Origin of the sequence: Mesorhizobium sp. M0195 (genome assembly GCF_040322115.1) — a bacterium.
Classification (GTDB): Bacteria; Pseudomonadota; Alphaproteobacteria; order Rhizobiales; family Rhizobiaceae; genus Mesorhizobium.
Genome location: NZ_JAMYSV010000004.1, coordinates 363,831 through 476,245, shown reverse-complemented (window position 1 = coordinate 476,245; position 112,415 = coordinate 363,831). Strand labels below are relative to the sequence as shown.

The window sequence follows — 112,415 nt, the reverse complement described above, 5'->3', positions numbered from 1 at the left end:
AGGAAGGCGATCCATTCATTGTTCTTCATCGACTGCTCGGCCTGGGTGAGCATGCCGGCCTCGGAAGACTCGACCAGTTCGAAGCCTTCGAGATTGGTCTTCGGATCCTTGATCATATCGAGGATAATGCGGTTGCCGTCATTGCCGGCCTCAATACCATAGATCTTGCCGTCGAACTTGTCCTTGAACTTGCCGAGATCGGTTAGCGTCTTGACACCGGCATCGGCGACATAGGTCGGAACGACGATGCCATAGCCGGCACCGCTGAGATTTTCGCTGACGGTCTCGACCGAGCCTTCGGCGGTATAGTCCTTGATGTCGTTGGTCATCGACGGCATCCAGTTTCCGAGGAACACGTCGAGGTCTTTGTTCTTCAGCGACGCATAGGTCACCGGCACCGAAAGCTGGATCACCTGCGGCTCGTAACCGAGCGCCGTGAGCAGCACCGAGGCGACGCCGGTAGTCGCCTGGATGTCGGTCCAGCCGACATCGGACAGCCGCACCGTCTTGCAGCTTTCCGCATCACCGGCGAAGGCCCCAGTCGTGGATAGAAAAGCCGCCAGGCCGAGACCGGCGACGAATGAACTCATGCGCGACATAGAAATTCTCCCATTTCAGTTCTCGGTGAAGCGAAGTGGCGGTTTTATTTCCACCTTTGTTCCGTCAGCCAAACACCATTCTGCTGCGGTTTCAAGCACTAAGGCAATCACGAACAACGGCGCAGGCTGGCCGATCGGCGACACGCCCGCCGCTTTACGGATGGAAGTCGTCTTTTCCCGGTGGAATGTAGGCGCTCCCCCTCCCCGCTTTGTTGCAACTCGGCTTAAAAGGACGGCATGGCCAAGCTGTACTTCCATTATGCGACGATGAATGCCGGCAAGACGACGATGCTGTTGCAGGCCTCGTACAATTACCGCGAGCGTGGCATGACGACGATGCTGTTCATCGCCGGCCACTACCGCAAGGGCGATACCGGGCTGATCTCGTCGCGTATCGGCTTGGAGACGGAGGCCGAGTTGTTCCGCGACGGCGACGATCTGTTTGCCCGGGTCGCCGAGCATCATGACCACGCCACGGTGCATTGCGTCTTTGTCGACGAGGCGCAGTTCCTCGAAGAGGATCAGGTCTGGCAACTCGCCCGCATCGCCGACCGGCTGAACATTCCGGTCATGTGCTATGGCCTGCGCACCGATTTCCAGGGCAAGCTGTTTTCCGGCTCGCGCGCCCTGCTGGCGATATCAGACGAGCTGCGCGAGGTGCGCACCATCTGCCGTTGCGGCCGCAAGGCGACGATGGTGGTACGCCTAGGGGCCGACGGCAAGGTGGCGAAACAGGGTGAACAGGTGGCGATCGGCAAGGACGTCTATGTCTCACTCTGCCGCCGCCATTGGGAAGAGGAAATGGGCCGCGCCATGCCCGACGATTTCATCGGCTTCATCAAAACCTGACCAGCGCGTTGCGTCCATCCGTCCGCCCAGCCGACATTCGTTCCGCGATCGCGTCATCGTGCGGCGCTTGTTAAGGCTTGCTTCCTATTTTCAAAACCTCTCAGCCAGAGCCGTCGGGGAGTTCCCATGCTTCGAGCCATTTCGTCTGCAACTGCTTTCCTCATCGTCGGAGCTCTTGCCGCGCATGCCGACGGCGATGCCGCTCTCGGCAAGAAGGTCTTCAACAGATGCATGGCCTGTCACGAGGCAACGAGCGAACGCGACAAGGTCGGCCCGCATCTGCTGGGTGTCGTCGGACGCACCGCCGGCACCGCGGACAGTTATCTCAGCCGCTACTCGCAGGGGATGAAGGACGCCGGCGCCGCCGGCCTGGTCTGGGACGAAATAAGCCTTGCCGAATACCTGCGCGCGCCGCGGCAGAAGGTCCCCGGCAATAAAATGGCCTTCTCCGGCCTGACCAGCGACGAGGACATCGCCAATGTCATCGCCTACCTCAAGGCTGATCCCAAGCCCTGAGCGTGACCCCAGTTGCCTCGTTTCCTGGTGTCGCCCGTCTTCCGTCTTTCATTCGCCAAACCCGGCACATATAGTCACGGCGGTTCGCGACACGAAAACCGATGCCGAAGCGGGAGGCCCCAATGGCGACATTGCAGAATTTCGATGCCGAGATTGCCAAGACCAAGCAGGTCGTAGAGGACATGCGCACCAAGATCGAGCAGTCCGGTAGCGTGCTCGACACGCTCGCCACCGCCGACAAGAAGATCGGCGACGCCAATTTCGACATCGAGAATGCCCGCATCGAGGACGTGCTGAAGCAGCAGAAGGTGATGGAAGGCAATATCGCCGACCTGATCATCGGCCTGGAGGACGCCACCAACGTCTTCGGCGCCGAATTCGAGAGCATGAAGAACTACACCGGCTGGGAGAATTTCGTCGGCGTCTTCTCCAGCCAGCGCAAACAGCGCATGCGCACCGACCGCGTCCGCAACATGTCGCTGGCCGGCAATTTGCAGGAGCTGTTGGCGAAATCCGACACCATCGTCGGCATCCTCAAGGCGCAGAAGCAGGTTCTCGACACGCGCTACAAGACCTCCGAGGCCAGCCTGTCGCAGGTGATCGAGCGCCGCAAGACAACCATGTCCAATCTCGAGACCGTGCAGAAGCGCATCGAGGAACTCAACCCGATGCTGCTCGACATCGAGAACAAGATCGCCGCCTCGACCAGCCAGAAGGAGCGCACGCAGCTTGAAGGCGAACGCTCGAAACTGGCCACGGAATACAACGAAAAGCAGGCCAAGGAGCAGGAATTGCTGGCCGAGAGCCAGACGCTGGAGCGCTACACCTCGATGTTCCAGACCTTCGTCGATTCGCTCAACAATCAGATCGCGGCGCAATCGACGCTGATCAACAAGCTGACCATCGATACCGAGCAGCGCATCGTGCTGTACAAGGCCCTGGAAGATTCGCTGAAGACCGCCGCCCAGCAGGATGTCGCCCATAAGATCAACACGCTGGGCAGCCAGGTCGACAACACCGCCGAGGAGACCATGGCCGGCATTGGTGCCGCCTCGCAAAAGCACATCGGCGATCTGCTTGAAATGCACGAGAAGAACATGGTCGCCACCGCCGACATCCAGCGCCGCAAGAAGCTCGCCGACGACGCCTTCGCCCGCCGCTTCGACGATGTGATGAAGAAGCACAATTCGGCAAATTACGTGCAGTCGTAATTGCTGCACGTGCACTGCTCCCAAGGGCTGGCAGCATGACCCCCGAAAACGAAGCCGCGGCGCGCTATTTCTCGGCGATCGCGGCTGCACTTGGCGGCCTCGAAGTGTTCATGCGCGACGATCGCTCGCCGCTCTATCGGCACGGCATCGTCGCCAAGGTCGTCGCCGAATATATTGCGCGGCTCGAAAAGTCGTTCTCGTGCTGGCGCAACCGGCTGGGTTTCACCGAGACGTTCCGCATCTCGCGCGCCGAAAGCGGTTTTCCGGTTTTCCAGAACCTGCTCGAACTGGAAAACGACCGCCTCCAGGCCGACAGCCGTCTCGCCGTCATCCCTTCGGCCAGCGAGCTGCGCGAGGAAATGGCCGACTTCATTCTGCGCCACAAGGAATTTCCCGAAGCGTTGCAGAAGTCGATGGCCGAGCGGCTTTACCTCGAAGACGTCAAGAGCGGGACCACCTTCGGCCCGTTCACGCTCGCCCAGACGGCCAAGGTTTCGGTCAACCCGAAGACGCTGCGGCCCTATTATCTGGTCCACTGGGCCTGCTTCGACGGCAGCGCCAACCTGCCGCTGGTCTACATGGCGACGGTCGAGGATTCCTCCGACGACATGATCCGGCAGCTGGTCGATAGCAGCGGCAAGCTTAATGAGAGGGTCGACATTCCGCTGCCGGTCGACGGCTTGCTCAATCCCGAACTCGCCCACCGTTTCGACGATTTCACCGAGAAGAATTCCGCCTACACGCTGTCGCCGGCGACGATCGCGGTCAACCTCGACAAGGATTTCGAGACGCTGCATCCCAAGCAGCTGCGCCGCGTCGTGCTCGGCCCGTTCTATTCTGCCGGCATTACCGACAACAATTCGACGGTGAACGAAGTGCTGGCCAAAGTGCGCAAGCCGGAAAACGCCTGGCTGCTGACCTGGACTATCCAGGAGGTCTTTTCCAAGGCCGAGAAGCCCGGCCGCAAGGGGCTGTTTTCGAGCGAGAAGACGACGCAGGAATTCTTCATCAACACCGACGATCTCGAGGCCGCACGCCAGGGCGTGTCGAGCTACGAGAACCACGCGCTGATTCCGCATGAGGCCTATCAGTCGCTTTACGCCGCCGGCGAGGCGCAGAAGATCTTTTCGGGCTACAAGGTCCATATCCTGTCCAAAGGGCAGGTCATCAGCGACGTCTGACCATCAAATCGCGGAGTATCCTCCATGGACACCGGTCTGACCACCATCCCGGAAGCGGCAATCGAAAAGCACCGCGCCACTGCGCAAAGTTTCATCACCCGCATCGTCGTGCTGGAGGACCCATCGCGCGAATCCGGTACCGCGCTTGCCGGCACCAACCGCCGCTTCGTCTCGACCGTTTCGATGGGCTCGGTTCGCCGCACGCGCGAGGTCGAGTTCGCCAAAACCGTCGCTGCCGTCCATCCCGACGACCAGCTGCTGACCATCCCGCAGCACACGCTGCTGTTTCGCGCCCGGCGTGGGCTGGCCATTGCGTTGGCAATATCCGATGTCTTCGCCGAAGGCTCTGACCTCGAAAGCCTGCAGGCGAAAAACGCCCGCGCGCCGCTCGAAGGCGACGAGGCCGCCACATTCAAAAAGCTGCTGTCGGCTTCGGCCTATATTTCCGCCTTCAGCTTCGCCTCCTATCTGTTCCAGCTGATCGATAGCGACGGCGAGGCGCCGAACGACACGCCCGAGCCGGACTTTCTGTTCGACACGCCCCAGGATGCGGTGAAATCGATCGTGGCCGGCCTCGACAGGGCGATATCAGGCGCGAAGGACGACGCCGACCTGATGACCCGGGCGCGCGCCTTTGCCCGTATTGCCATCGATGGGCTTTTGGCGCGAAAAGGCCGCTTCGACGGCATCGGCCCGTTCGAGAACGCGCATATCCGCATCGACGTCGACGATTTCACGCTCGATGGTTTCGACGTCGCGCCGGGCAAGCGGGCAAAACCGTTGGTCATGACCTTCAAGAAGCCGGAAGAGGTCGTCGGCAACCACATCGCCAAATACCAGTCGGTCAAGCTCGCCAAGATGCTGATGGCCTACGACTTCGAGCGCGAGCTGAACCCATTCGTCGAACTCGGCGGCTTCCTGTTCACCTTCATCGGTGACGGCGCGCCCGGCACCGGCAAGACGACGCTGATCCAGATGATCGCCGGCCTTCTCAACGGCTACTGCCAGGTCGCCGGCTATCCCTTCGCCTACGAGAATTTCGGCGTCGACCAGATCTCCTCCTACCAGGGCAAGTCCGGCCAGAACTGCCGTCAGTTCATCAACAATGTGCTGAACCCGCGCGTCATCGGCTTCGGCACTATCGACGATATCGACCAGGTCGCCGCACGCCGCTCCGACGATCGCGCCTCGGCCGGCCAGCAGGAAATCACCGGCGTCCTGATGGACGCGTTCGGGGGTGCCGGCACCGTGGTGCGCGGCAATTGCTCGTTCGGCATGTTTTCCAACTATCCCGAGAACGTCGACGACGCATTGCGCCAGCGCGCCGGCGCGCGCTGGCTGGTCGATGGCCCGCAGAGCCGCGACGACTACATCGACATCTTCGTTCTGCTCGCCGGCAAGAACCACAAGATCCCGCTCGGCGAGCACAAGCTCTACGCTGCCCAGGAAATCCAGCGCGCGGTGATGGAGGCCTATGAGGAACATGAAAAGCCGCAGGAAGACGGGCTGATGAAGGTCTACGAGCGCTATATGAAGGAGAACGGCGCACCGAAGACGATGGCCGACATCGGCACTTATCTGCACATGATCAAGGATGCCGAGCCGCGCTTTACCGGCCGCGCCATCAAGAACGTCACCGACGCGATCAAGATGCGTGCCATGGACATCGAATTGCCCGACGAGTGGTTCGAAAAGCCGGAAGCCTTCATGCACAAGGGTTACGACGACAAGAAAGCCATGATCGAGGAACTGCGCGGGCCATTCTCGATGGACATGGTCATGCAGGAGATCAATCGCTATGCGGATTCCGAATTCCGTTATTCCGACAAGTCCGACGATGCCGCGGTGAGCAAGATGATCCGCGATACTCGGCTGCGGGAGCGTGCCGTCCGCGAGATCGAGGAGATGAAGAAGAAGGGGCTGTGGAATGCGTGAGATGCGCCGACGCCCCCTTCTCCCCTTGTGGGAGAAGGTGTCGCCGAAGGCGACGGATGAGGGGTATTCGTCAAGCTGGAACACGCCTCATCCGACCGAGCTTCGCTCGGCCACCTTCTCCCACAAGGGAAGAAGGAGCGTTCGCGCTCCTCATCCGCCGTTCGGACACCTTCTCCCCGTGAACGGGAAGAAGAAAGCATGAGTCCCGCCAAGAAGCCCGATCTGTTGCGCGACAACGAGCTGATCTACGGCCGGCTGCTGACGATCGACGAGCCGCATCTCATCCAGCGCTATAACAAGGCGATGATCGCGTTCGGCTTGAAGCCGACCAAGTTGAAAAGCTTCGAGATCGATCGCACCGGCTTCTCGCCGCAGGTCGCCGAGGAATGCGGCGACTACAGCTACCTCGATCCGAACGAGGTCAACCGCCGCTTCATCATCCTGACGCCGTCGCAGATCGACCTGCCGGTGGTGCACACGGCATTCTCCAACACCTCGCTGCTGATGTACGAATTCATGTCGAAGAACCAGCGCGCCATCGATGCGCTGACGATCAAGGACGTCATCTACGGCGAGATCGAGGATTCGGTCCCCAAGGTCGACGATATCGAGGACCTGCTGTCGATCAACCAGGTCGAATTCAAGGTGCTCTCGGCCGAGGATGTGCTCGGTAAGGCCGCCGAACTCGGCAAGCTGGTCGACCGGCTGAAGCAGGAGCCGGATGCCTGGCGCGACAACGCCATGCTGGCCCACATGGTCGAGCTGGCGAAGATCTGCGGCGACATCCGCGAGAATGCGCTGGTGCCGGACCAGGTGATCTTCCGTCACAATGCCTATTGGACCAGCCATTTCGGCGGGCTCTATGTGTTCGTCGATCCCGACGTGACGACGGTGATCAGCGACCCGGCAGCGCCCGGTTTCCGCCGCTCGCGGCCGTGGCAGGTGAGTTACCTTTCGATCCACGATGCCGACAAGGTGTTCAAGTTCCTCGCCTCGACCGGCCGCATCGAGCTGCCGCGCGCCTCATGGATCGAAACCTCCGGCTATCTCGAGCATCGCGCCGAAATGGTGGTGCGCGCACTGATCCGCGACGCCGAGCCCGACCGCAATCTGACCGATGTCGACAAGGTCTGGCTGCAGACCTGGATCCACGGCCATGCCGATCTGATCACCAGGGACGGCAATTTTCCCTTCCTCAACGCCGCCAAGCGCGAGATCGCCCAGCTCGGCCATCTCAAGATCGAGGATGTGTTCCCGCAGCAGCGCTTCCTGGTCATCCGCGCCAAGCCGGACCATCCCGACGCCTGGCTGACCAACCAGCTGATCTCGGACTTCGTGCCGCAGGACTTCGTCTCGCGTTACGTCTTCAACAAGCCGGGCTTCTACAGGGATTATGACGGCTTCAGCGACGCCTGGCGATCGCATGTTGTGGACGTTCTGAAAACCACATATTTGAAGGACAAGGTGGCGTTTCGCACACGCCTCTACGGCTTGACTGACTGAGGGGGTGACATCGCCATGCTTGATCCGATCGTGAATTTCTTCACCCGGATTTTCCAGTGGATTGGCCGCGGCATCGGCCTGCTCATCGGCGCGATTCTGTGGCCGTTCCTGTGGGCGGGGCGCTGGTACACGCAACGCGGCTGGATCCTGAAGGCGGTGCTCGGCCTGGCTGTGCTCGTGCTGATCGGCCTCTATGTCAATTTCTTCTATGCCACGCAGTGGTGGAACAATTTCGACCCGAATTACGTCGACAAATACACTTTCGAAAAACGCAACAGCTCCGCCGGTGAACAGGTTTCCGCCGGCGCCGGCACCGACACGGCCAAGACCTGCGGAAATTCAGCCATTGCCCAGGTTGCTGCCGACCTGACCGACTTCAACGTCAACCAGAATGCCTGGGTGTCGTCGATGATCCTCTACAAGCTCGGCCTGTTCGGCATCGACTGGGACCACACGCCGTTCATGGACAACAAGGCTTCGTTCCAGCGCGGCATCAACCAGGCGGTGCGGCGTACGGCGACCGAGCTTGCCGATAATCTCGGCCGCGTCCGCACCACCTCGCAGATCGACGCCGACCTGCAGGACGCCCGCGGCAATCTGCAGTTCGATGAGGAAACCTGGTATTTCGGCCTGAACCCGTTCGGCCCCAAGACGCCAACGCCGAGCTACTATCGCGACGCGGTGCGCAAGCTGCGCTCCTTCAACGCCCGCCTCGCAGCCTGCCAGGCGACGTTCGATGCCCGCGCCGACAATCTCAAGCAGTATATCGACCGCATCTCGTCCGATATCGGTTCGACCTCGGCGATCCTCAAGGAGCGTGCCGAAAACCACAATAATGGCTGGTTCGACACGCGCGCCGACGACCGCTTCTGGTTCGCCTATGGCCAGCTCTATGCCTATTACGGGCTGATGAAGGGCGCACAGGCCGACTTCGAGGACGTCATCAAGGAAAAGCACCTGCAGAACCTGTGGGATACGATGGACGCGCAATTCGTCTCGGCGCTGCGCATCCAGCCCTTCATCATCGCCAATGGCCGCGAGGACGGCTGGCTGTTGCCGACACATCTGACGACGATGGGTTTTTACATACTCAGGGTGCGCTCGAACATGGTCGAGATCAGCAACGTGCTGACGCAGTAGCGGATCGTCCCGCACAGCCGGCGCTGGTGAATTTGCGCCGTTGCTTCTGTCGCTTTTCGCGTATTAGGCGGCTGTTTTGAGACGGCGGAACCGCCCCTGCTCTGGCTTCTATACGGCGCTGCAACCGGCGCAAAAAGAACCTGTAGCAGAGCGGCCGGCGGCAGAGGTATTTTCTTCGCAGGAAACATAGTTGCATGAAAGTTGACGCCGCGGCAGCGACAGGGGTAGAACATGCTCGCGCCTGCAATGCCGGGCTGTTCTTGCGACCACACTAGTCAAATCCGTCCAATCCAGAGGGAAGCCGTCATGGCCGAAGTGAAGTCCGACATCGAGATCGCGCGCGGCGCCAGGAAGAAGCAGATCCAGGAGATCGGCCAGAAGATCGGCATTCCGAGCGAACATCTTCTGCCCTACGGCCACGACAAGGCGAAGATCTCGGCCGAGTTCATCAAATCGGTGAAGGGCAACAAGGACGGCAAGCTGATCCTCGTCACCGCCATCAACCCGACACCGGCCGGCGAAGGCAAGACGACGACGACGGTGGGCTTGGGCGATGGCCTCAACCGCCTCGGCAAGAAGGCCATCGTGTGCATCCGCGAGGCTTCGCTCGGACCGAATTTCGGCGTCAAGGGCGGTGCCGCCGGCGGCGGCTACGCGCAGGTCGTGCCGATGGAGGACATGAACCTCCACTTCACCGGCGATTTCCATGCCATCACCACTGCCCATAACTTGCTGTCGGCGCTGATCGACAACCACATCTATTGGGGCAACGAGCTCGGCATCGACACCCGCCGTGTCGTCTGGCGCCGCGTCATGGACATGAACGACCGGTCGCTGCGCGAGATCATCTGTTCGCTCGGCGGCGTCGCCAACGGTTTCCCGCGCGAGGCCGGTTTCGACATCACAGTCGCCTCGGAAGTCATGGCCATCCTGTGCCTGTCGACCGACCTGAAGGACCTGGAAAAGCGCCTCGGCGACATCATCGTCGCCTATCGTCGCGACAAGTCGGCCGTCTATGCGCGCGACCTCAAGGCCGACGGCGCCATGGCCGTACTCTTGAAGGACGCCATGCAGCCCAATCTCGTGCAGACGCTGGAGAACAACCCGGCTTTCGTCCATGGCGGCCCCTTCGCCAACATCGCGCATGGCTGCAACTCCGTCGTTGCCACGACGACGGCGCTGAAGCTAGCCGATTACGTCGTCACCGAAGCCGGTTTTGGCGCCGATCTCGGTGCCGAAAAGTTCTTCGACATCAAATGCCGCAAGGCCGGCCTGAGGCCGGCAGCGGCGGTGATCGTCGCCACGGTTCGCGCCATGAAGATGAATGGCGGCGTCAAGAAGGAGGACCTCGGCAAGGAGAACGTCGAGGCGGTCAGGAAGGGATGTGCGAATCTCGGCCGCCACATCGAGAACATCCGCCAGTTCGGTGTGCCGGCTGTGGTCGCCATCAACCATTTCTACTCCGACACCGAGGCCGAGATCCAGGCGATGAAGGACTACGTCGCCTCGATGGGCGAAGAGGCGATCCTGTGCAAGCACTGGGCTCAGGGATCGGCCGGCATCGAGGAACTGGCCAAAAGAGTCGTGGCGTTGGCCGAATCCGGCGCGTCGCAATTCGCCCCGCTCTATCCCGACGCCATGCCGCTCTTCGAGAAGATCAACACCATCGTCCAGCGCATCTATCGCGGTTCCGAAGCGATCGCCGACAAATCGGTGCGCGACCAACTCCACGCCTGGGAGCACGCCGGCTACGGTCATTTGCCGGTCTGCATGGCCAAGACGCAATATTCCTTCTCCACCGATCCGAATCTGCGCGGCGCGCCGACCGGCCACACCGTACCGGTGCGCGAGGTCAGGCTGTCTGCCGGCGCAGGCTTCGTCGTCATCATCTGCGGCGAGGTCATGACCATGCCCGGTCTGCCCAAAGCGCCATCGTCGGAAAAGATCTTCCTGAACGAAATCGGCCAGATCGAAGGCCTGTTTTAGGGATAATCAGTGCTCGTACGGCAAAGGGCGCCGCAACGCTGCGGCGCCCTTCTGCCTGTCCGCAATGGTCTCCTACGCTGCGCTCCGCGCCAGCGCGCGCTGGTTGGAGGCATAGGGTGTGTCGTGCTGGGGTACCACGCCGGTCTTCAGGCACTCGATCCATTCGGCGGTTTTGAGAACGGCCGCGAAGCGCGATTGCAGGACGATCGTCATGACGCGATGGATTTCCTCCCCCGACGCGTAGCCGGCGCTGTTGGCGTAGGGCAATGACCCCGTTGCGTCCGATAGGAACTCCACCTCGAAGCCCATATGCACGGCGTGGATGACCGTCGACAGGTCGCAATTATGCGTCATGTAGCCGATGACCGTGATCGTATCGATAGAGTTGGCGCGCAGCCACGCCTCGAGGTCGGTGCCGGTGAAGGCGCTTGGCAGGTGTTTTTCGACATAGTGGTCACGGTTTCGCCTGGCGATTTCCGGGTGCAACTCGGCGCCATGGCTGCCCTTGGCGAAGACCGGTGAGGTTTCCGGCGCCAACTGTTTGATGACCACCACCTTGACGCCTGCCTCGGTGGCCGCGTCCATCGCTCGCGCCACATTGACGACGCTGTCGCGGAAGGGCGGATGCTGGATGGCGAGGTTGCCGCCGTCATAGTCGTTTTGAACATCGATGACGATGAGGGCGCGGCGTGGAGCTTTGCCTGTGGCTGGTTGCGACATGGGGTTTTCCTTTCCTGTTTGAAATTAATGGGTGGACGATAAGCTCGGCGCCGGATCGCAAAAAGTGTCCCAATTGACATTATTCGAAAGAATTGGGACAATCGGCCTCGCCCGTTGCTGGAGCTCCCATGACCGATCCTGCCGTTGCCGCCATCGCCTTCGATGGCATCAGCCCGTTTCATCTCTCCGTGCCGTGTCTCGTGTTCGGCGCGGATCGCACGGAGCTCGGCCTGCCGCGCTTCGACTTCCGGGTCTGCGCGATTGAGGACGGGCCGATCCGCACCGATGCCGGGCTGACCATCAGCGTCCCGCACGGGCTTTCCGCGCTCGATGACGCCGACATCATCATCGTGCCAAGCTGGAAGGATCTCGGGAGCTCGCCTCCAGCCGCATTGATCGACGCGTTGCTTGGCGCGCACGAGCGCGGCGCGCTGATCGTCGGACTGTGCTTGGGAACGTTCGCTGTTGCGGCGACCGGACTGCTTTCGGGGCGGCGAGCGGCGACGCACTGGGCCTACGCGGATCAGCTGCAGGAACTCTATCCCGACATTCTCGTCGAACCGGAAGTGCTCTACATCGACAATGGCGATGTCGTGACATCCGCCGGCGTCGCCGCCGGGCTCGACTGCTGCCTGCACGTCGTACGGGCTCGTTACGGCGCGGAGGCGGCACTTCGCCTGGCCCGGCAGATCGTGCTTTCTCCGCATAGGCAGGGCGGGCAGGCTCAATTCATCGAACGTCCCATCGCCAGGACCGGCAATGCGGACCGCTTCACCCAGGCTCTCGAAGCGGTGCGCAAAACCCTGGGTGAGCCGCACAGTCTGGACAGCGTTGCCGGTCTCGCCGGCCTTACCCGCCGGACGTTCACGCGCCGTTTCCAGAAAACGATCGGCACCAGTTTCGGTGACTGGCTGACCGAACAGCGCGTCCAGCTGGCGCAGCGGCTGCTGGAGGCAACGGAAAAATCGATGGACACGGTTGCCTTCGAGGCCGGTTTCGGCAGCGCCACCTCGCTGCGCCAGCATTTCGCGGCGCGGCTCAGAACCTCGCCGGCGCAGTACCGGCGCGAATTCTCGAAGAGTGCTCAGGCGGAGCGCGTGGCGCACATGCCGAGGCGAAATTAGGCTTGCGCTCGATTCCAGGGCAATCGCTTCAGTGCCAACGTTGGACTGCCATCTGGCCCGAGCAGGCTATCTTTTTCTCTAAGCGATTGCCCTGCTCTCGAGCCTGTCGTGCTTGAAAGGCTCTGCGTCATCTGTCATATATTAAAGCGACAGATGACGCGAAGAGGGCTCGCCGTAGCGATGGCATTGGAAAAGGCTGCGCCAGCAGCAAAAAACAATGAACTTCAGAAGGTGGCGAAATTGCTAGGCGGCAGCCGCATTCTGGCAAGGCGCCTCAGCAGCGCTCTGGATGCCCACGAGTTGCTTCTGCACGGCCTGCCGGCTTCAGCGCTGGACCATCTTATCGGGCAACTCGTCTTCATCCAGAAGACTGATTCGCTGGAGAAGGCCGTCGGCATGAGCCTGCGCACCTACCAGCGCCGCAAGGATGCTCCTTCCAAGCCTCTCAGTCAGGACCAGAGCGGACGAACCTGGAAGTTCGCGGAGATCCTGTCGAAAGCGACCGACGTGTTCGGTTCGCAGGTGGAGGCAGAGCAATGGCTGGAGCGCCCGGCGATTGGGCTCGACCAGCGTCGTCCAATCGACCTTCTGGCGACACCGGCGGGGATCGAGCTTGTAGAAGACTATCTGGAACGGCTTGAATATGGCGTTTATGCATGACGCCGCTGCCGGCGGCGCTCGGTGGCTCCGACCTCATCGGATGGCGCCTCGATCAAGCCGCGTTTGCGCCTACATGGGATAGTGGCGAGGGCGCATACAGGGTGGGCGGACGCTGGAACAGCAAGGGCGTGCGCGCCGTCTACTGCTCGATCGATCCGTCGACTGCGATCCTCGAAGTTGCGGTCCATAAGGGCTTCAGGGTGCTCGACACGATTGCGCATGTCATGACGGCAGCGATCGTCAGCGATGTCGCGGATGTGCATATCGTCGACCCCGCCGCCGTGCCCAACCCCAATTGGTTGCGCCCGGGCATCCCGAGCTCCGGACAACAGGCGTTTGGCGACGATCTTCTGCAACGGCACCGGTTTGTTGTGATTCCGAGCGCCGTATCGCAGCATAGCTGGAACCTGATCTTCGACGCGAGCCTCGCCAGAGGGGCATACGCCATGAAGACGCAGGAGGCGTTTGCGCTCGACACACGGTTGCATCCACCTCCGGCCAAGTGACACAGCCGCCCCCATGTCCATCAAAACGACGACATGACCGGCGACAGAAGCACGGTGCTCAGCTGTTGCTGATTATCCGTGCCGGATTACCAACCACCGTGGTGTTCGCCGCCACGTCGCGCGTCACCACGGCACCGGCGCCGACGATGGCGCCGTCGCCTATCCTGACCCCGCCGAGGATGATGGCACTGCCGCCGATCCAGGCATTGTCGCCGATCTCGACGGGCCTGGCGATTTCCAGCCCTGCCTGCCGCCCAGCAGTCTCTCTGTGGTGCTCGGCGCAATAGATCTGCACATTAGGGCCGAGCAGCGTTCCCTTGCCGATGCGGACTGGCGCCGTGTCGAGGATGGTGCAGCCGGCATTGAGGAAGACGCGGTCGCCGAGAAAGATGTTGAAGCCATAGGCACAGTGGAACCGCGCTTCGATCCGGGCGCCCTCGCCCGCAGCGCCGAGCAGCGTCCGCAATCCAGGCCCGATATCGCCACGCTGCCGCGGTGGTAGGCTGTTGTGCTCGAACACCGCGTCGCGCGACGTAATGCGCAGCGCCTCCAGTTCCGGATCGAGGCAGCAATACCACTCGCCCGCCGCCATTTTCGTGCGTTCGCTCGCCGTCATGGCCGCAACTCCAGTTTCAACTTTGCCAAAGCACAAGTGGTGAAAATACGGAAGCGCCGGCGGCGACACCACCTCTGGTCAAATACCCGACCTATGGTAGCTTGCTCTCTCGGACCTGTCCCAAGCCGGCCATCGAGGGGATCGATCATGCTGTACATTCTTGCACTCCTGATTGGCGTCGTTGCCGGGCTTCGCGCCATGACTGCGCCCGCCGCGGTCGCCTGGGGCGCCTGGCTTGGCTGGTTACCGGTCGCCGGCACCTGGGCGAGCTTCATGGGCCACTGGATCGCCGTCGGCATCTTCACCATCCTGGCCATCGCCGAACTGGTCACCGACCAGCTGCCATCGACGCCGAGCCGCAAGGTGCCGCAGCAATTCGGCACGCGCATCGTCCTGGGCGCTTTCACCGGCGCGGTGATCGGCGCCACCGGCGGCGCCATCATCGGCGGCCTGATCGCCGGCGCCATCGGCGCGGTGATCGGCACGCTGGGCGGCGCCGAGGCGCGCAAGCGCCTGGCCACCGGCTTCGGCAAGGACCCGCCCGCCGCCTTCATCGAGGACGCGGTGGCGATCGCCGGCGGGCTTCTGATCGTGGCGGCGGCGGCATGACGGCAAAGACATTCGATGCCATCATCGTCGGTGCCGGGCAGGCCGGCCCGCCGCTCGCCGGCCGGCTGAATGCGGCCGGCATGAGCGTGGCGCTGATCGAGCGAAAGCTGGTCGGCGGCACTTGCGTCAACACCGGCTGCACGCCGACCAAGACGATGGTGGCAAGCGCCTATGCCGCGCATCTCGCCCGCTCCGCCGCGGATTACGGGGTGACGCTCTCCGGTCCCGTCGGCGTAAACTACAAGGCAATCAAAGCGCGCAAGGACAAGGTCTCCAACGACGCCCGCGGCAATCTCGAAGGCTGGATTGCCGGCATGGACAAATGCACGCTCTATCGCGGCCATGCGCGCTTCGTAAGCGCCAACACGGTGCGCGTCGGCGACGATCTGCTGAGCGCCGAAAAGATATTCCTCAACACCGGCGGGCGCGCCTCGGTGCCCGACCTGCCCGGCATCGACGGCATTTCTTACCTGACCAACTCGTCGATGATGGATCTCGACGAGCTGCCGCGCCATCTCATCGTCGTCGGCGGCAGCTATGTCTCGCTCGAATTCGCGCAGATGTTCCGCCGCTTCGGTTCCGAAGTCACGGTCATCGAAAAAAGCCCGCGGCTGATCGGCCGCGAGGACGAGGACGTCTCGGACGCCATTTTGTCGATCCTCGAAAACGAAGCCATTGCCGTCCATCTCGGCGCCGACGACATCCGCTTCGCCAGGCGAGGCAACGAAATCGCCGTGACCTTCTCGCCAGGCAAGGCGGCTGCGGTCGGCTCGCATGTTCTGCTGGCGCTCGGCCGCACGCCAAACACCGACGATCTCGGCCTCGACAAAGCCGGCGTCGAGGTCGACAAACGCGGCTTCATCGTCGTCGACGACCAGTTGCGCACCAGCGTGCCCGGCATCTGGGCGATGGGCGACTGCAACGGCAAGGGCGCCTTCACCCACACCTCGTACAACGATTACGAGATCGTCGCCGCCAACCTGCTCGACAACGATCCGCGCAAGGTCAGCGACCGCATCGAGGCCTATGCGCTCTACATCGACCCACCACTCGGCCGCTGCGGCATGACCGAGACAGCGGTAAGGAAATCCGGCCGCCGCGCCCTGGTCGGCCAGCGACCAATGACCCGCGTCAGCCGTGCAGTCGAAAAAGGTGAGACGCAAGGCTTCATGAAGATCCTGGTCGATGCCGACACCAGGGAGATCCTCGGCTGTTCGGTGCTCGGCCCGGGCGGCGACGAGGCGGTGCACTGCGTGCTCGACCTGATGTATGCCAAGGCGCCGGTCAGCACGCTGGCGCGCGCCGTCCACATCCACCCGAACGTCTCGGAGCTTCTGCCGACCATCGCCCAGGAACTCAAGCCGCTGGTGTGAACCGGGCGTATCGCGCGACCCCTCGCGCATCCCGCCGAGTAGGCTCATTGCGCCCATAGCGCCGCTGGCTGGACCAATCGACAAGCGCGCCGGCGACGGGCATGTCTTCCGAACTCTTGACGGAGGACAGCATGCAGAAGTCCATCGAACGCATCGCCGGCGACAGCGAAGGCGTTTCCTACGAATTCCCCTTCTTCCGCTTCGCCGGGTCGGACAAGACGGCGCCTTCCGCCTATCTGCAGGCGGCACTTCATGCCGGCGAATTGCCGGGCGTCGTCGCTATCGACACGCTAATGCCGATGCTCAGCAAGGCGGAAGCCGAAGGCCGCATCACCGGCAATATGACCATCGTGCCCTGGGCCAATCCGATAGGCCGCGCGCAATATCTTTACGGCGACCATCAGGGCCGCTTTCATCTGGGCACGCGCACCAATTTCAATCGCGGCTTTCCGCGGCTCGCCGCGCCCGACGTCGCCCTGCTGCCGACGCACGGCACGGTCGACCAGCGGCTGAAAACGCGGCTGCTGCAGCTCTCCATCGGCCACGACATTGTGCTCGACCTGCATTGCGACGATGAGGGCCTCGCCTATCTTTATGTCCACACCAGCCTGTGGCCGGCCATGGCGGATTGTGCAGCGGCCATGGGCGTCGATGCGGTGATGCTGTGGCACGAAGATCCCGACGGCACCTTCGAAGGCGCCTCGATCATGCCGTATCAGAACGCTCCAGCCGACGTGGCGCGCCTGGACCGGCGTGTCGCCACCACGGTCGAATATCGCGGCATACTCGATGTCGACGGCGCCCTGGCCGTCGCCGATGCCGAAGGGCTCTACCGGCTGCTGGTGGCGCGTGGCGTCATCCAGGATCAGGCGCTGCCCGCGCCTGGCAGCTTCGTCGGGCCCAGTTGTTTTACCGGTATTGTCGCGCCGCTCGAAAACGCCGAGATGATGCCGGCGCCCCGCTCGGGCGCGATCCTCTACGACGTGAAGCCGGGCGACCGCGTCACCAAGGGTGCGCGCCTTGCCACCATCGTCCACGCGCCCGGCGAGCCCGACGGCCGCACGGAAGTGTTGGCGCCGCAGGCGGGCCTCATCCTGACGCGGCGTTCCCGCCGCATCATCCGCGCCGGCGAAGACCTCTTGAAGCTGGTCGGCGACAGGAAGAGCGCCGATGCAAGGTCCGGGACGCTGGAGGATTGAAGCCTTCATTTGAATCCAGTTGCGCGGCCGACCAATCGCCGCTATGGGAATCGCCATGAACATGCGTTCGATCAAGACCATTTGGTGGTGGGCTCGCTGACAGCGGCCTGTTCGAACGCGTTCGCGTGACAATAGAGGGTGGCCGCAGCGGAATGTCCGGGCGGCCATTTGTTTTTTCAAGCCATTCCCGGGTCCGTTGCCCAAAGACGCTGATGGAGACGGCAATGACGACGAAAATTCTGGAGAATGGAGCCGAGCGCTTCGTCACTGCGGGCGGCGTGGCGATTACCCGCCAGCGCCATGATCGGCCCTATGAGGGAGCGATCGATGGCTATGTCGACGGGCTGAATTCGCGCCGCGGCGCCGTGTTTTCCTCGAATTACGAATATCCCGGCCGCTATACGCGCTGGGACACCGCCATCATCGATCCGCCGGTGGTGATCTCGGCACGCGGCCGCGCCATGCGCATCGAGGCGCTGAACCGCCGCGGCGAGGTGCTTTTGCCGGTGATCGGCACGGTGCTTGCCGGCCTTGACGATGTCACGATCGCCGAGACGTCGAACAAACTCGTCCGCCTCAAAGTTGCCAAGCCCGGCCGTGTCTTCACCGAGGAGGAACGCAGCCGCGTTCCCTCCGTCTTCACGGTGCTGCGTGCCATCACCGCCTTGTTCAAGACCGAGGAAGATGCCAATCTCGGCCTCTACGGCGCCTTCGGCTACGACCTCGCCTTCCAGTTCGATCCGGTCGACTACAAGCTCGAGCGCAAGCCAAGCCAGCGCGATCTCGTGCTGTTCCTGCCCGACGAGATCCTCGTCGTCGACCACTATTCGACCAAGGCCTGGACCGACCGCTACGACTATTCCGGCGATGGCTTCTCGACCGAAGGCCTGCCGCGCGACGAAATCGTCGAGCCGTTCAGGACCGCCGACCGCATCCCGCCGCGCGGCGACCACGAGCCCGGCGAATATGCCAAGCTGGTGCGCAAGGCGATGAAGAGCTTTGAGCGTGGCGACCTGTTCGAAGTGGTGCCGGGGCAGATGTTCTACGAACGCTGCGAAACCCAGCCCTCCGAGATTTCCCGCAAGCTGAAGAGCATCAACCCTTCGCCCTATTCCTTCTTCATCAATCTCGGCGAGGGCGAATATCTGATCGGCGCCTCGCCGGAAATGTTCGTGCGCGTCAACGGCCGCCGCGTCGAGACCTGCCCGATCTCCGGTACCATCAAGCGCGGCGACGACGCCATCTCCGACAGCGAGCAGATCCTGAAGCTGCTCAATTCGAAGAAGGACGAATCCGAACTCACCATGTGCTCGGACGTCGACCGCAACGACAAGTCGAGGGTCTGCGAGCCGGGCTCGGTGCGCGTCATCGGCCGCCGCCAGATCGAGATGTACTCCCGCCTGATCCACACCGTCGACCACATCGAGGGGCGGCTGCGCGAAGGCATGGACGCCTTCGACGCCTTTCTGTCGCATGCCTGGGCCGTCACCGTTACCGGCGCGCCGAAATTATGGGCAATGCGCTTCATCGAGCAGAACGAGAAGAGCCCGCGCGCCTGGTATGGCGGAGCGATCGGCATGGTCAATTTCAACGGCGACATGAACACCGGCCTGACGCTTCGCACCATCCGCATCAAGGATGGCATCGCCGAAGTGCGCGCCGGCGCCACGCTGCTCTTCGACAGCATTCCCGAGGAAGAAGAAGCCGAAACCGAACTGAAGGCATCCGCCATGCTCTCCGCCATCCGCGACGCCAAATCAGGCAATGCCGCCAGCACCGAACGCAGCACCGCGCGTGTCGGCGACGGCGTCAACATCCTGCTGGTCGACCACGAGGACAGTTTCGTCCATACGCTCGCCAACTATTTCCGCCAGACCGGCGCCAATGTCTCGACGGTGCGCACACCGGTGCCGGACGAGATCTTCGACCGGCTGAAGCCAAACCTGGTCGTGCTCTCGCCCGGCCCCGGCACGCCGAAGGACTTCGACTGCGCCGCCACCATCAAGCGGGCCCGTGCGCGCGACCTGCCGATCTTCGGCGTCTGCCTCGGGCTGCAGGCGCTGGCCGAGGCCTATGGCGGCGAGCTGCGCCAACTGCACATCCCGATGCATGGCAAGCCGTCGCGCATCCGCGTGTCGAAGCCGGGCATCATCTTCTCCGGCCTGCCCAAGGAGGTGACGGTCGGCCGCTATCATTCGATCTTTGCCGATCCGGTACGGCTGCCCGATGGTTTTGTCGTCACCGCCGAGACCGAGGACGGCATCATCATGGCCTTCGAGCACCGCAAGGAGCCGATCGCCGCAGTGCAGTTCCACCCGGAATCGATCATGACGCTCGGCCACAATGCCGGCATGCGCATCATCGAGAACATCGTCGCGCACCTGCCGCGCAAGGCCAAGGAAAAGGCCGCTTAGTTCGAGGGCTCAGTGTTGGGATCTTTTCCCCAGTGACCGCGGCGGAAATCAAAGCCGCCGCCAGGCAGAAGGTCGCCAGCCTCGCCTTCTGGTCGATCGTCGTCGCCTGCGTCGTGCTCGGCCTGAAGCTGGTGGCCTGGTACGTCACCGGTTCGGTCGCGCTTTATTCGGACGCGCTGGAATCGATCGTCAACGTCATTGCCTCTGCCGCCGCCTATTGGGCGATCCAGGTCAGCTACAAGCCAGCCGACCAGGACCATCCGTTCGGCCACCACAAGGCCGAGTATTTCTCGGCCGTCCTCGAAGGCGTGCTGATCGTGCTTGCCGCCTTGCTGATCCTCAATGAGGTCTGGTGGTCCTGGCAGCATCCCGCCCTGCTGGAAAAGCCATGGACCGGCCTTGCCGTCAATGGCGTCGCAACGGTCATCAACGCCGTCTGGGCCTTGACGCTGATCCGCACCGGCCGACGCGAAAAATCGCCGGCTCTCGTTGCCGACGGCAGGCACATCATGACCGACGTGGCGACCTCGGTCGGTGTGTTCATCGGCCTGGTCGGCGCCGTACTGACCGGCTGGCAGGTTCTCGATCCGGCTCTTGCGGTGATCGTGGCGCTGAACATTCTGTGGCAGGGCTGGCACGTCATCGGCTCGTCGATGAACGGGCTGATGGACCGCGCGGTCGACACCCAGGAACATATCCGCATACGCGACATCATCTCGGCCAATTGCAAGGGCGCGCTCGAGGTCCACGACCTGAAGACGCGCATCGCCGGCCGCGCCACCTTCATCGAGTTCCACCTGGTCGTCGACGCCGACATGTCGGTCGGCGCCAGCCACGTCATCTGCGACCGCATCGAGGACGCGCTGCAGGCAGAGATCCCTTCCGTGCGGGTCATCATCCATGTCGAACCCGACGACGAAGCGAAACTGCCCAAAGGCACGACCGCCGTGCCGTTCGCGTGAGGCGATAGCGGGACGCCGCCATCCAAAACCTTGAGGTTGGCGGGACAGCACCCCCCTCTGTCCTGCCGGACATCTCCCCCTCAAGGGTGGAGATTGGATGTCGCTTCGGCTTTCGCCAATTTTCAAAGAAGAACGCTGTCGGTGAAGCTGCCGATCTCCCCCCTTGAGGGGGAGATGTCCGGCAGGACAGAGGGGGGTGCTGTCCCGCCGGCATCGCGTCTCTGAACTGCTACAGCCCGCAGGCAGCCTGCGGCATCGGCTCCAGCCGGTAGACCTTGTCGTCGGACATTGTGTCGCCCTCCGCCGAACACAGATCGATGATCGGCAGACCGCTGTTCGGGTTGGCCAGCATCATCGTGCCGTTGGCGCCGCGGCGAAGGAAGACCTCCTGTTGCCCGATATCGCAGGAGGCAGCACCCGTCTTCGCGCTCGCCGCGCAGCGCCACTGGTCGCCCTCGCCCTGACAGTTATAGACCTGCGTGACCTTGGCCGATTTCTGCCGCGTGGTAACCGAAACGGCGATATCGGCGCCGCTTGGCCAATTGGCCGGATCGCCCTCCTTGGCGAAAGACGCCAGCTCGACCGGTCCGCGGAAAACCCTGATCGACTGGGTCAGCTGATCGGGATGCGAGCCGAGATGCTCGGCGTCGTAGTCGCGTCCGTAGCAGAAGGGCTGGTCCGGCTTCAGCCGCTCGCGCAATGGCGGGCCAAGGGCCGGGTCGATCGGGTCGATGCGCGCGAACTCCGCCTTGCAGGTGGCGGCCGGCATCGGGTCGAGCCTGAAGCCGTTGTCGTCCTTGCCCAGCGCCTGCCTTTCATACTCCGCCTTGCCGAGCTCGTCTTCCGATCCCGCGTCGAGATAGAGGTCGGGCTGCACGTCCGAGACGATCAGCCGGCCTTTGTCGTCGACCTTCAGCGAAGCCATGGTGCGGTCGCAGTCCATGCCGCAACGGATCGGGCCGGTCTTGCCGTCCTCCGACTCATGACTGCACCAGCCGCCGAGCCATTCAGGCGCCTCGGCGCCGCGCACCGTCGTCGCCATGAAGCCATTGTAGGAGGAATCGATGCCGGTGCTTGGCTCCTCGTTTGGCCGGCTGACCGGATCGCGGCCGTAATAGAAGAAGATGCGCGTCACCTTCTGCTGCGGATGCGACTTGAGATGCGCGGCGTCATAGACGCGGCCGAAGCAGGCGTCCTTGCCGTCGGGGCTGAGCTCGGTGAGTTTGAGCGTGTCATCGGCGAAAGCAGAGCCGGCGACGGCGGCGAGCAAGGCAACCCCAACTCCGGCGCCCATCACGGTCCTTGATATCATGCTGGCTCCCCCTGCCCCGACAAGACATGGCGTGAACTTATGTTAGGATCGAGGCCGAGGCCACGCAATTTGCGCCGGCCGGCCAAATGGGAGATGAAGCCATGCGACGCCGCGATATTTTCCGCGTCGGTCTTGCCGGGGCCGCCGGGCTTTTCGGGCTGCGCCCCATCAAGGCCGCAGCTAGTGAAGTCAAGCCGGCGGCGGCCGAAGAGGAAAGGCAAAAGGTCGCCTATCACCTCAGCGACCTCGACAAGGTCAATTTCGTGCTCGGCAACATCAAGAACCACTTCGAAGGCACCGACGGCAAAGTCGACATCGCGCTTGTCGTGCACGGCCCAGCACTTGCCGCCTTCAAGTCGAAGGGCATATCGGCCGCCATTTCCGGGCGGTTCGCCGGCCTTGTCCAGGATGGGCTCAGCCCGCACGCTTGCGCCAACACCATGCACGGCATGGATATCGGCCTGGCCGACCTGCTCGACGGCTTCCATGCAGCCGACAGGGGCGGCGTCGTCAAGCTCGCCGAATTGCAACGCCAGGGCTACGCCTATCTCAGGCCATAGGGCAATTCCAGGAAAAGTGTGAAACGGCTTTCCGTCCGGAATTGCGTCAAGACAAAGAGGGAGCGGTTCGCCGTTTCCGTGAAACGGTGAACCGCTCTAAACTTTTACGGACTTGAATGCGAGGACTGCGAGGGCCTACGAAGAGCAGGCAGAGTCCCCCGGAGGAATAGACGTGCCAGCCACCACCACCCTTGTCAGCCCCTCTCTGGTCATCCCCGACCTTGCCGGAAAGGCGGTGCTGGTCACCGGCGCGTCGACCGGCATCGGCGCGGCGCTTGCACTTGCCTACGCCGCGCAGAAATGCCGCGTCGCGCTGCATTACAATTCGAGCCGCGCGGCTGCCGAAAACCTGGCCGCGACCATTCGCAACGGCGGCGGCGACGTGTTCCTCGCCCAGGGCGATTTCTCGATCCCCGCCGATGTCGAGCGCGTCGTCGAGGACAGTGCGCAACATTTCGGCCGGCTCGACGGCCTCGTCAACAATGCCGGCGGCATGCTCGGCCGCGTGCCCTATGCCGAGCAGACCGAAGCGCATTACGACGCGGTGATGGATCTCAACGCGCGTTCCGTGCTGACAGCTTCGCGCAAGGCGATCCCATGGCTGAAGCGGCAGGGCGGCTTCATCATCAACACCTCCTCGATCGCCGCGCGCAACGGCGCCGGTGGCGGCGCCGGCCTTTACGGCTCGGCCAAAGCCTTCGTCTCCAACGTCACGCGCGGCATGGCCAAGGAGCTGATCGGCTTCAACATCCGCGTCAACGCAGTGGCGCCCGGCACCATCGCCACCCCTTTCCAAGAGCGCTACTCGACCGACGACCAGATGAAGGGCATGATCGCCACCATCCCGCAGGGCCGCGCCGGCACGGCCGAGGACTGCGTCGGCGCCTATCTGTTCCTCTCCTCCGATCTGTTGAGCGGCTACATCATCGGCCAGGTGATCGAGGTCAATGGCGGGCAGTTGATGCCGTAGACGACGACCTGCATACTCCTGGTTGCGTCATCTCAACGGAGCAAAGCGAATGTACGGACTGATCGGCAAGATGCGGGCGATGCGCGGCCAGCGTGACGCAATGATGGATATCCTGCTCGCCAGCACCGGCGCCATGCCCGGCTGCCTGAACTACATCATCGCCACCGACCCGGCCGATGCCGACGCGATCTGGGTGACCGAGGTGTGGACCGACGCCGAAAGCCACAAGGCTTCGCTGCAGCTGCCCGAGGTCCAGGCGGCAATCGCCAAGGCACGGCCGATCATCGCCGGGTTCGAGTTCCAGGTGGAGACGCATCCTGTTGGCGGGTTCGGCTTGCCGGTGAAGGCGGAATAGAGGGAGAGGCCGGCGGGCCAGCGCCCCCCTCTGGCCTGCCGGCCATCTCCCCCTCAAGTGGGGAGATTGTCCGTCATCTCGGCTTTCGCCAATCGCCAAACGCCACAGGAATGAGCGGGGCCCTGGAACAGCCGATCTCCCCCCTCGTGGGGGAGATGTCCGGCAGGACAGAGAGGGGCGCGAAGGATCGCCACAGAAGCCGTAGTGCAGTCGTCACCCAAGGCCAACCCCGCAAAAAGGGTTCGCATTTTTTCGCGGCCGGTCTAAGAGCCCATCTATGGATTCTTCCCCCAACCCGCCGGCCATCGAGCACCCGGCGCGGATCCACAAGGCCTGGCAGTGGCCCGTCCTGGTGGTGGTCTCGGTGCTGTTTGCCGGCGCGCTGGAACTCGCCGCCCTGCCGGCCGCGCTCTTGATCGGACCGATGCTGGCGGCCATCGTCGCCGGCACCAACGGCGCCACGGTGCGCGTGCCGCGGGTTCTGTTCGGCTCAGCCCAGGCGGTCGTCGGCTGCCTGGTCGCCAGTTCCATCTCGGCCGATATCTTTCCCGTCTTCTACAAGGAATGGCCGCTGTTCCTTGGGGTCGTGATGGCGACGGTCGCGGCATCCAGCCTGCTCGGCTGGCTGATCAGCCGCTGGCGCATCCTGCCCGGCACCACCGCGGTCTGGGGCTCGTCGCCGGGCGCCGCCACCGCCATGGTGCTGATGGCCGATGCGTTCGGCGCCGACCAGCGCCTCGTCGCCTTCATGCTTTATCTGCGCGCAATCTGCGTCTCGATGACGGCAGCCCTGGTGGCCAAGCTCTGGGTCGACACCTCGGGCATCGAGGTGCCGGCCATCGTCTGGTTCCCACCGGTCGACCCGCAAGGCTTAGCCGCGACTTTCGGCGTGGCGCTGGTTGGCGGCCTCGCCGGCAAGATTTTCCGGCTGCCGTCGCCGTTCTTCCTCGGCACCTTCATTTTCGGCACCGTGATCCATCTTGGGCTCGGCGTGACCATGCAGTTGCCGCCCTGGCTGCTTGCCTTGAGCTATACGACGATCGGCTGGAGCATCGGCCTGAATTTCACCAGGGCCATTTTGCGCCACGCGGCCCGCGCGCTGCCGCAGATCGTCGGCTCGATCATTGCCCTGATCGGCTTTTGCGGCGGCCTCGCCTTCCTGATCAGCCGCCTGCTCGGCATCGATCCGCTGACCGCCTATCTGGCAACCAGCCCGGGCGGCATGGACAGCGTCGCCATCATCGCCGCCGCCGCGCAGCATGTCGACATATCCTTCGTCATGGCGCTGCAATCGGCACGCTTCCTGATCGTGCTTCTGGTCGGCCCAAGCGTGGCGCGGCTGGTGGCGAGAAGCCTGCGGGAGTAAAGACCAGCTGGGCTGCGTCAGCTGATCACCAGGCTCGATATACGCTCGCCGTCCAGCGTGAAGACCATATCGCCCTCGCCGTTGAAACCGTTGCCTTCGACGGCGATGCGAACGCGGCAGGTGCCGTCCGCTGCTGCGATGCCGAGGATGCTGAACCTGGACTGCACGCCGATATGGTCCGACTGGTTCCAGCGCGCAATCTGCTCGCGGCCCCGGAACGACCGGCCCCAGTCGCTCAGAAAGGCATCCGGCGTGAAACTGTCCAGGAAGGCTTCGGTGTCGCCGGCATTGGTGGCTTCGACAAAGCGGCGGATGGGATCGGGCGTGTCCATGTCTTTCCTCCTGGACCGGATTCCGGTGCTCTGGAAGGAGCGGCCGGATGGGACGATAGGGTAGTCCTCGAAGCATGACGCCGAAAATAAAAACCCGCCTCGGGAGGCGGGTCGTTGGAGCCAATTAGCACCATACCCAGATTAGTAGCATAGCTGCCGGCACAAAGCAAGAACAAAATGTGGCTACCCCGGACAATCGCGACAGGTTTGCGCCGCCCTGCGTGAAGGGCAGCGCCGGCATCGGTCATCCTTTTGATTGATTTCCCTGGCATCGAACAGCCCCAAGCTGACGGGCGTGCTCCCACTTGCCTCGCTTTGCCCGCTCCTGTATGAAAACCGCCATGAGCCCGCGCGCCACCTCTTTTGCGTCCCGTCCGACTGGCATTGCCGGCCAGACCGTTCGCGCGCTTGCCTCCACCCTGCTGCTTCTCGGCCTTATCGGCGATCGCCGGGTTCGCTGAAGGAGCGCCCGGCGGTCGAATTCGCCGCTCACGCGCACGCTCCTTGGCCAGTCTGCAAATTGGCACGTCACATCAAGCGAACGAAATTCTGGTAAAGGCGCCGCTCGCCACCAATCCGCCTGAAGCTGGATCCGCGAGCCGCCGGGAGAAAAGACGATGAACGCACGAGAAGATATCCGTCTGAACGTAGAGGAAACCGCCAAGCCCGCGAGGGGCATGCCGGACGCTGCCCGCAAATACCAACCCTATCCGACCGTCGGCCTTGCCGATCGCACCTGGCCTTCGAAAGTGATCGACAAGGCGCCGATCTGGTGCTCGGTCGACCTGCGCGACGGCAACCAGGCGCTGATCGATCCGATGGGCCAGGAACGCAAGGCGCGCATGTTCGCCCTGCTGCTCGACATGGGCTTCAAGGAGATCGAGATCGGCTTCCCGTCGGCCTCGCAGACCGATTTCGATTTCGCCCGCTGGTGCATCGAACAAGGCAACGTGCCCGCCGACGTCTCGCTGCAGGTGCTGGTACAGTGCCGGCCGGAACTGATCACCCGCACTTTCGAGGCGCTCAAGGGCGCCACCAACCCGATCGTCCATTTCTATAACTCGACCAGCGAGCTGCAGCGCCGCGTCGTCTTCGAGAAGGACGTCGCCGGCATCAAGCGGATCGCCACCGATGCGGCCAAGATGATCACCGACATGGCGGCGAAGGCCGGCGGCGGCTACCGTTTCGAATACTCGCCGGAGAGCTTTACCGGCACCGAGCTCGAAGTGGCGCTGGAGATCTGCAACGCAGTCACCGAGATCGTCAGGCCGACGGCGGAAAACAGGCTGATCATCAACCTGCCCTCCACGGTCGAGATGTCGACGCCCAACATCTATGCCGACCGCATCGAATGGATGTGCCGCAATCTCGACAATCGCGAGAACCTGTTGATCTCGCTGCACCCGCACAATGACCGCGGCACCGGCATCGCCACCACCGAACTCGGCCTGATGGCGGGCGCCGACCGCGTCGAAGGCACGCTGTTCGGCAATGGCGAGCGCACCGGCAATGTCGACATCGTCACGCTGGCGCTCAACATGTACACGCAAGGCGTCGATCCCAAGCTCGACTGCTCCGACATCAACCGCATGAAGGACGTCTACGAATACTCCAACCAGCTGAAGATCCCCGAGCGCCATCCCTATGTCGGCGAGCTCGTCTACACCGCCTTTTCCGGCTCGCACCAGGACGCCATCAACAAGGGCATGAAGGCGCTGCGCAAGGCGAACACGCCGCACTGGGAGGTGCCCTACCTGCCGATCGACCCGGCCGATGTCGGCCGCAGCTATGAAGCCATCATCCGCATCAACTCGCAGTCCGGCAAGGGCGGCATCGCCTATGTGCTGCATGCGGATTACGGCCTCAACCTGCCGCGCAACCTGCAGATCGAGTTCAGCCAGGCCATCCAGGCGATCACCGACGCCGAAGGCAAGGAAGTGCCGGCCAGGCGCATCTACGAGCGCTTTCTCGACACCTATGTCGACCAGCCCGGCGCGCGGCTGAAGTTCCTCGACCACCACACCTACCCCGACACCGAGGTCAAGGGCCGGCGCGTGGTCGAAGCGGTGATCCTCGACAAAGGCAAGGAGGTGACCATATCAGGCACCGGCACCGGCCCGATCGACGGCTTCGTCGATGCGCTGTCGCGCCATGTCGGGGTGCCGATGTCGGTGCTGGATTATTCCGAGCATTCCATGCAGCGCGGCTCGAATGCCTCGGCCATTTCCTATGTCGAGATGGAACATCCGGGCGGCAAGCTGTTCGGCGCCGGCATCAACACCAACATTGTCGCCGCCTCGCTCGAAGCCGTGGTTTCGGCCGCCAACCGCATCGTCGGCCGAAAGCTCGGCTAGCCGAGACTGCCAGACTTGCGCCATCGGCCCACCGGACTTTTATCCGGTGGGTACGCTATCGCACCATAAGCACACGCTTGTAAGCCGCCGCCAGCGCTATATGATTGTACCTCAACCTGTGCCGAATTCGAAGGGATCGACACTTGCAGCATACCACGCCTGCCGCCCCCGCAGTGCGCGAAACGCTGGAGCGATTGCTTGCCAGCGAAACGTTCGGACGATCCGAGCGCGCGCGCAAGCTGCTCCGCTACCTCGTCGAGCGCGAGCAGGCAGGCGAAGCCGACCGGCTCAAGGGCTTCTCCATAGCGATGGACGTCTTCGGCAAGGACGGCGATTTCGATCCGTCGACCGATGCGGTGGTGCGGGTGCAGGCCGGCAGGCTGCGCGAGCTTCTGCAGCAGTATTTCGCCAATGAGGGCGTTGCCGAACCGGTCCGCATCGCCATTCCGCGCGGCGGCTATGTTCCGTCCTACGAACTCAACGCCATTCGCTTGCCGGCGGAGGTGGAGCCCAAGGCAGAAAGCAAGCCGGAGCTGGCAACAGAGGAAGCGGCGACGACCGCCCCGCCCGGATCGCTGGAGGACGCCCGCAACCGGGCACATCCGGCCGCATTGCTGAGCGTTCCAGCCGTCGCCCCTGCTGCTCCTTCGCTGCAACGCCATTTGCAGTTCTTTTGGCTGGCGATCGCGCTGGTCATCCTCATGCTGGGTGTGCTGATCCTTCGCCAGGGTAGCGTGGTATTGCTGACCGGCGGCGACACGGCGGTCGAGACCGCGGTGGCGACCGGCAGCATAGCAGCGCCTCCGGTTGAAAACCTCCCCCAGGTCTACATCGCCATCAAGGCCGACAGCGACCTGGCTCGCCGTGTCGCCGCATCGCTGCGCGCCGGCCTCAGCGGCTTCGATACCATCAATTTCATCGGCCGTGATGCCGACAGCCCGCCCGATCCAGTAACCGACGCCGCCAGCTTCGTATTCGATGTCCTGCCCGGGCCGCGTAGCGGCGACATCATGCTCGAACTGCAAAGCGTGGCGACCGGCCGCGTGCTGCTCTCACGCAACCTGACCGCCGGCGACAGCGCGAACACCGCCATCGAGGACCAGATCTCCGGCATTTTGACCTCGGCTCTTCCCGCCTCGGGCACGATCTACAACTACATCGAGCAGAGCGGCATCCAGACCGGGCTGACGGCGTGTCTGGTGCTCAACGGCAAATATTATCTCGACCAGAATGCCCAGACGCACGAAGCCGCCTACCGCTGCCTCGAAGATCTTGCCAACCGGGAGGCGAAGTCGTCGCTCGTCTATTCGGAACTCGCGTCCTTGCATCTCGAAGCGGTCACCGACCACTATCCCTACCCCGCCGACGCGACGATCGACAAAGCCATGACGTTTGCCCATCGCGCCATCCAGATGGGCCCGACCAGCCCCTACGCGCACCGCGCCCTTGGTTATCTCAACTCGCGCATGGGCGATTCCGCGGAATCGATCCGCTGGATGCGCAAGGCCTATGAGCTCAATCCCTATGATCTCGCAATGGCCGCCGCCTATGGCTACGGGCTGGTTTTCGCCGGCAGGTACAGCGAGGGCACTCCGATCATCGCTCACGCGGTGGACATCGCCAGCGCCCATCCGACATGGTGGGATTACGGGCTGTTCGCCGGAGAGTTCATGATGGGCGACATGAACAAGGCGACGCTTGCCGGCGACGGCTTGCGAACGACGGAAATGAAATCGCATTATCTGGCAGCGCGGCTGATCGGCGCCAAGGCTGCCGGCCGCGAGAAGCTGGCGAGCAGGCTTCTGCAGGAACTGACCACCAAATTCCCGAAATTCGCAGCCGATCCGCGCGCAACCTTCGTCGAGCGAAGATATCCCGCCGATCTGACCAACCGGCTGGTGGAAGCCCTGCGCGCCGCCGGCCTTGGCGGCGCCAGCTGACGTCTCCCGGCGCGTGCACGACGTCAGCTGATCGCGAAGATTTTACTGGCCATCCAGACGGTCAAAGCGCAATTCAGACACAATTTGAACTGGCCAATCTGATCCCGCATAAGACTGATCTCCGCATAAGTCTGACCTCCCACAAAGACTGATCCGCATAGGACCGCCCCCGGGCATCCCGACTGATCCCGGCACCAAGCCATAAAGTTTGCATGACCCCATCCCTGTACGCCGCCGAACGGGGCACCGGCCCGACAACCATCGCCTTGCTGCATGGTTTCGGTGGCTGCCACGACGACTGGCGCGAGGTGGCCGCCTCCCTGGCACTCGGCGCGCGGACGATGGCCTATGATCTGCCGGGGCATGGGCTGTCGCTCGATTTTCCGGGCGGCGGTCCGGCCAGGATTGCAGCCAGTGCCGTCCTTGCGGATTTTTCCGCTCGCGGGATTAAGCGGGCCCATCTCGTTGGCCACTCGATGGGCGGCGCCGTGGCCGCCCTGATGGCATTGAACGAGCCGGAAAAAATAGCCTCGCTGACGCTGCTGGCGCCGGGCGGTTTCGGTCCTGAGATCAATGGTCCGCTGCTGCGTCGTTACGCCGCCGCTGCCGGCACGGATGAAATCCGCGCCTGTCTTGCCGCCATGTCGGGACCACAAAGCCGACCTTCGCAGCATAGGGTCGAGCTCCTCAACGAGATGCGGCAGCGTCCCGGTCAGCTACGGACATTTGTCGAGCTCGCGTCCGCCATGACCAGAGATGATCGGCAAGGCGTCATCCCGAACGAGCGGCTTGAAACGCTGAATATGCCAATCATGGTGGTCTGGGGAACCGACGACGCGATGCTGCCCGTCAGCCAGGCGGACGGCCTGCCGAAGCATTTTCATCTGCACCACGTGCTGGAAGCCGGCCATATGCTGGTCGAGGAAGCGCCCGGCCTGGTCGTCGAGGCTGTCCGTCGCAACATGCGGCGCCGCAGCAGGCGGCTTCGTCCAGAATTGGCTGCGGCGGCGAGCTGATCCGTCCTCGCGCGGGACGGCTGCGGCGCAGGTGCTCCTTCCACCGAACCCTTGCCGGCCCGTCGATCTGGCAAGTGCATTTTGCCGGCGGCTGTGTTAATTCGGTGTTAACCAAACCCGCGAGGCAACGCCGATGAAGGACGCAGGCGAGAACATCACCCAGATCGATCAGTCGCGAAAACTGTCCGATGCCATTCGCGACGTCAAGAACGCCTTCGCCGACCGCGACGATGTCGTCGTCGACATGCGCGAAGCGCATCGCATGCGGCTCGATCTGCTTGCCGCCGAACTCGCACCGGTCTTCGGCGACGTGCCCACCGACATGGACAGTTTCGACTTCGCCGTCTCGTCCGGCCTGCAGCCACGGCTGTGGATTGACGCCGTCAGCCATGTCGCCATGGGGCGCGACCGCCGCACCTACCGCTTTCTCAAGGACACGCGCATCGGCCGCGTCGTCCTCGCCGAATCGACCGACATGAAGGTCGTTGCCGACCAGGTGACGCGCTATGTCGCCGAGCGCGTTGTCGAACGCCAGAGAATGATGGAAGGCGGCATCGAGCAAGCCGTCGCCGGCCTCAAACGCGCCCTGGTGGCGGAGGCCGAGCCGCCGCTGCAGATCGCCGCGCGCAGCAACGGCTGGTCGGCGTTCTTCTCGGGCCTCGGCCTGATCGCCGCCGGCGCCCTGGTCGGCCTGGCGATTTCGCTCGTACTGTTCTGGGATCGCATCGTCGCGATGAAAATCAGCTTCTAAAGCGGTTCAGCGTTTCACCGAAATGCTGAACGGCTCTATCTCTTTGTTCTGACGCAATTCCGAAAAACCGCTTCACACTTTTCCTGGAATTGCTCTAGCCATCGACGCCTCGGCCTCGACGCCAAGCTCCAGCGTCTGCAGGTCGCTGGGCGGCAATGCCGGCCCGGTCAGGCCGCGGCGCGTCAGCCTGATCCGCCAATTGTCCTTTTCACCGTCGATGTCGAGCAGATTGTATTGCGCCGGCGCATGCGAACTGCCGGGGGCCTGCCCGGCGGCGGCGACGCCGACCACCGGGATTTTTGTCTTGCGGGCGCCGATGAAGAACAGCGACGGCACATGCGAATGGCCATGCAGCACAAGTTCGGCGCCGTGCCGGTGAAGCACCCTGTGGAAGCGCGAGATGCCGAACAGCCGCTTGTTCTGCGAAACGGCGCCGCGCATCGGCGGGTGGTGGATCATGATCACCCGGAACAGGCCGCGCTTGCCTGTGGCGTCGAGCATGCCGCGCAGCCGTTCCGCCTGGCCTTCCAGAAAGAAGCCGTTGGCCATGAACGGAGCCGTGGCGCGCGCCGTGGAGACGCCGATCAGCGCAACATCGCCGCGTACGCGCAGATACGGAAAGGTGTTGCGGTCGACCGGCGTATTGACGCCGTCGCCGGTCATCCATGCCGCCCACGACCGGCAGGTCTTGTCGAAGGCGCCCGGCACATAGGCGTCATGGTTTCCCGGCACCACCGACACGTCGTTGGGCGAGCCCAGCGTCTCCAGCCAGTGCTTGGCCATCTCGAGCTCACCGTCGAGCGCCAGATTGACCAGGTCGCCCGTGATGGCGAGATGGTCCGGCCCGCTGGCCTTCATGTCGGCGACGATCGTGTCGATGACGGCGTCGTGCATGTGGCGGCGGCGGTTGCGCTGCCAATTGACGTAGCCGACCACGCGCTTGGAGGCGAGATCGCGATAGGTTACATCGGGGAGCGGCCCCAGATGGACATCGGAAATATGCGCGAGCCTGAACATCTTTTCTTCATAGGCGAGGCGCGCGCCGCTTTCCACTCACGGTTTCGCGGACGATGACGACGCCGGATCCGGAGCAAGCGCTGCGCCAGACCGGATGGCCGGGCCTCAGGGCAAGGCTGTTTCACCTGTATTTCGTACTGCGGCGGCCGATGACGCTCGGCGTGCGCGGCTTGATTCACGACCGCCCCTCCAATTCCGTCTTCCTCATCCGCCATACCTATGTTCCTGGCTGGCACCTGCCCGGCGGTGGCGTCGAGTTGGGCGAGACGATGATCGAAGCGCTGACACGCGAAGTCTTCGAGGAAGGCAACATCGCGCTGACCGGACCGCCGGTGCTGAAGTCGCTGCATTTCAACCGCCGCGCCAGCCGCCGCGATCATGTCGGCCTTTATCTGGTCGAGGAGTTCGACCAGCCAGCACCCAAGCTGCCTGACCGCGAGATCGCCGAAGCCGGCTTCTTCCCGCTCGACCGCTTGCCTCAGGGAACGACGCCGGCAACTTTGCGACGGATTGCCGAGGTTTTTGATGGCGCAGCGGTATCGCCTTACTGGTAAAATCAGGCAGCCTTCCTGAACCTGTCGCGGTCATGCGGCGCGCCATAGTCGAGCTCTGGCCCGACCGGCACGATGCGCGTCGGGTTGATCGTCTCGTGGCTGCCGTAATAATGCGCTTTGATGTGGTGCAAATTCACCGTGCCGGCAACGCCCGGCACCTGGTAGAGGTCGCGCAGATAATTCGACAGGTTCGGATAGTCGGCGATGCGGCGCAGATTGCATTTGAAATGGCCGACATAGACCGGGTCGAAGCGGACCAGTGTCGTGAACAGCCGCCAGTCCGCCTCTGTGATGCGGCCGCCAACGAGATAGCGCTGCTTTGACAGGCGGTCCTCCAGCGTCTCGAGCGCCGAGAACAATTCGCCGAACGCCTCCTCGTAGGCTGTCTGCGTGGTGGCGAAGCCGGCACGGTAGACGCCATTGTTGACCGCGGGATAGACCAGCGCATTGACCGCATCGATCTCGCCGCGCAACGGTTCCGGATAGAAATCGAGCTTGGCATCGCCCCATTCGTCGAACGCCGAATTGAGCATGCGGATAATCTCGGAGGATTCGTTCGAAACGATGGTCTGCTCGCGTTTGTCCCACAGCACGGGAACGGTGACGCGGCCCGAATAGCCGGGATCGGCCCTGGTGTAGATCTGGTGCAGGAAATCGAGGCCGTAGAGCGTGTCGCCGGTGGCGCCGTCCTCGGCCAGGAACGTCCAGCCGTCGGCGCCCATGAAATGATGGACGACCGAGATGGAAATCACGTCCTCGAGTTTGTTGAGCACGCGAAAGATCAGCGTCCGATGCGCCCACGGGCAGGCGAGCGAGACATAGAGGTGATAGCGGCCGGGCTCGGCCTTGAAGCCGCGTTTTCGTCCTTCGGCCGGCGCGCCGTCGCGGGTCACCCAGTCGCGCCACTGTGACTGCGCGCGCACGAATTTCCCGCCGCTCTCCCCGGTATCGTACCAGCGGTCCTGCCATTGGCCTTCGACTAGCAATCCCATGAAATATCCTTTCGCGTTCCTACCCGATGTAGGGCAGCAAGCGGCCCCGCGGAAATCCTCGACGCTGAACAGATCGTCAACGGCTGCGTCGAGTGCGTGTCGGCTGCGCCGGCCGATTGCGGCGGCTGAAAATTGGTGGTAGCGGACATCCACATGTTTGACTTTGCCGTGATCCGGTTCGACCGACGACGAAAGAGCGCCCGCGCTTGATGAAGCGCTGACTGGCGAACGCTGCCGCTTGCAGCAAACCTTTCCTCGTATACCGGAACGCAAAGACCATGAGCCTTGCCGACGTGAAATACCTGCCGGAAACTCCGGCGCATGATCCTGAAATCGAAGCCATCAACAACGAGGCTTTCGGGCCGGGCCGTTTCGTGCTTGCCGCCTACAAGATCCGCCAAGCTGGCTCGCACGAACGCGCTTTGTCATTCGTGGCCGTCGACGGCGCAATCGTCGTCGCCTCGGTACGGATGACGCGTATCGCCGCCGGTGCCGGCCGCGCGCTGATGCTCGGGCCGCTCGCCGTGCGGCCGGCCTTCAAAAATCTCGGCATTGGCCGCAAGCTGGTGGCAATCGCGCTGGAAGCCGCCGCCAAGGCCGGCGCGCCGGCCGTGATGCTGGTCGGCGACGAACCCTATTACGGCCCGCTCGGCTTCAAGAGGCTGCCGCGCGGGCAGATCTCGATGCCGCGTCCGGTCGATCCCGATCGGCTTTTGGCGCACGAGATCATGCCGGGCGCGGTGGCAAGGCTGGTGGGCGAGGTTTGCCACGCCGACCAGGCAAGGATTGCCGAGCACATCGCCGCGATGGCGTGACCGTGCCGGCGCTGTTGCACGGTGGCTTCGCAGCATTAGTCTGGGCAGGGAGGCGAACGTCAAGATGAACCCGAACGGCCAGATTGCGATCGTCACCGGCGGCGGCTCTGGCCTTGGCGAGGCGACGGCGCGCGCTCTTGCCGTCCGTGGCGCCAGGGTTGCCGTCCTCGATCTCGGCATTGACCGGGCGGCCAAGGTGGCGGCCGACATCGGCGGCATCGCCGTCCAATGTGATGTGAGCAACGCGGAGAGCGGTGCCGCTGCTGTCGCGGGAGTGGGTGAGACGCTCGGCGAGCCGCGCATTCTGGTCAATTGCGCCGGCATCGCCATCGGCTTGAAGACGATCGGCAAGGATGGAGCGCACCCACTCGATCAATACCGCAAGGTGATCGAGGTCAATCTGATCGGCACCTTCAACATGATCCGCCTGGTCGCCGACCGGACCGCGAGGCTCGAACCGCTACAGGGCGGCGAGCGCGGCGTGATCGTCAACACCGCATCGGTCGCGGCCTATGACGGCCAGATCGGCCAGGCGGCCTATTCCGCGTCCAAGGCTGGCGTCGTCGGCATGACGCTGCCGGTGGCGCGCGATCTCGCCCGCTTTGGCATTCGCGTCTGCACCATCGCGCCCGGCATCTTCAGGACGCCGATGATGGCCGGCATGCCGCAGGAGGTGCAGGATTCGCTCGGCGCCGCAGTACCCTTCCCTTCCCGTTTGGGCGAGCCTTCGGAATACGCGGCACTTGTCTTGCACATCGTCGAGAACCAGATGCTCAATGGCGAGACCATTCGCCTCGATGGCGCCATCCGCATGGCGCCGAAATAAAAGCGACGGTGGTGCTTTGGACGAACCCAGGAAAGACGTGATCCGCGCGACCGACGCCGAGGCGATCAGGCTGGCAAAGACGCTGATCCGCAGCGCCCGTTTCGGCGCGCTGGCGGTGCTCGAACCAGGGACCGGTTCGCCGCTGGCCAGCCGGGTCGGCGTCGCCACCGACATCGACGGTACGCCATTGATCCTGGTCTCGATGCTGTCGGCCCACACCGGCGCTATCCTTGCCGACCCGCGCTGCTCGTTGCTCGTCGGCGAACCCGGCAAGGGCGATCCGCTGGCGCATCCGCGACTGACGCTCGTCTGCCGCGCCGTCCGGCTCGAACGCGGATCGAACGAACACGCCCGCGCCGAGCGGCGCTACCTCAACCACAATCCCAAGGCGAAGCTCTATGCCGGACTCGGCGACTTCTCGATCTTCCGGCTCGAACCGGAGCGCGCCAGCCTGAACGGCGGCTTCGGCAAGGCCTATCTGCTCGACCGCACCTATCTGGTCGCGACGGGAGCGATCGTCGAAGAGCTTGCCGTCGGCGAGCAATCGGCACTCGACCATATGAACGCCGACCATCTCGATGCGATTGCCCTCTACGCAAGTCATTTCGGCGGGGCCGAGGGCGACGGCTGGATCGTCACCGGGTTCGACGCCGACGGGATGGATCTCGTATCCGGCGACGATGTCTGTCGGGTCTTCTTCCCCGAGCCGCTGGCAGCGGCACGCGACCTCAGGCCTGTCCTGGTCGATATGGCAAAGGCCGCCCGATCGGCAAATTAATCACAGCCGCACAGTTAATCGGCTTGCATGGAAAGCAAGCCTTGAGATTTGAGCGAAATGTTCTACCTTTGCGAGTGACGCTGAATCGCTGGCGTGCATCTATAGGGAAAGTCTATGGAATCCGACGCTATTGCCCCCATAGCGGCGGATGAGCAAGAAGGCATGGGGGATCTATGGTCTCGAACAAACTAGTCGCCAACGCCGGAACCGCGGCTGCGTTTCTGACGCTGATGGGCAACGAAAAGCGTTTGTTGATCATGAGCTATCTGGCCGAGGGCGAGATGTCGGTCGGCGCCATAGCCGAGAAGGTGTCGCTCAGCCAATCCGCCCTGTCACAGCATCTGGCCAAGCTCAGGGCTTCCGACCTTGTCGAGACCCGCCGCGATCGGCAAATGATCTACTATTCCTGCAAATCCGGGGCGGTGCGCGAATTGCTGCACATGCTGGACGGCATTTTCGGCGAAGGTGAACTGTCCCAGATGGCTCACCGGCTGCGTCGCGCCGGGACTTGAGCGGCCGAGGCGGAGAACACCCCGCCAAATCCGCTTGCCGCCAAATCCGCCTTGCTGCCAAATCCGCCTTGTTGCCAAGTCAGCCTTGCTACTGAACACGCTCGTCGGCGGCCTGCGCAATCTCCTCCTTGAACTCGACCTTCGTGCCCGGCTGCACCATCGAGGCAAGGTCTTCGGCATCCCAATTGGTCAACCGGATGCAGCCATGCGAAAAGGTCGTGCCGATCTTGCCGGGTTCGGGCGTGCCGTGGATGCCGTAGCTTTCGATGGAAAGGTCGATCCAGACCGATCCCACGGGATTGTTCGGCCCGGCAGCGACGGTGAAGGGCCGCTTGGTCTTGACCCCCTTGAAAGCGAAGTCCGGATCGTAGTGATAGGTAGGGTTGTGCACCACGCGCCTGACCTCTGCCATGCCGCTTGGCGCCGGCTTCTCCTCGCTCCCAATCGAGGCGGGGTAGACCGCCAGCCATTTGCCGGCACGGTCGAGCACACGCACCAGGCGAGCGCCCTTGTCGACCTCGATGGTGGCGACGCCGGCGGGAGGGTCGCCCCTGTCGACATCCGGCACCACCAAGGTCCTGCCGGGCTTCCTGAGGCTGGTGCCCGGATTGAGCATTCTCAGCAATTGTTCGCTGATATGGAAGCGCTCGGCCAACCTCTCCACCGCATTGCGGTAGCCGAGCCGCCGCAAGCGGGCCATCCTCTCCAAGCGGGCGGGAATACGCCGGGTGAACGGTCCACGCACATCCTTGCGCATCACCTCATAGGTCGCCAGCACCGGCTTGGCGGAGGTTGCGATGAGTTTGCTCCAGGTCTGTGGACTGAGCTTGCCATCGGGCGGAAGTCCGTTTGCCGCCTGAAACGCGGCGACGGCCTTGGCGAAGTTCTGGGAAAGGCGACCGTCGATCAGGCCCGGCGAGAAGCGGGCGCGATCCAGAAGGATCTGCGCCTTCAGCAGCATCGGATCGACACCCTTCGGTTCGCCGACAGTGAATTGGGCCTGATTGACGGTGGCCGGATCGAGCTTGGCGGCGCGGGCCACGCCGCATGCAAGGGCAAGCGTGGCGGCAAAGACGAGGAGGAGCCTGATCATCGATGTCCTTCCAGGACCGCAGCAGGAGCCCGCTTCTATGACGCGGCATGGCCCTGTGCGGTTCCCTCGCCCCATCGAAATTCTGCAGAAGCGGCTTTGCCGAAGAGCCGTGCCGCGGGAATCAATATTCCCCGTCGCCAAAGCCCGGGCAGATTCCATCCTGGCCCGGCGCCCGGTGACTGGATAACCGTTAGAACGGCGTGCATCCATTTGGACGCTGAGATACGGTCTGAGCTTCGGATCCGGCATCATGCCTTCCGAAACCGAATCCCGATTCGTGGCCGACGCCATGGTCCGCCGAGGAAGCCATGGATCCGATCCGCATAGACGACCCGCACGATCCCCGCGTCGCAGCCTACCTCGACATCCGGGAGCGAGATCTTGCCGGCCGGCAAGGCCGTTTCGTCGCCGAAGGCAAGGTGGTGCTCGACACGCTGCTCGCCGCCCGGCGCTTCGAGGCAGAATCGGTGCTGGTACTCGAAAACCGGCTGGCTGGCCTCGATGACGTCTTGCGCAAGGCGCCTGCCGGGCTTCCGATCTATGTCGCATCCGGCGAAATCATCGACAGGATCGCCGGATTCCACATGCATCGCGGCATATTGGCGATCGGCCGCAAGGGTGCGGCCATCTCCGCCGAAGCCTTGCTTGGCGCGCTGCCCGCCCGCGCGCTGATCGTGGTGCTGGTCGGCATCGCCAATCATGACAATATGGGCTCGATCTTCCGCAATGCCGCGGCCTTTGGCGCGGATGCCGTGCTTCTCGACCCGACCTGCTGCGATCCGCTGTACCGCAAGGCAATCCGCGTTTCGGTGGGTGCGGCCTTGAAGGTCCCCTTCGCCTGCTTTGCCGATACCGCCGGCTGCACCGCAATGCTCGACCGGCAAGGCTTCAGCCAATTCGCCTTGTCGCCGCGCGGGCAGATCGACATTCGCGATGCCAAGAGAAACGAACGGCTGGCGCTCTATCTCGGCACCGAGGGCGAAGGCCTGCCGGAAAGCCTGCTTGCCCGCCTGCAGACGCTGCGGATCGGCATGGCGCAAGGTTTCGACAGCCTGAACGTCGCCGCCGCGTCAGCCATCGCGCTGTATCATTTTTCCGGAGCCTAAGGCATGTCAAATTGCAGCGGCTTTGCGATAACGACATGCATCAAACAAGAACTCAAAGCGCGTCGGATGAGGCCGGTCGAACGCGACGCGCTTCAGAGCCGGAGGGCCCGCTCTTGGATCTGCGGAATCTCAGTCGGTCGAAGCGGCCTTCTGCAGCGCCCGCACCCGATCGGCAAGGCTGCGTCCGCCGCTCCCCAGCGGCGCATCCTCAGCCGCTGCAAGCGCCCGGGCGATCGGCGAATCCGGCCCGTCGAGCTTTGCCGTCAGGGCCACGACTTGCGCCGCCAGATCGTTCATCTCTTCGCGCAATGCCGCGCCGGCGCTGCCGGCATCATCTCCGGCCCGTGATTTCGACGTTTCAACGGCAGCAAGATCTGTCTTCAGCCGCCTGTTCTCGCGTGCCAGCGATGTCAGCCTGGCCTCCAGCCGCTCGCGGTCGGCGTCGAGCTTGGCGGTTGTCTTTTCGATGTCGCCGTTGGCGGCCACATTGACCTGACTGCCTGGCACGCCGGCAAGACCCCCCGCAGGCGCCCTTTCAGCGCTTTTCGGCTTTTCGCGAAGGCGCACCAGTTCCTTCTCGCGGCGCTCCAGCCTGTCCTCGCGATCGGCCAGCGTGGCGAGCAGCCGCTCGATTTTCTTTTCCAGGTCGCCGGTTCTTTTCTTCTCGGCCTTCAGCGCGTCCCGCAAAGCCTTGCTTTCGGCTGCCAATTCCTGGCTGCGCCTGTCCGCCTCCTTGCGCTGGCCGCGCAGCAGCGAAATGTCGCTCGCCAGCTTCTGCAGCTCGGATTCGCGCGCCACCAGCTCGATCTGCCGGCTGCTGGATGAGAAACTGGCGTCGTCATACATGTGCTCCAGTTTCCGCAGTTCGAGCCCACGCTTTTCGAGGGCGCGTTCGGTCTCCGCAAGCCGCTCCGACAGCTGCTGCAGCTGCTCATCGCGCTTGCGAAGCTCCTCGCCCCTGGTTGTAAGATCGGCGACGACCCGGTTCTTGTCCTGCCGCTCGGCCGCCAATTCCTTGAGGGCTTCGCGGTCGCGGCCGATCTCGACCAGCTGTTCGGCGGCCTTCTCGCGCAATGACTTGACGGTCATTTCAAGCCGGCGCACCGAAACCGCGAACTCGGCGCGAATGCGATCCTTGTCCGCCTGGATCTCGGCCAGCGTCAACGGCATCGAACCCTCGACGCGCTTGCGCGTCAGCGCCACCGCCCGCCGCCACACGGCCGGAGCAATCATCAGCGCCAGAAAGCCCGCGCAGAGAAAGCCGAGAACAAAGAACAGGATCGACTGGACCAAGATGACTATCCGTTGTGCATGGCAACCGCCAAAGGTCGACTTTGCCATCTTCGCATGACGGAAATCCGGCGCCACGGCAAGAGTATGCCGCGGCAAAGCTCGGGCCGCGGGATCACAGGCCCAATCGCCGTCGCTCCGTCATGCCGGTCAGAACGGATTCCAGGTCGCGCGCTGGGTGAGCTTGAGGTAGCCGAGATTGACGCCGAGACGGGCGCCGACGCCGGTACGGATCGGCACGAGCAGCACATTGTTGTTCTTCAGCACGTTGAAACCGACGCCGGCGACGACATAGGCGGAGCCGGCGACGCCGCCAAAACGGTTATAGAGGCTGCTCACATCGTCCAGATTGTAGACCAGCATCATGACGCGCGAGCCCTCGCCGCCGAAATCCCAGCCGAGCGACGGGCCTTGCCAGAACACTTTGTGATCGCCGGCATTCTTGGTGTAGAGCGTGCCTTCGCCATAGGTCAGGCCACCGATCAGCGCCCCGGACCCCTCCTCGCCGAGCAGATAGCCGTTCGGCAGGCCATAGGTGGCGAAAATCTTCTCGACGACGGTGGCGAGCCCGCCCGATGTCGCGCCGAAGAATTTATGACCGGAATCGACGATCTCCTGGGCCGTGTATTCCTGCGCCCGCGCCGCCGATGCCGAAAAGGCGACAAGGCCGATAAGCGCGATCGTCATTGAGATGACACGGAAAAAAGTCCGGTCGTAGAATCGGGAAACCATGCTTCCAATCTCCGTCAGGGAGCACTTTCGCCGACGCCTCGCATCCGTACGGCTCTTTGGCGGCCGTTAAGGATGACTGTTAGGGGCAAACTATGCCGTAATCCTTTTTCAACCATTAAACTCTCACATGAAGATGGCGGTTCGAAGGCTGTTTTGCATCGCCCGCGCAGCACCCTGCTGCGTGAACACACCATTTTCGACAATCAAAATTTTGGATTTGTTGCTGCACGCATAAGCGCTGTGTATTCAGAATGCTTGGGAGAGAGCGTGATTCGTGTTGACAGGCGTGATCATGACCGCCCGGTCATTGTGTTGTGAAATTTGCAGGGATTTTTGCCGATGGCCGAGCTTTTCACCCTTTCCGCACCCGACCTGGCGGCGCTTTTGTGCAGCCGGGTCTGCCACGACATCATTTCGCCGGTCGGCGCCATAAACAACGGGCTTGAGCTGCTCGACGAGGGCGGCGCCGACGAAGACGCCATGAAACTGATCCGCCAAAGCGCCAAAAACGCTTCCGCCCGCCTGCAATTCGCCCGCATCGCCTTCGGCGCCGCCGGTTCCGCCGGCATGCTGATCGACACCGGGGATGCCGAGGCCGTGGCCATCGCCTTCCTGAAGAACGAGAAGCCGGAACTGGTCTGGAACGGGACCCGTGCGCTGTTGCCCAAGAACAAGGTCAAGCTGCTGCTCAATCTCATCCTCGTCGCCAACGCCGCCATTCCGCGCGGCGGCAGGCTGGCGGTCACGCTGGAGAACCTGGAGACCGAGCCGCGCTTTGCGCTCGCGGCGAGCGGCCCGATGCTGCGCGTGCCGCCCAAATTCCTGGAATTGCATTCCGGCAACAGGCCGGACGAGCCGATCGACGCGCATTCGGTGCAGCCCTATTACACGCTGCTCCTGGCCCGCGAAGCCAACATGACGATTTCGATCCACGCGACCGCCGACGAGATCGTCCTTTCCGCAGCCTGAAGTTCTCCGAAAGAGCGGGGAAAGTATTTTCTCCAAGTCATATTTACGGCGTGGTCTTAATATCTGTGAGACGCGCTTGCGGATTGATTGCGTGAAGCATTGCGAAAGAAGATTTCACTAAAAACACCTTCAGGAAAATTTTACCTAACGGCTTTTCGGCTTCTTTACCAGATCGGCCTATGTTCCCCGGCAGATGCCACGACGCTGCCGGTTCGCCAAACGGCAAGAGGGTCCGGGAATGAAACGCTGCATGTTCGTCGACAATTCGAGCGTCATCAGGAAGGTCGCAAGGCGTATCCTGGGCGGTTCCGGCATGATGGTGATCGAAGCCGCCAGCGGCCACGAGGCGATCGAGATGTGCGCGGCCGACATGCCTGATATCATCGTCGTCGACGGCGCCTTGCCGGACATGCAGGCGCAGGACCTCATCCGCCGCGTGCGCGCCATCGAAAGCCCGGTATTGCCGCAGGTTTTGATTTCGCTGGTCGAGGTCGATGTCGGGGCCATCATGCGGGCAAAACGAGCCGGCGCCCAGGGCTACCTGCTGAAGCCGTTCAACCGGCCGCAACTGCTCGAGTGCTTCCGCGCCTTGAAGGTTGCCGCCTGATCAGAGCTGTTCCATTCCGACCAAAATCGGATCGGCTCTATCTTGTTGTTTTGCCAGGTTCTTTTCCGAAAAACCCGGCACCCACCTTGGGATCACGCCCCTAGTTCAGGCGCTGACGCGGATATCTTCGGGCTCACGCAGCACATAACCGCGGCCCCAGACGGTCTCGATGTAATTCTGCCCGCCAGACGCGGCGTCAAGCTTCTTGCGCAGCTTGCAGATGAAGACGTCGATGATCTTCAGCTCCGGCTCATCCATGCCGCCATAGAGATGATTGAGGAACATTTCCTTGGTCAGCGTGGTGCCCTTGCGCAGCGAGAGCAGTTCCAGCATCTGATATTCCTTGCCGGTCAGATGCACGCGCTGGCCACCGACCTCAACGGTCTTGGCATCGAGATTGACCACCAGGTCGCCCGTCGTGATGACCGACTGGGCGTGGCCCTTGGAACGCCGCACGATGGCATGGATGCGGGCGACCAGTTCGTCCTTGTGGAAGGGCTTGGTCATGTAATCGTCGGCGCCGAAGCCGAGGCCGCGCACCTTGTCCTCGATGCCGGCCATGCCGGAGAGGATGAGGATCGGCGTCTTCACCTTGGAAAGGCGAAGCGTTCTCAAAACTTCATAGCCCGACATGTCGGGGAGATTGAGATCGAGGAGAATGATGTCGTAATCATAAAGCTTGCCTAGATCGACGCCCTCTTCGCCAAGGTCCGTCGTATAGACATTGAAACTTTCTGATTTCAGCATCAGCTCGATGCTTTGTGCGGTTGCACTGTCGTCTTCTATCAGCAGAACGCGCATTTCATTCCCCTTTTCTGCTGCCGGACCATTTCACGACCCGTCCAGGACCGGAGCAGTGATTGCCCTGAGCAGAGGCTGCCATCGAATGGTTAATAAAACCTAATTCCCCGTCCGTGACGGTATCAGATTTTTTAACCCCTTTCTACACCTTGTTGAATCCAATAACGAATCACAGACCCAAACCGTTAATGCGGCACATTAATAAGCCAGACTAAGTGACTCTTCGGACTCGCTGGCCGGGTTTCGCGACGAGAAGCAGAATTTTTACCCGCCCTTAAGTCCTGAGCCGTATGATTAACAATGCCCGTAAACGAATGGTTACCGCCGGCAAAAAACTTTAGGAGTTTGTTTCCCATAGTTCCGGGAAAGCCGGTGGAAACGGGTCAGGCCTGGGCCGTGCCGGGTGAATTGGACGATATGTGCAGGTGTGCGTTTCCGGGAGTACCGAATCATGAAGTCACGTGAAAACCTCGTTCGGCTGAAGCAATTTCAGGTGAGCGAGAAGCGGCGGCAGCTGCTGCAGCTCGACATGATGATCGCCGAATTCGAGCGCATGGCCGTCGAGCTGGAACTTCAGATCGCTGCCGAAGAGAAGAAGGCCGGCATCACCGACATCAATCACTTTGCTTATCCGACCTTCGCCAAGGCGGCACGTCTACGCCGCGACAACCTTAGAAATTCGCAAAGCGACCTCGCCCAGCAGCGAAATGTCGCCGAATCATTGCTGAGCGAAGCCGAAGCGGAGCTTTCCAAGGCCGAGATGCTGGAATCGCGCGACACCAAGGCGCGCGACACGGAAGCCGGCGGTCGCAGCGCCATGATCGGCTGAAAACAAGACTTTAACGCGCGTCGCGCTTGCGCGCTATTGCTGCGCACCGAACTGTGCCCGCCTCAGGCACCCAGATCTTCTTGCTGTTCCGCCGCCCGTGCGCGCGCATTTTTGATGTCGGGCACATGCTGCTCCGACCAGGCTCTGATCTGATTGAGCAGTCCTGCCAGGTTCTTGCCAAGTTCGGTCAGCTCATATTCGACCCGCGGCGGAACGACCGGGAAAACCTCGCGCCGCACAAGCCCGTCGCGTTCCAGGATACGCAGCGTCTGCGTCAGCATTTTCGGCGTGATGCCTTCGAGCTTGCGCGCCAATTCGCCGTTGCGGAGCCGGCCCGGGCGCAGCGCACAGATCACCAGGTAGACCCATTTGCTGGCGAGCGTCTCGAGCACGGCGTGTGACGGGCACGACCGCCGAAAGGCGTCATAGCCGAAAGGGGAAACATCTTCACTATCCATGAGGTGCGTATATATCAAAAAGGTACATACTAGACAAGAGAATGTAACTATCCAAATGATAGCGGCACATCAAAACCAGCAGGAGAGCCTTCCATGCGTGCCATTGTCCAGAATTCCTTCGGCGGACCCGACGTCCTCGTCATTGCCGATCGCCCCGCGCCATCACCCGAGGCCGGCGAAGTGCTCGTCCGCATCGAGGCGGCCGGCATCAATCCGGTGGATGGTGCGGTGCGCGGCGGCCACTATCCGCTGCTTGGCGAGCCGCCTTTTGTCCTTGGCTGGGACGTCTCGGGAGTTGTCGAGGCGCTGGGCTCCGGCGTCTCCGGCCTCAAGGTCGGCGACGCCGTGTTCGGCATGACGCGTTTTCCCAAACAGGCGGCAGCCTACGCCGAACTCGCCGCTGTCCCGGCTGATGAGCTTGCGCCGAAACCTGAAGGCATGGATCACGCGCAAGCCGCCGCACTGCCGCTGGCCGGCCTGACGGCCTGGCAAGGCCTTGTTCGCCATGGCCGGCTCGAACCTGGTAAGCGCGTGCTGATCCACGCCGGAGCCGGTGGCGTCGGCCATCTGGCGGTACAAATCGCCAAGGCGCGCCGACGAGGTGATCGACTACACAAGGGATGATTTCACCGGGAAGGCCCGCGACATCGATCTGGTTCTGGACCCGTTCGGCGGCGTGCATGCGGAGCAATCACTGAAAGTGCTCACCGCTGGCGGCGTTCTGGTGTCGCTGCTCGATGTCAGCGATGCCACCAAGGCAAAGGCCAGGACGCGAGGCGTCCGCGTCGAGCGCATGTCCGTAGTGCCCGACCGTGCCGCCCTGGTGGAGCTCGGCAAATTGATCGACGCGAAAAAGCTGGCCGTCCACGTGGCAAAGGCGTTTCCGCTCGAACAGGCCGGTGCCGCCCATGCCTTTCTCGCCACCAGGCCGATCGGCAAGGTGGTGCTGACGGTCTGAAATTGCAGATCGTCGCCCCTCGCAAACGTAAGGGCGCTGATCAGCGCCCTTACCGGCCTAATGCCGGTATTGCTGGATGCGCGTGGTGCGCAGGCCGGCAAGGCCGTATTCGTCGATCGACGCCTGCCAGGACAGGAATTCCTCGGTGGTGAGCTTGTAGCGCTGGCATGCCTCTTCGAGGCTCAAAAGCCCGCCACGCACCGCCGCCACCACTTCCGCCTTGCGCCGGATAACCCAGCGACGTGTGTTTGTCGGCGGCAGATCGGCGATGGTAAGTGGGCTGCCGTCTGGCCCGATAACATATTTGACTCGCGGTCTAATTAGATCGGTCATCGTACTCTCTACAAAAAACTCAAAGACCCAATCCCCACCACATTACCGCCACAGCTTTAAAATTTGCCTAAGCAGACCCTAATGGTTAGGTAAGGATCATGAACGCGGCGTTAGCCTTTTCATCGGCATTTGAAACATCTGCCGGCATGCGCGTTGAACCCGGCAGGAAAAATGAACCGGCCCGGCAAAGCTGGCGCAGTCGAGACGCTTGACCTATATTCCGGCCATTGGCACTGAAGCGCCGCGCAGAACGAAAGAACCATGAACAGCCTCGATCTTCCCGGACGCCCCGAAAACACCCGCGTCGTCGTCGCCATGTCGGGCGGTGTCGATTCGTCGGTCGTTGCCGGCCTCCTGAAGCGCGAGGGCTACGACGTCGTCGGCGTCACGCTGCAGCTTTATGACCACGGCGCGGCAACGCACCGGGCCGGCTCATGCTGCGCCGGCCAGGACATCGACGATGCCCGCCGCGTCTCCGAGACGCTCGCCATCCCGCATTACGTGCTCGATTACGAGGAGCGCTTCCGCAAGGCGGTGATCGACCCGTTCGCCGAAAGCTATGTCGCCGGCGAAACGCCGATCCCTTGCGTCTCGTGCAATCAGACGGTGAAATTCGCCGACCTTCTCGCGACCGCCAAGGAACTCGGCGCCGATGCGCTGGCCACCGGCCACTACATCCGCTCCGGCGCCAATGGCGCCCATCGCGCGCTTTACCGGCCGGTCGACGCCGACCGCGACCAGAGCTACTTCCTGTTCGCCACCACCCAGGCGCAGATCGACTATCTGCGTTTTCCGCTCGGCGGCCTGTCGAAGCCTGAGGTTCGCGCCATCGCCGAGGAGATGGGCCTGACGGTTGCGGCCAAGCAGGACAGCCAGGACATCTGCTTCGTGCCGCAGGGCAAGTATTCCGACATCATCGCCAAGCTGAAGCCGGCTGCCGCCAATCCGGGCGATATCGTCCATATAGACGGGCGCGTGCTTGGCCGCCACGAGGGCATTTTGCGCTACACCGTCGGTCAGCGCCGCGGCATCGGCATCGCCTCCGGCGAGCCGCTCTACGTCGTCCATCTCGACGCCGACCGGGCCCGTGTCGTCGTCGGCCCGCGCGAGGCGCTGGAGACCCACAAGATCTTCTTGCGCAACATGAACTGGCTGGGCGATGGCCCGCTGACCGATATCCCGGCGGCCGGGCTTGAGCTTTTCGCCAAGGTACGCTCGACGCGGCCGCCGCGCCCGGCGGTGCTGCATCACCGCGCCGGCGTCACTTCGGTGGAGCTGGTTGACGGCGAGTCCGGCATCGCCCCCGGTCAGGCCTGCGTGCTCTATTCCGACGACGGCAACGAGGCGCGCGTGTTCGGCGGCGGCTTCATCGAGCGCTCCGAGCGCGGCGCCGAAGCCGAGGCGATGCTGACGCGGCTTGCCGTCCAGCCGGCGCGGGTTCCCGCCGAATAGACGGCGTTTTCTCTTTAGGGTCTGGTGTGGGCAACGGTGCCGGCGGTCAGGATGCGCAGCACGCGGATGGCTTCCTCACCGCTGGTGCGCGGTTCGGCCCGCGTCTCGATGCAGTGGATGAAATGCTCCAGCTCGCGCGTCAGCGGCATGCCCTCCCCGACCGCCACATAGGACGGCTCGTTGGCGGTGAACGCCCATTGGCCGCTGTCCTGCCACACCGCATGGCGGTAGACGGCAAGCTTGCGCTCCCACGGCTCGACATCGTCGAACACCGCCATCGCCTTGGTGCCGACCACGGTCAGCCGCCGTTCGCGGTAAGGGTTGAGCCGCGAGGCGAACAGATGGCCGCGCAAGCCGCTGGGAAAGCGCATATGCAGATGCGCAAAGTCGCTGAGATTGTCGAGAAGGGCAGCGCCTTCGCCGCGCACCTCGACCGGTTCGGTGCCGGTGATGGCCAGGATCATCGACAGATCGTGCGGCGCCAGATCCCACAACGCGTCGTTTTCGGTGTGGAACTTGCCGAGCCCGAGCCGATGCGAGTGGATGTAGCGGACTTCGCCGAGTTCGCCATTGTCGATCAGCGCCTTCAGCGTCTCGAAGGCGGGATGAAAGCGCAGCACGTGGCCGACCATGAAGACACGGCCATTATCGGCGGCCGCCTGCACCGAGCGCTCGGCATCGGCCACCGTCAGCGCGATCGGCTTCTCCACCAGCACGTCCTTGCCGCCGAGCACGGCGCGCACCGCCATGTCGGCATGGAACTGCGGCGGCAGCGCCATGACAATGGCGTCGACATCGTCGCGGGCAAACAGCGCCTCCGGCTCGATCGCCAGGCAATCCTGCTCGCTGGCAAAACCCTCCGCACGCGCGGGGTTGACGTCCGAAACCGCGTGCAGCGCGCCGAGCGCCTTTAGGGTGCGGATGTGGTTGCTGCCCCAGTATCCGCAACCGAGGACTGCAATGCGCGGTTTCATCAATTCATGACCATGGCTTTCGTGGCCGAGACATAGCGACGTGCCTCGCTGAACTCAACCCCGGCCTTTGCGCCCAAATGTCTGCCCGGCAAAGCTTTAGGCGCCAGCAATATGCCGGCGCGGCAGCCACTTCGATGCTTGACAGGCTTGGCCTCGCAACCTTATATCCGCGCGACCTTGGCGAACGCGCCGATATGCCTGCCGATTTAAGCTGGATTTCGGGCCTTCGCCGCCCTGGCGGGGTAGCTCAGTTGGTTAGAGCACGGGAATCATAATCCTGGGGTCGGGGGTTCAAGTCCCTCTCCCGCTACCAAAAATCGAATAAGTTACTGAAATAACTAGTAAATCATGCATATGTGGTAGCGCCCCCCAGACGGCTCCAGCTGGAGCAAGGTCATTTCCATTGCTGCAGAGCGCCGGACTTCGCGTCGTTGCCGTCCAGAACCCACTGACCTCGCTTGCAGACGACGTCGCTGCCACTGAACGGGCCATCGAGGCCGCGCCGGGAGATGTGATCCTCGTTGGCCACTCCTGGGGCGGAATGGTGATCACCGAGGGCGGAACGGCGGACAAGATCAAAGCCTTGGTCTACGTTGCCGCCTTCGCCCTGCCGAAGGGCCAGTCAGTCACCAGCGCTACGGCGGGAAGTCCGCCGGCGCCTTGGACGTCGACCCCTGCAGAAGGACAGCGGCGACTTCCTGACCGTACCCCAGGAGGGGCTGGGCAAGTATTTCGCTCAGGACGCGACGCCCGAGGAGGTTGCGGTTCTCGCGGCGACGCAGCAGCCATCGGCGGCCCGTCTCTTCGACGAACGGCTGACCCGGGCGGCGTCCGAGACCAAGCCCAGTTGGTTCGTGGTTGCGAAGGCTGACGGTGCGATCCCGCCGGCGTTCGAAGGTTCGATGGCCAAGGCCATCAAAGCGCATATCACCGAGCTCGAGGGCAATCACTTGATCATGTTGACCAAACCTCGTTCGGTCGCAGACGTGATCATCGACGCTGCAAAATCGGTGCGGTAGCTGTGACGGCGATGTCTCGATAGCGGTGGCAGCGCGCCTAGTGTGCGCTGTCGCTTAGGACTGTGCGAGTGGCGCCCTCTCGTGACCATCCAGCGACGCTTGCCGCGGGTCAAACTTAGCTATCCACATGCCATTGTGCGCCAAGGCCCGACACGGTGACTTACGGGCCCCTAGCGCGACTAATTCCGCTATGAAGGGACCCTGTCGATTTCAGTTCGTTGCTAGGTCTTTTGGTTCAATAGGTCCGCCAGCAAGTGCCTGCTTGGAACTACGGGCCAAGAGCGAGGGAGGGGGTTCGTTTCTTTCACTCCAAGGCGCCAGCAGGCGAGGTTCTTGTTGCGCAGCTCGTCGGCGTTCTCGGCGACGAACTGGCATGTTCGCTCCAGCGCCTCAATATCGGGATCGGCGCCGACGCGCAGAAAGGCCGGCGAGCAGCGCCTGCACCTCAACGGTCAACGCTCACGATCTGCGCGAGATGGCCGTCGAGGAGCGCCGCGAGTTCCTGGGCGTCATCCCGCTGGACATCCGTATCCAGTTCAGCCAGGCGCTGCCGATGCGCTTCGATACCATGCCCTCCAGTCCGGCCTGATCGAGGAATATCACCTGCACGTGAGGCCGTTCGTGCTCGGCAGGGGCAAGCAAGGCCTCCGCTGCAACTGGTGTCGAGCACATTGATCGATGACGATACGGTTCATTTGATCTATGTGTGCCGCGAGACTGAACGATAAGGCGCTTCAGCGCCAACAGGCGAACCAACACGTACGTCCGCAATGGGCCTGATCCCGGATCTTCGCACCGAGGTCTCACATGTCCGCTCGCGTGCTGGGTACCCTAGCAGCGGACGGTCTGCTCGGCCCCATTTCTGCCGCCTCGGACCGCGTGGGTAGTGGAGAAATACGCCCGATTCCATTCATCCGCCCCCGGCTGTCGCAAAAGTTATATAGCGCACACGATGACATAGGGGGTTCTCAGTTTCATCCTGTCGGGCGTAGCATTGCCGCGGTTCGCTTGCCGACAACTATTCCTGCTGGAATTGACAGGGCCAATCTTCAGGCCTCGTCAAGCCAGAAGGCAACTCGGTCCGGGCGTCTCCGCAAGCCATGTTGATCTGCCACTGGGACAGACCCACCGAATTGGAAAGGTCGACGCCCTCGATACGGGTCAGAAAGAAAAAGGCGCGGTCAAAGTCTATCGGCGCGGTGAACGTCGCTCCTCGGAAGTCCGCCCGTGCGAGATTGGCAAACGAGAAGCGGCTGCCGCTGATATCGGCGTCATGGAACTGCGCACGCCCCAGTTCTGCCTTTGTGAAATCAACATTGGTCAGATTGGCGTCCTGGAAATTCGAGCGCTGCATTTCCGCGCTCGCAAACGCAGCGCCCTGCGCGTCCATACGGCTGAAGTCGGTCCTGTAGCCCTCGATTCTGTCGAACCGGGCGCCTTTGGCGGTCGAGTCGGCCAAGGAAGCACGCACAAGCGTTGCCTTCTCAAGATTTGCGGCAACGAGATTGCTGTTCCTGAGGTCGGTCGAAGTGAAATCAACACCGAACAGGTTCGCCCCGCTCAGGTCCTGTCCTTCTAGGATGAGAAGCTTCTTGTCACACTCGTGCCAATTGACGCCAGGCGTCGCGGCTGCGTCGCAATTTTGAGCGGCAGTGGCGTTCTGCCAAGCAAACACAGTGCAAACCGCTAGAACCAAGCCGGATGCGCCGTAAGCTCTGGTTCGCCTCAAAGTCATTGTTGCTCGACCTCTGCCACTCGCCGACACTCAACCTTACCACATCTGCTGACACTCGAGCCACGGTGACCACCGCCGTCACAGTTGGCGCATTTCTGATATTCAAGCTTTGATGTTAATCAACCGATCAACCCGCGCGTAGGGCGCGATTTGCGAGCGCCTCCCCATATCATCCGCGGTCCAGCAGAGATTCATTTGTCACCGGCCAGGCGCATCATTCCGCAGGTATGTTTGACTAAGCCGAGGAGAGCGGTCGTTCAGGATGGCGCAGTCGCGTGCCAAGATTGGCCTCCGCTCTGGACGTTTGTCTTGCTAATGAGGAGCCTGCTCGGGTGCTGATCGCCACCGCCGGCGTCCGCTGCCGACAAGCGTGAATCCGCTTGGTTCCGCACCGATCGGTACTTGCCGACGGCGAGGTTGACCCGGCACGGGGTGCTCGTCGCGTATCCTGATTCCGCTGTCGGATAAACCCCACGACTTCGCTTAGCGAGGCCGAAGTTGATCTCTGCCATCTACCAGGTCGAACCATCAACCCCGCATATTTGTGTCGTAAGCTGACGTGCCGCGAATACGCCGTTTTCGGTGAGGGAGGATTCGAACTCCGCGCTTGGAAGAGCGTCCTTCTCGTCTTCACCGTGCACGCCGGTTACGTGGGCGGCCGAGTGCCCTTCCGCGCTTCGCCAAACCTGCCGTGGAAAAGGCCTTGCCGTTTTTTTCCGGCGGGGCTTTGGTCAGATCGCGACTAGTAGTGATTTATGCTGAAACTGGTTGCAGAGTCCGGAGTCGGACTTATTTGCGCTGATTAAGAGGCCCCGTCAGCAAACGAACTCGGTCACAGCACTGTATTGGCGGTATCCCTCTACCGACTCGAACCGCGACCGTTTCTTAGGTCGCGCCTACCGTTTTGCACGCCCTCCCCTGCCCGGCCGTGGCGGAAGGTTGAACCAGTTGGGCGACTGCTAGGTTCCAGACTGGAGGTAAGGTCGGCTCGCTGAAAGCACGGCAGGTGGCACGCGGCACATGCGCGACAACGGCGGTGGAGGGTTTGAGAGGGCCGGAGCCCCGACAGCTTTCGGGAGTTCGAACGATATAGTCGAACGGCCGAAATCGGGGCGCAAAGCTGCCATTCGGCACAAAGATAACAAATAGCATCGGCGATCGGCTGAAGCCGCTCCTTCTCAGTCTGCTGGCGAACCGCGTAACCGGGGCAGATTTCCGGGCGAAGGGGTTTGCAGGCGAGCGCGTTCGTGATTCACCCTATGCGTGACGCTACCACCGACTGATTCGTTTGAAGGCTGTCGCTCGCGGAACTCCGCGGGTTGGTTACTGCGCTGATCGGCGAAGTGCGCGGTCCAAACATGGTTCGAAGTGGTCGATCGCAGGGCCGCGTCGCACGGTGCAGAAGGCCATGCATCGTTGATTATGCGCAAACTGCTATCGCGCGCCTAGTCGGAACTCGCGCATCGAACAGTACATCACATCGTCCGTCCCCAGCGCACCGGCGGCCTCCCCGCTCGCAATCCAAATAGACGTCTTTCAGCTGTTTGATTGGCATGTCAGCGTGAGCGAACGCGAGGTCCTGGGCGTCAGAAGCCGACAATGAAGCCGGACTGATTGCGATCAGCACGGTGCCGAGCGTCACAGGCGCGAGGGACTTAACAACTGACATGATCATTTTGAGATCCTCCCCAGCTCCCGTCGGTCAACATCCAGTCCTTGGGGTCGCAGGTGTAGTGCCGTTCGAAGGTCCCGTCCGCGCGCCGCTGCTTGTCGAAACCTCGATGTAAGGCTCGATCGCGCGCTCGTGGACCAGCCAAAGGGGATCTCGGCCGAGGCGTAGCCACTGCCGGCGGCCAACCGTTTCGGGATCGAGGCCGAAGCGATCCTGGTGCGCTCGATCGTCGTGCCGGCCGCGCCTGCCTCCGCATGACGGATGGCGCGGCTTCGCAAATCGCACATGATTTCGTCACGTGAGATGCCGATGTCGCCAAGGACGTCATCGGGTAAACGGCTCAACTGGTCCGTTGCCGACAAGAGAGCTTTTCGCTCGGCGCGGAGGCGTAACCACCTGCGAAATGGACCAATGGCGGCAGCATGAATTATAACCATGATCAGATCCTCCCTTCATTGATCTGAATTGACCGGTACGGAACGGCGCGAACGGCACTCCGGGCGAGAGCGTCAGGCGTCCGCGAGGCAAATTAGGCGTAGTGGTCGATGGATTGGTTTTGCCGCGGCGTGCCCATACGGCGGGCGGTGGCTGGCCCCGGGCCACGCATGTAATAAAGCTCCGGGCGGTAGCGCGGCGCGACGAATTTGCGAAACCCCGCAGCAAGTTTTGTGACGGGAGCCAAGAATTTCATGACTGTTCCCTTTCCCTTCGCCGGCTTGCGCACGAGCCGGCGGGCCTGACGTTGCAACAAGGATATGACAGTCGAACCAGGCTCGGCTGTGGGAATTCCCACACCGGGGAAAACATTGGCGAAATCCGCTCCCAGTTTGCATCCCGGAAAGCGGGACCTACGGCCATCAAATTTCCTTGGATAGGGAGTAAGGTGAAGTACACTTGATTGAACAAGAGACCGTTGTGACAGGCTCTCTGGCCTTCATCTCAAGACTTTGCGATGCCGACCTGGCCGCGCTGACCAAACGGTGGCACGAGCGCAGCTATCGACACAACGAGCTAATCATTTCCCACGGCGACACTGGTCGCGATGTCTTCTTCCTGCTGGAAGGACGTGCTCGCGTGACACTGGTTTCAGCGGACGGCAGGGAGATAGCGTATCGCGATGTCGAACCGGGTGACATTTTCGGGGAGCTCGGAGGCATTGACGGGATTGCACGCTCTGCCAGCGTAGTCGCGCTGGAGGCAACCCGCGCTGCACGGCTGTCCGGCACAGCATTCCGGGATATCGTGATGACCCACCCGACTTTTGCCTGGGTGCTGCTTGAGCATCTGTCTGCCCAGCTCCGGCGCATGACCGAGCGGGTATTCGAATACAGCACTCTGGTCGTGCGAAAACGGCTGATCGTCGAGATCCTGCATCGGGCGGAGAAAGCCGCACTCGTGGACGGCGAGGTGTCCATAAGCCCGGCACCGACGCATTCCGAGCTGGCGGCAACGATGAGCACGCACAGGGAAGCGGTCTCGCGCGAAATGAGCGACCTCGCCAAGAGAGGCCTGATCGAAAAGCGCGGCAGCAGGTTATTGCTGCATGACGTCTCGGCACTACGGGCGCTGGTCGACAAGAAGGAATAGCGAAGGCTGTCGCTGCGGCGGGGGGCACCGCACGTTTCATACTCCTCGGCCGCAAGTGAAGCGTTCCCGCATCTCCCGGTTCAAGGTGATAAAGGCGCTCCCGACATAGCGTCCTGTGCCACGCTCGGCCATTAGGGCGAAAGCCGGCTCGGCGTAGATGATCGACTGGATGTAGAACGCTTCGTGAGGGGGATAAATCCCGCCATACTGAACTGCAGTCAGCGTCTCCCGCCGTTTCCGAGTGTCTTCGTCCAAACCTTCCACGGCAATGCTCCCGATCCCGTCTTCTGGCCCCACTTAGTCCTTCCCGAGGACAAGGCGCAATCGTCGGTCGAAGTAACGCTTGTGAAAGACCTCACGGCCGCTCCGGAGCTTATAGGTCGTCCAGAAGTAAATGGCGTTTCTGTTGCTGCCGGCGAGATCAATCCCGGCCATTGCCTCCATGTTCGGCCTCGAAGCGGTTCGGCGGCATTCCTCAAGAAGTGCCTCGAATGGCACCGTCAGAAACTGCTTCAGTTCCGCTTCCGCGAACAGGTCCTCCACGGGATCGAACTTGCCGATGCCGACCCGCTCGCATTCGCCCAGCGGCCTAGCTGGCTTAATGCTGCGAAACGCTAGTTCAAAACCCCTGATTTCCCCCCTCCACCGGTCGCCGGTCCATCACCTCGCATACCCGCGCGGCGTGTTCAGGTTTGACACGGGGACCCAGGCACACGCGACGAAGCGCATCGTCGAGAAAGTGCTTAGGCCCGGCTTGGCCAGTAACGAAGCGCCATTCCTTCTCGTGAGCCCATTCACCGCGCTTGCGCGTGATGCGAGCAATCACCGCCTCTTCGAGATGCTGCGCCCCCATGTCGGCGAGCGTGAGCGATGGCAGAGCGTTGCGCGCGCATAGGTCACCGGGCGCAGTTTCTCTGCATGGAAGTCACTGATCATGAGGTCAGCAGTATCGAACTCTAGGCACATGCCCGCGAAGTTGCTGCCGTGATAAGCCCACATCGGCAGATGGGTGGGCCGATCTTGCTCATGAGGTTCTGGGCTTTGGTAACGTTCTCCAAGATCAGCGCCATCAAGCAATGCTCCGTTCGTAACAATCAAAGGCAACGTGGGACCCCCTGTCAGGAAGGCGCGGCGACTACTTCGGCACGGCTTTGAGCATTTCACCTTTAATCCTGACGGTCTCAAGCTTGTACGCCCCGCCGTCGTTGTTGAACCATTGACACATAAACCCGCCGGCACTCTGCGCCTCGTTGATCGTCATGTTAGGACCGCCAGACTTTAGCTCCACCACATCGCCAACTTTGAAATCAGACATAAATTCTCTCCCAATGTTTGAGAACGACCAGTAATCAGACGTGGGACGCGGTGGAAAGCGGAATGGAGACCTAGCTAGATTTAGCGTAGCACCCCCTCCTCCTCGGCAGCGGCCTCGAAGGCTTTACGAACATCCCTGGGTGACACCCGGCCCTCAAAGGCGTCGCTGCAGGCTTGCACCGCCAGATTCCACTTCGGTCCCCTCTCGGTCCACTTCATGAGTTCCTCGGCGGCACCCTCGACATTGTTGCAGCCGTAGGTGACCCCAAGTCGGTCAGTCTTGACGTACACCGGAGGGGAGAACCAATGGGTTGCCATGAGGGGGCCGCTCTGCGCTCATCATCGAAGACCGTGGGCATACCGCTTCGCGAACCTGAGGTCCGCTTTTCGTTGCCAGACGGGCAGAGCGCCTAAACTTCAAATCGCACGGCCCAGAGCAGATGAAACTACAGCCGCATGTGTTGCCGGCAGTTCGAACAGCATGGGCAGGTGGCGACACTCGGCTTCGTCCACGATCAGCGCCTCAATAGTCGCGATGGAAAGATGGCTTCTGAGGCGCAGCCGGACAACCGCGGCGAGCTTGTGAACGGGCACCGGTACCGCCCCGGCGTACTGGTCTAGAAGATTGTTGATCTCGGCAACTACTTTTGGATCGACGGCGTGGGGCAATGGCAGCATGAGAGCGCTTCCTTTCGGAAGTAACTCTAAGCCGATCGGGGCGATGAGTCTTGGCGGGTACGTTTTTAACCAAATGTCGCGGACATCATTAGACGTCAGGTCACGCTCGTTAGCGTTGCGCGCATTAGAGCGGCCAGCGCCCGCTGCACAGCCAATCGCAACGCAAGCGTGAACCATTCTCGCGTTACTGTGTTTGTAGGGATGCCGCGCTATTTCTTCGACTTCACCGACACTGGCAAAGTCTTCCTTGACGTTGTTGGTACCGATCTCCCGGACCTCGAAGCTGCAAAGGCGGAGGCGGTAAAGGCCTTGGTTGAGATTACCAAGGATAAGCTGCCGGATGGCCCTTTCGAGAATTTGTGATGACCGTTCGCGACGAGTCCAACGAAACGTTCTTAGAGGCTATGATCAAGTTTGAGATGCGGGCGCGCTAGCTCTGCAAAGATGGTTTCCGATTGGTATCACTTGATAGACAGCTCTCGCTTACAAATAGACAGTTCTCGGTTGAATGAGCGTCGCGCGCGCACAGACATCGATGACCTTCGGCTCTCACTTGATGAAACCCGCCGCGTAATTGCGGCATCCCGTAAGCTGCTGGACCGGATGGCGAACCGGTTCGATGAACACGAGTGGAGGGTTCCTACTCTGGTGAGAGATACACCTTGGCTTCCTTGGCGGCAGCCTCAAAGCCCTTTCGTACCACCTGAGGGTCAATCGGATCGCTCTCTAGATCTGACAGGCAAAGGTTCACCGCCTTGTGCCAGCGGGTCCTCTGCGGGTCCACCTCTTGAGTTGCTCAAGGGCTGCCCTCGCATTGTTGCAGCCATGCCTGTCGCCGGTTTCAGTCTTCACGAACACGGGAGGGACGAACCAATGGGTTGCCATTGAGGGATAATTAGAGGGGGTGGAATGTTTGGTAGAGATGTCTGGGCCGGTGATCGAATTTGGCTCGCGCGAAGAGCGATGCGACCTGCTAATCAGGAAAAAGCCTACCCTCCTCCTTAGCGGCAGCCAGGAATGCCTTACGGGCCTCCTCAGCTTCCATCTCGTCGAATATCACGGCCATGCAAACGCTCACCGCGAGGTCCCAGCAAGGGCCACGCTTCGTCCACTTCAGCAGCTCCTCGCCGGCTGTCTCGGCGTTGTTGACGTTGCGAAGGGTCCCGGGACGCTCGGTCTTGACGGGGACCGGAGGGGAGAACCAATGGAGTGCCATACAGTCACTCTTTGTCGGCCCTATCAAGTTCCTGCAGCAAATGCTTTTGCTCAGCCGGCAGCTCCCGTTCTACGGGCAGATTTAGCAGGTTGCGAAGGTGATTGCGGATTACCTCTGAAGTGATCCACCGCCGCACAACTTCGGCAATAACCTTCTGTTTGGCTTTATCGATTTCAGCCATGTTCCGGCCTGCATGCTTAAAAGGACCGAACTGCACCGCGAGCGGATTTGTTCCTTTGAATGATGGGCGGAATGTTTGGTAGAAATTTCTCAGCAGGGGATCGGATTACTGGCTCGCGCGAGGACCCCCTGCCCTCTCGACCCTATAGAGCGCGCCTCGATCCGCCTTTGGTCCCACAACCCCGGATCGGTCGTCCCGACGTACACCTGAGGTCGAACCAATGGGCTGCCGGGAGGACTATTCGTGGAGGTCGAACGCGACTGACAGTCCGAAGGCCGGGGCCGCAGTGATTATAAGGTAGACCAGCTCATCGTCAGTAACCAGCAGATACGAAGAGTCTCGGCGTATCTCTGCGATGGTCTCCTTTACGGATAAGACTTCACCGCGAGAGGCTTGCAGGATCACTTTCTGAACAAGGTCCTTCGTGGCAGCTGCGGCGGGTGGAGAGTTCGGTTGATCGCCCATCCTGGGAGCCCCCTCAAGCTAAACCCAAGCGATCATTGATGATCCACAGTGGTAAAAAATCAACATACGATTTCGTGTGAAGGGGGCGGAATGTTTGGTAGAAATTTCTGAGCGGGGGATCGGATAACTGGCTCGCGCGAGACTCCCCCATGCGCCCTTCGCTTTCCGCCAGCGAGGCCGTAACATGTTGTGTCGGAGAGTTGGACCCCAACATGGTGAGTCTGAGCCAGAAGTTACGGAGCAAGCAGCCGTTCTGCATCTATTGTGCCGGATCGACTCGCGGCGTCGACATCGACCACGTACCGCCAAGGGGGCTGTTCGATGGAAAGTGGCGACCGAAGGGCGGGGAAGTGACTACCTGCAAGCAATGTCACTGAAGGGACACGCGAGATGGACGATGTCGCGGCGTTCGCAAGCCGCTTCCTGCCCAACCCGACGACGGCTGAACAGCATGACGACGTCAAGCGGTCGATCAAATCTGTGTACCGAAACTATCCCAGCCTAATCGCCGAACTGGGCAGACCGAAGGAGGACGGCCGCTACGTTGAAGGGCGGAGGAGTGCTGGCGGCGAACGGGCCGATCATGTCCTCCGTAATGACTACCTTCGCCGCTCGCATGGGTTTGCCCTTCACCACTGGGTTACTGGGGAGATTGTCGGCCCGGCTGGTGGCGTGTTTGCGCGATGGCATTCAAACTATGAACGATTTCAAGGCCGGCTGCCCCAAGCATTTCTGGACATCCTCGGGGCGGATTACACCATGTCGCAGGGCCGGAAGAATGTGGGAGATCAGTTCAGCTTCAGGTTTGTCAAAGGCATGGAGCTTGGGGTGACCGGGTATTGGGCAATGTTTCGGCAATCGTTCGCGGTCATGGCGTTCGTCTCCCAAAACATGGCTGAACTTCGAGACGCGGCGACCGGGGTTCCTCAAAGGCTATTCCGTCAAGTTCTTGGGGTCTTGGCCCGGTCAGTACGGTCAGCCGTTCCTGACGCCCTATTCCTTCATCAAGTGACCCACCGAGGCACCCGGTCTCGTATGGTATGCTCCAGCGGTACCAGCCAAACCGGAAACCATCTTAACTGAACTGAAGAGGGTTTCCGAACATGTCTTTCATCAGGGCCTATCTCCGCGCATCAACCAAGGAATAAGACGCAGGACGGGCAAGGGAAGACCTTGAACGATTCAAAAAAGAGCGCGGTCTGGCGGTGGCCGCCTGGTATGAAGAGAACGAGAGTGGGGCAACCTTGAAGCGTCCTGAGCTGGATCGGCTCATGCGCGATTGTCATCCCCAAGACGTGCTCTTGGTGGAGCAAGTTGATCGTCTTTCCCAGTTGAACGAGGCCGATTGGGAGAAGCTGAGAGCCGACCTGAAGGCGAAGCAGGTGCGCGTCGTGGCGCTGGACCTGCCGACATCCTGGCAGGCTGTCAGTGATGGAGGCGACGAGTTCTCCCGGCGCATGGCCGAGGCGATCAATAGTATGATGCTGGACATGCTCGCAGCCATTGCCCGCAAGGACTACACCGACCGAAGAAGGAGGCAGGTCCAAGGGATCGAGAAGGCCAAGGCCGACGGGCGTATGCGGGGCCGGCAGGAGGACGCGAAGCGGAACGCCGCTGCCTCGGCGATGCTGAAGACGGGCGCAAGCTGGAATCAGATTGTCGACGTAATGGGCTGCTCTCGGGCGACCGTGGCGAAGCTGGCAAAGCGGGACAGGGCGGCATAGCGAGGAGCGCTCCCGCGACACCTTGCCTGCTTATCGCCGTTCATGCGACCGCGTATGCGGGGTGGCTATTTTGAAGACCAGAAATTTTGCAGATGGATCAGACTACCCCTATCGTGACCGAACTCGATGACGGAGAGGAAGAGCGCGACAGTCCCTTCAATGCCTATCGGTTCGCCGCATCGGAGAACACCAAGGCTATCGTCCAGGAAGCGATCGGGCTGCTCCTGAACTGCGAGGCCCATGTCGGGCTCAGGACGAACAAGCGCCGGAACCGGGATCAGGAAACATTCGACCTGACCGTTGACGCCGTTCTGTCGGGCCTCATGCACCATCACGTCGCCGAGGATCCAGGCGCTCCAACCGCGTTCTCGGCACAAAGAGCCGCTATCGACCACGCGTGTACAGCAAGATGTTCCCACACATTCTCGACCTCATGGCGAAGCCAGAGATGGATTATATCGAACAGCAGATCGCTGCGCCGGTGGAAGGCGCTGCCAGGGCGACGGTCATCCGGTCCGGTCTCCGGCTTCTTGACCGGATCGCTGAGCATGGGGTCGGAATCGATGACCTCGACGAACATCCGCACGGCGAGACCATTGTTCTGAAGCGCGTCAAGCTGGTGTCTACAAGATACTCAGCCAGAACAGGGCTGGCACCTCGATCTGCCGCCTTTTCTCGTTGCGGAAACGTGTATGCTGCAGCTTAGCGCGCTGTTTCCGCCCGGGTGGAGCTAGGCTGTCAGTTTAGTGAAGTCGTGGCGCCGCGCGCGAACATGTGCCAGCAAATTCGTTTCGTTTACGACCCCTGATTGAAAGAGATTCAGCGTGGTCGAGACCAGAATCTGACCGTCTATCGAAGTGCTGTACCATTTAGCGTCGGCGGTTATCTGGTCGACAACCCGCTGGCAAATCGCCCGATCTTTAGGTCTAAGGAACTGACTTTTCAGCACTGGTAGCATCTCGATGCCTTTAAAGGGGAGTCACTTGTCTCCCACGCGACCACGCGTGGGTCTCCCGAGAATGGATACTAAACGCATCTGGACAGAAAATTGCCATTCGTTTGAGCGGTACCGATGCGGGGCGTTGGGTCGATGACGTGGTTGCGATCCCGGCCGCGGTACGGAGGCGGGTCACCGACGACCGCCTCAGGGATACACGCACTTCCTTAGGGGGCGGCCCAGCGGCTTGGGTTAGGGGGCCGCTTGGCCTGACCAGCGAGCGTTCGGGAATGCTCGACTGACTGGTTAGTACATTAGACAAATCTAATGTACTTGAACCCTGCGAACAAAGTACGCGGCGGTAAGAAAGTGGCTGGCACGATTCACTTACCGCGCGCTTTTGCCTTGGGTTCTGGCGAGCTTTCTGACGGGTTTGCAGCCAATTTTGCAGATCGCCGATCTGTTACCCACAGGGACTTTTTCCTCGCCACCAAATCATCACGATCGCCCTCAGCGGTCGCTCGGCTATGCATCGCAGCTGTGGCGTAGTCGGCTCTGTTGGTTCGATAGTCTTCTTTTTGGACAGTCATCGTTTGCTCCCAGTTTCATAGCCCGTCTTTTTGCCCTGGCGGGGAGATTAACTGCCGGTGCCTTACGCGAGTCAATCGATTAAACGACCACCCCGCAGTCGCGAGGGACGGGAAGCAAGCCGACAATTTTGACGTTGGAACGGCTTACAAAGCGCCGGCAACACAGCCGCCCTTTTGTCGGTGTGCGTTGATCGCGTCCATGTTGCCCTTCAGCTCCCCGATACGAGCATGCGCTGAGGGCGGGACGAAGTCTATGTGCCTTGATGGGATGCGGATTATATTCCTATTTTGTGGATGCCGCACCATCGCCGACACGAAGCCGTGCCGGTCCTACGTCCTTCCTCTACGACCGCACAAGATTGTCAACAATCTGTAAAAGTTTTGTTGACAGATAATTGATTTGAGCCTTGACTCACAAAAGTCCGCGTATCGGTCGAGTTCTGTCGCAACAATGCGCGGCCTCCAAAGGGGAAAGAACAATGATCAACAGACGTTCAATAATCACATTCGCCGCACTCGGCGCCGTCTCTGCGCTGGCAATCATGGCCGGCGGCACAATCACAGTGCAAGCCGCCAACAAGGAACTCAAGATCGGCTTTGTCGGCGTGACGAGTGGCGCGGCCGCTGCGTGGGGCACATCCAACGTCCGCTCGATGCAGACGCGCGCCGCCTGGATCAACGAAACCGGCGGGGTGAAGATTGGTGACGAGACCTATGACATCAAAATCGTCACCTTCGACGATCAGAAGGACCCGAAGCGGGCGATCGCCGGCATGGAGAAGATGGCCCAGGAGGGCATCCACTATGTCGTCGGTCCGAATGTCGACGACGGCGCGGCGGCGGTGCGTCCCGTGGCAGAATCCAAGGGCATCATCTATTTTCCTTACGCATTCCCGAAGGAACTCTACACCCCGCCGGCGTCCAACGCCGTGCTCGGCATGATCGCCAACTACCAGTCAGCTCCGGCGATCTACAAATATCTCATGGAAAACAGGGGCGTGAAAAAAGTCGCCTTTGTCGCCGCCAACGAATCCGATCCGCTGAGTCAACGGGATGGCGGTGTTGCCGCGGCAAAGGCGCTCGGGCTTGAGGTTGTAGCTGCCACGGACGTCTACCAAAACGATACCCGCGATTTCACGCCGGTACTGACGCCGATCGTTTTGCAAAAACCGGACCTGCTGGTGCTTTCGGGTGTCGCGCCCGGCAATGCTCCGCTGCTGATCCGCGCCGCGCGCGAGCTCGGCTACGAAGGTCTGATCTCCACCGAAACGGCGCAGGATGCCAAGGTGCTGGAAGAGGGCGCGGGCGAGTTGGCCAACGGTTTCATCTCAGTCGGCGGCGCATCGACGCCCGAAATCGCATCCGACATGATGAAGGAGTTCGTCGACCGCTATACGAAAATGTTTGGCGAATACAATGACGAGTCCAACACCAAGGTCTACGCGCTCGAATACATCATCGAGACGCTGAAGGCGAACCCGGCCGCGATCGACAATGTCGAGGAGTTCAAGAAGACGATCGACACTTTCTCGGCGCCCAATCCCTATCTGAAGGGCGATGCCAAGCTGACCTATGTCGGAATGACGTCGTTTGGCCAGAAGCGCCAGCTTTCGGTCCCGATGGTGGTCACGGAATACCGCGACGGCAAGTTCGAGACGCTCTTCGTCGCTCAAGTCGATTGACGCAATTGCACTGAAGCGGATTGCCGCAGAGGCTCGTGCATTCGCCTTGAGCCTCTGAATGGCCGGGAACCATCCTGATGGAACAAGTCATCGCCAACGGGCTTTATCTTGGTGCGCAATACGCCTTGATCGCGCTCGGTCTGACCCTGATCTTCGCTCTGATGAACGTGCTAAACTTTGCCCATGGGCAGATGTACGTTCTCGGTGGCTTCATCACCTACACCGTCTATGGCCAGCTCGGCATGCCTTTCGTCGTCGCGCTCGTCGCGTCCGGGATCACGCTGCTGGTCATTGGAGCGCTGGTCGAGAAATTCCTTTTCAGAACGGTGATTAGGCGAAGCGTGCGGGAGGAAAGTACGATGCTTCTCGCGGCGGCGGTCGCATTCTTCCTCGACGCCGTGATCCTCCTCCTGTTCGGCGAAAAGCAGCGCGGCGTGCCGAAGATCGTCAACGGCGTCTTCGTCTCCGACAGCCTCATAATGCCTTACGACCGGCTGCTGGTCGGCGCACTCGCCATACTGTTCATCGCCTCCTTCGTGCTTTTCATGCAGTACAGCAAGCCGGGACGCGCCATGCGGGCGCTGGCGCAGGACCGGGTCGCGGCACAGCTTATGGGCGTCGAGGTCGACCGCTATTCGATGATCGGCTTTGCGCTCGGCGCGATGCTTGCCGGCATAGTCGGCGGGCTGCTGGTCGCCATCACCGGCGTCAATTCGGGCATCGGCGGGCCGATCTCGATCAAGGCGTTCTTGATGGTGATGATCGGCGGCGCCGGCGTGGTCAGCGGAGCGATCGCCGGCGGCTTCATCCTCGGCATGATGGAATCGGTCGGCCTGACGGTGCTACGCCAATATGGCGACGTCACTTATCTCGTCATCTTCGCCGCGCTGATGGTGTTCCTGAGCATCCGCCCGAACGGGCTCATGGGCAAGCCGTGGGGGTGATCGACATGAAGCGTACACGCAACATCCTCGGCGTCGCTGTCTTCCTGCTGGTCGTACTCATCGGCGTGCCCTGGCTGATCGAGGCGACGGGTCGGCTCGACCTCTACTACACGCTGACTTCGGTCGCGCTGCTCAGCATCGCCAGCGCCGGGGTGTGGGTGACTTTCTACATCGGCCGCATCAATATCGGCCAGGGTGCCTTCGCGCTTATGGGCGGCTATGTTTCGGCCATCCTTGTCGTCCAGTATGGTGTGTCGTTCTGGCTGACACTGCCGCTGGCTGGGCTATTCTGCGCCGCTGCAAGCGTGCTGATCGGGCTGCCCATCCTCAGGCTTCGCGGCGTCTATTTCGCCATGGTCACGCTGGTTTTGACCGAAGTGGCGCGGCTGCTCGCACTGGCACTGCCGATCACCAACGGAGCCAAGGGCATGGTCAGCATTCCGCTCCCCGGCGGCATCTCGATATTCGGGCTGACCATCCTTCCGGATTTCGCGACGCTCGCCAATCCGCGTCCCGCCTTCTATCTGGTGTCGGTTGTGCTGATGGTGCTGTGCTTTGCAGCGCTCTACCGCCTAGTCCATTCGCGCATCGGCAAACTCTGCCAGTCGTTGCAGCAGAACGAGGAACTGGCCTCCTCGATCGGCGTCAATATCGCCTATCTGCGCGTCATCGCCTACGCCATCTCCTCGTTCCTCGGCGGTCTCGGCGGCGCGATGTTCGTCGCCATCTCTCAGTCGATCTATCCGTCCAGCTTCACCGTCACCGACTCGGTGAACTTCATGCTGAACTGCTTCCTCGGCGGGCTCAGCTACGTCTTCGGGCCGATGATCGGCACCTTCGTGCTCTATTTCGGCTGGGATTTCCTGTTCGAGACCGGCGAGTTCCAGTTGCTGATCTTCTCGTCGGTGCTGATCGCGCTGATGCTGTTCCTTCCCAACGGCCTGCTCAGCCTCCGGCTGTTCGGCAGGAAGCAGGGCTAGGACCATGACCGACCTTCTCCAGATCAAGGCAGTGACCAAACGCTTCGGCGGGCTGGTCGCGGTCAACAATGTTTCCTTCGCGGTCCGCGAACGCGAGATCCTTTCCGTCATCGGCCCCAACGGCGCCGGCAAATCGACGCTGTTCAAGCTGATTTCCTCTTTTCTCAATCCGACCTCGGGCGAAGTGCTGTTCCGGGGAGAGCGGATTTCAGGCCTGGCGCCGCATATCGTCGCCCGGAAGGGCGTCGTGCGCACGTTCCAGGAGACGACGATCTTCAAGGGCATGACGGTGCGCGACAATGTCATAATCGCGCATCACCTGCGTTCCAATGCCAGCCTTGCCGGCTTCTATCTCGGCACGAATACCGCACGGCGCGACGAAGATGAATTCGGCCGCTCGGCCGACGAGATCATCGACTTCCTCGGTCTCGGCGCGCAACGGCATGAGATCGCCAGCACGCTGCCGCACGGCCATCTGCGCGCGCTCGGGATTGCCATCGGGCTCGCCACGAACCCGACCGTCCTTCTGCTCGACGAGCCCTTCGCTGGCATGAACCATGACGAAACCGTGCGCGCGGTGGAGATGGTGCGCGGCGTGCGGAAGCGCGGCGTGACTGTCCTGCTGGTCGAGCACGATATGCCCGCCGTCATGAACATTTCCGACCGAATCGTCGTCCTGAACTTCGGTGTGAAAATCGCCGAGGGAACGCCGAAGGAAATCCAGGAGAACGAAAAGGTCATCGAGGCCTACCTCGGCGCCGAAGATGAGACGATCGGATTTTAGCCATGAGCGAACTGCTGAAAGTCTCCGACGTCGAACTCTACTACGACCATGTCTATGCACTGAAGGGTGTGTCGCTCAACGTCAACGAGGGCGAGACCGTCGCGCTAATCGGCGCGAACGGCGCGGGCAAATCTTCGATCCTGCGCGCCATCACCGGCCTGAAGAAGGTCCGCAGCGGCGAGATTCATTTCCAGGGCCACCGCATCGACGGAACGCGCCCTGACGAGCTGGTCAGGATGGGCATCGCCATGGTGCCGGAGGGTCGGCGCGTCTTTTCCTACATGACGGTGCGCGACAATCTGATGATGGGCGCCTTCACCCGCATCGACAAGGCCGAAATCGCAAGGACGCTGGACATGGTGCTCGGGCGCTTCCCGCGCCTGAAGGAACGCTATTCCCAGACGGCGGGTACGATGAGCGGCGGCGAACAGCAGATGCTGGTGATCGGGCGGGCGCTGATGGCCAAACCGAAGCTTCTGCTGCTCGATGAACCCTCGCTCGGCGTCGCGCCGAAGCTCGTTCAGGACATCGCCCGCTCCATCGTGGCGATCAATCGCGACGAAAAGGTCAGTGTTCTCTTGGTCGAGCAGAATTCGCGCATGGCGCTGCGCATCTCGCAGCGCGCCTACGCACTGACGACCGGAAAGATCGCGCTGGCCGGACATTCGGCTGAGCTGCTTGGCGACGACCGGGTCAAGAAACTCTATCTCGGCGGCGAAATATGAAAGCGCAAATGGACGTACTCGTCGTCAATCCCAACACCACCGCGTCCATGACCGAAAAGATCGGCGAGGCGGCGCGCCGCGCGGCTTCGGCCGGCACCAGGATCATCGCCGTCAATCCGAAGGACGGGCCGCCGAGCGTCGAAGGCTATTTCGACGAGGTCTTCGCCATCCCGGGAATGATCGGCGAGATCCAGAGACATCCGGCGGCGAGCGCCTGCGTCATCGCCTGCTTCGACGACACCGGCCTCGACGCAGTACGCTGCGTCGGCGAGATGCCGGTGGTCGGCATCGGCGAAGCGGCGTTTCACATGGCGAGCCTGATTGCCGGCAAGTTCAGCGTGGTGACGACGCTGTCGCGTTCGGTGCCGGCGATCGAGCACAATCTGGTGCGCTACGGCCTCGCCAGCCGCTGCGCCAGGGTGCGGGCAAGCGACGTTCCCGTTCTGGAGCTCGAAGTGCCCGGCTCCAACGCCCGCCATCGAATTTCGGAGGAGATCGAGCGCGCCATCCGCGACGACCGGGCCGAAGCGATTGTGCTGGGATGCGCCGGCATGGCCGACCTCGCCGCCGCGCTCAGCCGCGAACATAGCCTTCCCGTGCTCGACGGCGTCGCCTGCGCAGTAAAACTCTGCGAGAGCCTCGTCGGCCTTGGCCTGTCGACCTCAAAGCGCGGCGGCTACCAGGTTCCACTCGAAAAATCCTTCGCCGGAATCTTTGCGCCCTTTTCGCCCTCCGGCCGTCTATCCTGATGCGTGCAAAATTGTTGACATTCCCACACAGGATGTTCGATGTGCGGCCGGAAACGCGGTGTTCGTGCCGCTATGCGATCCGGCCGCCGGGACAATGAGACGATGGACCTGCTTGGGCCAAAGCCACGGGATGGCGACAAGCCGACGATGCGCTGGTTTCCGGTCTATGCCGGCCTGCGCGACGCCATCGTCAGCCACCGCCTCGCACCGGGCACAAAACTACCCGAGGACGAACTCGCCTCGATCTATTCGGTGAGCCGCGCGGTGATACGCGCGGCGCTGCAGGCGCTGTCGCATGACCGCTTGGCTCGGCTCGAGCCGAACCGCGGCGCGTTCGTCGCCCAGCCGACCAAGCAGGAAGCGCGCGAGGTCTTCGAGGCGCGGGCGCTGATCGAGCCCAAGGTCGCGGCGCTTGCCGCCGAAGTGGCAAAGCCGGCCGAGATCGCGCAACTGCGGCTTCATCTCGAAAAAGAGCACGAGGCCCTGCATGCCGGCCGCGACAGCGACGCCATCATGCTGTCGGCAAAATTCCATGTCGGCATAGCCGAAATCGCCGGCCATTCTATCCTGACCGCTTTCGTCAAAGACCTGCTGTCGCGGTCGTCGCTGATCATCGCGCTCTACTGGCGCCGCCGCGACACCACCTGCGAAAGCCACGCCCATCACGCCCTCGTCGATGCCATCGAAAAGCACGACGCACAAAACGCGTCCGACCTGATGCGAAGCCATCTCGTCGAACTTCTGTCGGGCCTTGATCTGTCACTTGGCGAGAAGAAGCCCGAGAGCCTGTCGGACATCTTGCGCTGATCTGCGCCGTCAAACTCTTCGCCAAGCTTCGCATTGCAGATGTCGTCGCGATGCTGGACGAATATCGGATCACCCGCAACCGACACCGGCCAACGAAGCTCGCGCGTAAGTGGCCGCTCTCAAAGGTAGTTAAGCCGAAGTGCCATACTTGATCGCCCCCGATTGGGCGCTGACGGCGAAGCCAGGATGCACGTCACCCCGCAATCCTGACCTGGCGCCTACCCCTGAAACGTCCCAATGCGACATTTCTACTTGCCAGCAACGCGACATTCGAACTTGGTTGCAACATGATCCCCGGTTGATTGGCGATCCTGCTCCCGGTCCACCGGGTTCCGAAACGGCACTATCGCCATCTTGGGACGTTCAATGCAGGGAACTTCGCGATCCGACCCTTCTCGGACCTTCCCTGAATGCAAGATCACGGGCAGGTTCTGACCCTCATTCCCGACCTTGACAGCCAAGTGCAATATGCGCCAGTTGCGTCTTCGGTCGTTGCAAGCCGTTGACACGATATGATTCAGCATTGTTGGGCGGTAGCCCGAGGATTGAATCCGATATTCGCCTTGCTGGAATGTCTAATGCGACTCCGTCATGATCTTTCCGGCCTGCCAAAGCCGGTGACGCCAATGCAGGTGACGAGGTCAGGCTAGATCAGTGCAGCAGATCCGCCCGGCGACTTTTCTTTTTGCGGCCCGAGCCCTGCGGGACATGGGCGACGGCTTCGTGGCCGTTCTGTTGCCGGTCTATCTCCTCGCATTAGGCTTCGCGCCTCTGCAGGTCGGCATCATTGCAACCGCATCGCTGCTCGGTTCAGCGCTCTTGACCATCGCCGTCGGACTCCTTGGTGCCCGACACGATCACCGCCAACTCCTGCTTACCGCCGCCAGTCTGATGGTCGCCACGGGTGTGGCCTTTGCTGTCGTCCACGACTACGCGCTGCTTTTGGTGATCGCCTTCGCAGGCACCATCAACCCGTCGGCCGGCAGCGTCAGCGTATTCGTGTCCTTAGAGCATGCCGTGCTAACACGCGAAGTCACCGACGCCGCGCGGACCAAGATGTTCGCGCGCTACAGCCTTGTGGGTGCGCTCGCAGCCGCGGTTGGCGCGCTCGCTTCGGCGACACCTGATCTTCTGGCTCCAGCCGGCCTCGATCAACTCACCGGCATCAAGGCGATGTTCGTGCTCTATGCGTTGCTGGGCCTGCTCGGCGGTCTCCTTTACGCGCAGATCCCGCAGCGCCGTCCAACGTCGGACTCCGGCAGCACGTCCGCGCTTGGCCCCTCGCGGAATATCGTTTTCAGGCTTGCGGCCCTTTTTAGCCTTGATGCCTTTGCCGGCGGCTTCCTCGTCCAGTCGTTGCTTGCCCTGTGGCTTTTCGAAAAATTCGACCTGTCGCTTTCGGAAGCGGGCTTTTTCTTCTTCTGGTCCGGCGTCCTTTCGGCGTTCTCATCCCCCGTTGCCGCCTGGCTGTCGCGGCACATCGGACTCATCAACACGATGGTGTTCACACACATTCCGTCCAGCATCGCCCTGATGCTGGCGGCGCTTGCGCCGACGCTCCCTCTGGCGCTCGCCCTGCTGCTGATCCGTGCCGCGCTTTCGCAGATGGACGTCCCGACGCGCTCATCTTACGTCATGGCAGTCGTCACGGAGGCGGAGCGGGCAGCCGCCGCGAGCTTCACATCGGTACCGCGCAGTTTGGCTGCCGCAGCCAGTCCCGCCCTGGCGGGCGCTCTGTTCGCTGCCTCGTTCCGGGCATGGCCCCTCCTGATCTGCGGCACACTCAAAATCATTTATGATCTGCTGCTGCTGATGCCGTTCCAGAACGTCAAGCCGCCAGAGGAACGCTGATATTTGGGTTGCTTGACCGGGAGGGGTCAATGGCGAAGGCAAATGTTGGAAAGGTCGTCGATCATTTCGGCTCTGACTCCGGACTTGTTGAATGCCTAATGTGACCCGACATCCTCGACGCGAGGCCTGCAGACCATCACCCGCCAGCGCAGCAGACAACGAAAGTCTCCGCTGGGCTCTGCCGATCAGGCAGGCCGTGCTTTGTAAAAGCGGCACCAACCATCGGGGCTAATTTCACCGGCGACAATCTCGGATGCATTCGGCTTCAGGAAATGGGAGCACCCGGCGCAGCGGCGACCTTTGTTTGGAACATCCTAATAAAGCGCCACAGGCTTTTGGGGTTGTTTCGGCGCCGCGCCGCAGGCTGACCTGTCATGCAGGAAGCAAGCCCACCTGCACCGGCAGTCGCCGCGCCGGTCATCGACACCTTAAGAATTTCCGGCGAGACAGCGCTTGGCCTGGCTCACGTTGTGCCGACCCGCAATTTATCTCACCACGATCTTCTTTGATGATCTTTCCTCCCAATCGTACCCAAAGAAGCGCCGAGTGCTGATCAGATCGATTTGAGGTACTCGATCAGATCACTCTTTCCCTGGTCGGTCAGAGCAAGGCCGAGATGGCCGTCATAGTGCTCCTTCTGCGCAAGACGTCGATCGGTTCCACTCCTCCTGCCAGGGGTCGATCAAGTTTAAGGACCCGACGTCTCCTCCCGGCTCCAGGTCTATTTCTATAAAACCGTGCGTCACACCGTCCTGCTTCCTTGATCCCTTGCCTTCCCTTACAATCCCTTCCGGATACAGAGGAGTTCCGCCATGAGCGAAGACGCCGTCAACATGTCGATCCGCAAGTTCCTGAAGGAAGTCGGCGTCACCTCCCAGCGCAAGATCGAGGAGACGGTGCGCGAAGGGCAAATCGGAGGCAAGAAGCTGAAGGTCCGCATGACGCTGACGGCGGAAGGCACCGGCCTCAACCACGTGGTGGACGGCGAGATCGAACTTCCATAAGCGGGGCGAAGCGACCTAGCGAAACGGCCGAGGCGGCCGAAAGCGTCGAGACGGATCAGCGGTTGGAATGGCGTCTGGCCGGGTGGATGTAGTACCGCTCACCCCACGCTCTTGCGACTCTGACGGAACGCGAAACACCGACCCTTTCCAGTCGTTGGTTCAACGAATCTATGGAGGCGCCCGACGAGGATATGCGGTTGTCGAGGAACCGGGCCGACGTATCGTCGCGGAGGAACTTGATCGGAACGGCGATGTGCTACCCTGGGTTGATGCGGCGGCGTTCGCCCGCCGCGCCGTTACGTGAAGCGGCCGGCGACCGTCTCCAATGCCGGTTGCCCGTTTGAAACTCGAGCGCCGCCGCAGCATCGATTTGATCTGTCGCCGGCGCGCAGCCTCTCCAGCGCCTCCCATTCGCCATGAACCATTTCCAAGGCTGGCAGGCTAATTTCGATGGGGCGCACCTCGTCCACTCTGGCGCCCGATCCCATATCGCTTTGCCCACAACGAATGGTCCTGTCATCGCGGCCAGCGTAGTCGGCCGCTGATTTGATATCCCGCAGTTCATCGGGCCGCATCAGGACGGATCGAGGAGGCGCCCTGTTTCTGGCGCTGTTTTGACAGGGAGCGCCTTGGTCATTCGGCCCATCTCGCTTTTTTGTCGCGGCTGCAAAGACGGCCGGACCATATTGGCAGCGCTCATCACTGATAGAGGAACGGCGGCACCCCGCTCGCCCGATATCAGGGAACGATATCGCGCCCCATGTATTAGAAACTGATGGACACTATGGAACCCCACGGCCACGGGATAGCGGCCGATATTTTGACATCGGAAGTTGCCATTGCCAGGCAGCGCATCCATCGGACCGAGCTCGCGCTTCAACGCACTGAAGAAATGCTGGCCAAGAATCTCGCGCTGCGCAGCAGGATACGAGCTGCGGTCGAGGCCGCAGACCGCTTGGTGAAGATCGATCCCCCCAGCTTTGAACGGCGTCGCCCAGGTTGAACTGGGCCGGCGCTTCATTCGTCGCGCCCCACCGGCCACCGGCGCCACCACTCAAGCACCGCGGCAACCATGTCCACAGACGGCGAGCGCGGTTCATCGTGGGCGGACTGGTGCTCGGCCAGGAACCGATCGTCGTCCATGCGGCCGATGGCTTCAGCGACGTGGGCCAGCGGTTGGTCGATCCAGGCCGCGGCGGAGCGATCGGTCGACGTCATGCCGACGGCTCGGTGTCGGGAATGCTCGGGGCGGCGGTGGGTAGTGGTACACTCGCCGGAAAGGTCGGCAATTGGCGCGTTGTGCCGGTTCGGAACCGGGTGGACCTGGGGAGAACCGTCAATCAACCTTCGGTCTGTTACACTTCTCCGAAGCTGACGTTCGCGGTGCGGCCCGGAATGCCACCGAACCTGCCGACATCATAGCCACGCCTCGAGTAGAGGCTTCGTCTCGAGCACCTCGGCACGGTTCTGTTCGCGCGATAGAAGCGGCGGTTGGCGATTGAGCAGCATGGAATCGCCGAATTCATGCGCGCGGTATCGATACGCGGTGAAGGCTGCGGAGGCCTTAGCGAGCAGAGCATCGTCGGCAAAGGCGCGCAGGAGCTCGAAATGGCTTTCGCCGGGCTGGTGGACGCCTGTGAGAATCGCATCGACCACGCGAAGCCGCGTGCCCCGCGCGATGCGCCCTGTCGCAATGCCATTTCCGGCACGCACATTGCCGCCGGGATTGGCGGCTGCTTCAAGTGCGCGCACTACGCTTGTGCCGATCGCAATGATGCGGCTGCCGCGCAGCTTCGCCCGCGCGACCTGCGCCGCGGTGCGCCCAGGGATGCGGTATGGCTCGTCGAAGGGAAGGCGCGAGTCGAGCGCGGGATCGCCGGTGGAAGACACGCCCGCAGCATGCGTGAGTGTTGCAAAGCCAACGTCGTGCCGACGCCAGGCTTGGAGCGTGCGCCAGTCGAGCGCGAAGCCTGCCGACGGCGCCTCGAACGCGACCGGCCCGGCGGCAATCTTCGTCCAAACATCCCACAGTGCCAACGGCTGGGGAACATGCGCGTATTGGATCGGCCGGCCGTGCTGCGCCAGTCCTGCAAGCACCGCTGCGCGGTTGCCTGGGAAGTGCAACTCGAGAAGGCGTGGATGGTCGAGAAGGCGCTCGACGACGGCGTCAAGCGAGCCGAGCCGGAGGCGATCGCCTGGTGACAGCGGAGGTGGAGGCAGCCGGTCTTCCGTGCGCGTGCGGTGATCGCCCGAGCCGAAGGCAATCGCCACGAAACGGGTTGGATCGGGAAGTGACAGCCAGCCCGCCAGGCGGATCTCGATCGCCTCACCGCTTGGGACATGCGTGCCGTGCAAGCTGGCAGGCAAGGTCGCGGCGTCATTGGCGACGACCTGATCGCCGGGACCGAATAGCGTCGCGATTCCAGCGCGCGGCAGGTCGCGCATCGTGCCGTCCGCCTCGACGACCAACAGCCTGGCTGCGCGCCGATCGGAACGATCGGCGGCAATCATGCGCATGCCCCGGCGTGAAGCGTAGCGCGGACCTGTAACGCGTCGATCATCTTTTCGATGATCTCGGCAGCAGCCAGTTCGGGGCGTTTCAATGTAGACGGATCGGCGTCAGGAAGCGCTAGCGCGTGCAGCGGGGTGTCCATGTCGCCAGGGTCGGGTGCGAGGAGCCGTATGCCGTCGGCTTTCGCCTCCTCCTCCCAAATCGCCGTCAGATGGGCAAGAGCGGCCTTGCTCGCCCCATACGCGCCCCAGCCGGGATAGGCGTTCACCGCCGCGTCGCTGGAGATGTTGATCACCATCGCGCCACGGCCCTCGCGTGCGGACGCGGCAAGCGCACCGAACAGGGCCTTCGTCAGCCGGAACGCGCCGACCAGGTTGACCGCGAGCGCCACTTCCAGCTCCTCGCACTCAGTATCGGCGAGGAGCGCCAGAGGGACAGGGCCGAGGCTCGAGGCATTGTTGATCAGGACGTCGAGCCCGCCGAGGCTGGCAGTGACCTGTAGTGCGATCGAGTAGGTGTCCTCCTTCTTGCCGACGTCGCCGACAATGCCGTGCGCGCCCGTCTCGTCAGCGATGCGTTCGACATTCGCGGCGGTGCGAGCGACGAAGGCCACGCACGCACCCTGCGCGGTCAGCTGCCGCACAAGCGCCATTCCGAGCCCGGAGGTGCCGCCCGTGACCGCCACGCGAAGTCCTTGAAGATCAATATTCGACTGCATTGCCGGTGCTCCTTCAAGCTTTATGGCCCTTGCTACAAGTTCAAGTTAACTTGAAGTCAAGCGGGAATCGTGCTTTCGTTCATGCATGGATTCCATGCTGACCATCACCGACGTGTCGCGGCGCAGCGGCGTCGCCTCATCGGCCCTGCGCTTCTACGAGGAGCGCGGGCTGATCGCGTCCGAGCGGGCCGGCTCGGGACACAGACGCTATCCGCGATCCGTGCTGCGCCGGATCGCCTTCATCGTCTTCGCGCAGCGAATTGGGCTGACGCTTGAGGAGATCGGCGCCGAGCTCGCCAAGTTGCCAGCCGATCGCGTGCCGTCGCGTCGGGATTGGTCGCGGTTGTCGGGCCAGTGGACTAAGCGCATCGACCAGCGCATCGCCGAGTTGCAGCGCCTGAGGTCCGGGCTTACCGAGTGCATCGGTTGCGGCTGTCTGTCGATCGACCGGTGTAGCCTTGCGAACCCTGCCGATATGGCAGGACGCAAGGGGCCGGGGCCGAGGTATTGGCTGGGGTGAGTTGGCAGCGTGCCTGTCACTATTGCAGGACTCGGCAGCGCAAGACTTCGCCAAGTGCGAGACGCTGCGGCCCGGTAAGGTTCAGCGGCGGTATTGTTCGTCGCTGACTTTCTCCATCCGCTCGACGGCCTTGCCATCAAGTGCTTGCGTCGTCCTGCCAGACGGTCGTTCCTTCTAAAAACGCGGCTGCATTTCAGCAGGCCAAGCGAAATAAGGAAATACGTCGAACTGCTCCGGGTGCGGCAGTCATCAACCTCTTCAGTCCCGCCCGAAACGTTTGAGTATTGGAGCCGTTGCGCGTTGGCACAGGCTGATCGGATTGATCCGGCGGTTGGGGAACCTTTCTTGCGGCAACGAAGGACGAAGATGGTGTTTAGGCCATCGGTAATGGTAGCCCGTTCAAAATTTCGCCAATCGTTGGTTGATCGCCCGAACGGTACTGCATTCGGTACCGCATGACCCAAGGCTTTACGTTAAGTATCCGAATTTGTCAGCTTTTTCGGCGCAGTTCGTCCCATCCATCATCGTCGAGTTCGTGGTTGCTCGATCTCGATTTGCTGTCAGGCCGCTTGCCAACGATAGCAAAAAAGCGCCCCCTCAATAGTGGGTGTCGCGATGTAGCGGTCTCCCACTACCAAGAATTTCTCAAGTAAACTTGACAATCGGCTAGCCCTTAAAGCTGGCCGATTGTGTTTCGCGCCATGTTGCAAGCAGCTACCGGTGATTTGCAAGGATTTCCTGCGACACTCGGCAAATCCACGCGACACGCGCGCGACATGGATTGACCTTTTCAGGAACCGGCTTCGAAACTGGCCCTGGCAGCTTGGTTCCTTTCGTTATGCTTGCCACCAAGGCTGCGGGCGTATCCCAGCGATCCGCAACAGCGTTATCGCCGCACACGGGGCGCTCCCTTCAATGTCCGCTCCAAAGTGTCGGCATTGAGTTTCTGTATGACTGCCCTAGGCGCAAAGCAGCCATGCCGCCGTCGTATGTGAGACTCTGCTTCGGGTGACAAGAAAAACAGCAGCCTCTACGACTCGTCCCTCTCATCGCGCAAATTGGACACAACGCGGCGGTTCTGCGACCTGCAGGCGGTGTCGGGGCAGTCGCGGACGAGCCTGTCCTTGCCGTAGCCCTTGGCCCACATGCGGTTGCGGTCTATGCCGCCGGCGGCGAGGTAGTCCATCACCGCATCGGCGCGCTGCTGTGACAGCGCCATTTCACTTGCGCCGGGATCGTCGGCGAAACCCTGCAGCTTGAGCAGCCAGCGCGGATGCTTTGCTAACCAGGCGATCTGGGTGTCGAGGGTGGCCTTGGCGACAGAATCGAGCGCGGCCGAACCTTGCGTGAAATAGGTGCGGCGGCCGACATTGAGGATAAAATCCTCCTCGCTGCCCGGCTGCACGTTCTGGAAGCCGGCAACCTCGGTGTTGGTGATGTCAGGCGTGGAAGGGGCGAGCGTGTTGCTGGTCGAGCAGGATGCGACCAGCATCAGCAGGCCGGCAGCGAGCAGCCGGCGCGTGTTTTCAATCATACGGTTCATGAGGCGCCAATCATTCGACAGTGGTGGAAGCGGGCGCCTGGTCGGCGATGTGCGGCAGGACCTGCACCGCGGTGCCGATCGGGCAGCGCTGGTAGAGGTCGATGATGTCTTCCGGGAACATGCGGATGCAGCCGCTGGAAGCGTCGGTGCCGATGCTCCATGGCTCAAGCGTGCCATGCAGGCGGTAGCCGGTGTCAGCGCCGTCGCGGTGCAGATAGAGCGCGCGCGGCCCGAGCGGATTGTTGGACGCGCCGCCTGCGATCATGGGCGGTAGTTCCGGCCTGCGCTTACGCATTTCGGGGGGCGGGACCCAATCCGGCCACAGCGCGCGGCGGTCGATCGTCGCGCGGCCGTACCATTTGAAGCCGTCCTTACCGACGCCGACGCCGTAGCGGATGGCGGTCTTGTTTTCCATGATGACGTAGAGGAAATGGTGGCGGGTATCGACCACGACGGTGCCGACCGGCTCGCTGCTGAAATACTTGACGATCTGGCGATGCCATCTCTTGTCGATCTTGGCGAAGTTGGTCTTGCGATAGACAAAATTGTTGTCGCTGGCGGTACCCGCGAAAAAGGATTTTGCCGCCGCGGCTTGAGCAATATTGCTGGTTGCACCCACCGCGACCAGCGCCAGGCCGCCGAGCACGACACCCCTGCGTGACAAAACCATCGGCAATATCCCCCATGCCAAAAGCCTAGCTCAACCATAGTTGAGAATTACTTCGCCTCAAAGTGGAAAATGCCGCGTTGCTGCAGTCCGCCGGAAGCGGACTGGCGGGCGGTGAACAGATGCCATTCCAGCACTCCGCTGTACGCGCCCGCCGGTGCCGCAACGAAGCTGCGCCGAGTTAGCCTTGAGCACGAATGTGCATGACGGAGACGAGCCAAATCCCGTCGTCGACTTTGGTGATTCCGAGCCTCTGGCCGGCGAGCGTTGCGCTTGAAGCAGAGCGGTCGCGCTATTCTGCCAGCCTCCTGCATAGCCGCATTCCGTCGCGATCGACTGCATCGCTCTCAGAAGGCGCCCGGCGGCGGAAACGGCTAAAACGCCTGCTTTTTCGCCGGCAGCTCAGCCGCTTTCCGTCGAAGGGTGAACCCGTTGCCTAGTCCGAAATGGTTACTTGCGCTGCAGCTAATGTAGTCACATTCTTGGGCAGTCGGAAGCCGCATGGATCGGCCAGGCGCGAGTAATCTCTTCGCCGGCGTCTCAAGGCAGTCGACCACACGTTTGCGGTGCTCTAAGGGGGAATCAATGAGATTGGCGATTATTTGTGCGGCAATGGTGATTGCCGTATCCACCGCCGCCGTTGCGCACGAGAAAAAGAGGCTGGTCAACACAGCGTCGGCCTGCGCCGACCTGTCGCGCAGCACGATCAAGAAAACCAGGGAAACAAAGCTGGATCGCAGTTCAACCGGAACTGTCTCCAGCGGGATTTCGAAAGACAAATCGGAGCCGCGCCTGGGCTATGAAATGGTTAATCCTGCAATCATATCTATCTATTAGCTGCGGAAAAGCAGGCAAGTCTATCGGCGTCCAGGCTACGCAGGCTTGATCCTGCGGGACAGAAGTTGCCACTGCCTGCGCTCAATGTTTGATGCGGTCGCGCAGTGCGTACCAAAGCATGCCGAGCACGTGGAGCGGGCCGCTCAGCGCCGTGCCGCCGGGGAACGGCAGCGTCGACAGGATCACCCCTTGCCCGAATAGCCATGCGCAAAATAGACCTCGCCGTAGCGGCCGACATGCGGCAGGCGCGGTGTCGTCAACTGGCATTTGCATCGAGTCGCAGCCGAATGAAGTCATATCGGGCGTGGCGCTGTAGCCGAAGGCTGAGGTCGGAATCAGAAAGGCACCTGCGCTCAACGGCCATTCGCCCGGCGGACCCGCCAGATGACATTACCGACGTCGTCGGCGACGAGCAGTGCGCCAGTCTGATCGATAGCTACGCCGACCGGACGGCCCATCGCCTCGCCATTACGCCCGATGAAGCCAGTGAGCACATCTTTCGGAGGGCCGCTCGGTTTGCCACCACGGAACGGCACGAAGATCACCTTGTAGCCGCTATGCACGCTTCTATTCCACGAGCCGTGCTGGCCGACGAAGGCGCCGTTGCCGTAGGCCGGACCGAGCCGGGCGCCTTTGGAGAAGGTCAGTCCCAGCGAGGCGGTATGAGAGCCCAGGGCGTAGTCGGGCTTGACCGCCGTCGCCACGAGATCGGGGCGCTGCGGCTTGGCGCGTTCGTCGACGTTCTGTCCGTAGTAGCTGTAGGGCCAGCCATAGAAGGCGCCGTCACGAACCGAGGTCATGTAATCCGGCACGAGGTCGTCGCCGATCTCGTCACGCTCGTTCACGGCGACCCAAAGCTCGCCAGTTTCAGGATTCCAGGAGAGCCCGTTCGGGTTGCGCAGGCCCGAGGCGAAGACCCGAGTACGACGGCTCGACCGATCCACTTCAAGGACAGCGGCGCGGTTCTTCTCCGCGGCTATGCCGTTTTCTCCAACGTTGCTGTTGGAACCAACGGTGACATAGAGCTTGCGTCCATCCGGACTTGCGATCACGTCCTTGGTCCAATGATGGTTGAGGTCCCCGGCCGGCAAGTCGATGATCTTTTCCGGCGACGTGCTGACTCGGGTCTGGCCGTTGGAGTAGGGGAAAGCGACGAGTGCGTCGGTATTCGCGACAAAGAGCTTGCCTTTGGACAGCGTCATGCCGAACGGCGAATTGAGGCCTTCCGCGAACGTCGTTCGCACATCCGCAATGCCGTCGCCATCAGTGTCGCGCAGGAGCGTGATGCGGTTGGCGCTTTTGGTTGCGGCGCCGGCCCGCTTCATAGCCAGGTCCATGAAGACCTTTCTAAGACTGAAGCCTTCGTCATGCTTGGCAGGGGCATTGGTCTCAGCAACCAGCACGTCGCCGTTCGGAAGCACATGCAGCCAGCGCGGATGGTCGAGGCCGGTAGAGAAGGCGTTCACTGCCAGCCCCTTCGCCGGGGTCGGCATACCTCCTTTCTGCCAGCCTTTCGCCTCGGCGATGTTAACAGTCGGGATCAGCGTCGGTCTTGGTTTCGGTAAAGTGGGGTTGGGGCCATAGCCGATTATTGCCTCGGCTTTTTGCGCCGGAATGCCAGCGCAGCTCGCCATGACGGCTCCCAACACCGCTACGAGTACGCTTCCTCGGAAGCCGGCATGCATCGGAAGTCCTCCGCATGGATTTGCGTCGTGCTCTTTGTGTAAACGGAAATCAGTGGCTTATTCTTCCAATTGCTTCGAAACAGCGGCGCGTGATCCGAGGGCCAGGAATTCGCGACAGATCTGCTCTCGGTAGAAATATGGCGCGAGGAGATTGTGGCAACCGCCCGAATATCTGTCGCGCGATATGAATCTCACATTCGTATCGCGCGAAATCGATACGGCTTGCGCTTTTCGGTATCGAGTTGCTCATGGGCCAACATGCGTTGGAATGGAACGAGACCGTGAACGGCGGGACCCACAATGACCCACCGATTGCACTGGCTGGTGAAACAGCTGTTGTCGCTGCTTAGCAAGGCGCTGCAAATCTGCTAAAGTCTGCGGTGGGAGGAGACGGATATCCAATCGCTGCCGATAGCACATCCAAGTGTAGCGAAGGCGAGACCCGACGCATCACTCCCGCTCGCCTATTCTCTCGCGACGCTCTGCTGGCTCCTGTCGGCCGGCGTCTATATCGCCGCCAAGTGGGTTGCCCCCGAGATGCCGCCTTGGGCACTCTGCTTCTGGCGGCTGACGCTTGCCTGCGCGATCCTGCTGCCTATCGTCCATCGTCATCACGGGGCGATGCTCGTGCTGATCCAATCCCGGGTGATCGAGGTGCTGGTCATCGGCGCCATCGGGCTAACCTTGTGTCAGGGCATGATCTACACGGGCCTCAACTACACCAACGCGACAACCGCCGGCATCATCATGGCGCTGTCGCCGATCATGACGATGGTGCTTGCCCGCTTCGTGCTCGGCGAGCCCCTCGGTGTCTGGAAAGCGCTTGGAGCGCTGGTCGCTCTGGCCGGGATGGTGGTGATCGTGGCGCGCGGCGACCTTGCCGCGCTGATGCAGCTGCAATTCAATCCCGGCGAGTTGTGGATCGTCGGCAGCGCCTTTTGCTGGGGCCTTTACACCGTGCTGCTGCGTCGCGCCAAATTCGCTATCGAGCTTCTGCCGATGGTGGTCCTGCTGCTGGGAGCCGGCGCGCTGGCCGCACTGCCCCTTTATCTCTGGGAACTGTTTTCCGGGGATCGTTCGGCGCTGCATGCGAACGGCCTGCTGGCCCTCGCCTATGTTGCTGGCCCGGGCGGCGCCCTGATGTACTATCTCTACAACCGTAGCGTCGAGACGCTTGGCGCCGGGCGCGCCAGCATGCTGCTCTATCTGCAGACCGCCTTCGTCGCCGTTCTCGCTTATCTGTTCCTCGGCGAAAGCTTGCACGACTACGATCTCGCCGGCGCCGCCCTCATCATCGCCGGCCTGCTGCTCGCCACCGCGATCAAGCCGAGGCAGCGCACGGTGCGTGTCGCGTAGTGAACCTCAGCACCGCCGCTTCGGCCAGTAACTCGTAAGTCTTTGACAGTCTTTTCGGCCGGTGCGGCCCATGACATTGAAGGCGGCGCGTGTTGGATCGCGATAACATCTTCTCTGCGGAAATACCGCCATGGCCGCGTCGAGCGGTGATCAATGCCGTTCAGCCATCATGCCAAAGGGAGACGGCTCTCGTGCCCGCCCATCCTCGAGCTCGAGCATCGAATCGAAATAAGTCTTCCAGCGCGTATCGTGGGTCACAACGCAGATCGCGACATTGCGGCTGTCCGCCAGATGCCTAAAAACCTTCATCACCATCTCCGCCCGTGTACCATCCAGTGCGGCGGTAGGTTCGTCGGCTAGAATAACGGTGGGATCGTTTGCCAAGGCCCTGGCGATTGAAACGCGCTGCTGTTCGCCGCCGGAAAGTTGGGAAGGATAATTGGAGCCGCGATGTTCGATGCCCAACGCGGCGAGAAGCCGGCTGGCTCGCGCCTGCGCCTGCTGGCGACCGACATCGTTGACCTGCATGGCGATGGCAATGTTTTCGGCGGCCGTGAGAAAGGGGATCAGGTTCGCTTTCTGGAACACAAACCCAAGATGGGTCCGCCTGAAGGCTCGTAGCTCGTTGAGCTTCGCACCGGGACGCGAAATCACCTTGCCGTCGAACAGGACCTCTCCCGTGGTCGGTGTCTCCAGCAGACCGGCGATCATCAGCAGCGTCGTCTTGCCGGAGCCGCTGGGCCCGACGATGCCGGTAACACTGCCGGGGCTCAAGGTCAGCGAACCTGCCGCCAACGCGGTGACCGGCGAGCCGCCGCTCTCGTAGACCTTGCTGGCATTCCGAACCTCCAGCGTGGCGAGGCGGCGCTTCGACATCAGGCCAACACTTCCTGGGCACGGACCGCGAGCGCGCGACGAATCGCAAACCAGCTGGCCGCAAGGCTGAGTGCCATCAGCACGAACGACAACACGCCAAGATCGGATTCGGTCATCAGCACAGTTCTCGGAAATCTCGGATAGATCGTAAACGAGATGGCTATGGCCAGAACGAGGCTGCAAAAGCCGATCAGCCCCGCCTGCTGCGCAATCATGCCGATGATCACCCGGTCACGGGCGCCGATCAGCTTCAGAAGTGCTATCTGCGCGACCTTCTCGATTGTCATCGTATAGATGGTCAGTGCTATGACGGCGCAGCAGATCAGCAGCGTCATCGTCGTGAAAGCCAGGATCTGGACGCGGAGCTTGCCGAGGCGGCCGTCCAGTAGAAGCGTTTCCTGGTCCTGCTGCGTGAGGACCTCGACGTCGCCCCAGCGTTTGATCGAGTCACGCACGACCTCCTTGTCAGCGCCCGGGAGAGTTTCGACGATGACCGCAGCGACACTTCCGGTCTCGTCGCCGAGACCCATGCGCGTCTTGCCCTTGGCCGCACGGTTGAGGAGGATCGCCTCGCTGGGCAGCAGTCGGTTGATGACCTGCGCGTCCGGGATGGTGACGAACAACAATCCGTCGCCACCCATGTCGACCTGCCCGGACGACACGCCGACAATCGTATAGCTATCTCGTCCAAGCCGGATCTCGTCACCCACAACCAGGCCTAAAGTCTTGTCGGCTATGGCCTCGTAGCGATTTGATTGGAAGTACCGGCCGGCGATCAACGGTATCCAGCTGCCACTGTCGCTTGGATAGTCCACACCAGTGACGGACATTCGCAGCGGAAGCCCGTCAATTTCGAACTGCTGGTTGTATTGGATGAACCGGCGCGTTGCCGCCACACCGGCCACACCGGCCACGCGGCGATCGAGATTGGCCGGTACGGCGGAGGATTCGGCGAACGGTCCGGACTTTCCCCCTTCGACGACCCAGAGGTCGGCACCAATGCCGTCGATCACGATCAAGGCTTCGTAGACGATGCCGCGATACATGCCCAGCATGCCGATCGTCGCCGCCATCAGCAGGCCGACGCCGAAAACGGTCAGGATGAACCTCAGCAGGTTATGCCTGATATCTTTGACCGCGAGATTCACCTGCTCAATGCCTGGAGGTTAACCGCTTGGTACTGGAAGCGGCCTGTCGGACTGAGCACGACATCACCGACCTTTAGGCCGCGCGTGATCTCGATATCGGTGCCGCTGGAGTAGCCCAGCGAAACAGGAGCCCAATAGGCCCGCCCGTCATGTGCAATCCAAAGACCCACCCGTCCCTGGTTTCTCGCCAGGAATCGCTGTGGCACCGCGATGCCCGGTGACGGCGATTCCGCTTGGATGGTGACGCTTGCACGCTGACCCACAGCCCAGTTCGCCGGCACCTCGCGCAATTTAAGATCGACCGTGAACTCGCGCGTCTCTTGATCGACCTGCCGGCCGATCCGCGCAATGGAAGCAGCGTAGGGCCGTTGCGGATCCGATGAGAAGGTGACTTTGGCTACTTGCCCCGGCCGAAGCGACCCCATCGCGGATTCGTCGAAGCGCGCCATGACCAGCAATGACGTCGGGTCGACGATCTGCATCAGTTCGACGCCCGGAGAAAGCAGGTCTCCCACCGTGCGGCTGCGGGAAACCACCACCCCATTGACAGGCGAGCGTATCGAGGTTTCGCCGAAACGGCTCCGTATCTGCTCGACCTCGGCGGAGGCGGCCGCGGCCTGGGCCTTTGCGCGCTCGATGCTAGCGGTCGCTCGCGCCAATGCGGCCTCGGCTTGCTTCTGGGTGCCTTCGAAGAGGTCGAACTCGGCCTGAGAAATCGATTTGCTGGCGAGCAGGCTCTTCCTGCGATCCAGATCTGCCTTTGCAGTACGGGCGGCGATAACCAGCCGGTCACGCTCCAATTCGGCCTCGCGCACGCTCTCCGCCGCGGCCCGGTCGTTGGCGACCGCTGCGGCAAGCTGATACTCGATTTCAGTCGCGTTTAGCGTGGCGAGGATATCGCCGGTCTTTACCTCGTCATTCCGGTCGACGCGAACGTCGGCCAGGAATGCCTGGATCCTTGCCGTCACGACGACCTGGTTGGTTGCACCAAGGAGGCCGGGTCCGGCGATTTCACGCGCGATCAGCCTTCGCTGGGCGACATAGGACTCCACCTGAGCAGGCCAGATATACCAACCAGAAAAGAGCCCGACTGCCGCCAGAACGGCAAACAAGATTAAGATGAAGCGAATCACGTGCCTTTTACCTGCACCGGCTTCCACCGGCCCCGCTGACCCCTGAATCGACGCATCACTATATCGCCGCCTGCTCGGCTGCATCGACCGCCGGTTGCCCAGCCAACAGTCGTTCGATGACTTCCCTCAGGATATCTTCTGCTTCTGCACGGTCATAGCCCAATTGGTCGAATATCAAGGTCAGACCAAGACCGTTCGCGGTCGGAAAGGTACGCAGATCCATCTCGCTGGTACGTGGTTTTTCTCGTCGCATGTCAGGCAGGGGCGTCACTTTGAACATGCCGAGATCAAGTTCGCCACCGGCATGGGCCCTTTGAAGGGGGGCCGACTGCGTGGCGCGTGTCCATCTGTCGACTGTTTGGGTGCCGGCGACGAAGAGGGAGGTATAGGAGCCCTTGGCCACGACTTCGTCATGCACGTCTCCGAAGTAGTTCGAATCCATGAAGGGCGCGAACTGGATAGCCTCTTCGATCCCTTCTCCGAGCGAACCGGCTAACGCTTCGATTGTCTCGAACCGAGACAGCCGCGCACGCACAGGGACGTCCGAGGCGACGAAATTGACATAGTTCTCCAGCCGCCGGTCGTGGCGCAACGCTGCTGGAACCTGCATCACCATATCGTCCACGCCGCCGCGCGACCCGATGGTCTGCGCAAAGGCCGCGATGATCATGGCCGTTTCCGTCGTGCCGGCTGCCCTGGCACGCTTGCGCAGCGCATCCTGCTGGTCGCTGGCTATCGAGAGCGTCACGTCCTCGCTAAGGCTGCAATCGATCAGGTTGACATTCGTCCGGCGGCCTTTCGCCTTGCGCCCGAGATTGGGAATTTGCGGCAAGGGCTCGGCGAATACCTTGCGCAGGAATGCGTCGCGCCGTTCGAACGAACCAGGCTTTCCGACATGGTCGAAATCCCGGATGAATCGGTCGATACTCATTTCCACCGGATCAAGAGGCAGGCCGAGATAAGCCTTGACTGTTTCCTCGACGATGAGGCCGAGGGAATAGCCGTCAACAACGAGATGATGTGCCTTGGCGACGATAAGGTCGCTCTCGGAGCCGAACCGGATGACGGTGACACGGAACATCGGCGCCTGGATATCTATGCCTTCCTGCGCGAGTTCGGTTGCGCGCTCTAACGCTTCGGATTCGTCGGCGACTTGCTCGACCCTGAAGAAATCGGTCGGGGTCCTTTCCAGATACGCGCCGTATCTAGCCCCCTTGCGGAAGAACCGGGTACGCATCACCTCGTGTCGCGCCATGACCGTTTCGATCGCCCGTCTGAGACGATCGGCGTCCATTTGCGGCCGGATCTTGAACTCCTTGCTTACAATGAATGCGGCACGCGCATGCGAAGTCGCGTCTGGATGTTCCTGGAAACGCAGTAATCCCAATTGCGTGCTAGTTACTGCTATCTCTCTTTCGACGTTGGGCACGCCGTTGAGCGGTGAGCGCTCGACATCCTGGCCTCCACTCGGCTGACCGGACCACTCGCGCAGACTCCAGCCCATTGCGATGGGCACCAGGCGGCCTGACGTTTCGAGCTCGGAGGAAAGCTCGTCGAGAAACTGATCGAGTAGCAACCGCGCTGCTGCTTCTTCGACAACGTCGAGATCCACGGTCAGCCGGCAGACAACGCCGGCTTCGCTGGTCGCTACGGACAATTGTATCTCGTGCGCGGATGCGGGGATCGCATCGAGAGGATGGTCCAAGGCGGCGAGCGCCGTAACTTGGCTACGGTCGAGAAAAGCGAAGCCGAATTGGCGCAGCGAAACATGGCGAATGCGCAGATCTTCTTCGAGCGCCAGTTCCAGAGACGACGTATCCATTGACCGATGCGCGTGGCCGTTTGCGTCGGCACGCTCGACCTTCCTCAGCAGATCGTAACCGAGTTCATTCATGGCTCGCAGGACAATCGGATAGGACCCATCCAAGGGGCCTATCAATCCGCTTGGTGCTCCCTGCCCGCGCTCGCTATACCAGCGGTCGACGACGATTGATTGGAGCGAGAGGCGGCTTGCCAAGGCCTTGGCATAGGCGGCCAGAAAGCGCGCGGCCGGCAACTCCGATCCCGACGCGAATGCTGCTGCTGGAAGCGTGATCTCCAGCAACCCGATACGGCCCCTGTTGGTTCCCATACCGACGGGAGACGCGGCACGACTGCGGCCGGGGATCGGTGCGATCGCAGGCGCGTGGTGAAGTATCTCCTTCCAATAGGCGAGGTCGCGACGATACTCGCTCGATCCGGGCATCGGATGAGCTGCGCGCGCGTAGTCGGTAAAACTAGGCCCTGCTTCGACCGCTTCTGCTTCGTCTTGCACAAGCTGCGCAAGCAAAAGATGAACCGACAACGTGTCGGCAGCCGCGCGATGAGCCCGGATTTGTAGATCGTGACCGCCATCCTGCCGCTGCCACGCGCCGATCCGCCATAGCGGACCAGGCAGCGCCACATCGCCCAAACGACCGCCCGGCGAAAGCACTTCAACAATCGGTTGAGCCTCGAAGCCGATCTCCACGGCGCCGGACGCCGATATCGCACCGGTCATCCGGAGCGCGTCGTGTCGCTCGACCAGTCGCGCCAATCTTGTCGCAAGCGCGGCCAGCGACACGCCAGGCTCAATACTCGTCTCGACCAGGATCTGATTGTCCGCCTTTGCGACCGCCGACGACATCGGCAGTCCATCCAGCATCATCGCATTGACCTGGCGGCCAAGAGGTCGGAAGGCTTCCTGCGCTGCAACGCCATCGGAACTCGCTTGTGCGGCCAGGACCTGCAAGGCGGACGCCTTCAGTTTCGCCTCAAAAGCGGAAGCAACGAGGCGCGACAGTCCCGCGATCGTCGGCGCTTGCAGGAACTTGGCGACAGGGATGTCGACTTCGACCTGAGCCTCGACGCGGTTTTTCAGTTCGAACGATGAGAGGGAGTCGAGACCGAGCTCACTGAGCTTGCGGTCATCCGCCAAGGCGCTTGCCTCGACCTTGAGGACTTTCGCCACTTCGCGCCGGATCATGTCGGCGAGCAGGTCGTCCCACGCCTCGCGCGGCGCGGCTGCAAGCTCGGCCTGAATGCGAGACCGCCCTCCGGTTCTGTCTCCAAGCAGCGGCGAAATCCTCGGATTCGTCGCTGCGCCGGGGTTCGTGCGTGCGATCGCAGCCCAGTCGATATTGGCAAAGCCGAGATTCTCCGATCTGGCGCGCACAAGATAGGACAGGGCCGCCGCCGCTTCAGAATCCTGAACCGGCTTGATGCCTACGCTATCGAGATAGTTGGTCATTGCTTCCGACCTGGCAACGAATCCACTGCCGGCGATCATGCCCCAGGCGGTGGACGAGCCGGCCAGGTTGCGACCCCTGCGGTACGTGGCGATTGCGTCCAAAACAGAGTTGGCCGCTGTGTAGTTGGCCTGCCCAGACGAACCGATAAGCTGCGCGATCGACGAGAAATTCACGAAGAAATCCAGCGGAATATCGTGTTCGACAACGGCGACATGCAAGTTCCACCCGCCGGCTATCTTCGGCCTCAGCACGCGGTCGATCTTGCCTGCATCGAGCTGCGAGACGAAAGCGTCCTCGATCACCGCGGCGCCGTGCACGATGCCGCGCAGAGGAGCGTCACCCCCAGCATATTCGCCGATCAGCCTGCCGACGGCAGTAGCATCGGTCACGTCCAGAGCGGCGCGAACGATGCGCGTGCCACGTTGCTCCATGATCTCGATGGCCACAGCCGCTTCGGCAACTGGAACACCGCTTCGATTGGCAAGGATGATGGTTCCCGCGCCTTTCTGACTGAGCCACTCGGCGATCGCAACGCCAAATCCCTTGAGCCCACCAGTGACGAGGTAGGAAGCCTGAGCGGAGACGGCGAACTGTGCGCCGAGGTCAAGTTCGATGTCCACGGAAGGTTCGTCGAAAGTGACGATCACCTTACCGATGTGCAGCGCTCGCGAAAGCATGCGCATGGCTTCTGCCGCGCGCGATGCCGGGAAGCGGGTCGCCTCCAGCGGCTTATAGACGCCGGCGGCAACCTTAGCCTCCACCTCCACCAGCAATTGCCTGAAGAGGCTCTCCTTCTCGACGGGGAGCGTCGAGAGATCGATGACCGAATAGGCGTTGTTGCGATAAAGCGAGCGAAGCCCGATCGGCTTGTCGTCGGCGAGATCGCGCTTGCCGATTTCGACCATCCTGCCGAAGGGCGCCAGGCACTCCAGACTCTTGTCGATGCCGTTGCCAGACAGCGCGTTCAGCACCACGTCGACGCCGCGGCCACGCGTAAGGGAACGCACCTCGTCGGCGAAATCGAGAGCGCGCGAGTTCATGACCTCATCCACGCCCCATGTCTTCAGGAAGGCGCGTTTTGTGTCGCTGCCTGCAGTGCCGAAGACTCGAGCCCCCACATCATGCGCGACCTGGATGGCGGCGAGCCCGACACCACCCGAAGCCAGATGGATCAGCGCGGTTTCGTCCTGTGCCAATCGGCCGATATGTTTGAGAGCGTAGTGAGCGGTAAGGAAGGCTGTCGGGAGGGTCGCGGCCTGGATCAGATCAATACCATCGGGTACGCGCATGGCGAGATCCGCCCGGAGCTTGGCGAAGCGTCTGAGGTAGCCCTTGCCCATACCCATGATGCGATCGCCGGGCTTGAGATTGGTCACCCGTTCGCCGACCCTGCGGACGGTGCCGGCGAACTCCAGCCCGAGATTGCGCCAGTATGCCTCGTCATTCTCCAACTCGTCCGGCAAGATGCTGGTGGCCGCCATGATGTCGCGGAAGTTCAATCCGACCGCGGCGACCTCGACCATGACCTCGTCTGGCGCCAATTCGGGATCGGCGATTTCGCGTAGTACGATGTTGTCGATGGTGCCAGGCCCCGTCATGGTGACGGCGAAGTTGGAAGAATCCCGCGCGGTCTCCAGCGTCCGCCGCAACGGCGCCACTTCGTGCAAAGCCAGTTGCTCCAGCCGCGGGACATAGCGTTCGGCGCCACGCAGGATGAATTCCGTCTCTGCGGTTTCCTCCAGCACGGCGCCCGAAATGCTCACCCCCGACTGCAACGATGTGGGATCCGCATCGATAAGGCGGATGCCCAAACCTTTGAACTCGTTTGCCATTGTGCGAGCAATGCCGATTAAGGCGCTCTCACTCAGGCCTGAAAGGCTCATCGGCTGGTCACCTTGCACAAGCCGGCTGCCGGACGTGACGACAACCAGTTCGGGCCGCTGTTCGGACGAACTGTGCAGCCGGTCGATGACTTTTCCAAGCGTGATCAATTGGTGCACGATAGGCGTGATCCTGGCGAGAAGCTCGTCCCCGCCTGCTTTGTCGTCGAGTTTTTCGGGGGTGGCGGCGCTGAACAGGATGCCACCTGTCCCACCCGATTTGGTCATGAATGCCCGGATCGTGGCGAGCGCTTCATCCGCATCGAGGTTCAGGAACGGCGCGGGGTTTGCGACCTCGACCGTCGCTCCGCGGCTAACCAGCTCAGCCAATGTCGCTTCGAGGCGCTGCGTTCCATCACCCACCACCAACCAGTGGGCGCAACGCAATGAGGGCGCTGCCGGTTTGGCTTCCTGCTTCTCGAAATGCTCCTCGAAAACACTGGAGCCCGAGCCGGCACCTTGCTTGGCCCTGCTGCTCCTGACCTTGCCCAGCGCCTTGGTCTGAAGGTTGTCGAGAACGATGAGCGGCTGCCCTTCCGGCGAGAACACGCTGAACCGAATCGAGTACGGGTCGAGACCCGGCTGGATGTCGACGATCACCTCGGGCGTCAAAGGAGCGCCCAGCAGGATCTTGCGGGCGCCGGTTGGCAGGCGCAACTGATACTGGGCCTTGTCTTCATTAGCCGGCGGCAGCGATTCACCTGGAACCCACACGCCGTCTCGATGCGAAGCCAGGCCGATGCCGGCCTGGAGCACCGCGTCCAGCAATCCGGGGAAGGCGAAATACTGCTTCGCCAAGTTGGGATCCTTGCTTGACAGCCTGGCAACCAGGCGGTCGCCGACAATGTCGAGTGCGTTCACCGACTGGAAATAGGGACCGTATTCAAGCCCGTGCCGTTCGGCGAGACGGTAGAATTCCGTCTTTTCGACAAGGTTCGGGCGATCCAGCAGCAGGTCGGCGGGAGCTGCTGCAAGTTCATATTTGTGGCTGAAGCCGTAAGCTTCGGCACGCGTCCTCCAGCCATCCTCCGAGCCTCGATGGAACGTGGCGATGCGCAGCCTGCTACCGACCGGATCGAACGTCGTCGTAAACAGTACGACGTCGTCCTCCGCGATGGAAAGCGCTTCGTACAGTTTGAAATCACGCAGTTCCACGGACTCAGAGCCGAAATGGTCGCGCAGTGCGGCCCCCATGATTTCGATGTAACCGACGGCCGGGAAGAGGCAATCGCCGCTGACCCGATGGTCAGCCAGGAATTTGAAGCCTCTGAGCGTGATTTCGTTCGTCCAGGACGGCCCCGCAGTGAAGTCGCGCCATCCAAGCAGTGCGTGCCGGGGTGCCTCGAACAGGAAGTTCTTGGTTTCCTCGGATGTATTCAGCAGGCGCTGGTTGTTCCAGGGTAACTTGGGAACGGCCACGTGGCCACTCAACGATTTCGGCCGGTTGAATTCGACGCCGGCAACATGAAGGCTGCCCTCGGCCCGCGCCAGCGTCCAGAAATCATCAGTTTTGCGATCGAGCGAGTTCACCGCGGCGGCGTCTACCCCGCGCTCCTGCGAGATGCCTCGGATGAGCGGCGTCAGCGTGCGGTGCGGGCCTATTTCCAGGAAAGTATTGATGCCGAAATCGAGGGTGAAATCCAAGGCCCTGGTAAAGCTGACGGGTTGGCGCAAATTGGCCCACCAGTAGTCGGCGTCGAACTTCGTCTCGAATATGCCGGTGACGGTCGAGATGATCGGCAGACGGCCTTCTTTCCAGGCGACCGGACCCAGTTCGCCGAGGAACCATTCCTTGCAGTCTTCCAGATGCGCGCTGTGCCATCCGAAATCCATGGTCATCCGGCGGGCCGTCGCATCGGGATAGGCTTCCGCGACCTTGGCCAGCACGCCAAGCACCGCGTCCTCCATGCCGGAAATCGTTTGCGCGATCGGGCCGTTGTAGGCGGCAATGACAACGCTTTCGTCACCGGGCAGCAAAGGTTCGAGTTGATGGACCGTCAGCCCTATCGTGGCCATTGCACCGCGCCGCTCGCTCTTCAGCGGGATGAGGCCGCGTTTGGCAATGATGCGAGCCGCCGTCTCGATATCGATGATACCTGAAACGTAGGTGGCCGCGACCTCGCCGAAGCTGTGGCCGATCAGAAGCTCAGGCCGCACGCCAGCCTTTGTCCAGCGCTCGTAGAGGGATATCTGCGTGGTGAAGATGGATGCCTGGGTAACGTCGGCATCGTTGATGCGGGTCTTTTTCTCGTCCCGCAGCATCTCCTCGACGGTCGACCAGCCGACCATCGGACGCAGCACTTCGTCGAACATCTCGGCGGTTCGGCGAAACGCACGGTCTTCCTTCAACAGGCGGCGCGCCATGGCCCACCACTGGCCGCCCTGGCCCGAGAAGGCGATGGCGAGCCGACGGTTGGATGCCCTGCCGGTGATGATGGTTGGCCCTTCCGCGCTTTGCTCGATGGCTCCCTTAGCCAATGCGCGCAGTTGGGTCTGGAGCGCGGCACGCTCCGGCTCGACGATGAGCGCAGCCCGTTGGGCGAAGTTATCGCGCGCGCTGCTCAAATGGGCGGTGATGTCTTCGACCGGGGTCTCCGCAAGGGAGCCTCCCTGCTCCAGCGCATCGGCTAGACGGCCGGCCCACAGTTCCAGTCCGGCCGTGCTGCCGGCCGAGATCGGGACGGCTATCGGATGGCCGGCTATCACCGGCCTTGGCGCACGGTTGGCGCTGGCGGACAACCCCCGCCATCCTTCCACGGCGATGGAGGCATTGGTACCGCCAAAGCCGAAGGAGTTGACGACGGCCAGGATCGGCCGGCCGTGGTGGTCGATCGGCGTCGGCTTCGTTGCCACAGCGATGTTGAGCGCGTCGAACGGAATGCTCGGATTCGGGCGCTCGAAATTCCGGTTCGGCAGCACGATGCCCTTTCCCGCCGTCAGCACCGTCTTGATGAAACCCGCAATGCCGGACGCCGATTCGAGGTGGCCGAGATTGGGCTTGAACGATCCGACATAGGCCGGTTTTGGGCGTGAATTCACACCGAATACGCGGCCGATAGCAGCCGCCTCGATTGGATCGCCGACCGGCGTGCCGGTTCCATGGGCCTCGACATAGTCGACATCGGCCGGATCGATGGCGGCGCCTTCCACCAGCGCCTCCAGCATCGCTTGCTGTGCTTCCCCGCTCGGAGACGTCAGGGTCGGCGTATACCCGTCCTGATTGACCATCGAATGACGGATCACGCCATAGATCCGGTCGCCGTCGGCAATTGCCCGGTCGAGAAGCTTCAGCAAAACGAAACCGCAGCCTTCGCCGCGCACGAACCCGTCCGCCCTTTCGTCGAAGGTGTAGATACCGCCGGTCGGCGAAAGCATGTTGGCGCTGGAGAATGCGATAAACGGGCCTGGATCGAGCATGCAGTTGACGCCGCCGGCGAGCGCCGTCTCACAGGTGCCGGTGCTCAGGTGGCGCACCGCTTGGTCGATGGCAACGAGCGCCGACGAGCATGCCGTGTCGACGGCGATACTCGGCCCTTTCAGATCGAAACGGTGGGATATTCGGTTGGCCGCGATCGAGAACGCCGAACCGGTGCCGGCAAAAATATCCCCACCACCGACACGTCCGCGGCGCAGGTTCTGCGCGAAATCGTTGGTCGAGATTCCGATGAACACGCCGGTGCGCCCGCGGCGCAGGTCGGCCAATGTGCGCTCCGAATCCTGGACGGCCTCGAAGGCCACTTGCAACGCCAGGCGCTGCTGCGGGTCCATCGTTGTCACCTCGCGGGGCGACATGTCGAAGAAACTCGGGTCGAAGCCGAAAACGTCGCTGGCAAGAAACCCACCCCAGCGCGTCCGCATCTTTCCCCGGGCATCGGGCTCCGGATCATAGAATGCATCGACATTCCATCGATCCGCCGGGATATCGACGATGCCGCAGTTCTTCTCCAAGAGAAAGTTCCAGTACGAGTCCGCGTCCTGGATTCCTCCAGGAAACCGGCAACCAATTCCGATAACTGCGATTGGCTGTGTTGACTCAATGACCTGCTGAGGGGCATCGCCCCCACGATGAATGTTCATGCCCAGACCCCCGCCTAGTATACACCGTGGGTTGCCCAACCCACGGCGCACTTACAGTCACGGCGTATTTAAGTGCATGTCCTAACGGAAGCTCCAAGAGCAAAACTCGCCAGGTTAGCATTTTTATCGCAAAATGTGTCTTTTAAGCCGATTTGATTACTTTTTAGGCCAATTTGATTAGTTTTTAGGCCGATGTGGCTGCTTTTGAAGAGAAACCCGTCCGCTCGATCCTCGTCGCCAAAAACAGGCGTCCCCGAGGCCCGTTCCGGAGCGTCAACGCAATCCCAAGTCGAAATCGAAGCGGCGTGCGACGACCTGAGGACTGCGTGCACTCCAGGCGACGGCGGCCACGTGGTGCGCGCTTGGGCGGAACTCAATGAGCCTGAGGGGTTCAACCAATTCCAGTGGCGGCGAGAGGATATAGGCCTCGCCGCTCCCGTCCATCCCAATCTCGAGTCCCACCCCGGAGAGGCCGACGCCGGCAGCCTTGAGCACGGCTTCGCGACAAGTCCAAAGCCGGCAGAACATGAGGCGGCGGGCCTCTGGCGCCAGTGACTCAAGTTGTGCGATCTCGCCGGGCGCGAACAGAGAACGGGCCATGGACATCTCGCCGCTCCGCGGGGCGACGCGCTCGACATCGACGCCGACTTGCCCGGCGGCAGCCACGGCCACAAGGGCAAGATCCCCCGAATGCGAAAGGTTGAAGGCGAGGCGCCCGTCCGCAAGGAACGGCTTTCCCTGTGGGGTCTCCCGCAGATCGAGTTCTCCCGGCGCTCGGCCGGTGTACATGGACAGCACCCGGCGTAAGCCGGCATGAGCTGCCAGATGGCGCCGCTGATCCTGCTCGAAAACAAACCGTCCGCCCCTGGTCAATTCGGCTGGATTGAGCACGGCCATGTCCGACTGCGAAAGGGGAGCATCGAGAGCAACCCGCCACACATGGACGTCGATCCCGAGAGCCGGCACCACCCGCCCACCGCCGTGCGGCAAGACAACTCCGCTTTGCTTCATCTTACAGTTTTCCCGGCCGGGCGAGAGGTAGGGCTCGGCCTGCTGCAGCAATACGGCATTGACGACTGCTCCCCAAGCTTTGCCCGTTAACACCATAAACCTACGCGATTCTTGTGACACCTCTCGGCACGCTCATCATCGGCCACGCTCTAACGCGCCAGAGTGAACCAGTCCAAAGGCCGGAGGGACTTGGCTGCGATGCGGGTGCGCACCGATGTGGAACAACGAGCCTCAGAGTACCACCCGAAGCGGAGTCAGGTCATTGAAGCCGGCTGTTGTGGCGCAGCACGAGGCCGACCGCGCCGAGCAGTGCGTCGTTCTCCGTGTGCTTGCCAACGATTATCCGCGTGCGCAGCGCAGGCGCCACATCGCGGGACTTGATGAGCGTATGGCGTTCATATGACGCGATCAGTGGCGCCAGGAGAATGTCGCCCGCCAAGGCCATGCGGCCGCCGATTATGATGAGCGGCGGATTGAGCACCGAACCGATCAGGCCAAGGCCACGGCCGGCGAACTCTGCGGTGTCCTCGATCATCCGCAGCGCCCTCACGTCGCCCTGCTCGGCCATCATGATCACATCGTCCATCGTGACCGGCCGCCGCACGATGCGCGAAATCTGCTCGAGCGGCCGGGCAAAGCTGGCATAGAGCTCCAGGCATCCGCGATTGCCGCACCGGCAAAGGTCGCCGCCGGGATCGATGCTGATGTGCCCGAATTCGCCGGCGCCGCCGGCGATGCCGCTCACCAGCCGGCCGTGCTGGACAATGGCCCCGCCCACGCCCAGATCGACCTTGAACAGCACGAAATCGTCGTGGCCGACGGCCGCACCCCACATCAGCTCGGCAATTGCCGAGCAGTTGCTCTCATTGTCGGCGAAGATCGGCTGTTCGAGGACCGGCCCGAACACATCGCGGATGTTGACCCCGGCCCAGGTCGGAACAATACTCGCGCGCAGCACCACTCCTTCGCGGCTGACTGGGCCCGAGACGGAGACCCCAACCCCCAGGAGCCCCGCCATCGGCAGACCGTTCTCTTCGTAGCATCGGGCAATTACTGACTTGGCAAGCTGGGCCGCCTGTTGCGGTTGGTAGTCCAGACCCATGGGGATAGTTTGTTCAGCAACGAAAGAATGCGAGACGTCGGCGACGACGCACCGCATCTCGTCGAGGCCCAGGTGGATACCGACGCAGGTGCCCGCAGCGGGATTGAGCGTCAATGCCGTGGCCGGCCTGCCAATGCCCCTGGCCGCGTCATGATGGGCCGAGGATTCGATCACCATCCCTGACTTTCTCAAGCCGTTGAGCGCGGTTGAAACCGTCGACCGCGCCAAACCGGTAATGCGGGTAATTTGCGACGCGGAAAGCACGCCGCGCTCGCGCAAGCATCGGACGATCAGGCTCTCCGGCGACGCGGACGGCCTGTCGATCAGCCAATTTCTAAGCGAAGGTTTGTTCATGATGAGCACAAAGCATGTTGACTGATAGCTCAAATATGTCATCTTGGAAAGAACGGAGATTACTGCATCTCGCCGGCCACGACCTCAAATCGCAGGCCACAAGCGGTCGATACGAACCGTGCATCACATATGGGAGTGAAACGATGAAATACCTGAGGACGGCCTTTGCGGCCGCTACCGCCTTCACCTTGATTACCGGAACAGCGCTCGCGGAGCCGAAGACCAACCTCTTGCATCAATGGGCCACCGGATCGGACGCCCAGGCTATCGCCAAGCTCGGCGAGATGTTTACCGCCAAGGGTGGCACCTGGCAGCAGACCTCCATCGCAGGCCATACGGCCAATACATTGGCCAAACTGCGTGCCGATGTGATCGCCGGCAACGCACCTCCCGCTGTGCAGCTAAAGGGCCCCGAGATCGCCGAATGGAACGAGACGGGCATGACAGCCAATCTCGACGACCTGGCGAAGGCGGAAAATTGGGAGAAGGTCGTCGCTCCCGAATTGCTGCCGGTGATGAAGCCGACCGGGAATTGGGTGGCAGCGCCGATGAACATCCACCGCATCAACTGGCTGTGGGCATCGCCGAAGGTCATGAAGGATGCCGGCGTCAACGAGATGCCGAAGACATGGGCGGAGTTCAACGCCGCCTGCGACAAGATCGTGGCCAGCGGCAAGATCTGCATTTCACACTCGACCGCGGACTGGACCGACTCGACGGTCTTCGAAGTGGTCGTGTACGGTCAGGACCTAGATCTCTACAGGAAAGCTTTCGTCGAGGGCGACGTCGATGCCATGCGTAGCGACGGCATGGTCAAGGCCTTCGAGCAGTTTCGCACCATGACCTCGAAGTACATGGACCCCGGCATGAATGGACGTGACTGGGATACCATGTCGCATCTCGTCGGCCGCGGCGAGGCCGCCTTCCACATCATGGGCGACTGGACGATCGGCCTGCTGACGGCCGGCGGCTTCAAGGAGGGAACCGACTATGTCTGCGCCCAGGCGCCGACCGATTGGGGCAAGCCCGGCTTCATCTTGAATTCGGACTCGGTCGTGTTCTTCAAGCAGAAGGACCCGGACTATATCGAGGGACAGAAGCTGCTTGCCAGCATCATCCTGTCGCCCGAATTTCAGACCATTTTCAATCAGACCAAAGGGTCCATCCCGGCCCGCCTCGACGTCGATCTTTCGAACGGCTTCAATCCTTGCCAGCAACTCTCGCAAAAGGATCTGCAAGCCTCGATCGCCGCCGGCACGCTCGTCCGTTCGATGGCGCACAACATGACGGTGCCACAAAAGGTCCGCGGCGCAATAATGGACAGCATCACCGAGTTTGTAGCAACGCCGGATATGAGTGCGCAGGACGCGGCCAATGCGATGGCGGATGCGGCCGAAGCGCAGGAGTGACGCTGCCGATGATGGCCGGGGCGAAGCGCCTGGCCAGACCTCGCCGGAGCAGCCCGATGTCCACCCATGATCTGATTGTACCAGCCGCAGCTGCCGCGGCCCGTCCGTGGCGCGAGCGCCTGGGCACGATGGTGCCCATTCTGGTGCTGGCGCCATCGATAGCGGCGAGTTTCATCTATGTTTTCGTCTTCACACTCTGGACGCTCTACATCTCCCTGTCCAATTCGTCGCTGTTGCCGACCTATGGGTTCGTTGGCCTGGACAACTACGCTTCGCTTTGGGCAAACCGGCGCTGGAACATCGCCTATACGAATCTCTTCCTGTTCAGCGGCTTCTATATCGTAGGCTCGATGGCGGTTGGCCTGCTGCTCGCGATCGCGATCGACCAGCGCGTCCGCGGCGAGGCGGTTTGGCGCACCATCTTTCTGTACCCGTTGGCGGTGTCCTTCATCGTCACCGGTACGGTGTGGAGCTGGCTGTATAACCCTGTCGACGGTATCCAGGCCTTCGTTCGAGGGCTTGGCTGGACCGACTTCAGCTTCGCCCTGACGGCCAACCGCAACACCGCGATCTATGCGGTGATCATAACCGGTATCTGGCAGTCGTCCGGCTTCGCAATGGCACTTTTCCTGGCTGGTCTGCGGTCGGTCGATCCGGATCTCGTCAAAGCCGCGCAAATCGACGGCGCGTCGGTTTTCCGGACCTATCGGAGGGTCATCCTGCCAACCATCGCTCCGATATTCCTGGCGGTGGCGGTCATTCAGATACAATTCGCCATCAAGACCTTCGACCTGGTGGCGGCGCTGACGCGGGGCGGGCCAGGCGTGTCCACGACCTTCCCCGCCATCTATGTCTACGACCTGATGTTCCAGCGCGGCCAAATCGGCGAGGGTGCCGCCGCGGCGATGATGATGCTCGCGGCGGTCGCGGTGGTGCTGGTGCCGTACTCCTTGTGGATCGTCTGGCGCCGGCGGGCGGAGGGCCGCAATGGTTGAAATTGCCCCCAATGCCCGTTTTGATCCGGAGGAAGCCGCTGCCACGCGCCGGCATTTCTGGAGCCGCTTCCTTGTCTATGCCGTGCTGACGCTTTTCGCGGTCGTCTATCTCGTGCCATTGCTGGTGGTGATCTTCAACTCGTTGCGCGAGCAGTCGGAGATTGCCCGCAACGGCCTCATCTCCGTACCGCGCAGCTTCCGGTTCGATGCATGGGCGCAGGCCTGGGGATCCTACTGCGTCAGCGGTACCTGCGAGGGCATGAAGCGCAATTTCTTCAACTCGCTGGCGATGACGATCCCCGCCACCATCATCTCGACCATTCTCGGAGCCATGAATGGCTACATCCTCTCCAAATGGCGCTTCAGGGGTTCCGAACTGATCTTCAATCTGATGCTGCTCGGCGTATTCATGCCCGGCCAGATTTCGCTGATGCCGTGGGCGTTCCTGCTCGGCAAGCTCGGCTTGACCAATTCCACATACGGGCTGGTGCTTATCCACGTCGTCCAGGGCATCTCGTTCACCACCCTGTTCTGCCGCAATTTCTACGTCAGCATACCGGACGACCTGATCAAGGCGGCACGCATTGACGGCGCTGGCTTCTGGCGGATCTTCCGCAAGATCATCCTGCCCCTGTCGCCGCCCATTCTGATCGTCACCGTCATCTGGCAGTTCACCGGCATCTGGAACGAGTATTTGTTCGGCGTCGTCTTCACATCAGGCCAGCAGCAGCCGATTACCGCGGCACTGGTCGCGCTCACGGCCGGCGGCACGACCGCGCGTGCTTACGATGTGATGAGCGCAGCCGTGCTGATCGGCGCGTTGCCACCGCTGCTGATCTATCTGTTCGGTGGAAAATACTTCGTGCGCGGCCTCACCCAGGGCGCCATCAAATGAGGCGTCGCCCATGTCCGCGTTGATGATCCGCAACCTTCACAAGAGCTACGGCTCGCTCGAGATTCTTGCCGGCATCAATCTCGAGGCTAAGACCGGAGAATTCGTCGCCCTTGTCGGCCCGTCGGGTTGCGGCAAGTCAACCTTGCTCGCCATGATCGCCGGCCTCGAAACCGTCACGTCGGGCGAGATATGGATCGGCGACCGGCTGGTTAACTCCGTGCAACCCAAGGACCGCGACATTGCGATGGTGTTCCAGTCATACGCCCTCTATCCCACCATGACAGTGCGCCAGAACATCACCTTCGGCATGGAAAGCCGCGGCGTGCCAAAAGCGGCGCAGGCGGAAGCTGTCCAACGGGTTGCCGCGCTCCTGCAGATCGAACAGTTGCTTAAACGCAAGCCCGGCCAGCTCTCGGGCGGGCAGCGGCAGCGCGTCGCGATGGGGCGCGCCCTCGTACGCGACCCAAAGCTGTTTCTGTTCGACGAGCCCCTGTCCAACCTGGACGCCAAGCTGCGCGTCGATATGCGTACCGAAATCAAGAAGCTTCACCATCGCGTTGGCAAGACCACGGTGTACGTCACCCATGATCAGGTCGAGGCGATGACGCTTGCATCCCGCATTGCGGTGATGAACCAGGGCTCGGTCCAGCAGTTCGACACGCCGAAGCGGATCTACGACCGGCCGACCAACATGTTCGTTGCCGGTTTCATGGGATCGCCGGCGATGAATTTCATCCCCGCCCGGCTTACCGGCTCGACCAGCATCTCGGTACGCGCCGCTGACGGCAGCGATGCCAGCCTTGCCCTTGCCGCGCCGATGTCCGCCGGTGCGCCAAAGGACGTCGTGCTCGGTATCCGGCCGGAACACATCTACCGTTTCACGACCGATCTGAAGTCGCGCAAACCTGCTGTGGCGTCCATGCAGGCGCCGGTCGAACTGGTCGAGCCGACCGGGGCCGAGACGCTTGCCGTGCTCAGGCTGGGTGACCTGGAGATCACCGGCCGTTTCGAGCCGGACGACGCTCCAGTCATGGGCGAGACGATAACGCTGGGCATCGATATGTCGCGCGCCTGTCTGTTCGATCCAACAACCAAGGCGCTTCTGTAATCGATGTCCGTACAATTCGCGACTTATCCGAGCTTGACCGATCGGGTCGTGCTGATCTCCGGCGGCGCCTCCGGCATCGGCGCCGATATGGTCCGTGCCTTCGCCTCGAATGGCGCCCGGGTAGCCTTTCTCGACGTGCAAGACGAGCCAGCGGAGGCGTTGGTGAGCGAGCTCGCTGGTGCCGCCGGGCAGGCTCCCTTATATCTCCATTGCGATGTGACCGACGTCGATGCGCTAAAGGCGTCGGTAGAAGGCGTGCGCGCGCGGCTTGGTCCGGTCGCCGCCCTGGTGAATAACGCCGCCAATGATCAACGCCATCCCATCGACGCGGTAACGGCCGACTATTGGGACCGCAGCTTCGACGTCAATCTGAGGCATCACTTCTTCGCCGCGCAGGCTGTGCATCCGCATATGAAGGAACTCGGCTTCGGCTCGATCATAAACTTCTCTTCCATCGCCTGGCGTTTCGGAGCGGACCAGATGGTGGCCTATGCCACCGCCAAGGGGGCTGTGGTGGCGCTGACGCGTGCTTTGGCGCGCTCGTTCGGACCGGATAACATCCGCGTCAATGCGGTCGAACCCGGCGCCGTCATGACCGAGCGGCAGCGCGAGCTGTGGTTCAAGACGCAGGAGGCAGTCGACCAGACGGTGCAGCGGCAATTCATCCGCCGCGTCCTGCTGGGCGAGGAGATTGCACGCACAGTGCTCTTCCTGGCAGCCGACGACAGCCGCATGATCACCAAACAGTCCATTACCGTCGATGCTGGTCTGCGCTAGTGACGCTTCTCCGCTCTCCATTGGAACCGCCAAGCTGATGCTTCGTCTCGGCCTCAACCCCTACGGACTGACCTATCATCTCGGACTGCAGGGCCGCGGCACGCCACGGCACAATCCGGACGGCGTGGGGCTGGAAGGCTTCATTACGCTGGCGCAGGAACTAGGCGCACGCACGCTCGAGATCTACGAACCCTGGTTGACCGACTTGACTGACGCCGAAATCGTCGCCCTGCGCAGGCGTCTTGCCGCGCTGGACATCGTCCCGGTGGTGAGCGGCGGACTGCTGGTGGCAGGTCCGCTGGACAACGCCTTTCGGGCTGCGCGGCTGCTCGAGGCGACGACGATCCGTATCGCACTGACGCCTGTCCTGTGCGGCGACCGCAATGCGTGGGGACCGAAATGGAGTGAGTTCAACGCCACGATTCGCGCTGCCTTGACGGAATGGGGGCCGCGTGCGGCGGCCGAGGGCTGGATGCTCGGCATCGAGAACCATCAGGACTTCGGCAGCGACGAACTGGTTGCGTTCTGCGAACTCGGCAGGCCGGGTGTCGGCATCACCTACGACACCGGCAACACCTTTCCTGTCGGCGAGGCGCCGCTTGCCTTCACGCGCCGGATCGCGCCCCATGTCCGCCATGTTCACCTCAAGGATTATCGCATTCAGTTCACGGATGAGGGCTACCGTCTGGTCCGGTGCGCGATCGGCGACGGCGCCGTGCCATTCGCCGAACTGGCAGCCATCCTTGGCGAGCACCACGACACGCTGACGGCGGTGCTTGAGCCAGGCGCGCTTGAGGCCCGTCACGTTCGCTGGCTCACCGACGACTGGTGGAACGGATATGCGCAGAAGACCGCCCGGGAGTTCGCCGCGTGCCTGAGTGCTGCGCGCGTGAACCGCCTTGCGGACGACGCCGACTACCGCACGCCATGGGAACGGGACGATGACGGCGCGCTCGTTTCGTACGAGCTCGACATGATCCGGCGCAGCGCCGCCAACATGAAGAAGTTCGATTTCATTGCAATGGAGAAATCAGCATGACTGCCCGAGAACTCAGCGGCCTGACCGCCTTCGTAACCGGCTCGGGACGCGGCCTCGGCCGCGTGATGGCCGACCGCTTGGCCGGACTTGGCGCAAACGTCGCGGTCCACGACCTCGATTGGACTCGGCCATCTCAATATGGCGAATTCGCGGATCTCGGCGACTCTGCCCGGGGCTTGGAGAAGCATGGGACGCGGGTGACCGCGGTCACCGGCAATATAGGCGACAAACAAGCTGTCGCCGATATGAAGAGGAAGATCGAGGCCGATCTCGGCGACGTGCACATTCTGGTCAACTGCGCCGGCGGCGACATCGGCGCCAAGGGCGTAAAGCCCAATCCCAACAACGCACTCGATATCGACTACGAAGACATCAAGGTTCTAACCGAGAACAATCTCATCGGCACGATGCTGGTCTGCCAGGCGTTCGTTCCGCCGATGGTCAAGCGCGGCTCAGGCTCGGTGATCAACATCGCCTCGGCGGCAGCGCATATCGGATGCTCGCCCGAGGTGGTCTACTCGACGCTCAAGGCGGCTGTCGTCCATTATACGCGCTGCCTCGCCAAGGAATTGATCGACGATGGCGTACGCGTCAATGCGGTGAGCCCTGGCGCCACCAAGACGGCACGGTTCCAGGCGAGCCGCGTGGTCGATCCGCAGCGCATGGATTCGAGCAAGAAATCGCTGAACCGGTATGCGGAGCCTGAAGAGATCGCCGAAGCGGTGGCCTTCCTCGCCGGCCCGCGCGCCCGCTTCATCAACGGACAGGTCATCCGCGTCGACGGCGGTTTCACGATCTTTCCAGGTTAAGCCGCGACAGTTCACATCGGCTGCCCAGCTAAGCCTCGCCATCGAGCGGGGCACACAGCGTCACCGGGTCGACCAGACCCACCCGCGCTTACGTTCGAAGCTTCGGTCCGTCGCGCGTCCGCATGAGCAGGATCGCCGCTATTTGACGCCCACGCTTTCAGGCCAGAGGACCTGGATTTCCTTTGGCAGCGCATCCCGCACCTTTGCCGACTGGCCAAGGTCGATATGCCGTGCAAGCACACGCAGCACCGAGCGTGCCGCATCCCCGGGATCGACAGCACGGGTCGATTTCAATTCATCGGCGATGTGTTGCAGGAACTCCTCGAGCGAGCGTGTCTTGTCGGGCATGTCGGCGGGCCGATAGCGATCATAGTAGGCCGCACGAGCAGCGGCAGTTCCGCTCCCAATTTGGCCGCCAGTCCGACCTGCAGCCTGTCCCGAAGGGTTCGCAGAACGGCGCCCAATGTATGCCAGGCGACGTGTCGATCCGGACCAAGATCCACCATGATCTCGTCTAGCCAGATGTTTGTTATTTGCAGCGTTTTGTCAAAAACGTCCAAGCCGGTTGCGCTCATCGTCGCCTCCTCGAAAGGTTCTGCGGGCGAAACGGCGACCGGAGATAATTGTTTCGCGGTCCTGTGAAAATCGCCTGGCAAAGCGGCGGAAAGCGGTTCGGTCGGAGAGCCTGTCGGGGGTTGGTCTGCTCGACACTCTGCATCTGCCGGATTTCGGCGATCTGTCGGAAGTGGCCGTTTTCCACCACGTTGAGTGCAGTCACCGCGGCCAGATTGTCGCCTTTCATTCCACCGTACGGCCTCGCGATAGGCGATTCCCTTGAAACGGATATCGCGCACTGCCGCTAGAACGTCGCACCGGCTCGGATGTCCCTTGGATACAGTGCTGGCGTCTTTGATCGCGGCAAGAAGAAGACAGGCCGAATCGTGGGCGTTCACGGCATAATTGCCGATCGGTCCGAAGCGCGCTGCATAGCGCGCGGCAAACTCGGCCGAACCGCCACCCTGCCCGGTTCGGGCGTGGCGGAAAGCACGAGAACGCCTTGGCCAACACTGAGCTTGCGCTTATCGGTTCCGAACGCCGTCAGCAATGAGACCAGTCCTCACGTTGCCCGAACCCGGCTTTTGCCGGATATCTCTTGACCGATTGAGCGGCCCGCGCCGACAATGGCATTGGGAAGATGGCGGGATGTCGCCCACGGTGTTCGGCACCACTTGGCGAAAGCTGCGAAAGGGTTGTCATGGAGTTGGAAGCTGGAACTGGTCCCGGTCCCCGTATCGGACGTCGACAATGCCATCGCCTTTTATGTTGGGAAGGTCGGCTTTCACCTCGATCATGATCACACGGTAAGCGACGAGATACGTTTCGTGCAATTGACGCCGCCCGGTTCGGCCTGTTCGATTGCCATGGGCAAAGGCATCGTCGACAGCACCCCGGGATCCATACGGGGTCTGCAGCTGGTTGTGCCCGACATCGATGAGGCGCACCGGCATCTGGCCGCCCAAGGCATCGAGGTCAGCGATATCAAGGATTTTCCCTGGGGCAGATTTGTCTTCTTTGAGGATCCTGACGGCAACACATGGTCTGTCCAGCAGCTCCCTCCTCGCAACTGAAGCGGCGCGCTGCGGCAGGACGATGCTCGACCCAGACGCGATGACCAAAAGAAAAGGCCGGACTGTTGAGCCCGGCCAAGCGTGAAGGTCTGTAACCTCCAGAGGGGAACGCGCCGGACGCAATGGGAGGAGACATCCGACGCAATCCGCATATGGGTCTCTACTGGTGACGTTTCAATGACATGCAGTGGACCAATGTCGCTTCGCCATAGAGCCAGGAAGGTAAAGCATTCGAAGGGACCGGTGGATCGCGCCGCCTAGTGGACACAAAGGTCGCCGAATGCAGGCGGCTCCTTGCATAGGGACTTCAGTCTGTAGGCCTGTCGACCAAGGGCCTGCACAGCCGAACTTTGGTCCGAGGCTGCTATCGCAAAAGCCCGAAACGCGAGAGTTTCAGGAACCGAGTTCAGAAGAGCCCCGTTGCGATGCCGACTGTTACAGGAGGCCGCTATGGATTCGAGCGTTCACCAGGCGCGTTGGCTGCTTTTTCCATTATTTGGCCTGTGTTTCGGGATCGCAGCCATTGGATTTATTGTTGGCTGACGGTGAGAACTCGGCGCCCCCGCCGAGAGACGCAACGAAGCGAAGGCAAAAGACTTGCGCAGTAAATAGTCCCTTCCTGCGCCAGCGAGGCCCACCAGTTACCCTCGTGGGACTGGTGGGTCTTGACCTTGCCGATACAAACCATTGTTTTAAGCATCGCACGAATTCGAACAGGAGGCAGCACGAAAGGTCCGTATGATTAAGGGGATTTCCGCCATGCGACTGGCAAGTTCATTGATGACGACCCGGAGACGAAGGACCGGATCTTCGCGAGGACGTCATGTCGGCATTTCTGTAGTCGTTTTGACCTTCGTTCTCGTCGTGAGCCCCTATCGCGTCGTGTTCGACGGACTATCGCAGCCGCTCGGCCCGCTGGCTGCCTGGGCCAAAGACGGCGGGAACGGCAACGGCAATGGCGGGAACGGAAATGGGAATGGGGGCGGCAATTCCGGCAATCCGGGTGGAAACTCCGGCAATTCAAACTCGAATGCCGGAGCCGGCAAGGGCAAAGCAAAGTCGCAGGACGACAATCTCCCTGATCCCGCCGCCGCGGTAACCCCGGGCAGCAGGCCAAAACTCTTTATCAATGCAACCACGGGAGACCGGATCGAGGTGAGTGGGCCGAGCATTGGCGTGGTGCATTCGAACGGCCTCAGCGAGCGCGTTGATAGCGGCCAATATGAAATGCGCGATGCCAAGGGCCGTACCATCATTCGGCGCCTGGCGACGCGTTCCGATCGGGACAGGTTGCTTGAAATGATCAACTGACGGCCAGATCACACAGCCGCCCCGTGAGGCTGTTTCGGCTCAAGCATGATCGCGAACAGGCGAATGCCGGCGCTCAGTCGCATCGCGTAAAGTCATTGCGGCTTCGGTCCTGTTGCTGACGTTGAGCTTGGCCAGGATTCGCGTCATGTGGTGCTTTATCGTTTTCTCATGCAGGTTCAGCCGAAGCCCAATCCGTTTGTTGCTCAGGCCCGCGGCAACCAGCGTCAGGATCTCCCTTTCGCGGCTGGTGAGTTCGGCAAGTCCGTCGGCTTTCGCCGGCTCATTTGATTGAGCCGACAGATCGGCCAACAGGCGTGCCGACAATTGTGGACAGACATATCGTTCGCCCGACGCTACCGTGCGCAGGATCGTAGCCAACGTCCTCGATCCGACCCCCTTCAGAACATAGCCCCTTGCCCCGCTCTGCAATGCGGTCATCACGTGCTGGTTTTCTTCCGAAACGGTCAGCATCACGATTTTCAGTGCCGGATGGCTCTCCAGGGCCGGTCCGATCACGCTGAGGCCGCCTCCGGGCACCGAGATGTCCATCAGCAGAATGTCGGGCCGCCGGTCTTCGACTATCCGCAAGGCATCATCCCTGCTGCTTCCTTCGCCGACGATCTCGAACCCGCCGATCTGATCGAGCGTGCGCACAACGCCTTCCCTGAACAGCGGGTGGTCGTCAACGATGGCGAGCCTGATGGCTGCTGTCATGTCTGCCCCATTTCAACGATGTTGAGAGCCATTTTCACGATCGTGCCACTTTGTGAGGACGTCACGGTAAACTGGCCCCCGAGGCTTTCCACCCGCTCGCGCAGCCCAACGAGCCCCAGCCCCTCGGGACGCACGATTTGTGGATCAAAGCCGGGGCCGGCGTCGGACACTTCGATACAAACGTGTTCGCCGTCGAAATGTTTCTCGACCGACTGACCTTCACCTCCGGCATGACGGAATCCATTGTTCAGCGTCTCCTGGACGAAGCGGAAGATACAGATCCTGGCCGCCGGCGACAGCGGTGTATGGCCGCCGGTCATGGATAATCTTACTTTGACGCCGGTTCGTTCTTCGTGCGCCTGTACGGCAATCTGGAGAATTTCACCCAGTTCGGCATGCTCTATATGCGGCAGGACAAGGCCCTTGCTGATGCTCCTGATCTCGCGCATGGCATCGTCCAGATGTGCTTTGATGGCCCGCAATTCCTGCGCACGCTTCGATTGCGGCGTAGCAGGATCGGCAATGACCGGGCTATCGATCCCCAGCGCCGCGAGAGCAACCAGTTGCGCGGGGCCATCGTGCAAGTCCGCGCCGATGCGCCTGAGATAGCGTTCGTTGAGTGCGGTGGCACGCTGCGAAGCGCGCTGCACCCGCAGCCTCAAAAGTCTGTTTTGAGCGAGCAGATCGGAAAGCTCGGCAATGCGCTGCTTCAACGAGCGGCTCTGTGAGCTGATCGTGCGGCTGCCACGGAACACGATTGCCGACAGCCCAAGAAAGAAGGCCGCTGTGACGGCGGCAACGTCCAGCCAGGTTCGAATGAGTGCCTGATGCAGGTTTTTTTCAAAATCAGTGGCGACCTCGTAGAATTCCGAAACGGCCACCACTTCCCCCGACCATGGCTGCAGCACCGGATTGTAAATCTCGAGGAGATGCAAGCCGCTGGCTCTTTCGGCCTCACTGTCTGGATCGTCGAGCCTGTCGAACTCCGAAACCATTTGGCCGGCGAATGCCGCCCGGAGATTGTCGCTGGGTTCAAAGCGCTTGCCGATCAATGTCTTGTCGGTCGAATACAGGATGGTTCCGTCGCGACGCCAGAGCTTGAAGGATTCGAGCCTTGTGCCGAGTGCCCCTTGTCCCAGCGTTTCATCGAGCGCATGGGCTACGCTCTCGTCGAGGACTTCGCTCTTGCGCATATCCGGAAGCAGCGGCGCAATAACGCTGTCCACGTAAAGAGCCGTAGCGGAAGCCGAATTCTGCGTGACCACGGTTTCTATATGGTTCGTGACTGAAATCCCCACCACCACCATGGCCGACAGGGAGAATAGACCACCCGCGAGCAGGAACTGCGTGGCCAGCGACAGCGCGTTCCAGCGGTCTACGAGGCTTGTCAGCCTGTGTGGCCTGGTATTCCGCATAGCCCGCTCGGCAGCACGCCGCGCCAGTGGCGCGATTCTGGAGAGCCGGCTAATCCGCTGTCGAACGTCGCTAAAAGACGCCATCCTAGGTGTGTAACCGATCAATCGCGATGGAACTAGGGCCTGATGAGAGGGCGAACAGCGCATCCGACGCTTTTTTGCGCAAATCGTCTCATTGCGTCGTTCGGTAAAGCTCGGACGCAGCCTGCTTCAGCGCCGCCCGCCCGTCCGGCCTCAGATACATCATGTGCCCGCCTTCCAGCACCTCGCTGCGAATGGGCTTTGCGCCGGCAAGCGAAGGAATTTGACCAAGCAGGTAGCGCGAGCCCATGTACGGCGTCACCAGGTCGCTATAGCCGTTGACGATCAGCACGCCGAGGCTGGGGTTCAGCGTGCGCGCCTGCTGAAGGTCGTCCATGACACCCGCATAGCCCTGACGCGTCGGGCTCGTTCCATAATCCCAATTGCCGCTGACTTCGCGGTTGAGCAGCCGATAGCTGATATCCGTACGGAAGTTCAATTCATCACGCACATAGCCGACGAAAGCGGAGGTAAGCGCCGGCACGCTTCGGTCGAGCACCGGATCGGGACCCTCGACTCCCAAGCTCTCCGGCGCCAAATCCGCCGTTGCGATGTTGCCGTCATAGGCGCTGAGAACATTGCCCTTTGCCCGTGCAAACTCCTTGGCGAACAGCCCTATGGGAATGCGTGCAAAGTGCCGCTGGACGAGATCGAGCGGCAGACCGGTGATTGCGGCGACACGCTGGCTCGCCAGGCGTCCACCCTGCTCCAGCCCACCTGCCAGCGCGGCCAGATAATCGCCGAGCGCATAGCGTTCGACTTCCGCCAGCCGCTCCTGCAGGGCCGGACCGGAAACGCCTTCGCTGTGCAGGCGCACTGCCGCCAGCGACGGCAGTTCCAGCGCCCAGTGGAGCGGCTGGAACTCGTCCGGACGCACCAGCGTGAATTCGAGCGCCGGCGAGATCAGCACGACGCCACTCGGGCTGATGCCGATGTCTTCCTGAAGCTTCCTGGCGAGCAATGCTGCTCGAAAGCCGCCATAGCTTTCACCAGCCAGGAAGACAGGCGATGCCGTACGGCTGGTCTGCGCCAGATAGAGCCGGATAAACGCGCCTATCGACGCGGCGTCCTGGCTGACGCCCCAGAAGCTGTGTGCTTCCGTGCCGGGCGCTTCACGGCTGTAACCGGTTCCGACAGGGTCCACAAAGACCAGGTCGGTCATGTCGAGCCAAGTGTTGGGGTTGTCGAACAGCCTCTGCGGCGGCGGCAGGAAACTTCCATCGGCCGCTGTCGCCAGAACCCGCGGACCGAGCGCGCCCAAATGAAGATAGGCGGAAGCTGCTCCCGGACCGCCATTGAAAACGAAGGTGATCGGGCGACGCGGATCCGGTCCCGTTTCTTTCCCGGCGTGCAGAGCATAGGCGACATAGAAAATCTCGGCGGTGATATCGCCTTTGCCGGACGGTAATGACAGCGTGCCGGCCCTGGCCTCGTAATCGAGCGTGCGTCCGGCAATGACGATCGAATGATCGGAAGTCTGCGGCGGTGGCAGGAGCGAGAGAACCCCGCCGGTGGGCGGCGGCCGCTGGGCCGTCTCCGCGTGACCGACCCCAGTTCCGGCAACCAACAGCAGAAGAGCGAGGGCGATTTCTTGCAGCTTGATAGGCATGACGTCTCCGGAGCAATCGGCAGAAACTAGCACACCGTCGGCCGAACCAAAGTCACAGCACCGTGCGCCAGTACGTCTGACAAGAAGGGGTCGGTTTGGGAAATCCGATGCCCAGGCGGAAGATAGGGCGCGAGGGTCACGGCGGCAGCCTCAACCTCTTGCAGCGGATGCGCGCGGCGGAATGACCTACCAAACGACTTCGTGAATTTTCTGCCGGTTGACTCGATTGGCCCACTTCCTAGGTTGGCATTCGGGGCTCCCGTGCAATCCGAAGTCGGTATGACATCATTCCACACCCGAAAGCTTGCCCTTCTCCTTCTATCGGCAGGCGCCGCCATCCTGTCTTCCTGCGTCATGCCCGACGACACCTCGAGCACCGCGAGGGAAGACGCCACGGCGGCGGCAGCCCGCAAGGAGATGGTCGGCCTTAGCGAGGCGGACGTTCGAATGTGCGCCGGCTTTCCGACCGCCACTGCCGATGTCGGCAAATCCGGCCAGATCTGGACCTATCAGCGCGTCGTTCAACGCGGCAATCTCAACATTGTGGTTCCGACCGTGGCCATTGGCCCGGTCCCGGCGCTCGGAGGTTCCGTCAACGTCGCCCCCGGCGGCTATTGCAACACGCAAATTCGAATGGTTGACGGCCGTGTTGCGGAGGTTGCCTACGCCGGCGACAACAACCTGCCGAACAACCGCGATGCGCTCTGTGTCAGCACGGTCGACGCCTGTGTCGCCTATGCCCGTCAATATCGTCCAGGCAAGGCGATGGGCCGTACCAGATAGCGGGATGAGTGGCATTGCCGCCGACCTAAACGTCTGGGGTTTCTGGTTTGCCGGCTAATGACTATCCCCGATCTCGATCGAGCATCACCGATTTGAACAGATATTCCCCGCTCTCAACCGCCGACCCCATCGCGAATAGCGGAGAAATAGCGGTCGGTTCCGACCTGCCCGCCCTTGAGGGCAATTTCCAGCCCGTCGATCGCCTTTACGCGCGAATGCGCCACACAAAGCGGCGAGCCCGGCGATGCCGGCAGCGGCATTCGCACCGTCAGCGCGTCGACGCCCATCTGGCCAAGTGCATGGCTCGACGTGTCGCCGCCGGCGATGACCACGCGCGGCAGGTTCTCTTGAAGCGTCAGTTCGCGGAGAAGCTCGCCAAGGCCGCGGCCGAGCTTATGGCGGGCGCCCTCCCTGAGATCGATTTCAGCACCGCGCTCGGCCGCAGGTCCGAGCGCGGTGTAGAGGATGACGCTCCGCCCGGCCCGTAGGCTGGAGCGGCCGGTTGCGACCGCGCGCGCAATAGCGTCGTTCGAAGCCTCAGAAACCAGTTCGACCGGGTCGAGCTCGATCCCGTCGAAGCCTTCGGCCAGGGCATACCGGATCTGTCGTTCCGTCGTCGGCGAGCAGCTCCCCGAGACCACGGCGATCCTGTCGGCAGCGCCCGGCGGCGAAAAGGCGGGTTTGGCATCCACGATTCGGTTCGATGTCCATTCGACCAGCAAGGCATATTCGATGCCCGAAGAGCCGACGACGAAATAACCGCCCGGCTTGTGAGCGCGCCAAATCTCCTTGCCGGCAAGCGCCTGGGTTTCCAGGCTGTCGACATCGACAAGCACGATACCTGTGCCATCCTCCACAAGCCGGTCGAATGCTTCCGACCGCGACGCAGACTGCAGCGTCGCCAGGTCGATCAGGCCCGAGCTAAGGTCTGTCTGGCGCGACAGATGGATCAGCAGGTCGGATTCGTCCATCGGCGTGATCGGATGGCGGCTCATCACGGGATGGCGGTCGATACGGAAATATTTTTCGCGATAGGCCGCGAACAGATGACCGAAGGCGGTGTAGCGCTTCAGCTGCGGCGCGCCGACCACCAGCGGCACGCCGTCTTGCCGGAAAACCGAGCGGCCGATCTCGATCGCCCGGCCGATGCTGCCGATCGCCGGGCTGGAATCGAAGGTCGAGCAGACCTTGTAGTGGCAGATCTCGGCGTTGACGGTCTTCAGCCAGGCGAAGGCATCTCGCAGATGCGTGTCCATCCACTGCGGCGTCTCGCTGCGGCTGGTGCCGGCCAGTCCAAGGGCGCGGCAATGCGCAAATTGCGAAAGCAACGCCGCGTCCGGCTGGCGCATGAACAG

General features: G+C 61.9%; 106 protein-coding genes, 1 tRNA gene and 5 pseudogenes (2 of these 112 cut by a window edge). 67 read left to right on the top strand and 45 right to left on the bottom strand.

Annotated features, from left to right (window positions below; translation table 11 throughout):
• Window positions 1-599, bottom strand: partial view of a choline ABC transporter substrate-binding protein gene (locus tag NKJ12_RS12780; RefSeq protein WP_352646626.1) — the 5' portion only. The gene continues 337 nt to the left of window position 1, outside the view; only the first 599 of its 936 coding nucleotides appear in the window; its start codon is at window positions 597-599; the stop codon falls past the left edge of the window.
• Between the two features lie 237 nt (window positions 600-836).
• Here NKJ12_RS12780 and NKJ12_RS12775 point away from each other — a divergent pair, with 237 nt between their 5' ends.
• The 8 genes from NKJ12_RS12775 to NKJ12_RS12740 all read left to right on the top strand — a co-directional run bounded on the left by NKJ12_RS12775 (window position 837) and on the right by NKJ12_RS12740 (window position 10,920).
• Entirely contained in the window at window positions 837-1,448 is a 612-nt protein-coding gene (locus tag NKJ12_RS12775) for a thymidine kinase (protein WP_352646628.1), read from the top strand.
• 126 nt (window positions 1,449-1,574) lie between these two features.
• Complete coding sequence (locus tag NKJ12_RS12770) at window positions 1,575-1,964, top strand: c-type cytochrome (RefSeq protein WP_352702956.1); 390 nt, start codon at window positions 1,575-1,577, stop codon at window positions 1,962-1,964.
• A 122-nt stretch (window positions 1,965-2,086) separates the two neighbouring features.
• On the top strand, window positions 2,087-3,175 hold the full coding sequence (locus tag NKJ12_RS12765; protein WP_352478015.1) for a hypothetical protein: 1,089 nt from the start codon (window positions 2,087-2,089) through the stop codon (window positions 3,173-3,175).
• 35 nt (window positions 3,176-3,210) lie between these two features.
• A complete protein-coding gene (locus NKJ12_RS12760) occupies window positions 3,211-4,356 on the top strand; it encodes a hypothetical protein (RefSeq protein ID WP_352509802.1) in 1,146 nt (381 codons plus the stop codon).
• Between the two features lie 24 nt (window positions 4,357-4,380).
• Window positions 4,381-6,291, top strand: a complete 1,911-nt coding sequence (locus tag NKJ12_RS12755) for an AAA family ATPase (protein WP_352702953.1) — start codon at window positions 4,381-4,383, stop codon at window positions 6,289-6,291.
• Window positions 6,292-6,489: 198 nt separating this feature from the next.
• Window positions 6,490-7,794: a DUF6638 family protein gene (locus NKJ12_RS12750; protein ID WP_254819151.1), complete on the top strand. Its 1,305-nt coding sequence runs from the start codon at window positions 6,490-6,492 to the stop codon at window positions 7,792-7,794.
• Window positions 7,795-7,809: 15 nt separating this feature from the next.
• On the top strand, window positions 7,810-8,934 hold the full coding sequence (locus NKJ12_RS12745) for a DUF2333 family protein (RefSeq protein ID WP_023679513.1): 1,125 nt from the start codon (window positions 7,810-7,812) through the stop codon (window positions 8,932-8,934).
• 306 nt (window positions 8,935-9,240) lie between these two features.
• A complete protein-coding gene (locus NKJ12_RS12740) occupies window positions 9,241-10,920 on the top strand; it encodes a formate--tetrahydrofolate ligase (RefSeq protein ID WP_352702951.1) in 1,680 nt (559 codons plus the stop codon).
• Between the two features lie 72 nt (window positions 10,921-10,992).
• Here NKJ12_RS12740 and NKJ12_RS12735 read toward each other — a convergent pair whose 3' ends face one another.
• Window positions 10,993-11,640: a cysteine hydrolase family protein gene (locus tag NKJ12_RS12735; protein WP_352508977.1), complete on the bottom strand. Its 648-nt coding sequence runs from the start codon at window positions 11,638-11,640 to the stop codon at window positions 10,993-10,995.
• 128 nt (window positions 11,641-11,768) lie between these two features.
• On the opposite strand from NKJ12_RS12735, the gene NKJ12_RS12730 reads away from it, so the two are divergent.
• From NKJ12_RS12730 to NKJ12_RS12720, 3 genes are all read left to right on the top strand, one after another.
• Window positions 11,769-12,764 carry a helix-turn-helix domain-containing protein gene (locus NKJ12_RS12730; RefSeq protein ID WP_352508978.1) on the top strand — a complete coding sequence of 332 codons (996 nt, stop codon included), beginning with the start codon at window positions 11,769-11,771 and terminating at the stop codon, window positions 12,762-12,764.
• 180 nt (window positions 12,765-12,944) lie between these two features.
• Complete coding sequence (gene parS, locus NKJ12_RS12725; protein ID WP_302896769.1) at window positions 12,945-13,424, top strand: type II RES/Xre toxin-antitoxin system antitoxin; 480 nt, start codon at window positions 12,945-12,947, stop codon at window positions 13,422-13,424.
• The gene (locus NKJ12_RS12720; protein WP_352508979.1) at window positions 13,421-13,930 is read left to right on the top strand and encodes an RES family NAD+ phosphorylase; all 510 of its coding nucleotides are present in this window, start codon (window positions 13,421-13,423) and stop codon (window positions 13,928-13,930) included. Before parS ends, NKJ12_RS12720 begins: the two co-directional genes overlap by 4 nt.
• Before the next feature lie 58 nt (window positions 13,931-13,988).
• Here the strand turns inward: NKJ12_RS12720 and NKJ12_RS12715 are convergent, their stop codons facing one another.
• The gene (locus NKJ12_RS12715; protein ID WP_352508980.1) at window positions 13,989-14,546 is read right to left on the bottom strand and encodes a sugar O-acetyltransferase; all 558 of its coding nucleotides are present in this window, start codon (window positions 14,544-14,546) and stop codon (window positions 13,989-13,991) included.
• A 147-nt stretch (window positions 14,547-14,693) separates the two neighbouring features.
• On the opposite strand from NKJ12_RS12715, the gene NKJ12_RS12710 reads away from it, so the two are divergent.
• The 5 genes from NKJ12_RS12710 to NKJ12_RS12690 all read left to right on the top strand — a co-directional run bounded on the left by NKJ12_RS12710 (window position 14,694) and on the right by NKJ12_RS12690 (window position 21,103).
• Window positions 14,694-15,155, top strand: coding sequence for a DUF4126 domain-containing protein (locus NKJ12_RS12710; protein ID WP_352702948.1), 462 nt, complete (start codon window positions 14,694-14,696; stop codon window positions 15,153-15,155).
• Window positions 15,152-16,528, top strand: a complete 1,377-nt coding sequence (locus NKJ12_RS12705; RefSeq protein WP_352508982.1) for an FAD-containing oxidoreductase — start codon at window positions 15,152-15,154, stop codon at window positions 16,526-16,528. Before NKJ12_RS12710 ends, NKJ12_RS12705 begins: the two co-directional genes overlap by 4 nt.
• 131 nt (window positions 16,529-16,659) lie before the next feature.
• Window positions 16,660-17,727 carry a M14 family metallopeptidase gene (locus NKJ12_RS12700; RefSeq protein ID WP_352508983.1) on the top strand — a complete coding sequence of 356 codons (1,068 nt, stop codon included), beginning with the start codon at window positions 16,660-16,662 and terminating at the stop codon, window positions 17,725-17,727.
• A gap of 224 nt (window positions 17,728-17,951) precedes the next feature.
• Window positions 17,952-20,141, top strand: a complete 2,190-nt coding sequence (locus NKJ12_RS12695; protein ID WP_352508984.1) for an anthranilate synthase — start codon at window positions 17,952-17,954, stop codon at window positions 20,139-20,141.
• Window positions 20,142-20,173: 32 nt separating this feature from the next.
• Window positions 20,174-21,103: a cation diffusion facilitator family transporter gene (locus NKJ12_RS12690; protein WP_502896230.1), complete on the top strand. Its 930-nt coding sequence runs from the start codon at window positions 20,174-20,176 to the stop codon at window positions 21,101-21,103.
• Window positions 21,104-21,332: 229 nt separating this feature from the next.
• On the opposite strand, the gene NKJ12_RS12685 is transcribed toward NKJ12_RS12690, so the two are convergent.
• Window positions 21,333-22,415 (bottom strand): hypothetical protein, encoded by a 1,083-nt coding sequence (locus NKJ12_RS12685; protein ID WP_352508985.1) that lies wholly within the window; start codon window positions 22,413-22,415, stop codon window positions 21,333-21,335.
• 101 nt (window positions 22,416-22,516) lie between these two features.
• Between NKJ12_RS12685 and NKJ12_RS12680 the strand changes: the two genes are divergently transcribed.
• From NKJ12_RS12680 to NKJ12_RS12665, 4 genes are all read left to right on the top strand, one after another.
• Entirely contained in the window at window positions 22,517-22,975 is a 459-nt protein-coding gene (locus tag NKJ12_RS12680; protein WP_352456435.1) for a DsrE family protein, read from the top strand.
• Between the two features lie 172 nt (window positions 22,976-23,147).
• The gene (locus tag NKJ12_RS12675) at window positions 23,148-23,945 is read left to right on the top strand and encodes an SDR family NAD(P)-dependent oxidoreductase (RefSeq protein ID WP_352508986.1); all 798 of its coding nucleotides are present in this window, start codon (window positions 23,148-23,150) and stop codon (window positions 23,943-23,945) included.
• A gap of 49 nt (window positions 23,946-23,994) precedes the next feature.
• Window positions 23,995-24,300, top strand: coding sequence for a putative quinol monooxygenase (locus NKJ12_RS12670; protein ID WP_352508987.1), 306 nt, complete (start codon window positions 23,995-23,997; stop codon window positions 24,298-24,300).
• A 277-nt stretch (window positions 24,301-24,577) separates the two neighbouring features.
• Window positions 24,578-25,666, top strand: coding sequence for an AbrB family transcriptional regulator (locus NKJ12_RS12665; protein ID WP_352508988.1), 1,089 nt, complete (start codon window positions 24,578-24,580; stop codon window positions 25,664-25,666).
• Window positions 25,667-25,683: 17 nt separating this feature from the next.
• Here the strand turns inward: NKJ12_RS12665 and NKJ12_RS12660 are convergent, their stop codons facing one another.
• Window positions 25,684-25,998: a nuclear transport factor 2 family protein gene (locus NKJ12_RS12660; protein ID WP_352702944.1), complete on the bottom strand. Its 315-nt coding sequence runs from the start codon at window positions 25,996-25,998 to the stop codon at window positions 25,684-25,686.
• Between the two features lie 617 nt (window positions 25,999-26,615).
• Between NKJ12_RS12660 and leuA the strand changes: the two genes are divergently transcribed.
• The 4 genes from leuA (at window position 26,616) to NKJ12_RS12640 (ending at window position 32,059) form a co-directional block, all read left to right on the top strand.
• A complete protein-coding gene (gene leuA, locus NKJ12_RS12655) occupies window positions 26,616-28,352 on the top strand; it encodes a 2-isopropylmalate synthase (RefSeq protein ID WP_352508989.1) in 1,737 nt (578 codons plus the stop codon).
• A 143-nt stretch (window positions 28,353-28,495) separates the two neighbouring features.
• Entirely contained in the window at window positions 28,496-30,292 is a 1,797-nt protein-coding gene (locus NKJ12_RS12650; protein WP_352702942.1) for a tetratricopeptide repeat protein, read from the top strand.
• Between the two features lie 212 nt (window positions 30,293-30,504).
• Entirely contained in the window at window positions 30,505-31,308 is an 804-nt protein-coding gene (locus NKJ12_RS12645) for an alpha/beta fold hydrolase (protein ID WP_352702940.1), read from the top strand.
• Between the two features lie 133 nt (window positions 31,309-31,441).
• Window positions 31,442-32,059 (top strand): hypothetical protein, encoded by a 618-nt coding sequence (locus NKJ12_RS12640; protein WP_254819130.1) that lies wholly within the window; start codon window positions 31,442-31,444, stop codon window positions 32,057-32,059.
• A 72-nt stretch (window positions 32,060-32,131) separates the two neighbouring features.
• Here the strand turns inward: NKJ12_RS12640 and NKJ12_RS12635 are convergent, their stop codons facing one another.
• Entirely contained in the window at window positions 32,132-33,076 is a 945-nt protein-coding gene (locus tag NKJ12_RS12635) for a metallophosphoesterase family protein (RefSeq protein ID WP_254819270.1), read from the bottom strand.
• 53 nt (window positions 33,077-33,129) lie between these two features.
• On the opposite strand from NKJ12_RS12635, the gene NKJ12_RS12630 reads away from it, so the two are divergent.
• Complete coding sequence (locus NKJ12_RS12630; protein WP_352508992.1) at window positions 33,130-33,630, top strand: NUDIX domain-containing protein; 501 nt, start codon at window positions 33,130-33,132, stop codon at window positions 33,628-33,630.
• Window positions 33,631-33,632: 2 nt separating this feature from the next.
• On the opposite strand, the gene NKJ12_RS12625 is transcribed toward NKJ12_RS12630, so the two are convergent.
• Entirely contained in the window at window positions 33,633-34,622 is a 990-nt protein-coding gene (locus NKJ12_RS12625) for a glutathione S-transferase family protein (RefSeq protein ID WP_352702938.1), read from the bottom strand.
• Between the two features lie 278 nt (window positions 34,623-34,900).
• On the opposite strand from NKJ12_RS12625, the gene NKJ12_RS12620 reads away from it, so the two are divergent.
• The 4 genes from NKJ12_RS12620 (at window position 34,901) to NKJ12_RS12605 (ending at window position 37,553) form a co-directional block, all read left to right on the top strand.
• The gene (locus NKJ12_RS12620; RefSeq protein WP_254819127.1) at window positions 34,901-35,437 is read left to right on the top strand and encodes a GNAT family N-acetyltransferase; all 537 of its coding nucleotides are present in this window, start codon (window positions 34,901-34,903) and stop codon (window positions 35,435-35,437) included.
• Between the two features lie 64 nt (window positions 35,438-35,501).
• A complete protein-coding gene (locus NKJ12_RS12615) occupies window positions 35,502-36,263 on the top strand; it encodes a 3-hydroxyacyl-CoA dehydrogenase (RefSeq protein WP_352508994.1) in 762 nt (253 codons plus the stop codon).
• Window positions 36,235-37,041 carry a HugZ family pyridoxamine 5'-phosphate oxidase gene (locus NKJ12_RS12610; protein ID WP_352702936.1) on the top strand — a complete coding sequence of 269 codons (807 nt, stop codon included), beginning with the start codon at window positions 36,235-36,237 and terminating at the stop codon, window positions 37,039-37,041. The genes NKJ12_RS12615 and NKJ12_RS12610 overlap by 29 nt, the downstream gene beginning before the upstream one ends.
• Window positions 37,042-37,214: 173 nt before the next feature.
• Complete coding sequence (locus tag NKJ12_RS12605) at window positions 37,215-37,553, top strand: ArsR/SmtB family transcription factor (protein WP_254819124.1); 339 nt, start codon at window positions 37,215-37,217, stop codon at window positions 37,551-37,553.
• Window positions 37,554-37,641: 88 nt separating this feature from the next.
• Here NKJ12_RS12605 and NKJ12_RS12600 read toward each other — a convergent pair whose 3' ends face one another.
• Window positions 37,642-38,646: a L,D-transpeptidase gene (locus NKJ12_RS12600; RefSeq protein WP_352702933.1), complete on the bottom strand. Its 1,005-nt coding sequence runs from the start codon at window positions 38,644-38,646 to the stop codon at window positions 37,642-37,644.
• Between the two features lie 308 nt (window positions 38,647-38,954).
• Between NKJ12_RS12600 and NKJ12_RS12595 the strand changes: the two genes are divergently transcribed.
• Window positions 38,955-39,752, top strand: coding sequence for a TrmH family RNA methyltransferase (locus NKJ12_RS12595; protein WP_352702931.1), 798 nt, complete (start codon window positions 38,955-38,957; stop codon window positions 39,750-39,752).
• A gap of 129 nt (window positions 39,753-39,881) precedes the next feature.
• Here the strand turns inward: NKJ12_RS12595 and NKJ12_RS12590 are convergent, their stop codons facing one another.
• Both NKJ12_RS12590 and NKJ12_RS12585 read right to left on the bottom strand, forming a co-directional pair.
• Window positions 39,882-41,045, bottom strand: a complete 1,164-nt coding sequence (locus NKJ12_RS12590) for a coiled-coil domain-containing protein (RefSeq protein ID WP_352702929.1) — start codon at window positions 41,043-41,045, stop codon at window positions 39,882-39,884.
• Window positions 41,046-41,192: 147 nt separating this feature from the next.
• The gene (locus NKJ12_RS12585; protein ID WP_023679557.1) at window positions 41,193-41,774 is read right to left on the bottom strand and encodes a DUF1134 domain-containing protein; all 582 of its coding nucleotides are present in this window, start codon (window positions 41,772-41,774) and stop codon (window positions 41,193-41,195) included.
• A gap of 339 nt (window positions 41,775-42,113) precedes the next feature.
• On the opposite strand from NKJ12_RS12585, the gene chpT reads away from it, so the two are divergent.
• Together chpT and NKJ12_RS12575 are read left to right on the top strand one after the other, a co-directional pair.
• Entirely contained in the window at window positions 42,114-42,743 is a 630-nt protein-coding gene (gene chpT / locus NKJ12_RS12580) for a histidine phosphotransferase ChpT (protein WP_254819119.1), read from the top strand.
• A gap of 238 nt (window positions 42,744-42,981) precedes the next feature.
• Window positions 42,982-43,350: a response regulator gene (locus tag NKJ12_RS12575; RefSeq protein WP_254819118.1), complete on the top strand. Its 369-nt coding sequence runs from the start codon at window positions 42,982-42,984 to the stop codon at window positions 43,348-43,350.
• Between the two features lie 105 nt (window positions 43,351-43,455).
• Here the strand turns inward: NKJ12_RS12575 and ctrA are convergent, their stop codons facing one another.
• Entirely contained in the window at window positions 43,456-44,151 is a 696-nt protein-coding gene (gene ctrA / locus NKJ12_RS12570; RefSeq protein WP_006203583.1) for a response regulator transcription factor CtrA, read from the bottom strand.
• Between the two features lie 451 nt (window positions 44,152-44,602).
• Here ctrA and NKJ12_RS12565 point away from each other — a divergent pair, with 451 nt between their 5' ends.
• A complete protein-coding gene (locus NKJ12_RS12565) occupies window positions 44,603-44,980 on the top strand; it encodes a flagellar export protein FliJ (RefSeq protein ID WP_023719275.1) in 378 nt (125 codons plus the stop codon).
• Between the two features lie 62 nt (window positions 44,981-45,042).
• Here NKJ12_RS12565 and NKJ12_RS12560 read toward each other — a convergent pair whose 3' ends face one another.
• On the bottom strand, window positions 45,043-45,438 hold the full coding sequence (locus NKJ12_RS12560; protein WP_352508998.1) for a winged helix-turn-helix transcriptional regulator: 396 nt from the start codon (window positions 45,436-45,438) through the stop codon (window positions 45,043-45,045).
• 93 nt (window positions 45,439-45,531) lie between these two features.
• On the opposite strand from NKJ12_RS12560, the gene NKJ12_RS12555 reads away from it, so the two are divergent.
• Window positions 45,532-46,062, top strand: a complete 531-nt coding sequence (locus NKJ12_RS12555) for an NADP-dependent oxidoreductase (protein WP_352702927.1) — start codon at window positions 45,532-45,534, stop codon at window positions 46,060-46,062.
• Window positions 46,040-46,396, top strand: coding sequence for a zinc-binding dehydrogenase (locus NKJ12_RS12550; protein ID WP_352702925.1), 357 nt, complete (start codon window positions 46,040-46,042; stop codon window positions 46,394-46,396). Before NKJ12_RS12555 ends, NKJ12_RS12550 begins: the two co-directional genes overlap by 23 nt.
• A gap of 57 nt (window positions 46,397-46,453) precedes the next feature.
• On the opposite strand, the gene sciP is transcribed toward NKJ12_RS12550, so the two are convergent.
• Window positions 46,454-46,729 carry a CtrA inhibitor SciP gene (gene sciP, locus NKJ12_RS12545; RefSeq protein ID WP_023679563.1) on the bottom strand — a complete coding sequence of 92 codons (276 nt, stop codon included), beginning with the start codon at window positions 46,727-46,729 and terminating at the stop codon, window positions 46,454-46,456.
• A 261-nt stretch (window positions 46,730-46,990) separates the two neighbouring features.
• Here sciP and mnmA point away from each other — a divergent pair, with 261 nt between their 5' ends.
• Window positions 46,991-48,181 (top strand): tRNA 2-thiouridine(34) synthase MnmA, encoded by a 1,191-nt coding sequence (gene mnmA, locus NKJ12_RS12540; protein ID WP_352690905.1) that lies wholly within the window; start codon window positions 46,991-46,993, stop codon window positions 48,179-48,181.
• A 14-nt stretch (window positions 48,182-48,195) separates the two neighbouring features.
• Here the strand turns inward: mnmA and NKJ12_RS12535 are convergent, their stop codons facing one another.
• Window positions 48,196-49,155 carry a Gfo/Idh/MocA family protein gene (locus NKJ12_RS12535; RefSeq protein ID WP_254819113.1) on the bottom strand — a complete coding sequence of 320 codons (960 nt, stop codon included), beginning with the start codon at window positions 49,153-49,155 and terminating at the stop codon, window positions 48,196-48,198.
• 236 nt (window positions 49,156-49,391) lie between these two features.
• Here NKJ12_RS12535 and NKJ12_RS12530 point away from each other — a divergent pair.
• Together NKJ12_RS12530 and NKJ12_RS32265 are read left to right on the top strand one after the other, a co-directional pair.
• Window positions 49,392-49,468 (top strand) — tRNA-Met (locus NKJ12_RS12530).
• Between the two features lie 90 nt (window positions 49,469-49,558).
• Complete coding sequence (locus NKJ12_RS32265; RefSeq protein ID WP_502905707.1) at window positions 49,559-50,026, top strand: alpha/beta fold hydrolase; 468 nt, start codon at window positions 49,559-49,561, stop codon at window positions 50,024-50,026.
• 465 nt (window positions 50,027-50,491) lie between these two features.
• Here the strand turns inward: NKJ12_RS32265 and NKJ12_RS32260 are convergent.
• From NKJ12_RS32260 to NKJ12_RS12510, 3 genes and pseudogenes are all read right to left on the bottom strand, one after another.
• Window positions 50,492-50,615, bottom strand: a pseudogene (locus tag NKJ12_RS32260) (DUF4326 domain-containing protein); the annotation flags it as partial.
• A 577-nt stretch (window positions 50,616-51,192) separates the two neighbouring features.
• A complete protein-coding gene (locus NKJ12_RS12515) occupies window positions 51,193-51,909 on the bottom strand; it encodes a pentapeptide repeat-containing protein (RefSeq protein WP_352702922.1) in 717 nt (238 codons plus the stop codon).
• Window positions 51,910-54,110: 2,201 nt separating this feature from the next.
• Window positions 54,111-54,272 carry a hypothetical protein gene (locus tag NKJ12_RS12510; RefSeq protein WP_167522729.1) on the bottom strand — a complete coding sequence of 54 codons (162 nt, stop codon included), beginning with the start codon at window positions 54,270-54,272 and terminating at the stop codon, window positions 54,111-54,113.
• 224 nt (window positions 54,273-54,496) lie between these two features.
• On the opposite strand from NKJ12_RS12510, the gene NKJ12_RS12505 reads away from it, so the two are divergent.
• Window positions 54,497-55,168 carry a Crp/Fnr family transcriptional regulator gene (locus NKJ12_RS12505; protein WP_352478425.1) on the top strand — a complete coding sequence of 224 codons (672 nt, stop codon included), beginning with the start codon at window positions 54,497-54,499 and terminating at the stop codon, window positions 55,166-55,168.
• Window positions 55,169-55,204: 36 nt separating this feature from the next.
• Here NKJ12_RS12505 and NKJ12_RS12500 read toward each other — a convergent pair whose 3' ends face one another.
• Complete coding sequence (locus NKJ12_RS12500; protein WP_352506240.1) at window positions 55,205-55,432, bottom strand: hypothetical protein; 228 nt, start codon at window positions 55,430-55,432, stop codon at window positions 55,205-55,207.
• Between the two features lie 81 nt (window positions 55,433-55,513).
• On the opposite strand from NKJ12_RS12500, the gene NKJ12_RS12495 reads away from it, so the two are divergent.
• Complete coding sequence (locus NKJ12_RS12495; RefSeq protein WP_352478423.1) at window positions 55,514-55,786, top strand: hypothetical protein; 273 nt, start codon at window positions 55,514-55,516, stop codon at window positions 55,784-55,786.
• A 517-nt stretch (window positions 55,787-56,303) separates the two neighbouring features.
• Here the strand turns inward: NKJ12_RS12495 and NKJ12_RS12490 are convergent.
• The 3 genes from NKJ12_RS12490 to NKJ12_RS12480 all read right to left on the bottom strand — a co-directional run bounded on the left by NKJ12_RS12490 (window position 56,304) and on the right by NKJ12_RS12480 (window position 57,160).
• Window positions 56,304-56,483, bottom strand: a complete 180-nt coding sequence (locus tag NKJ12_RS12490; RefSeq protein ID WP_352478420.1) for a YodC family protein — start codon at window positions 56,481-56,483, stop codon at window positions 56,304-56,306.
• A gap of 80 nt (window positions 56,484-56,563) precedes the next feature.
• A complete protein-coding gene (locus tag NKJ12_RS12485; protein ID WP_352702920.1) occupies window positions 56,564-56,800 on the bottom strand; it encodes a DUF982 domain-containing protein in 237 nt (78 codons plus the stop codon).
• A gap of 99 nt (window positions 56,801-56,899) precedes the next feature.
• The gene (locus tag NKJ12_RS12480) at window positions 56,900-57,160 is read right to left on the bottom strand and encodes a hypothetical protein (protein WP_352478416.1); all 261 of its coding nucleotides are present in this window, start codon (window positions 57,158-57,160) and stop codon (window positions 56,900-56,902) included.
• A 201-nt stretch (window positions 57,161-57,361) separates the two neighbouring features.
• Here NKJ12_RS12480 and NKJ12_RS12475 point away from each other — a divergent pair, with 201 nt between their 5' ends.
• Complete coding sequence (locus tag NKJ12_RS12475) at window positions 57,362-57,523, top strand: DUF6894 family protein (protein WP_352702918.1); 162 nt, start codon at window positions 57,362-57,364, stop codon at window positions 57,521-57,523.
• Between the two features lie 610 nt (window positions 57,524-58,133).
• On the opposite strand, the gene NKJ12_RS12470 is transcribed toward NKJ12_RS12475, so the two are convergent.
• Both NKJ12_RS12470 and NKJ12_RS12465 read right to left on the bottom strand, forming a co-directional pair.
• Entirely contained in the window at window positions 58,134-58,376 is a 243-nt protein-coding gene (locus NKJ12_RS12470; protein WP_352478412.1) for a DUF982 domain-containing protein, read from the bottom strand.
• A gap of 4 nt (window positions 58,377-58,380) precedes the next feature.
• Entirely contained in the window at window positions 58,381-58,557 is a 177-nt protein-coding gene (locus tag NKJ12_RS12465; protein ID WP_352478410.1) for a hypothetical protein, read from the bottom strand.
• A gap of 855 nt (window positions 58,558-59,412) precedes the next feature.
• Between NKJ12_RS12465 and NKJ12_RS12460 the strand changes: the two genes are divergently transcribed.
• Window positions 59,413-60,105, top strand: a complete 693-nt coding sequence (locus NKJ12_RS12460) for a hypothetical protein (protein ID WP_352691722.1) — start codon at window positions 59,413-59,415, stop codon at window positions 60,103-60,105.
• Between the two features lie 20 nt (window positions 60,106-60,125).
• Window positions 60,126-60,746, top strand: a pseudogene (locus tag NKJ12_RS12455) (recombinase family protein).
• Between the two features lie 65 nt (window positions 60,747-60,811).
• Here NKJ12_RS12455 and NKJ12_RS12450 read toward each other — a convergent pair.
• A complete protein-coding gene (locus NKJ12_RS12450) occupies window positions 60,812-61,078 on the bottom strand; it encodes a hypothetical protein (protein WP_352506246.1) in 267 nt (88 codons plus the stop codon).
• Window positions 61,079-61,194: 116 nt separating this feature from the next.
• Between NKJ12_RS12450 and NKJ12_RS12445 the strand changes: the two genes are divergently transcribed.
• Window positions 61,195-61,452: a hypothetical protein gene (locus tag NKJ12_RS12445; protein WP_352506247.1), complete on the top strand. Its 258-nt coding sequence runs from the start codon at window positions 61,195-61,197 to the stop codon at window positions 61,450-61,452.
• Between the two features lie 614 nt (window positions 61,453-62,066).
• Here the strand turns inward: NKJ12_RS12445 and NKJ12_RS12440 are convergent.
• Window positions 62,067-62,273 (bottom strand): hypothetical protein, encoded by a 207-nt coding sequence (locus tag NKJ12_RS12440; RefSeq protein ID WP_352506248.1) that lies wholly within the window; start codon window positions 62,271-62,273, stop codon window positions 62,067-62,069.
• Window positions 62,274-62,752: 479 nt separating this feature from the next.
• Between NKJ12_RS12440 and NKJ12_RS12435 the strand changes: the two genes are divergently transcribed.
• From NKJ12_RS12435 to NKJ12_RS12390, 10 genes and pseudogenes are all read left to right on the top strand, one after another.
• Complete coding sequence (locus NKJ12_RS12435) at window positions 62,753-63,955, top strand: ABC transporter substrate-binding protein (protein WP_352478408.1); 1,203 nt, start codon at window positions 62,753-62,755, stop codon at window positions 63,953-63,955.
• A 77-nt stretch (window positions 63,956-64,032) separates the two neighbouring features.
• The gene (locus NKJ12_RS12430) at window positions 64,033-64,899 is read left to right on the top strand and encodes a branched-chain amino acid ABC transporter permease (RefSeq protein WP_352478406.1); all 867 of its coding nucleotides are present in this window, start codon (window positions 64,033-64,035) and stop codon (window positions 64,897-64,899) included.
• A 5-nt stretch (window positions 64,900-64,904) separates the two neighbouring features.
• Complete coding sequence (locus NKJ12_RS12425) at window positions 64,905-65,879, top strand: branched-chain amino acid ABC transporter permease (RefSeq protein ID WP_352702916.1); 975 nt, start codon at window positions 64,905-64,907, stop codon at window positions 65,877-65,879.
• A 4-nt stretch (window positions 65,880-65,883) separates the two neighbouring features.
• The gene (locus NKJ12_RS12420; RefSeq protein ID WP_352478402.1) at window positions 65,884-66,663 is read left to right on the top strand and encodes an ABC transporter ATP-binding protein; all 780 of its coding nucleotides are present in this window, start codon (window positions 65,884-65,886) and stop codon (window positions 66,661-66,663) included.
• 2 nt (window positions 66,664-66,665) lie between these two features.
• Window positions 66,666-67,388, top strand: coding sequence for an ABC transporter ATP-binding protein (locus tag NKJ12_RS12415; RefSeq protein ID WP_352478401.1), 723 nt, complete (start codon window positions 66,666-66,668; stop codon window positions 67,386-67,388).
• 8 nt (window positions 67,389-67,396) lie between these two features.
• On the top strand, window positions 67,397-68,137 hold the full coding sequence (locus tag NKJ12_RS12410) for an aspartate/glutamate racemase family protein (RefSeq protein ID WP_352506250.1): 741 nt from the start codon (window positions 67,397-67,399) through the stop codon (window positions 68,135-68,137).
• 102 nt (window positions 68,138-68,239) lie between these two features.
• Window positions 68,240-68,944, top strand: coding sequence for a GntR family transcriptional regulator (locus tag NKJ12_RS12405; protein WP_352506251.1), 705 nt, complete (start codon window positions 68,240-68,242; stop codon window positions 68,942-68,944).
• Window positions 68,945-69,652: 708 nt separating this feature from the next.
• On the top strand, window positions 69,653-70,795 hold the full coding sequence (locus tag NKJ12_RS12400) for an MFS transporter (RefSeq protein ID WP_352702967.1): 1,143 nt from the start codon (window positions 69,653-69,655) through the stop codon (window positions 70,793-70,795).
• A gap of 812 nt (window positions 70,796-71,607) precedes the next feature.
• Complete coding sequence (locus NKJ12_RS12395; protein WP_023679340.1) at window positions 71,608-71,799, top strand: DUF6494 family protein; 192 nt, start codon at window positions 71,608-71,610, stop codon at window positions 71,797-71,799.
• A 154-nt stretch (window positions 71,800-71,953) separates the two neighbouring features.
• Window positions 71,954-72,097 (top strand): annotated as a pseudogene (locus tag NKJ12_RS12390) (AAA family ATPase); the annotation flags it as partial.
• Here the strand turns inward: NKJ12_RS12390 and NKJ12_RS12385 are convergent.
• The 5 genes from NKJ12_RS12385 to NKJ12_RS12365 all read right to left on the bottom strand — a co-directional run bounded on the left by NKJ12_RS12385 (window position 72,096) and on the right by NKJ12_RS12365 (window position 75,029).
• Complete coding sequence (locus tag NKJ12_RS12385) at window positions 72,096-72,374, bottom strand: hypothetical protein (protein ID WP_352702913.1); 279 nt, start codon at window positions 72,372-72,374, stop codon at window positions 72,096-72,098. The pseudogene NKJ12_RS12390 and the gene NKJ12_RS12385 sit on opposite strands and share 2 nt — an antisense overlap.
• Window positions 72,374-72,820, bottom strand: coding sequence for a hypothetical protein (locus NKJ12_RS12380; RefSeq protein ID WP_352702911.1), 447 nt, complete (start codon window positions 72,818-72,820; stop codon window positions 72,374-72,376). The genes NKJ12_RS12385 and NKJ12_RS12380 overlap by 1 nt, the downstream gene beginning before the upstream one ends.
• Complete coding sequence (locus NKJ12_RS12375; protein ID WP_352702909.1) at window positions 72,817-73,017, bottom strand: hypothetical protein; 201 nt, start codon at window positions 73,015-73,017, stop codon at window positions 72,817-72,819. Before NKJ12_RS12375 ends, NKJ12_RS12380 begins: the two co-directional genes overlap by 4 nt.
• Before the next feature lie 198 nt (window positions 73,018-73,215).
• On the bottom strand, window positions 73,216-74,310 hold the full coding sequence (locus NKJ12_RS12370; RefSeq protein WP_352702907.1) for an S-adenosylmethionine:tRNA ribosyltransferase-isomerase: 1,095 nt from the start codon (window positions 74,308-74,310) through the stop codon (window positions 73,216-73,218).
• Entirely contained in the window at window positions 74,307-75,029 is a 723-nt protein-coding gene (locus NKJ12_RS12365; protein WP_352478390.1) for an SDR family NAD(P)-dependent oxidoreductase, read from the bottom strand. Before NKJ12_RS12365 ends, NKJ12_RS12370 begins: the two co-directional genes overlap by 4 nt.
• A gap of 85 nt (window positions 75,030-75,114) precedes the next feature.
• Here NKJ12_RS12365 and soxR point away from each other — a divergent pair, with 85 nt between their 5' ends.
• Window positions 75,115-75,549, top strand: coding sequence for a redox-sensitive transcriptional activator SoxR (gene soxR / locus NKJ12_RS12360; RefSeq protein WP_127862987.1), 435 nt, complete (start codon window positions 75,115-75,117; stop codon window positions 75,547-75,549).
• Between the two features lie 1,030 nt (window positions 75,550-76,579).
• Here soxR and NKJ12_RS12355 read toward each other — a convergent pair.
• Both NKJ12_RS12355 and NKJ12_RS12350 read right to left on the bottom strand, forming a co-directional pair.
• Window positions 76,580-77,092, bottom strand: coding sequence for an OmpA family protein (locus NKJ12_RS12355; protein WP_352647462.1), 513 nt, complete (start codon window positions 77,090-77,092; stop codon window positions 76,580-76,582).
• Window positions 77,093-77,102: 10 nt separating this feature from the next.
• Window positions 77,103-77,762: a L,D-transpeptidase gene (locus NKJ12_RS12350; RefSeq protein WP_254817044.1), complete on the bottom strand. Its 660-nt coding sequence runs from the start codon at window positions 77,760-77,762 to the stop codon at window positions 77,103-77,105.
• A gap of 582 nt (window positions 77,763-78,344) precedes the next feature.
• On the opposite strand from NKJ12_RS12350, the gene NKJ12_RS12345 reads away from it, so the two are divergent.
• Window positions 78,345-78,596: a hypothetical protein gene (locus NKJ12_RS12345; RefSeq protein ID WP_352506255.1), complete on the top strand. Its 252-nt coding sequence runs from the start codon at window positions 78,345-78,347 to the stop codon at window positions 78,594-78,596.
• An 81-nt stretch (window positions 78,597-78,677) separates the two neighbouring features.
• On the opposite strand, the pseudogene NKJ12_RS12340 reads toward NKJ12_RS12345, so the two are convergent.
• Window positions 78,678-78,856, bottom strand: a pseudogene (locus NKJ12_RS12340) (FAD-dependent oxidoreductase); the annotation flags it as partial.
• A gap of 93 nt (window positions 78,857-78,949) precedes the next feature.
• Complete coding sequence (locus tag NKJ12_RS12335) at window positions 78,950-80,281, bottom strand: PQQ-dependent sugar dehydrogenase (protein ID WP_352506256.1); 1,332 nt, start codon at window positions 80,279-80,281, stop codon at window positions 78,950-78,952.
• Window positions 80,282-80,677: 396 nt separating this feature from the next.
• Between NKJ12_RS12335 and NKJ12_RS12330 the strand changes: the two genes are divergently transcribed.
• A complete protein-coding gene (locus NKJ12_RS12330) occupies window positions 80,678-81,637 on the top strand; it encodes a DMT family transporter (protein WP_352506396.1) in 960 nt (319 codons plus the stop codon).
• Between the two features lie 150 nt (window positions 81,638-81,787).
• Here the strand turns inward: NKJ12_RS12330 and NKJ12_RS12325 are convergent, their stop codons facing one another.
• The 6 genes from NKJ12_RS12325 to NKJ12_RS12300 form a co-directional block, all read right to left on the bottom strand.
• On the bottom strand, window positions 81,788-82,513 hold the full coding sequence (locus NKJ12_RS12325) for an ABC transporter ATP-binding protein (RefSeq protein WP_352478380.1): 726 nt from the start codon (window positions 82,511-82,513) through the stop codon (window positions 81,788-81,790).
• A complete protein-coding gene (locus NKJ12_RS12320; protein WP_352506257.1) occupies window positions 82,513-83,661 on the bottom strand; it encodes an ABC transporter permease in 1,149 nt (382 codons plus the stop codon). The genes NKJ12_RS12325 and NKJ12_RS12320 overlap by 1 nt, the downstream gene beginning before the upstream one ends.
• Window positions 83,658-84,794 (bottom strand): efflux RND transporter periplasmic adaptor subunit, encoded by a 1,137-nt coding sequence (locus NKJ12_RS12315; protein WP_352478377.1) that lies wholly within the window; start codon window positions 84,792-84,794, stop codon window positions 83,658-83,660. The genes NKJ12_RS12320 and NKJ12_RS12315 overlap by 4 nt, the downstream gene beginning before the upstream one ends.
• Before the next feature lie 58 nt (window positions 84,795-84,852).
• Window positions 84,853-94,020 carry an SDR family NAD(P)-dependent oxidoreductase gene (locus NKJ12_RS12310; protein WP_352702905.1) on the bottom strand — a complete coding sequence of 3,056 codons (9,168 nt, stop codon included), beginning with the start codon at window positions 94,018-94,020 and terminating at the stop codon, window positions 84,853-84,855.
• 273 nt (window positions 94,021-94,293) lie between these two features.
• Window positions 94,294-95,031, bottom strand: a complete 738-nt coding sequence (locus NKJ12_RS12305; RefSeq protein ID WP_352506259.1) for a 4'-phosphopantetheinyl transferase family protein — start codon at window positions 95,029-95,031, stop codon at window positions 94,294-94,296.
• Between the two features lie 259 nt (window positions 95,032-95,290).
• Entirely contained in the window at window positions 95,291-96,487 is a 1,197-nt protein-coding gene (locus tag NKJ12_RS12300; RefSeq protein WP_352702903.1) for an ROK family transcriptional regulator, read from the bottom strand.
• Between the two features lie 143 nt (window positions 96,488-96,630).
• On the opposite strand from NKJ12_RS12300, the gene NKJ12_RS12295 reads away from it, so the two are divergent.
• From NKJ12_RS12295 to NKJ12_RS12265, 7 genes are read left to right on the top strand one after another with little or no spacing between them, the layout of a single operon-like run.
• The gene (locus NKJ12_RS12295) at window positions 96,631-97,896 is read left to right on the top strand and encodes an ABC transporter substrate-binding protein (protein WP_352702900.1); all 1,266 of its coding nucleotides are present in this window, start codon (window positions 96,631-96,633) and stop codon (window positions 97,894-97,896) included.
• 56 nt (window positions 97,897-97,952) lie between these two features.
• Window positions 97,953-98,891, top strand: a complete 939-nt coding sequence (locus NKJ12_RS12290; RefSeq protein ID WP_352466746.1) for a carbohydrate ABC transporter permease — start codon at window positions 97,953-97,955, stop codon at window positions 98,889-98,891.
• The gene (locus NKJ12_RS12285; RefSeq protein WP_352702898.1) at window positions 98,884-99,786 is read left to right on the top strand and encodes a carbohydrate ABC transporter permease; all 903 of its coding nucleotides are present in this window, start codon (window positions 98,884-98,886) and stop codon (window positions 99,784-99,786) included. The genes NKJ12_RS12290 and NKJ12_RS12285 overlap by 8 nt, the downstream gene beginning before the upstream one ends.
• A gap of 10 nt (window positions 99,787-99,796) precedes the next feature.
• Entirely contained in the window at window positions 99,797-100,894 is a 1,098-nt protein-coding gene (locus NKJ12_RS12280; protein ID WP_352506263.1) for an ABC transporter ATP-binding protein, read from the top strand.
• Between the two features lie 3 nt (window positions 100,895-100,897).
• On the top strand, window positions 100,898-101,671 hold the full coding sequence (locus tag NKJ12_RS12275; RefSeq protein WP_352702896.1) for an SDR family NAD(P)-dependent oxidoreductase: 774 nt from the start codon (window positions 100,898-100,900) through the stop codon (window positions 101,669-101,671).
• 37 nt (window positions 101,672-101,708) lie between these two features.
• The gene (locus tag NKJ12_RS12270; protein WP_352702894.1) at window positions 101,709-102,710 is read left to right on the top strand and encodes a sugar phosphate isomerase/epimerase family protein; all 1,002 of its coding nucleotides are present in this window, start codon (window positions 101,709-101,711) and stop codon (window positions 102,708-102,710) included.
• Complete coding sequence (locus tag NKJ12_RS12265; RefSeq protein ID WP_352702892.1) at window positions 102,707-103,519, top strand: SDR family NAD(P)-dependent oxidoreductase; 813 nt, start codon at window positions 102,707-102,709, stop codon at window positions 103,517-103,519. Before NKJ12_RS12270 ends, NKJ12_RS12265 begins: the two co-directional genes overlap by 4 nt.
• A 138-nt stretch (window positions 103,520-103,657) precedes the next feature.
• On the opposite strand, the pseudogene NKJ12_RS12260 reads toward NKJ12_RS12265, so the two are convergent.
• A pseudogene (locus NKJ12_RS12260) lies at window positions 103,658-104,094 on the bottom strand (DUF2267 domain-containing protein).
• 654 nt (window positions 104,095-104,748) lie between these two features.
• Between NKJ12_RS12260 and NKJ12_RS12255 the strand changes: the two are divergent.
• Window positions 104,749-105,147, top strand: a complete 399-nt coding sequence (locus tag NKJ12_RS12255) for a VOC family protein (protein WP_352702890.1) — start codon at window positions 104,749-104,751, stop codon at window positions 105,145-105,147.
• Between the two features lie 846 nt (window positions 105,148-105,993).
• A complete protein-coding gene (locus NKJ12_RS12250) occupies window positions 105,994-106,458 on the top strand; it encodes a hypothetical protein (RefSeq protein ID WP_352702887.1) in 465 nt (154 codons plus the stop codon).
• Window positions 106,459-106,497: 39 nt separating this feature from the next.
• Here NKJ12_RS12250 and NKJ12_RS12245 read toward each other — a convergent pair whose 3' ends face one another.
• From NKJ12_RS12245 to NKJ12_RS12235, 3 genes are all read right to left on the bottom strand, one after another.
• Window positions 106,498-107,172 carry a LuxR C-terminal-related transcriptional regulator gene (locus NKJ12_RS12245; protein ID WP_352478353.1) on the bottom strand — a complete coding sequence of 225 codons (675 nt, stop codon included), beginning with the start codon at window positions 107,170-107,172 and terminating at the stop codon, window positions 106,498-106,500.
• Window positions 107,169-108,587 carry a sensor histidine kinase gene (locus NKJ12_RS12240; protein WP_352702885.1) on the bottom strand — a complete coding sequence of 473 codons (1,419 nt, stop codon included), beginning with the start codon at window positions 108,585-108,587 and terminating at the stop codon, window positions 107,169-107,171. The genes NKJ12_RS12245 and NKJ12_RS12240 overlap by 4 nt, the downstream gene beginning before the upstream one ends.
• A 172-nt stretch (window positions 108,588-108,759) precedes the next feature.
• Window positions 108,760-110,277 carry a S10 family peptidase gene (locus NKJ12_RS12235; RefSeq protein ID WP_352702883.1) on the bottom strand — a complete coding sequence of 506 codons (1,518 nt, stop codon included), beginning with the start codon at window positions 110,275-110,277 and terminating at the stop codon, window positions 108,760-108,762.
• Between the two features lie 279 nt (window positions 110,278-110,556).
• Here NKJ12_RS12235 and NKJ12_RS12230 point away from each other — a divergent pair, with 279 nt between their 5' ends.
• Window positions 110,557-111,060: a hypothetical protein gene (locus tag NKJ12_RS12230; protein WP_352506272.1), complete on the top strand. Its 504-nt coding sequence runs from the start codon at window positions 110,557-110,559 to the stop codon at window positions 111,058-111,060.
• A 113-nt stretch (window positions 111,061-111,173) separates the two neighbouring features.
• Here the strand turns inward: NKJ12_RS12230 and NKJ12_RS12225 are convergent, their stop codons facing one another.
• Window positions 111,174-112,415: the 3' portion of a four-carbon acid sugar kinase family protein gene (locus tag NKJ12_RS12225; protein ID WP_352702881.1), read on the bottom strand. It continues 93 nt past the right edge of the window; only the last 1,242 of its 1,335 coding nucleotides appear in the window; its start codon lies off the right edge, out of view; the stop codon is at window positions 111,174-111,176.

What these genes read in the sequence shown, in the direction of transcription:
- NKJ12_RS12775 (WP_352646628.1), top strand. Translation starts at nt 837, where the DNA reads ATGGCCAAGCTGTACTTCCATTATGCGACGATGAATGCCGGCAAGACG.
- NKJ12_RS12770 (WP_352702956.1), top strand. Translation starts at nt 1,575, where the DNA reads ATGCTTCGAGCCATTTCGTCTGCAACTGCTTTCCTCATCGTCGGAGCT.
- NKJ12_RS12765 (WP_352478015.1), top strand. Translation starts at nt 2,087, where the DNA reads ATGGCGACATTGCAGAATTTCGATGCCGAGATTGCCAAGACCAAGCAG.
- NKJ12_RS12760 (WP_352509802.1), top strand. Translation starts at nt 3,211, where the DNA reads ATGACCCCCGAAAACGAAGCCGCGGCGCGCTATTTCTCGGCGATCGCG.
- NKJ12_RS12755 (WP_352702953.1), top strand. Translation starts at nt 4,381, where the DNA reads ATGGACACCGGTCTGACCACCATCCCGGAAGCGGCAATCGAAAAGCAC.
- NKJ12_RS12750 (WP_254819151.1), top strand. Translation starts at nt 6,490, where the DNA reads ATGAGTCCCGCCAAGAAGCCCGATCTGTTGCGCGACAACGAGCTGATC.
- NKJ12_RS12745 (WP_023679513.1), top strand. Translation starts at nt 7,810, where the DNA reads ATGCTTGATCCGATCGTGAATTTCTTCACCCGGATTTTCCAGTGGATT.
- NKJ12_RS12740 (WP_352702951.1), top strand. Translation starts at nt 9,241, where the DNA reads ATGGCCGAAGTGAAGTCCGACATCGAGATCGCGCGCGGCGCCAGGAAG.
- NKJ12_RS12735 (WP_352508977.1), bottom strand. Translation starts at nt 11,640, where the DNA reads ATGTCGCAACCAGCCACAGGCAAAGCTCCACGCCGCGCCCTCATCGTC.
- NKJ12_RS12730 (WP_352508978.1), top strand. Translation starts at nt 11,769, where the DNA reads ATGACCGATCCTGCCGTTGCCGCCATCGCCTTCGATGGCATCAGCCCG.
- parS (WP_302896769.1), top strand. Translation starts at nt 12,945, where the DNA reads ATGGCATTGGAAAAGGCTGCGCCAGCAGCAAAAAACAATGAACTTCAG.
- NKJ12_RS12720 (WP_352508979.1), top strand. Translation starts at nt 13,421, where the DNA reads ATGACGCCGCTGCCGGCGGCGCTCGGTGGCTCCGACCTCATCGGATGG.
- NKJ12_RS12715 (WP_352508980.1), bottom strand. Translation starts at nt 14,546, where the DNA reads ATGACGGCGAGCGAACGCACGAAAATGGCGGCGGGCGAGTGGTATTGC.
- NKJ12_RS12710 (WP_352702948.1), top strand. Translation starts at nt 14,694, where the DNA reads ATGCTGTACATTCTTGCACTCCTGATTGGCGTCGTTGCCGGGCTTCGC.
- NKJ12_RS12705 (WP_352508982.1), top strand. Translation starts at nt 15,152, where the DNA reads ATGACGGCAAAGACATTCGATGCCATCATCGTCGGTGCCGGGCAGGCC.
- NKJ12_RS12700 (WP_352508983.1), top strand. Translation starts at nt 16,660, where the DNA reads ATGCAGAAGTCCATCGAACGCATCGCCGGCGACAGCGAAGGCGTTTCC.
- NKJ12_RS12695 (WP_352508984.1), top strand. Translation starts at nt 17,952, where the DNA reads ATGACGACGAAAATTCTGGAGAATGGAGCCGAGCGCTTCGTCACTGCG.
- NKJ12_RS12685 (WP_352508985.1), bottom strand. Translation starts at nt 22,415, where the DNA reads ATGATATCAAGGACCGTGATGGGCGCCGGAGTTGGGGTTGCCTTGCTC.
- NKJ12_RS12680 (WP_352456435.1), top strand. Translation starts at nt 22,517, where the DNA reads ATGCGACGCCGCGATATTTTCCGCGTCGGTCTTGCCGGGGCCGCCGGG.
- NKJ12_RS12670 (WP_352508987.1), top strand. Translation starts at nt 23,995, where the DNA reads ATGTACGGACTGATCGGCAAGATGCGGGCGATGCGCGGCCAGCGTGAC.
- NKJ12_RS12665 (WP_352508988.1), top strand. Translation starts at nt 24,578, where the DNA reads ATGGATTCTTCCCCCAACCCGCCGGCCATCGAGCACCCGGCGCGGATC.
- NKJ12_RS12660 (WP_352702944.1), bottom strand. Translation starts at nt 25,998, where the DNA reads ATGGACACGCCCGATCCCATCCGCCGCTTTGTCGAAGCCACCAATGCC.
- leuA (WP_352508989.1), top strand. Translation starts at nt 26,616, where the DNA reads ATGAACGCACGAGAAGATATCCGTCTGAACGTAGAGGAAACCGCCAAG.
- NKJ12_RS12645 (WP_352702940.1), top strand. Translation starts at nt 30,505, where the DNA reads ATGACCCCATCCCTGTACGCCGCCGAACGGGGCACCGGCCCGACAACC.
- NKJ12_RS12640 (WP_254819130.1), top strand. Translation starts at nt 31,442, where the DNA reads ATGAAGGACGCAGGCGAGAACATCACCCAGATCGATCAGTCGCGAAAA.
- NKJ12_RS12635 (WP_254819270.1), bottom strand. Translation starts at nt 33,076, where the DNA reads ATGTTCAGGCTCGCGCATATTTCCGATGTCCATCTGGGGCCGCTCCCC.
- NKJ12_RS12630 (WP_352508992.1), top strand. Translation starts at nt 33,130, where the DNA reads ATGACGACGCCGGATCCGGAGCAAGCGCTGCGCCAGACCGGATGGCCG.
- NKJ12_RS12625 (WP_352702938.1), bottom strand. Translation starts at nt 34,622, where the DNA reads ATGGGATTGCTAGTCGAAGGCCAATGGCAGGACCGCTGGTACGATACC.
- NKJ12_RS12620 (WP_254819127.1), top strand. Translation starts at nt 34,901, where the DNA reads ATGAGCCTTGCCGACGTGAAATACCTGCCGGAAACTCCGGCGCATGAT.
- NKJ12_RS12615 (WP_352508994.1), top strand. Translation starts at nt 35,502, where the DNA reads ATGAACCCGAACGGCCAGATTGCGATCGTCACCGGCGGCGGCTCTGGC.
- NKJ12_RS12610 (WP_352702936.1), top strand. Translation starts at nt 36,235, where the DNA reads ATGGCGCCATCCGCATGGCGCCGAAATAAAAGCGACGGTGGTGCTTTG.
- NKJ12_RS12605 (WP_254819124.1), top strand. Translation starts at nt 37,215, where the DNA reads ATGGTCTCGAACAAACTAGTCGCCAACGCCGGAACCGCGGCTGCGTTT.
- NKJ12_RS12600 (WP_352702933.1), bottom strand. Translation starts at nt 38,646, where the DNA reads ATGATCAGGCTCCTCCTCGTCTTTGCCGCCACGCTTGCCCTTGCATGC.
- NKJ12_RS12595 (WP_352702931.1), top strand. Translation starts at nt 38,955, where the DNA reads ATGGATCCGATCCGCATAGACGACCCGCACGATCCCCGCGTCGCAGCC.
- NKJ12_RS12585 (WP_023679557.1), bottom strand. Translation starts at nt 41,774, where the DNA reads ATGGTTTCCCGATTCTACGACCGGACTTTTTTCCGTGTCATCTCAATG.
- chpT (WP_254819119.1), top strand. Translation starts at nt 42,114, where the DNA reads ATGGCCGAGCTTTTCACCCTTTCCGCACCCGACCTGGCGGCGCTTTTG.
- NKJ12_RS12575 (WP_254819118.1), top strand. Translation starts at nt 42,982, where the DNA reads ATGAAACGCTGCATGTTCGTCGACAATTCGAGCGTCATCAGGAAGGTC.
- ctrA (WP_006203583.1), bottom strand. Translation starts at nt 44,151, where the DNA reads ATGCGCGTTCTGCTGATAGAAGACGACAGTGCAACCGCACAAAGCATC.
- NKJ12_RS12565 (WP_023719275.1), top strand. Translation starts at nt 44,603, where the DNA reads ATGAAGTCACGTGAAAACCTCGTTCGGCTGAAGCAATTTCAGGTGAGC.
- NKJ12_RS12560 (WP_352508998.1), bottom strand. Translation starts at nt 45,438, where the DNA reads ATGGATAGTGAAGATGTTTCCCCTTTCGGCTATGACGCCTTTCGGCGG.
- NKJ12_RS12555 (WP_352702927.1), top strand. Translation starts at nt 45,532, where the DNA reads ATGCGTGCCATTGTCCAGAATTCCTTCGGCGGACCCGACGTCCTCGTC.
- sciP (WP_023679563.1), bottom strand. Translation starts at nt 46,729, where the DNA reads ATGACCGATCTAATTAGACCGCGAGTCAAATATGTTATCGGGCCAGAC.
- mnmA (WP_352690905.1), top strand. Translation starts at nt 46,991, where the DNA reads ATGAACAGCCTCGATCTTCCCGGACGCCCCGAAAACACCCGCGTCGTC.
- NKJ12_RS12535 (WP_254819113.1), bottom strand. Translation starts at nt 49,155, where the DNA reads ATGAAACCGCGCATTGCAGTCCTCGGTTGCGGATACTGGGGCAGCAAC.
- NKJ12_RS12515 (WP_352702922.1), bottom strand. Translation starts at nt 51,909, where the DNA reads ATGACTTTGAGGCGAACCAGAGCTTACGGCGCATCCGGCTTGGTTCTA.
- NKJ12_RS12510 (WP_167522729.1), bottom strand. Translation starts at nt 54,272, where the DNA reads ATGAAATTCTTGGCTCCCGTCACAAAACTTGCTGCGGGGTTTCGCAAA.
- NKJ12_RS12490 (WP_352478420.1), bottom strand. Translation starts at nt 56,483, where the DNA reads ATGTCTGATTTCAAAGTTGGCGATGTGGTGGAGCTAAAGTCTGGCGGT.
- NKJ12_RS12485 (WP_352702920.1), bottom strand. Translation starts at nt 56,800, where the DNA reads ATGGCAACCCATTGGTTCTCCCCTCCGGTGTACGTCAAGACTGACCGA.
- NKJ12_RS12480 (WP_352478416.1), bottom strand. Translation starts at nt 57,160, where the DNA reads ATGCTGCCATTGCCCCACGCCGTCGATCCAAAAGTAGTTGCCGAGATC.
- NKJ12_RS12475 (WP_352702918.1), top strand. Translation starts at nt 57,362, where the DNA reads ATGCCGCGCTATTTCTTCGACTTCACCGACACTGGCAAAGTCTTCCTT.
- NKJ12_RS12470 (WP_352478412.1), bottom strand. Translation starts at nt 58,376, where the DNA reads ATGGCACTCCATTGGTTCTCCCCTCCGGTCCCCGTCAAGACCGAGCGT.
- NKJ12_RS12465 (WP_352478410.1), bottom strand. Translation starts at nt 58,557, where the DNA reads ATGGCTGAAATCGATAAAGCCAAACAGAAGGTTATTGCCGAAGTTGTG.
- NKJ12_RS12460 (WP_352691722.1), top strand. Translation starts at nt 59,413, where the DNA reads ATGGACGATGTCGCGGCGTTCGCAAGCCGCTTCCTGCCCAACCCGACG.
- NKJ12_RS12450 (WP_352506246.1), bottom strand. Translation starts at nt 61,078, where the DNA reads ATGGTGCATGAGGCCCGACAGAACGGCGTCAACGGTCAGGTCGAATGT.
- NKJ12_RS12445 (WP_352506247.1), top strand. Translation starts at nt 61,195, where the DNA reads ATGGATTATATCGAACAGCAGATCGCTGCGCCGGTGGAAGGCGCTGCC.
- NKJ12_RS12440 (WP_352506248.1), bottom strand. Translation starts at nt 62,273, where the DNA reads ATGACTGTCCAAAAAGAAGACTATCGAACCAACAGAGCCGACTACGCC.
- NKJ12_RS12435 (WP_352478408.1), top strand. Translation starts at nt 62,753, where the DNA reads ATGATCAACAGACGTTCAATAATCACATTCGCCGCACTCGGCGCCGTC.
- NKJ12_RS12430 (WP_352478406.1), top strand. Translation starts at nt 64,033, where the DNA reads ATGGAACAAGTCATCGCCAACGGGCTTTATCTTGGTGCGCAATACGCC.
- NKJ12_RS12425 (WP_352702916.1), top strand. Translation starts at nt 64,905, where the DNA reads ATGAAGCGTACACGCAACATCCTCGGCGTCGCTGTCTTCCTGCTGGTC.
- NKJ12_RS12420 (WP_352478402.1), top strand. Translation starts at nt 65,884, where the DNA reads ATGACCGACCTTCTCCAGATCAAGGCAGTGACCAAACGCTTCGGCGGG.
- NKJ12_RS12415 (WP_352478401.1), top strand. Translation starts at nt 66,666, where the DNA reads ATGAGCGAACTGCTGAAAGTCTCCGACGTCGAACTCTACTACGACCAT.
- NKJ12_RS12410 (WP_352506250.1), top strand. Translation starts at nt 67,397, where the DNA reads ATGGACGTACTCGTCGTCAATCCCAACACCACCGCGTCCATGACCGAA.
- NKJ12_RS12405 (WP_352506251.1), top strand. Translation starts at nt 68,240, where the DNA reads ATGGACCTGCTTGGGCCAAAGCCACGGGATGGCGACAAGCCGACGATG.
- NKJ12_RS12400 (WP_352702967.1), top strand. Translation starts at nt 69,653, where the DNA reads ATGGGCGACGGCTTCGTGGCCGTTCTGTTGCCGGTCTATCTCCTCGCA.
- NKJ12_RS12395 (WP_023679340.1), top strand. Translation starts at nt 71,608, where the DNA reads ATGAGCGAAGACGCCGTCAACATGTCGATCCGCAAGTTCCTGAAGGAA.
- NKJ12_RS12385 (WP_352702913.1), bottom strand. Translation starts at nt 72,374, where the DNA reads ATGCGGCCCGATGAACTGCGGGATATCAAATCAGCGGCCGACTACGCT.
- NKJ12_RS12380 (WP_352702911.1), bottom strand. Translation starts at nt 72,820, where the DNA reads ATGAAGCGCCGGCCCAGTTCAACCTGGGCGACGCCGTTCAAAGCTGGG.
- NKJ12_RS12375 (WP_352702909.1), bottom strand. Translation starts at nt 73,017, where the DNA reads ATGACGTCGACCGATCGCTCCGCCGCGGCCTGGATCGACCAACCGCTG.
- NKJ12_RS12370 (WP_352702907.1), bottom strand. Translation starts at nt 74,310, where the DNA reads ATGATTGCCGCCGATCGTTCCGATCGGCGCGCAGCCAGGCTGTTGGTC.
- NKJ12_RS12365 (WP_352478390.1), bottom strand. Translation starts at nt 75,029, where the DNA reads ATGCAGTCGAATATTGATCTTCAAGGACTTCGCGTGGCGGTCACGGGC.
- soxR (WP_127862987.1), top strand. Translation starts at nt 75,115, where the DNA reads ATGGATTCCATGCTGACCATCACCGACGTGTCGCGGCGCAGCGGCGTC.
- NKJ12_RS12355 (WP_352647462.1), bottom strand. Translation starts at nt 77,092, where the DNA reads ATGAACCGTATGATTGAAAACACGCGCCGGCTGCTCGCTGCCGGCCTG.
- NKJ12_RS12350 (WP_254817044.1), bottom strand. Translation starts at nt 77,762, where the DNA reads ATGGTTTTGTCACGCAGGGGTGTCGTGCTCGGCGGCCTGGCGCTGGTC.
- NKJ12_RS12345 (WP_352506255.1), top strand. Translation starts at nt 78,345, where the DNA reads ATGAGATTGGCGATTATTTGTGCGGCAATGGTGATTGCCGTATCCACC.
- NKJ12_RS12335 (WP_352506256.1), bottom strand. Translation starts at nt 80,281, where the DNA reads ATGCATGCCGGCTTCCGAGGAAGCGTACTCGTAGCGGTGTTGGGAGCC.
- NKJ12_RS12325 (WP_352478380.1), bottom strand. Translation starts at nt 82,513, where the DNA reads ATGTCGAAGCGCCGCCTCGCCACGCTGGAGGTTCGGAATGCCAGCAAG.
- NKJ12_RS12310 (WP_352702905.1), bottom strand. Translation starts at nt 94,020, where the DNA reads ATGAACATTCATCGTGGGGGCGATGCCCCTCAGCAGGTCATTGAGTCA.
- NKJ12_RS12305 (WP_352506259.1), bottom strand. Translation starts at nt 95,031, where the DNA reads ATGAAGCAAAGCGGAGTTGTCTTGCCGCACGGCGGTGGGCGGGTGGTG.
- NKJ12_RS12300 (WP_352702903.1), bottom strand. Translation starts at nt 96,487, where the DNA reads ATGAACAAACCTTCGCTTAGAAATTGGCTGATCGACAGGCCGTCCGCG.
- NKJ12_RS12295 (WP_352702900.1), top strand. Translation starts at nt 96,631, where the DNA reads ATGAAATACCTGAGGACGGCCTTTGCGGCCGCTACCGCCTTCACCTTG.
- NKJ12_RS12290 (WP_352466746.1), top strand. Translation starts at nt 97,953, where the DNA reads ATGTCCACCCATGATCTGATTGTACCAGCCGCAGCTGCCGCGGCCCGT.
- NKJ12_RS12285 (WP_352702898.1), top strand. Translation starts at nt 98,884, where the DNA reads ATGGTTGAAATTGCCCCCAATGCCCGTTTTGATCCGGAGGAAGCCGCT.
- NKJ12_RS12280 (WP_352506263.1), top strand. Translation starts at nt 99,797, where the DNA reads ATGTCCGCGTTGATGATCCGCAACCTTCACAAGAGCTACGGCTCGCTC.
- NKJ12_RS12275 (WP_352702896.1), top strand. Translation starts at nt 100,898, where the DNA reads ATGTCCGTACAATTCGCGACTTATCCGAGCTTGACCGATCGGGTCGTG.
- NKJ12_RS12270 (WP_352702894.1), top strand. Translation starts at nt 101,709, where the DNA reads ATGCTTCGTCTCGGCCTCAACCCCTACGGACTGACCTATCATCTCGGA.
- NKJ12_RS12265 (WP_352702892.1), top strand. Translation starts at nt 102,707, where the DNA reads ATGACTGCCCGAGAACTCAGCGGCCTGACCGCCTTCGTAACCGGCTCG.
- NKJ12_RS12245 (WP_352478353.1), bottom strand. Translation starts at nt 107,172, where the DNA reads ATGACAGCAGCCATCAGGCTCGCCATCGTTGACGACCACCCGCTGTTC.
- NKJ12_RS12240 (WP_352702885.1), bottom strand. Translation starts at nt 108,587, where the DNA reads ATGCGGAATACCAGGCCACACAGGCTGACAAGCCTCGTAGACCGCTGG.
- NKJ12_RS12235 (WP_352702883.1), bottom strand. Translation starts at nt 110,277, where the DNA reads ATGCCTATCAAGCTGCAAGAAATCGCCCTCGCTCTTCTGCTGTTGGTT.
- NKJ12_RS12230 (WP_352506272.1), top strand. Translation starts at nt 110,557, where the DNA reads ATGACATCATTCCACACCCGAAAGCTTGCCCTTCTCCTTCTATCGGCA.